Source organism: Methanolapillus millepedarum (assembly GCF_032594115.1).
Lineage (GTDB): Archaea > Halobacteriota > Methanosarcinia > Methanosarcinales > Methanosarcinaceae > Methanolapillus > Methanolapillus millepedarum.
In genome coordinates this window covers 459,130-574,472 of sequence record NZ_CP131060.1, presented here as the reverse complement: position 1 = coordinate 574,472, position 115,343 = coordinate 459,130, and the positions used below count along the sequence as shown (strand labels likewise).

The window sequence follows — 115,343 nt, the reverse complement described above, 5'->3', positions numbered from 1 at the left end:
TGAACCGGTGACATAAAAATCTTCTTGTCCTCTTTTATTATATGAAAAATTTACCTGCGGCAAATCTTTTTGTTATAAAAAAAGTGGTTTTAAAGTCCGTCTCAAATCCGGTCTTAAACAATAGGCAGAGGGCGGATTTATCTCCAAACAGTTATATATTTATGTTATCAAATCCATATGTGAAGTCTATCTGTATCTTTTTTAAATGGTGTCATTCGTTAGACTGAGATGAAAAAATGGTGAATTATAAAAAATTCTTTTTAATCAGCCTGGCAATCAGCCTCATCTCGGCGGTCGCTTTGATTTTTTTTACGACCGACGCCGATACGATTGAGGCGCTTGCTCAAATCCGTCCGGTGTACATTTTGGCGGCTTTGGCGCTTCAAATTTTAACCTATTTGCTCACCGCCCGAAAAACAAAATTTTTGGCGCGTTCTCTCGGTTATGATGTCCATACCCGGCACATGCTTGAAAACGTTTTGGCCGGTATCCTTTTGGCGTCCGTGACGCCGTCGTCCGTCGGCGGAGAACCGATCCGGATTTTGCTTCTGAACAAAAACAGCGGTGTTCCGGTGGGGAAGTCAACCGCCATCATTTTTATGGAACGGCTTTTGGATGTTTTTTTCATCTTCGTTTGCTTGATTCCGTCCATTTTTATTTTGCACACGGCATTGGTTTCGGAAAATGACGGCGCTTTGAACCTTGGTACTTTGCTGCTCATCGCTTTGGTGATTTTATGTCTTGTTGTCGCGGTTTTGCTGTACGGCGTTTTTCGCCCGGAGTCGGCCAAAAGAGGAATTCGGTACTTTTTGGTTCAACTCTCAAAAATCGCGCCGGCGAAATATCATTCCAAAATTGACCGGTGGATCATCACGTCCGGAAATGAAATGGATTTGTTCCATTCCAGCTTCAAACGGTTTGTTTCCGCCGGCAAAGTCAGCCTTTTGATTTCTCTCTTTTACACCTTTGTTTATTGGATGACGCATTTTACGATTCTGCTCTTCATTTTAATGGGACTCAATGTCCGTTTGGATTTGGCCGGGTTTTTGCTTTTGTATGCCACTCAGGTGGTTTTAGCGATCATTATGGTCATTCCGGCAACGCCGGGTGCCAGCGGTATTGCGGAAATCAGCGCTTATTCGCTCTTTTCCCTTTTTGTCCCTGCGCCTCTCGTTGGCGTTGTGGTCATTGCCTGGCGTGCGATTACGTATTATGTGAATATTATTGCCGGAACGCTGGCCGGTTTGCGCGTCATTCGCCGGTATGGAATTAACGCGTTTGCGGATACCGGGGCGGAACCGGCAAATTCAAAGGCGCCGCCGCAATCTTAACCCGGTCGGACCGGTCTTTGGTCCGGATTTGAATTAACTTTATATAACGTCAGGCTGAATTATGCAGCTTAATTATGATTTTTTATTGTTAATATTTACGGACTTCGGGTGTATTCATAAAATGTATGTCAATAGCAATTGTGTCGGTTGCAGCCAATGTATGGCGTTTTGTAAATATGAGGCGATTTCCGTTTTTGGAAAGGCGGTCATTTCCGAAAAGTGTGTCAATTGTCGGTTTTGCGTTTCTTACTGCCCGATGAAAGCGATTGAGGTTGCGTCGAAAGGGGGAATGTCTTAATGGTGGAAAACGCTTCATTGATTCCCAAAAAGCCGACGGCCATCGTGATTGGTGCCGGTCTTGGCGGTCTTTTGGCGGCGGCGCATTTATCCAAAAAAGGATATCAGGTCGATGTTTATGAGCGGTTGGCTCTTATCGGCGGCCGTTTCATGAATATTGAATACCAAGGCTACCAATTATCCACCGGCGCGCTTCACATGCTGCCGCATGGGAATTCCGGTCCGTTGGCCAATATGCTTTTTGCGCTCGGCGCCGATGTGACTGTCATTCCATCAATACCGATGGCAACGGTGCGGATTCCGAAAAATGTCAACGACACGGATTACACGAATGGTTTTATGGATATTCCGCATGTCGAATTTAAGAAACATTTGAAAGCCAAGAATAAGCTGATGATGATTCTCTTGACATTCGGCTACAAGGCCCGTCTCATCCGCCCTAAAAATGAAAAGTTCAAAACCTGGTATTCTCAATACATTCAGGATGACCGGATTGACCGCTGCGCCGACTCTTTTGCCGGCTGGGCGCTCAGCACGACTGCCGATGAAGTGTCAACGGAAGAGATGTTTGCGATTTTTGACAATGTTTACAAGTACGGCGGTCCCGGAATTGTGGTCGGCGGCTGTCAATCCATTATTGATGAACTGGTTCGGATTATTCGTGAAAACGGCGGCAACGTGCACGCCAAAAAGGAAGTTACAAAAATCATCGTCAACGATGGAAAAGCCGCGGGCGTTGCGATTGGAAACGATGAGATTTACGCGGATTTGATTGTCAGCGACATCGGCCACGCGGAGACTTGGGAGATTTGCGATCCGGAAATGGCAACACTTCCGGGTTATGACGTTTACATGGAAAAATTGAAGTCGATTGAGCCGTCGGCCGGCCTTAAAATTTGTTTTGCGATTGACGAGCCGATGATCACGCATGGCGGCGTGCTTCTCACGCCTTACACGCGCCGGATTAACGGGATGAACGAAGTGACAAACGCCGATCCGAATTTAGCGCCGCCGGGCAAGCATTTGGTGATGGCGCATCAAAGAACCGCTCTTGACCGTCTGGACAAAATCGAAGAAGAAATCGATCTCGGTCTTGCTGATTTAAAGGATTTGTTCCCCGGAAAAACGCCGGAAATTCTGATGATTCAAGTTCATCACGGAAAGTGGCCGGTCAATCGTGCTTTTTCCGGACAGGATTTCGGCAACAAAACCCTGATTTCAAACCTTTTCATCGTCGGTGACGGTGCCAAAGGGCAGGGCGGCATCGAAGTGGAAGGAATTGCGCTCGGCGTTGAAAACGCGATGAAAGATATAGCGGACTGGGAGAAGAGCAACAATAAAGAACAGCCGACTCAACAAAAACCCAAATAAAGGCAAACCCCAAATCATCAATTCAAATTACCCGCTCAAAATTTCCAAATATGATGAAATATGGCAACTTCATCCATCATCATATCACGCAAACCGCCCCGAAAATTCGGACGCGTGTCGCGTCCGAATTTCTCGGATACCATACGCTGGAAATGTGTTGGCGAAACAGATTTCCGGAATTTAGAAGTTGGCAGGTGTAATCTGTAAAATAGAAACCGCCGGTGCAAACTGTAAAATGGAAACCGCCGGTGCAATCTGTAAAATGGAAACCGCCGGTGCAAACTGTAAAATGGAAACCGCCGGTGCAAACTGTAAAACAGAAACCGCCGGTGCAAACTGCAACCAATTCATCCGTCTGTGCCATTTGCTTACCGACTGCATCTCCTCAACCGGTGACAATCCGCAAAATACAAACGCTGTCGCGTTTGATTTTACGGGGTGGTTTGCTTGGGATTTTAAATTGAGGGATAAATATTGAGCGACCGAAGCGAAGCGTAGGAATTTTTGCGGTAAAATTTGCGGGGTATTTTGCTTGACTTATTTGTAATACATTGTTTTTGCTTTGTTTTTTGTCTCAAAACCTTTCGGGTTAAATCATGAAACCGATTACGTTTTCCAAAAATGTGTTCATCCCGGTGACAAACGTTTGCCGAAACCGCTGCGCTTACTGCGGATTTCGGCGGGAGGTTGGGGACGCCGAATCTTTTTTGATGACGGAAGACGACGTTGTTTCTATTCTTCGGGCGGGCGTTTTGGCGGGATGTACGGAAGCGCTCTTCACGTTTGGCGAATATCCGGAAGAAGACCCTGTTTTTTTGGAACGGCTGGAAAAAATCGGCTTTTCGTCTCTTTCCGAATATGTCGCCCGTTTATCTGATTTGGCGCTTGAGATTGGAATTCTGCCGCACACAAACGGCGGCGTTCTTTCTTTTGATGATTTGAAGCGGCTTGCGCCCAAAAACGCCAGCATGGGACTTATGCTTGAGACGACGGCCAACATTTCGGCTCACCGGAATTGTCCGGGAAAAGATCCGGCCGTTCGTCTTGAAATGATCAAAAACGCCGGCATTCTTCAAATACCGTTGACGACCGGCCTTTTGATTGGGATCGGCGAAAGCCGCGCCGACCGGGTGGATTCGATTCAAAAAATCGCGGCGCTGCACGAAAGATACGGACATATTCAGGAAGTGATTCTTCAAAATTATTCGCCGAAACCGAATCTGGCCAAGGATGCCGCGCGGAAATTGGGGCTTTGCCCGCCTTCCCGGGAAGAAATGATTGACACCATTCTCATGAGCCGTCAAATTCTTCCCGCCGACGTCGCTGTTCAAGTCGCGCCGAATTTGATTCCGCCTTTGGATTTAATCCGCTACGGCGTTTCCGATTTGGGGGGCATTTCTCCGGTGACGATTGATTACATCAACCCGGAAGCGGCTTGGCCGAAAATCGATGAATTGAGAACAACTTTGAGGAGCGGCGGTTATGAATTTAAAGAACGGCTTCCCATTCATCCCGATTTCGTTTTGAAAGGCCGGTCCGGCAAAGAAACAAAACCGTTGGTTGCGGAATTGGCGGATGAAAACGGTTACCGGAAAACAAAAACCATTTAAGCTTTGAATTATATTCTTTTTTGTTTATTTTCTTGTTTATTTATTGTTTATTTATTGTTTATTTATTGTTTTTTCTTTTTCTATTCTTTATTTATTTTTTATTTCATTTCAGTATCAAAAAGCAAAGGAGATCAAAGATGGACACGATGAAAGCTCTTTACACCCGTCGCAGCGTTCGAAAATATCAAGATAAGCCGGTTCCGATGAATTTAATCGAAGAAGCCGTCAAAGCCGCCATGTTCGCGCCGTCGGCAAGAAATCAGCAGCCGTGGGAATTTATTATTGTTGACAAAAGAGACATTTTGGACAAAATTCCGGCGTTCAGTCCGCACGCATCAATGGTAAAAGGAGCACCTGCCGGCGTTTTGATTTGTTTTAACCGGGATTATGAATCCGCCGAAGGATTTTTCCCGCAAGATCTTGGAGCGGCGACTCAAAACATGCTTCTGGCGCTTCACGCGAACGGTCTTGGAGCGGTTTGGACAGGCGTTTATCCGAGAGAAGACCGTGTAGGCGGCTTTGTTGATTTGTTTAAATTGCCGCCGAACGTTGTTCCGTATGCGTTTGTCGTGATCGGATATCCGGACGGACCCGTTGCGGAAGCAGACCGATTCAAAAAGGAGAGAGTTCACTACAATAAATGGTGATTTAAAAAGCCGGATTTCGGCTTTCCTTTTTTAAATTTGCACCTGCTGTTTCTATTTTCAATTTGTATCTGCTGTTTCTATTTTCAATTTGTATCTGCTGTTTCTATTTTCAGTTTGTATCTGCTGTTTCTATTTTCAGTTTGTATCTGCTGTTTCTATTTTCAGTTTGTATCTGCTGTTTCTATTTTCAGTTTGTATCTGCTGTTTCTATTTTCAGTTTGTATCTGCTGTTTCTACTTTCAGTTTGTATCTGCTGTTCACATTTCCGAGTTGTACCGGCCGGTTTCTAAAATCCGGTAATTTTTCCGCCAACACATTTCCTGCATATGGAATCCGAGAAATTCGGACGCGATACGCGTCCGAATTTTCGGGGTGGTTTGCTTGGGATTTTAAAAGAGGACGTCAACATTGAGCGACCGAAAGGGCCGTTTGATGCGAGGAGGTTTTGCGTCCGAATTTTCGGGGCGGTTTTTATGAAATTTTTAAAAATCGACCGCTGTTTTTTGATATTCGCCAAAATGTGCTGCCATAACGCGCGCGCCGGACCGTCAAAATCCAAAAAAGAAACAGAAAGAAAAAGCAAAAATAAAAAAGAACGAGAGAATTACTCTCCCGCCAACAATTTCAATAAAACCGCTTTTTGCGCATGCAGCCGATTTTCCGCTTGGTCGAAAACAACCGAATGCGGGCCGTCGATGGCGCCGGCGGAAATTTCAAGACCGCGGTGCGCGGGCAGGCAGTGCATCACAATAACGTCCGGCTTTGAAACGGCAATCAGCTCTTCATTGATTTGAAAGCCTGCAAAGTCTTTGAGACGCTTTTCTTCTTCGGCTTCATCGCCCATCGACACCCAAACATCCGTGTATAAAACATCGGCGTTTTTGGCGGCTTCAAGCGGCTTGTCCGTAATTGTTAAAACACCGCCCAACTCCTTTGTTTTGATGACATATTTTTCGTCCGGCTCATATCCTTTCGGACAGACGACGACGATTTCCATACCGACGATCGCGCAGGCGAGCATTATGGAGTTGCACACATTGTTGCCGTCGCCCACCCACACGAATTTCATGTCCGAAATCCGGTTCTTGTATTCCTTAATGGTGAGAAGGTCCGCCAAAATCTGGCACGGGTGCTCTTCGTCCGACAAGGCGTTGATGACCGGAATGGACGCGTTTGCCCCGAGTTTAACCAACGTTTCGTGCGAATAAACGCGCGCGATGATTCCGTGAAGATAGCGGGACAGAACCTTAGCGGTGTCCTCAACCGTTTCACCGCGGCCGATTTGAATGTCGTTGGCGTTCAAATAAATCGCGTGACCGCCGAGGTCGTTCATGCCGACTTCAAAAGAAACACGCGTCCGGGTGGACGATTTTTCAAAAATCATTCCCAAACTTTTGTTTCGGAGATGGTCAATAATCTTTCCCTGACTTCTCTTTTCTTTAATTTCAGCCGCCAGATCCAAAATCTCGCGAATGTCTTCCAAAGACAAATCTGCCATTGAAATCAAATCTTTCATTTAATAAACCTCCTGTAATCGAAATGAGTTGAATTTTATATATTTTTGTTAATCGTTTTTGTTGTCGTTTTTTGTTTTAATTACTTCTGCTGCCGAATCTCATTCATATGATTGATTCTTTTTTGAACCAATTCCGGGGTTCCGATGTCTCTTCTGAAAAGCAGCTTTCCGCGGATTTTTGTGTCGAGAAGGTCTTGGGCGATTTTTTCGGCCTCAAAAATCGTGTTTCCAAAGCCGACAACTCCAATCGACCGGGAACCCGTTGTCAAAATCTTGCCGTCTTTTTCGTAAACGCTGGAATAATAAATAATGTATTCCCCGTTCTTTTCGCGGTCGCCTAAAATTCGAATTTCCATATCAGTCATCGGTTTATCCGGGTAGCCTTCGGGAACCGCGTATTTACAAACCGTCGCTTTCTCCGAGAAACGAACCTGACTCTCGTCTAACGTTCCGGAAACGACCGCCTTCATAATTTCCACCATGTCCGATTCAAGAAGCGACAGCACATTCATCGCTTCCGGGTCGCCGAAACGGGCGTTGTATTCAATGAGCTTCGGACCGTTTTTGGTCAAAATGAATTGTCCGTAAAGGATTCCTTTGTATTCCTCGCCGGTTTCCTTTGAAAAACAGTTGACTGTGTCCTGCATAATCTTTTTGGCGGCGTCGTATTCTTCCGGTTTTAAAAACGGAAGCAGCTTTCCGGCGTTGGTGTACGCGCCCATGCCGCCGGTGTTCGGCCCGATATCGCCTTCATATGCCCGCTTGTGGTCTTGTGCCGTCGGACAATAAGCCAGATGTTTGCCGTCAACAAACGCTTGAAGCGTAAATTCTTCGCCGATAAAACGTTCTTCAATGACGACATTGTCGGATTTGAGAACTTCTCGGGTGTATTCTTTGGCAGAAGCGATGTCGGGAAGCTGATCACCCATGACTTTCACACCTTTTCCGCCCGTCAGACCCGCGGGTTTGACGGCAACGTCACCGAGCTTGTCAATAAAATCAGCGGCCGGCGCATATTCCGAAAAGACGGCATATTTCGGGTTCCCATCGATGCCCCATTTCTCAATGAATTTCCGGGCCCAAGCCTTATCGGTTTCGATTTTGGCGCAATTCTTTTTGGGACCGGCGGTCGGCACGCCGGCATTCCAAAGCGCGTCTGAAACGCCCGCCGAAAGCGGGGCTTCCGGGCCGACGAACGCCATGTCGATTCCTTTGCTTTTCGCAAATTCGGCAATCTTTGCCGCGTCTTTTTCGTCCCAAATCAATGTTTCTTCCGCCAACTCAAAAATGCCGGGATTTTTTTTAGACATCACCGAATACAAAAGCGGCTTTTGCGGGCTTCTTTTAATCGACGCCGCAATGGCGTGTTCACGGCCGCCTCCGCCGATCAATAAAATTTTCATATATTTTCCTCATCATTCCGATTTTTATTTAATAATATTATCTGATTGTGATTTTTGCTGTAATTATTATCTGAATTGTTGCTGCGAATTTTGTGAAATTTACACCGACTTCATAAAATTGTTGTTTTGAAAAATTAAATAATATCATCTCTACATTTTACTTTTAAAAAATGGAAATGATGAAATATTCAGACAGAAATTCAGTTTATCGAATTTGAATAAAATAGATTGGCAGATTGAGAATGAAATAAATCCATTATATCTATTTAAGATTACCGAACTGAAACAAATAAATCAGCTAAATCAGCTAAATCAGCTAAATCAGTTTAATTCAAGATTATTAAAAGAAAATGATAAATAGAAATCCGCGTTTGGTACTCAACAAGAATGAGTCAAATATTTTGGTCAAATATTGGCCAAATAATCATTTAGTCAAAGGAAGGACGAAAAACATGCAAATTGCCAGCCGTTTCAGCATTGCGATTCATACGCTTCTGTGTCTCGCCCTTCTCGGCGGCCGCCAAAAAATGACGTCGGCATTCATTTCTTCTTGCGTCAATGTCAATCCCGCTGTTGTTCGAAAGACGCTCGGACAACTCAAAAAGGCCGGGCTGGTTGATGTGAAAAGCGGCGAAGGTGGCGCGACGCTTGCCAAAAAGCCGGATGAAATTACGCTTTATGACGTTTACCAGGCGGTCGGCGCTGTTGATGAAAGTTCTCTTTTTAATGTTCACCGGCAGCCGGATGAAAACTGTCCGCTGTCCTGTCCCAAATGCCGGCCCGGATGCCAAATGCCGGCGAATTGTGAAAGCGCGGCCGGATGTTGCTATATTCATGCGGTCATTGACGACCGGTTTTTGGCCATTCAAAAAACAATGGAGAATTCGCTCCAATCGTCCACGATTCAATCTTTAATCGACGATTTGAACCAAAAGATTATATAAAATAAATTCATAAGAAGTGTTGTAACAATATCTGTTACAGCCATTTTTGGAAATTTTTTCCATAAACATCATTTTCAATAATATTGATTTGAGGTGGAACCAAATGAAAATTATCGGATTGACAGCCAGCCCGCGCGCGGCCGGCAACACAGTGACGCTTGTCACAAAAATGCTTGAAGATGCGGCTTCAAAAGGCGCGGAAACGAAACAAATGGATCTCGCAAAACTCGACATTAAACCCTGCAAAGGCTGCAACTACTGCAAATCGCACGAGGACTGCGTTCAAAAAGACGATTTTGCAAAAGTTATTTCCGAAATGAAATCGGCGGATGGTATTATTTTGGGAAGTCCGGTTTATTTCTTTGACATCACCGCCCAAGAAAAGACATTCGTCGACCGGCTTTACTCCTGCGTGGACGCTCAATTCAAAAGCAGAATCCCGTCGGGCAAAAAAATCGCCTTCATTTATTCTCAAAACACACCGAACCGCGCCGCTTTTGAGCAGAATTTGGCAAAATATGACCAAGTCGCCGGAATGTTGGGTTTTCAAAATGTCGGCAAATTTGTGTCCGTCGGCGACGTCAAAGCCAATCCGGTTGAAATTGAAGGCGCCGTTGCCCTCGAAAAGAAACTTTTTGACACCTTGTAATTCATAATCTTGCCGGAATAAATTGTTTGAGTCCGGCGAACTCCGATTAAACAGATGCGTTGTGCTTGTTTAATTGGATTTCTCTTTTTAGTTCAAAATAAAAAGGAATCAGACATCGAAAACTATAAAAAACGCAATAAAACGAAAGCCTGATAAAAAGATATTTATAGTAAGTTTTCTATTTTTGACGAGGAAGGGCTCGTGGTCTAGCCGGTCATGACGTTGCCTTTACATGGCGAAGGTCCTGAGTTCGAATCTCAGCGGGCCCATTTATTTAATAATTCATGAAACATCAAAAACGAATCTGTTGCTGATGTTTGCATGCAACACGGTTTTATACAAAAAGGAATTATTACACAAGATACCAATACCAGCATTGTGGGCTCGTGGTCTAGCCGGTTATGACGTCGCTTTCACATGGCGGAGGTCCTGAGTTCGAATCTCAGCGGGCCCACTGATTTCTTTTTATTTTTCGAATCTTGTTTGTTTTATGTAATTTCATTTGTCATTTTTCTTTATTTTTTGCCGTTTTTTTCCACGCCTCTCCCTTTTGTTTTTGCGGCATTCATGTATTTTTCCTTTTGTTCGGGACTCAGTTTTTCAATCGAATAGCGCAGCATGGTTCTCGGCATCACGGACGCGTTATTTTCCAAATAATGAATTAAAACCGATTCGTCCTTTTTTCCGATTTCACGAAGCATCCAACCGGTTGCTTTGTGAATCAAACCTTCCGGACTGTCCAAATACAAATCGCATAATTTCAGCGTCGGCTGAAATATACCGGCCCGAATGTAGGCTTGTGTCGTCATCACCGCAATCCGTTTTTCCCACAAATTATCGGACTTCGACAGTTTGGAAAGCGTCTCCTTTCCCAGATTTTTCGGGTCGGTCGTTAAGAACCAATCGCCTAAAATTTGAGGCGCCGAACCGTCCACCAAATCCCAATTGTTGACAAATTCCAAGTTGTCCAAATAAAGCGAAACAATTTCTTTTTTCTCCCGAGCCGCTTCTTTTTTGGTTTTTTCATCGGACTTCACGTTCGTCTTCTCAAGCCGGCTCGCTTGATCATATTTTTCAACCAGCATGAACAAAGCCGCCTGCCGGATTTCATGAGCCGGGGACGACAACAACTTTTCCAATTCAGATAGGCTGATTTTCTTGTAATTCGACTTGGCCGTCGCCCGGACCTTGGGAACGACAATTCCAAGAAATATGTCCCCTTCGCCGTATTCTCCGGGTCCTGTTTTAAAAAAGCGTTGATGGTGGGCTGCTTTTTTCGGGTCTCCCGCCTTTTCCATTTCCGACCGGATCGCGGCCGCCGTCACAGAATTTTCGGTCATTTGAAATCTCCGTCAAAACTGTTTTTGCTGACCAAATCCGGCATTTTCGCGTTCTAAATCCAGCAGCTTTTGTTTCAAGTCCAAACCGCCGCCAAACCCGACCAGCTTCCCGTTTTTGCCGATGACGCGGTGACAGGGTATGAAAATCGGAATCGGGTTCCGGTTGTTCGCGAGCCCGACCGCGCGAACCGCCTTCGGACTGCCGACAGACACCGCCACTTCTTGATAACAAGCCGTTTTCCCGTAAGGGATTTCTAAAAGCGCCGCCCACACATTTTCCATAAATTCCGTTCCGGACGGCGCGAGCGGTAAATCAAACGCTTTTCGGTTTCCGGCCAAATATTCGTCCAGCTGCGAAAACGCATTTTTGTGAAGCGGCGTTTCCATGGAACTGTCCGCCACTTTTTTTGGATCATAATCATAATTTTCAAAGTAAAGAGACGTTACCTTCCCGTTCTCAACTCCGATTCCGATTCGACCGATTCTTGTATTTCGAAAACAAATCATACCCTTGTCTCCATAGCTATTTTACTTACTTTTCACTGTCAATTCACTTATAATTTCATTTAACCAAGAAGTTTTGGAAGAATATAAAGGTATGATAAGTTCGGTGAAAGTAAAGAAAAAAGAAGAAAAAAGAAAAAATGAAAGAATAATAAGAATGAAGAGAGGGTTTAAGTTCAAAAATGGAATGGGTTGCCGCATTCATGCCGGCGCCGCGCCAAAATCAATTTTCAATTTTTCAATGTTTTTTCGCGCAGCAAACGGTTGTACGTAATCGCAAACCGGTGAGCTTCATCCCGAATCTCTTGAAGATAAAGAGACGCTTTTTCATCCTTTTTAATCGGAAGCGGATCTGACATTCCGGGAACAAAAATTTCTTCTTCGCGTTCCGCCAGCGAAATGACCGGCGTTTTAACGCCTAATTTTTTGAGTTCATCGACCGCGTAAGACAATTGTCCTTTTCCGCCGTCGATAAGAATCAAATCCGGGAGATTTTTTTCTTCTTCCAAAAGACGGGAATAACGCCGGTTGACGACTTCAGCGATGGACGCAAAATCATTGATGCCGTCCACTGTTTTGATTTTAAACCGCCGGTAGTTGGATTTATCAGGGCGCCCGTCCCTGAATTGAACCATAGACGCCACCGTGTTTGTTCCCGACAAATGAGAAATATCGAAACATTCGATGACGCTTGGCGTTTTTGGAAGCATCAGGCGGCGGCCGAGTTCTTCCGCCTTTGAAACGGAACCGAAGAATGCCGATTCAATATTTTTCTCCGCCAAATCCAAAAGATCTTTTTTACTGCCGCGTTTCGGAACTGTGATTTTAACGGTTTTGCCATGGCGCTGGGAGAGGAAATCAATGAGGGACTGGCTGATCCGGCCGGTTTTTTCACCGACTTCAGGTTCGCCATTCCCGTCATCATTCGCCTTTTCATTCGAACCCGGATGATTTTTGATTTTGTCGCCGCTTGTTCCGGAAACGAAATCCGCATTCCAATACCCACCGTCTTCCGTATAAGCTTCCTCTTCCAAAATCTCGGATTCTTCCGGCAAAATAATTTCAGCCGGCGTTTCATGTCCGGAATAGTACTGAACCAAAAATTCTTCGAGGAAATTCCGGCTGTAATCGAACGCAAACTCTTCCCGTCCGACCAATGTTCCTTTAATCACGTTAAAAACAATGATGTAAATTTTATTTTTTCGAATGATGTAATTGATGACATCTTCATCGTGGTTGATTCTGCGTTCCATATGCTGCCGGGTTTTTAAATATTCCATTGAGTAAATTTGATTGCGAAGCTCCATCGCCTGCTCAAATTCCCGGCATTTAGAATATTTGTCCATATCTTCATGAAGCGTTTGTATCAGCGCATCCGTATTGCCGCGTAAAACAAAATCAGCCTTTTCAATATTTTTTTGATAATCCGCTTTGCTGATGTTTCCGATGCAAGGCGCGCTGCAGTGGCCGATGTGGTACCGGAGGCAAGCGCGTTTGGGCAAATTCCGGCAGGACCGCAGTTTAAATGTTTTTTTAACCACATCCAAAACCAGATCCCGGTCCGCGGCGGACACGAACGGGCCGTATAATTTCCCGCGGGTGGTCGCTTTTCGAAGGATGCCGATGCGCGGGAACTCATCGTCGGTCAAATGAATAAAGGCGTAGTTTTTGGCGTCTTTTAAATCAATATTGTATTTCGGCGCATGTTTTTTGATGAGCGTATTTTCCAATATCAGCGCTTCGACTTCGTTTTCCGTTAAAATAAAATCGACCGATTCGATGTTTCGAACCAAAACGCGCGTTTTCGGATCATGATCCCGTTTTTGAAAATAACTGGAAACCCGTTTTTTTAAATTTTTCGCTTTTCCGATGTAAATGATTTCCTGATCTTTGTTGCGATAAATATAACAACCGGGAGACTGTGGAATTGTCGAAAGATCAATCATAAAATCCTCTGAACTATTAACCGGCCTTTGTATTGATGCCTGTACATTGATTTTTGCTGCTTTAAATTATTCTTTTCATCAAACGTCTTCATCCGTCATCTTCACCCATTAAATCTTCATCCAACAGCCCCTCGTCTTGGAATTCATAATCCACAATTTCAATTTGGATTTTATTTCCGCCGCGGTCAAACGCATTCCAAGACTTTCGGGTGTAAGGGCTTCCGACAATGATGTTCACCTCTCCGGTTTGAAAGAAAATTAAATCCTGGCCGGACGGGCGGGCAATGCCGCTCGGATGGCTGTGAACGGTACCGGCATGTCTCATATTCGGGAGCATCCATGTGTTGATGCTGACGCTTTGCGTTGTCGCGTCCGTTCCCGGCAGGTAAATGATATGTGTAATCACATCGCCGTCCGCTTCCAAAAGGGCGCCAAATTCGTGGGGATGGGAAGATCTGCAAGACTCTAATATGAAATCAAGGGTGTCGGACGCTATTTTTTTGACAGCCATTTTATACCTCTGATAAATGGATAAATTGAATTAAAAAACAACAGATGTAGAATATAAAGTAGAAGTATGAAATTTAATATAAATAATTGACTAATAAAAATAACGGACAAATCGATAAAATTGAATCAAATTGAGGAAGCCGGGAGAAAGGAAAAAGAACATAAAGGAAATGAATGAAGTTTGAAAGACTGAAGATATAAAATAATATAAAATAAAATAAAATAAAATAAAATAAAACAAAAAATTTGAAAATTAAAACCAAAAAAATAAGTGAAAAAAGGAAAAGGCTGACCGATCAATATTCAGGTTCGGCGCTGTCCAATCCTTCTTTCTTCTTTTCCTCTTTGTTTTGTTTGCTGTCGTCGACTTTTGAGCCGTATTCTTCTTCAAAATCTCCTTCGAAAGTATACTTATTGACAACGGCTTCATTTTGAAGCCCGTCGTCTTCAAACAAATCCATATCGATGAACTGCGTCTTTTTCGGCGGCTCGTCTTTTTGAACGGGTTCGGAAGATTTCAAAGCGGCGGAACTCACAGACGTTTCCGCACTCGTTGTTGTTTCCGTGTCGTGTATCTCCGTTTCCTTTTCGGTCGCCATCACGGAATCGAAATAAGCGTATTTGTGATTATATTTCTTTTTTTCGTCCGGCGCGGCAGCGTATGTAGCAGCCGGCGACGGCGAAGATGAAGGGACAGATGCCGGTTTTGAAGAAACGGCGGCATTTGAACCGGAAAGCTTTTCCGGCTCCGAATAAGCCGGTTGTTGCGGTTTGCTTTCATTCTTTTTCAACGGGACAACAAATTCGGAATCTTCCGGCGGCATCGTTGTTTTGGACGATCCCACGATTCCGATTTTCGCGTCCGGGTCCATTGTTCTGTTCGGATCTCTCGGGATGTTGGTTGACGGATAAGAAGAAGGAGAGCCCGAAGGCCGGGACGGTTTGTAAGAATACAAGTCCGAAGACGTCGATCCTTCGCTTGATCTTGAAGAAGCTGCCGGAGATGAATGGGAAGTTGAATCAGACGGCGCTGCAACGGTTGTAGCTGCCGTTCCCGTGCCTGCTGATGAAGCGGCCGGCGTATCGGATGCCGGCGGTGCGGATGATATGGAATCGCCGGCTTTCGGCGGTTTCCATTCCAATACTTTTTCTTCTGAAACAGCGTATTCTTCGGATTTTGAACCGGATTTCGGGTCGTTGGCAATCGATGGGATTATGGCCGAAGCGGCCGCATCGTCTGCCTTTTTGACATCTTTTTTAGATTCCTTGCTTTTCTTCTCTTTTTTATTTTTGACGGCCTTCTCTTTTTGAGTTCCGTTCAATTGGTCGAATTTTCTTTTGCCGATGTACCAACCAACAACGGCAACAATCATCATCAGGACGAGAAAGCCGATGATTCCTAAAATAATTGTCGTGAGTTCCATAAACCAAAAAAACACATTGCTTCTATATAAAAATTCGCCAAAGAGCGGGCTTGAATTGGGAACACGGGCGGCAGCCGCCGGAAAAAATGTCGCTTTAATGATTAACTGTCAATGCGAAATAATCAATCCTACGCATCAAGACAATCGTACAATATTTGAGAAACGATTAAATACGAAAGAAAGAGATGAGAATTATAAAATATAAAATGGATAAAGAATCGGAGAATTCAAATGATTGACCTTCACACCCACACTCTTTTCAGCGACGGCGTTTTGATCCCAAGCGAACATGTCCGCCGGGCTGTCGTCCACGGTTATTCCGCAATCGCCATGACGGATCATGCCGATTTTACCAATTTTGAATGGATTATTTCGTCTCTTGAAAAGGCCAAATATTTGGAAAAGGAGTGGGAAATTACCGTATTGTCCGGCATTGAAATCACGCACGTTCCGCCCGCCAAAATTGATGAATTGGCCCGAAAAGCAAAAGAAGCCGGCGCCGACATTGTCGTCGTTCACGGCGAAACCATCGTCGAACCCGTGGCGTCCGGAACAAATCTGGCGTCGGTCCAATCGAAATATGTCGACATTTTGGCGCACCCGGGATTTTTGACGATTGAAGAAGCGGAGCTTGCCCGCGAGAATGACATATGCATTGAAATTACGGCCCGAAGCGGGCACAACCGCACCAACGGCCATGTCGCCAAAGTCGCCACGGAAGCAAAGGCTAAAATTGTCTGCAACACGGATGCCCACAATCCGGGCGATATGATCACAAAAGAAACAGCGCAGCACATTTTAAGAGGGGCGGGACTTTCCGAAAAACAAGCCGAAAATGCCTTTTTGAATTCAGCGGAATTGGTCAAAACGCTTCGAAAATATTAAAAATATTAAAATCAAAAAACACAAAAAACACTCATTTCTATGAAAAGGTTAATAATGTAACCGCCTCATTCAATTTGTGATCATTATGGGTGTTATGGACAAAATTTTTGGCAGAAATAAAAAGAAACCGGTTCAACGGCTTGACTGGTCGCTTGAAGACGAAAGCCGCCGGCAAAAGGATTACATCGCCAGTTCCGAATATGTGATTCCGTCCGACAAAATCATGTCCGGCATGATTCGGGAGATGGAATCCGGTCATATCTTTTTTTCAACGAACATCTTTTTCCGCGTGGATTATATCGGCAAGGAAAATGAGTGGTATAAGAAACGGGACTATACGTTTGAGACACTCACTCTCCGGAAAAAGACGGAAGAGGAGCATCAGAAGAAATCAATTTTTCACCATGCGGACGACGCGGAAAAACCAAATCCGCCAGTTTATATTTTGGAAGGCGACGGCATTTTTATTAAAGAAAACAACTCCGGACTTATTTGCGAGACCGAGGAAACAAATTGCCATGTTTACGCGGAAATCACGTATGAAAACCGTCTGATTCACATCAAAGACTGCAAAGGGTTTGAACAAACGGACGATTGGTATGCTTTTATGTTGCTTTTCAAAATGATTGAATATTATTATAAACCGTCCGGCGACAGCATTACCATCAAAAAAGAAAATGAGAATATAAGTGAAAATAAAACAGGCGAAACGCCGATTCCAAATCAATCATATTTTTAAAATATATTATTTTTTGAATCATCATCATTTCTTATTTTTTACCAATTCACTGCTTCGGACAAGCGGAATCAGTTCGACGCCGATGCCTTTTAAAGACTCGGCAGCGCCTGATTCCCGGTCAACGATGGTAATCACGCGTTTGACGGTTGCGCCGTCTTCTTTAAGCGCTTCAATTGCCTTTTTAACGGAACCGCCGCTGGTCGTCACATCTTCCATCAAAATGATTTCCTTGGTCAAATCCAAATCGCCGACATAGCGGCTTTTTGTACCGTAGCCTTTCACTTCTTTTCGGATAATCAAGAGCGGGTATTCTGTTTCGAGAGAAACGGCCGTTGCGATCGGAACGCCGCCCAGCTCTACGCCGCCGATGATGACTTGATCGTTTTGAGTGGTTACCGTAATCGCTTCCACTATATTTCCAATGCATTTCGCAATGATTTTTAATGTTTTCGGGTCGGTGCTTGCTTTTTTAATGTCAATGTAAAAGTTGCTTTTTTGACCGGAGGCCAGCGTAAAATCGCCGAATTTAACAGCGTCGCATGCAATGAGCGCGTCCACAACAATTTGATTATCCATAATGATCAAAGAAATCGCCTGTTAAATGTTTTAATATTTTCAATAAAATGAGTTAATTTCAAAAAATGTAATTAATAGAGGCGTGCTCTATTAATTGGCAGATTCTAAATACTTATCTGTGATGGTAAGTAAGTTATTCATTTCACTTTCAAAAGACACTTTGTTCGAGCTTTCAACATAAATCTTAAAAACGGAATTGTTGTCGTTCACCTTATACGTTACACCATTTGCCGATCCGTTTAATGCTCTATTGTTCACATCCTGTTTTAAAGAACTGTTGGCATTTAAGAACATAAGTTCCAATTGATAAGTTCCGTTTGAAAAATTGCTCGTTCTTTGGTAAGACTGCTCATAACCGCTTCCTTCCGGGGCCTTTAACGCGGCGGCAAATTCAAAGTCTGTTACATTGTCCGCGTTAGACAAAAGGAAATCATATTCTGTCGATATATTTTTACCATCGACGGCATCCAAAGCGCGTTCGGCTAAATCGACATTATAGGAGGTTAATAAAATTGGGTTTCCCGGAGTCACGATTTGGGGAACTGAATTTGCAATAATCATCGTGTAATTATTGTAAACATCATATTGGTAGCCTGAGGAATTGTTTCCGAGAACAACAATGCTGACATTCTCTTTGCTTTCCATAGAGTAGTAAGAAACGATGCCGAGGGGGTAATAGGCGACCATCATTTTGGTCACGTTCGCACCCGGAAGAGAACTTGAGTTTAAGTTGCCTTCATTGAGAATCGCAACTTGTGACGCGCCGGACGGCAAATGCTTCACGCCGTCTTTTAAATTCGAATAGGTGAAATTGACGTCTTTTCCGGGAATTTCGGACATCGGAACCGTCACCGTTGTATTGCTACTCACGTTGGTCACGTTGGTCGCGTTCGGGTTGTCGGGATTATTATTCACCAAAAGGGCGACGGACGCTACGAAAAGGGAACCGATCATTAAAATAATGAAAAGAACCGCTCCGAACTTCATGATTTTGCTTTTACCTTCATCAGCCATGTATGACACCTGGGTTATTAAAATAACTTCCAATTTATAAAGTGTTGAACCAACACTTTTCTCCTATAAATAAATTCACAAAAAAATAATGACAAAAGGAAAAAAAGAAGAAAATAAAAAAGATTTTTCCATTATTTTCCGTTCAGAATTTTCAACGCTGTGTCAATATCGGCTCCTTCAACGGTCATTGCGTAAATCGCGTTGCACATTCGAATGGCTTCATCCAACGGTTTTTGGTGGATGTTGCGTCCGGTTGCGTTTCCACAGACGCCGCCGACATGGATTTGCTTGTAAAGTTCTTTTAAAAATGCGTCTGATGCCGCACTGGACCCGCCCGCGCAAACCACTTTTGTCCGGCCGGCTGCCGTGACGGCTTCCTGCAGCAAAACCGCCGCGTCCGTTCCGTCTTTGGATTTCGGGGAATTGACTTTGACGAAGTCGGAGTTAAGGCAAGCGCCGACGCCGGTGGCGCCCGCGATGAGATGGCTGTCTTTTTCGTCGGAAACGGCTTTTCCGCGCGGATAAATCCAAAGAACGGTGATGAGTCCGTAACGGTGGGCTTCATAAATAAGCTGCGCCGCTTCGGTGAGCATGTCGGCTTCGTATTCGCTGCCCAAATAAATGGTGTATCCGATTCCGAGAATGTCAAGGCCGCTGTTTTCTTTAAATTCAATGATTTGCTCCATGTCATAGAGCTGCCCGCTGTACGGATCGTCTTGTTCGGTTTTGACCAAGTGCGTTTTTGAATTCATTTTCACCAAGTAGGGCAATTCCGGATAATCCATACCGTAACGGGCGATGAGTCCGAGTTGGGTCGCAAAAACGCCAATCCGTGCGCCGGCCGCGATTTTAAACAGGTGTTCCGGATCGTTGTCGTCAGTCGGAATTCCTTTTCCGTAAAAATCGTCATTTAAGTGTTCGATTTTTTGGTCGCCCGCAAAAAGCATCAGGTTGCCGCTGTTTTGCGTGATTTTCAAATAATTTTGAATATAATCGTCTCGTGCGTCGCGGGGAACGTCTAAAGGAACAAGAACATTTCTTTCCGTAATTTTTGGCATAAAATCAACCTCTCATGAATTAAAAAGAAAATTGAGGAATGGAAATGTAATGGTAATGGTTGTATTAATATTGTCCGCTGATAAAAAGAAACAATGAACAGCAAATGAAAACGAGAGTAAAAATGAGATTGAACGCCGCCTACAGGGCTCGAACCTGTGACATTCTGGTTAACAGCCAGACACTCTACCATCTGAGTTAAGGCGGCCCGGATTATTTAATTTTCAAATCCTTTTTTATTTGACACGAATTTATATGAAAATTACTAACAGTTATAATTTCTACGATTTTAAAAAGGATCACATGGGTTTTGTTTTTTAAAAAATTCGTATTTGACGCCGCCTACAGGGCTCGAACCTGTGACATTCTGGTTAACAGCCAGACACTCTACCATCTGAGTTAAGGCGGCACATATTGAATCTATTCAGCGATTATTTTCCCCGAATTTTGAAAATAATTACTTGTAGTTATATCCAAGGATACAATATTTCCTATATATACTTTTTGAATGGGCCTGACAGGATTTGAACCAGTGACAACTCGGTTATGAGCCGAGCACTCTAACCGCTAAGTTACAGGCCCGAATGAAAGATGATTGAAACGAACTGAAATATGAAAATGGAATTGAAATAAAAATAACTTTTGATGGAACCGTCAAACAACAAACATGAAAAACGAAACAAAAGATCTAAAAAAGAATCAGACGCCGCCTACAGGGCTCGAACCTGTGACATTCTGGTTAACAGCCAGACACTCTACCATCTGAGTTAAGGCGGCATTTGAAATTACCGTGAGAAAGCGAATCTCTCTATATTACAATCATATTTAAACGTTTTGAGAGGGTGGGAAGAAACATAGAAATAACCAAAAGAACAATCCATGCTCACTTAAATAAAAAAATCATTCATCAAAATATCAATTGAGGAGATCAACATGGAAGATATTGCCGGTTTTGTCAACGGAAATAATATGAGAAGAAATGTTCTTGATGTTTTAAACAGCAAAGGCCCGATGGACGCCAAAAGAATCGCGAAAACGCTTCGGTGCATTCCGGTAACGATGGACAAAGTGATTTCGGAAATGGAAGATAACAAACTGATTGCAAACGCGGGCGGCAAATACGATTTGACGTCGGAAGGCAAAGCTGTTATCAATTTCATTCATTCCGTCTGATATTTTTCATTTTTTTTCTTTATTCTCTTTCTTCTTTTTTTCTTTTTTCGGCAGGCGGCGGCGCGCGCGTTACAGCAACACATTTTCATTTTAAGTCGCGGAAAAACCAAGGGCGTTTTTTGAAAAAAAGAAGTGGCAACGAACTTAAAAAAATCAAATGCTTTGCGTTTGATTTTCTCGGATTTCAATGAAATGATGTGGATACAGCAGCGACAGATGCAATCTGAAACTGAAAACCGCCGGTGCAATTTGAAGGTATTTGAAACGGGATTGGCTGCCTGTTTCATCTTATTTCTGCGGCAATCCGCCAAGTTCCGAACTTGCGGACAAATTCGATTAATGCCGGATGCGACGGTTTGTTCCGCACCGCGCCGGCACGCGCGTTACGGCAACAGGTTTTGAATTTTGTCAAAAACCGTTCCCGCATTTTTCAAGAAGCGAAAGAGAAACCATCCATTCGTCTTCGATTTCGCGTTTCGTTCCGATGACCAGCCGTTTTTTGTTCCCGATGACTTCCACCATTCCGCGCGCCCGGATTTTTTCGCCGGCAAGCGCTTGTCCGGCATACGTGTGCGTGTAACTGAAAATTTCCGATATTTCCGGATGATTTATTTCATAAACGGCCGGACTGTCAAACGCAAAATCCGCATTTGTCACAACGGCTTCGATTTCAATTTTTTCGGTATCGGTTCCCCGTTCAGGCGCTTTGCCGATTTGCTCGGGCGAACGGGCGAACAGCAAATCGAAATAAACGTTTTTGTCCGGCATGTGAATCATGCCGCGGTTGCCTTTTCGAATTTCATGAGCAAAGAAATCGTCAAAGGAGAGCGGCGATTTGCGTTTTTCATAAACGGTGCGCCACATGTCGTCGTCAAGCTCCGTTATCGGCGGTTCGCCCGTCTGATTTGTTTTTGATTTTTTCATTTGATTCAGCGCGGTTCTTGCGTTTTCCCAATCCGTCCCGTAAACCAGAAAATCAATGTCGGAATTGTCGTTGTCCAGTCCCGCCAGAATAGATCCGGAAATGCCCATCGACGAGACGGGAATGAATTTTTCCATCCGGCGAATGAGAAAAAGCGCCGCCGGATTTTGGATTTTCCCGGACAAAATGTCGACAACGGCGTCGTTGGGTTTTAAGATTTGTTTGATCTCGTCCCCGGGGACGACAATTACATCAAAAACCCATTCCGGATGCTGTTGTCTCACGATTTCAAACGATTCCTCAAAACCGGCTTTTCGGTAGCGGATATTCGTTTTCCGGAAAATCCGGTCGCCGGACGGGTCCGGAACGTAACGCAAAATTGAACGGATGCCCGCGGCCGGATGAAAATAATCGGGAACGGAAAATATAAAACCGTTTCGGGTGATGAAAAAGTCACGCAAAACCGGGTCAAATTGGACGGATTCGTTTGAAGTCATGACGCCCACTCGGCGTTTAAGTTTTTAAACATATGGGGCTGAAAATGATTGAGCATAATTGAAAATGATTGGGAATGAAAATCATTTCCAAACCGGCTGCCAGGTCACGCCGAATTTGTCGGTAACCCAAGCGACTTTTCGGAGATCCAAAACCGGTTCCGGTCCCATCATGACAGAGCCGCCGTCGGACAGTTTTCCAAAAAGGAAGTCGAATTCATCTTCCGTCGCGCAGTCGATGTAAAAAGACGTTGCCCAAGAAAACGGCACAGCATATTCTTTTTCCATATCCAATGCCATGAATGTCTGTCCCAAAATTTCAAAAACGCCATGCAGAACTTTTCCTTCTTCGCCGGGACCGTCCTTTGGAATGTAGACGATGGAAATGATTTTTCCGGAAAAAACGGAGACGTAAAAGTTCATGGCAACTTCCGCGTTGCCGGCAAAGGTGAGAAAGGGAGTAACTTTTTGATTTTTTGTCATGGTTTGGCCTCTGAATATGTGAATTAAAATATTAATCCTATAATATTTTTAAAGGATATAAACATTTTATGGAACCGTCCATGGATCCAACAAAAACCCGGAAAATACGGTTGCTAAATAAACACTTTTCATTTTTATGAATCAAAATAATAATGATTTATCATTTTGATTCATTTCTATTTTTATCTATTTTATTATCTATCTGTAATCTATTATATATTTTAAAAAATAAAAAATGATCCAAGGGACATTTTTTCGTTTTTTTCTCAAACAATATATTATATATATGTAATCTCTAAATTGTATCATTATTTATTACCAATTATTTGTTTGGCAAACAGAGAAATATAATGTTTTGCCGCGAACAAACGATCGTTTGTTTAACAGAAAGATGATAATATGAAACTAAAAAGCTCAAAACAGTTTATTTTACTCGCTTCTATTTTGGCGATTCTTTTCATTCTCTTGGCAGCGCCGGCAACGGCAGATTCAGCAAACGTTGACAGTGCCGACAACGCAAATTCAAACTTGACAACTTGGAACTTATCCGGAACAGAACCCCACGTCTTGACATTAGACGCCGACAATTGGACCGGCGGAACGATTACAATTCCGTTGAAAATCAACAACTTGACCATCCAAAGCGACAATGCAAATGTCCAATTGGCTGGAACAACAATTGTTGCCGCATCCGGACGCACAACGCCTCTTCAACTGACGATTAAAAACCTGAACCTTTCCGCGCCGACCGATGCACACGGCATCGACATCGACGGCGTCAGCGGCACAATACTTTATTTGGAAGGCAACAACACCATTACCGGAAGTTTGACGGGAATTCACGTTGGTTCCGGTAACTTTTTGACAATCACCGCCGACGGATCCGTTAAAGATTCAAATAATTTAACCGTTTACGGCGGTCCGAGCAGTGCCGGAATCGGTGGAAAATATAATTCTTCCGGCAACGGTGAGTCAAGCGGAAAAATTGTCATTAATGGTTTTGTTGTGATAGATGAAGTAAAGGGCGGCGGCGGCGACGGCGGCGGCGGTGCTGCAATCGGCGGCGGCTATGGCGGCGATGGAACTGTTACGCTATCAGATTCTGTAACAATTACAACGGCAACGGGCGGTATCGGCGGCGGCAATAGTAGCGGCGGTGCGGCAATCGGCGGCGGCGGCGGCGGAGCCGGAACCGTTACGTTATCAGACTCGGTAACAATTACAACGGCAACAGGCGGCGGCGGCGGCGAGTTCGGCGGCGGCGGTGCGGCAATCGGCGGCGGCGGCGGTGGTGACTATGGCGGCGATGGAACTGTTACGCTATCAGATTCTGTAACAATTACAACGGCAACGGGTGGCGGCGGCGGCAGCGGCGGCGGCGGTGCTGCAATCGGCGGCGGCGGCGGCGGCGACGGCTACGGCGGAGCCGGGGATGTTACGGTATCAGAATCGGTAACAATTACAACGGCAACGGGTGGCGGTGCTGTAATCGGCAGCGGCGGCGGCGGTGCTGCAATCGGCGGCGGCGGTGGCGGCTACGGCGGCTACGGCGGAGCCGGGGATGTTACGGTATCAGAATCGGTAACAATTACAACGGCAACGGGTGGCGGTGCTGCAATCGGCGGCGGCGGTGCTGCAATCGGCGGCGGCGGTGGCGGCTACTACGGCGGCGGAGCCGGAGCCGGAACCGTCACAATAAAAGGCGGAACCATTGTTGTAACGCCGGTCAGCGGCCATTACGCGATCGGCGGCGGACAAGGATCTACAAACGGCACTTCAACAATCGTCATTGACGGCGGAAGCATTCGAACAACGACGGGAACTTTGTTTGGTGCAAGCCCAACGAACAGCAATGGAAACACCGTCACCGAAAACATAACGACAATTACCGGTTCTAACGATAAAATGATTTATTTGGTCAATAACCAATTGACAACGCCGATTACTTTCGGTTCCCGAACGGACGCCGACGGAAAATTGTATTTGTACTCAAATTCAAGTTCTCCGGCAAAGATTGAAGTAATCAAACCGAACGATGCGGCTGTTTTTGCAGACAAAGACGCGACGATGTCCGTTCCGCAAAATGCTAAGTGGACGTATCAATGGTACAAATCAACTGACGGGACAAACTTTAGTTCGATTGCCGGCGAAACCGGCAATTCTTTGTCATTGACATCCGTCGGCACAACAGACAACGGTTCCAAATACCGTGTTGTCATCAACGAAGGCAAAACCGCCGGCGAAAAATCTTTGGAATATGCAACCGGAGCGGCGACATTAACGGTTTATCAACAGCCGGCTAACACAGCCGCTTTTGTCGGAAACGATGCTTCGTTTACCGTTGTTGCAACCGGAGAGACCGGCTTAACTTATCAATGGCAAAAAAATATCTCGGGAACTTGGACAGATGTGAGCGGAGCAAATTCAGCAACATACACCATTAATTCTGTTTCGGTTGCAAACGCCGGAAATTATCGGGTTGTTGTAACCGGTCCGGGAACGGACAATACGGCAACATCCGATGAAGTCACGTTGGTGGTTTTGTCAACACACCCGGCAAATACGACGGTTTTTGAAGGAAAAACGGCTTCCTTTTCCGTGACGACAACGCATGAAACCCTTCCGGTCGGACTTTCTTACCAATGGTATCACGAATCATCATCAATTTCCGGCGCAAATTCGTCAACATATTCCATCGATTCCATGAAAAGCACAGATTACGGAAATTATACGCTGATCGTGAAAAGAGGCGGAAGTAATGTTTCCACGTCATCTACGGCGCGTGTCTATGTTATGGAAAATCCGAAAAGCACGGTAGCATTTGAAGGAACAAACGCTTCGTTTTCAGTCCCCGGAATACTTCCGACCAATTTTTCATATCAATGGCAGAAAAACGATTCCGGATTTGCCGACATAACCAACGAAACTTCGGCAACATATGAAATAACCGGTGTGGCCCAAACAGATGCCGGCGAATACCGGGTGTTGATTATGAACGGTTCGACTGTTGTTTCAACATCGGATACGGTCACTTTGACAACGATTACAAACCCGGTCGATATGGCGGTTTTTGAAGGAAACCAGGTTTCATTTTCAGTCACCGGAATACTTCCGACCGGATTTTCATATCAGTGGCAGAAAACGGGACTTGGCGCTTTCAGGAATATCCCCGACAAAGACGGAGCCGAACTGATCATCTCCGCCGCCGACAAAACAAATGACACCGTACGACATCGATTGTTGATCAGAAAAGGCTACGATACGGTTTCAACATCCGACGCCGTTTGGCTGACAGTCGTCACCCATCCGTCCGACATCACAGAATTTGAAAACCGCGACATCACGTTTGCCGTTGCTCAAAATCCGGGGACAGGCGTTTCCGCAATCACTTTGGCTTACAAATGGTACAAATCTCCGAACACCAATCCGATTGCCGGCGCGACAACTCGTGAACTTGCGTTAACAAATATTACTCTTGCCGACAACGGTTCATATTACGCGAAAATCGACGGAATGACGGATTCGTCAGATTCGGCGGACTTGGTTGTTCTCGCACAGCCCGTCAACCAAACCGTTCAGGAACACCATCCGGCAACGTTTGCGGTGACGGATCGTTCGGGTCTGTCTTATCAATGGCTTGTTGACAAAAACGACACGAACGGATTTGTCGAGTTGACCGGCGAAACAAACGCGTCTCTGGACATTGACGCGCTTTTGAACATGAACGACTGGAAATACAAAGTCCAAGTTTCCGGAAACGGAATCGATGGGATGATTGAGTCCGACGAAGTTGTCCTGACGGTGACAAAAACACCGGCAAGCGGCGGTTACGGCGGGGACAACGTCAGAGTTGTGGATGGAAATCAAACCGGACAACAACAGCAACAGCCGCAAAACAGCACGAACGGAACCGAAAACAACGGAACGCAAACAAACGCAAACGGTGCCAACCAACCCGGAAACGGTTCTCAAAACGGCTCGGTTCAAAACGGATCCGGACAAACGTCCGGAGAAGGATTTGACAACGGAAACGAAACGCCGACGTGGATTTGGATTGTCGCGGGAATCATCGGCATTGCGATTGTCGGCGGAGCCGCGTATTGGTATTTCGTGATGAGGAAGAAATAATTTTGTTGAAAAGCACGTAAACGGTTTTGCCGGCGAGGTTTGAAAAAGCCTTTGCCGGCTTTTTTTATTGAAAACGACAAAATGTCCATCTTTTAACGTTTCTCAAAACGCCGCCTTTAAAATGGAGCGGATTTTTTATATCTTTCTTATACTTTCATCAGTCCATTATCAAAATCATTGAAATAAATGATATTAAAATTGGTAACCAATCAAATGTTACAGGATAATTTGGATGACAAAATTCAGTTCAATGAAAACATTATCATTTCTACTTTTATTTGCGATGGCAATCCAAATCTTTTTCATTCCGTTGACAGCAGCTGTTCCAAGTCCCATAACCGGTCAGCCGCAGAACCAAGCCGTCTTTGAAACAGAAAATGCTTCATTTACAGTGACCTTTTCCGGTATCGTTTCACTGTATCAGTGGCAAGTGCGTCATAATGGCGGAGATTTTGTCAGTGTATCCGACGGCTGCGGCGGAAACACGGGAATGTATGAAATTAAAACGACGGCCGATATGAATGGATGGGAATACAAAGTCGCCATCGATGATGATAACGGACGTACCCATCACTCCTCTTCAGCGGCTTTAATCGTTTTTTCAAATCCTTCCGACAAAAATATTTCGGAACATGAAAGCGCAACCTTCGAAGTCACGGAAAACAGCAGCTATGACTATGCGTGGCTTGAGGACCGTGGAGATGGCTCCGGATTTCTCCCCCTCTTAGGCAGCAGCGGCTATCAATTTTCTATTCCCGACGCGACATCAGATATGAACGGTTACAAATATAAAGTTCAAATATCCGGTCCGGGAATCAACGACTATATCGAGTCTGGCGCGGCAACGTTGACTGTTAACAACGGTCCTGTCAACAAAATCAGTTCAAGCGGCGGGTACGGAACTGAAAATGTAAAAATAATTGACAAACGCGTAACATCGGCCCCATTGACTCAAAATACAAACCCGGCTCCTTCGAATAATAAATCCGAAGAAATGAATCCAAACCAAAATGAACAACCCGTTGTTTCAAATGAACCGGTTGAAAAAGAATCTCAAAGCGCACTCCGAACGATTGTTGCCGTCATTTTTTTCGTATTGATTGCGGGCGTTTTGATTGTCATTGCGATGAACATGTTCAAGAAAAAGTAATCTGGAATCTAGAACAAGTATCAAGTTGGATTCAAAAAATTGAATCCGATTTTCTTTTTTCCTTTTTTGTTTGACATTCGGTGGGCTTTTTTTAAACCATCGCACAGGTATACAAATTTGTCCGTCTGCTTTTTTGAAACAACAAATTATTCTTAAAATCGGAATCGTCCGTGATGTAATTAAAGCAACATCCCGGCCGACATCTTGAATGGACGGCAAAAAAATCCATTGGGTCATACAGATGTGTTTCAAAGCCGGAAACAAACGCTTCGATATCTTCTTTGGTGACAGAATCATCTTCGATGGAATAGGATTGAGTGATTTGGCGGAGGATCAAATCAAGTTTTTGTTTTAATTTATGCCGCTCATATCTATTTTTACGATAATTTTTCAAGCTGACCTTCGAATTTTGTGTTTGACAATAACCCTTAAATTCCTTTTTTTCAACAACATGCAGCACTTCCTGCAAGTTTAAAGTCGAAATCCGTAAAACATTCCCATTTTTTTGAAGATATTTGATAAAATCCATGTATATCTTTCGTTTTTCTGTGTCTTGATTATATTCCTTGTCCAAATAAATAAACAAGATAACATTGGCATCAACAAAATAGACATCTTTCGGGTCGATATCCGATAAATCAGAAATAGAAATGATCATTAAATCCACCCCATTTCTTCATTAACCTTCCGACAAGCTTTATTCCATGCTTTTCGCTTTTTCAGCGACAAACTAAAATATTCGACGGAATTTTCATAAGCCAGCCGGTAAGCGCCCATTCCAACTTCCGGTAAATTCTCAACAAAAATCCGCGCGTCAAATTCCGCAACCGGCATTTGATCCAAGCGGTCCATAAACACCCGGTTAAAGAAATACGTCGTAAAAGAACCAAGCCCGGAAAAATCAACGGTTACTCTGTCGTATTCGTCCAATGCGCGGTCAATTTCCGCTTTTAAAATGTCGACGTCGCATCCGCCAAAACACATCTAAATGAAGTCTTTCGCTTTGATTGTAACGGCTTGCTGACGGTTTTTAATTTTTAACGGTTTCTTCTTTTTTGCAGCCGCTTCTCTTTCTTTTTTTACAGGATTTACAGATTTCATTTTCGCCATTTTCATATCTCACTTTCTGATTAAACCGGAAAATACGCAGCTGTATATAACCTTTATGAAATTTTCAAAAAGAGAATATATAAATAGAAATTCAATGAAAATCAACAATTCAAAATCAATCGACGCTTATATTTTGTTCAATATAATTCAATTTTATTCAATCTCATTCTATTGTTTTCCGAAGTTTCTAATTATCTTTTTAAATCAGAAACACATTTCAGGAAAACAAATTGAAATTAAGATTTACATTAAATTTTCAAAAATGGATCAAAAATGTCGGAAATATATCAGCAATTAGAGGCGCGTGCCAAGCTTTGCGCCGCCGAAATCCAAAAGCGCGGACAAGTGCACTTGGTCTCTCACATCGACGCGGACGGCATCACATCCGCCGGAATCATGGGAAAATGTTTCGAGCGCGCTAAAATTCCGTATACTCACGAATTTGTCAAAAAATTGGATGAGCGCGTCATGACCCGGCTGCTGTCGGAAAATCATCCGCTATTGGTTTTTACCGACCTTGGCAGCTCCCTGATTGATTTTATGGTAGACAACAACATGAACGCGGTTATTGCCGACCACCACCATCCGAACGGCCGGGAGGAAAACATTTCCAAGGATTCCGCCGCGTTTCCGTACCACATCAACCCGCACCTCTTTGGCGCAAACGGCGGTTTTGAAATCAGCGGTTCCGGCGTTTCTTATATTTTGGCGTGCGCTCTCGGCGACAACGCCGACTTAGCGGACCTCGCGATTGTCGGCGCCATCGGCGACATGCAAAACCGAAAATACGGGAAATTGGTCGGGCTTAATAAAGAAATTCTGGAACGCGGCGTTTCAGCCGGCGTATTAAGTTACGGTCCTGATTTGGCGCTTTTTGGAAAGCAAACGCGTCCCATTTACCGGATTTTACAATATTCGTCGGAACCGTATTTGCCGGGACTCACCGGTGACGAAGAGGCCTGCATCCGTTTTCTTCAAAACACCGGAATCGGGTACAGCCAATTAGACGGCGCCAAATTTTGGATCGAACTTGATTTTGAAGAACGCAAAAAAATCATCACCGCTCTCATCAAATATTGCAGCGACCGGGGACTTTCTTCTTCCCGCGCGGGGGAAATCGTCCGGGAATGTTACATCCTTCTGTCTGAAAAAGAAGGAACGGAGATGCGGGACGCTTCCGAATTCTCGACGCTTCTGAACGCCACCGGCCGGTATGACCGGGCGGAAACCGGCGTTGCGGTTTGTATGGGCGACCGAGACGTTGCGCTTTCCGAAGCCGGAAACCTGTTGATCGAACACCGGAAAAATCTCGTGAACGGGCTGAACTATGTCCGGGAAAATGGGATTTGTCAACTTGAAAATATCCAATATTTCTATTCCGGATCCGAAATCAAAGAAACCATCGTCGGGATCATTGCCGGCATGTCGTCGTCGATTGAAGGCGTGGATCGGGGTAAACCCATCATCGGGCTTGCCGATTCCGAAGACGGGATTAAAATATCCTCCCGGGGAACACAGGACTTGATCCGTCGGGGAATGAACTTATCAAAAGCGATGTCGGACGTGACGGAAATGGTCGGCGGAACCGGCGGCGGTCACGATATTGCAGCCGGCGGAACCATTCCACCCGAAAAAGTGGATGAATTTATCGCGCGGTTGGATATTTACATCGGAAACCAGTTGAGCGGGAAAAATAAGTGTTAAAAAACAAAAAAAGGAATTTATTTTGCCAATTGGTAGGCATCATAAATATTCCAGGCCCAAATCAAAAAGATGAAGAGACTTAATAACGCTCCCAGAATTAATGTCACCCAAAGCACTGCTGCAGCGGCGCCAAGAATTAACAATCCGACAAAGATAATTGCGCCGCGAAGGAAATGACCGTCATAGAATTGCCCGAGACCGGGGATGAAAAATGAAAAAATTGCTGCTAACAGAGGGCTTGCCATAAAAGCCACTACTCGTTTGAACTATAATAGGTTTTGCAGAATATTGTTTTTATTAAATTTTTATTATATTAGAATTTTATGAACTTATTTCTATCAGAATAGATATTATCGGATAGATATTATGAGAATATATTTATCTATCCTATCACAACGGATTACCATTTTATGATTTCATTTATTCCCGGAGGTGTCAACATCGGCTCTTTTATTCCGACCGGCTGTCCGCCGATTGATAATTTGTTGGGTGGCGGCATTGAATGCGGCATTGTCACGCAAGTGTACGGGGAGCCCGGCTCCGGAAAAACCAATTTATGCCTCCAGGCGGCGGTCGAATGTTCCAAATCCGGAAAAAAAGTCATTTACATTGATACGGAAGGACTGTCTCTGGACCGTTTCTCTCAAATCGCCGGCAGCCGCTCTAAAGAAATCGCGCAAAACATTTTGATTTACGAGCCGATGAGTTTTGATGAACAGTATACGGCGATTTATGAAATTGAAAAGATTCTCGGGGAAAATGTCGGGCTGATTGTTGTCGATTCGGCAACGTCGTTTTACCGGTATGAACTGGATGATGACAGTTCAAGCATCCAAAGCCGGCGCGAGCTGTCCAATCAAATCGGATTTTTACAAGGAATGGCTCGAAAATCAGGGGTGTCCGTGCTGATTACAAACCAGGTTTTCAGCGATGTGGGCGCTCATCCCGAATTCAGCCGCAATTCCGGCCGGAACGGATATGCCGGTAACGCCGTCCGTCCGCTCGGCGGAAAAGCTATCGAACATATTTCCAAAACCATCATTCAGCTGGAGCGGACCGGCGCCGGAACCCGGGCCGCCAAAATCGTCAAGCACCGGTGCCGGCCGGAAGGCGAAAAATGTGAATTTAAGATCACATCCGACGGTTTAAGATAAGATCAAAAAAATCAATTTATTCATCATTTTTATTTGTATATTTATTTTTTAATTCATTCGACAGGTGATTTTTTGAAACAAGATAAAAATATGCCGGCCGGTGCCAAAATGAGCCGGACAATTGACTGGGATGATTCCGATTCGTCCATCTTAATGGTCGATCAAACGCTCCTTCCGGGAGAATACAAAATCATTAAATGCAAAACGATTGCCGATGTTTGCGAAGCCATTTTAAACTTAAGAATCCGGGGCGCGCCGGCGCTTGGTGTTTGCGGGGCGTTTGCGGTCGCGCTTTCGGCAACGCTCAGCAGCGCAAAGACGGTTGAAGGCCTTCTCAAAGACATGACCGTCGCCGGAGAAACGATTAAAAAAACACGGCCGACGGCGATTAATTTATCGTGGGGCGTCGATCGCGTTCTTTCGATTGCGGAAGAAGAAGGCTATGATCCGAAATTGGTGCGTGACATCGCGCTGCACGAAGCCAAAAAGATGGCGGACGAAGATGTTGAGCTGAACAAAAAGATCGGAAAACATGGCGCGAAGCTGCTCAAAGACGGCGATGTTGTTCTCACCCATTGCAACGCCGGAAAAATGGCTTGCGTCGATTGGGGAACAGCGCTTGGTGTCATCCGCTCAGCCGTTTCCGACGGCAAAAAAATCACCGTTGTCGCCTGCGAAACCCGCCCGCTCAATCAGGGAAGCCGCATCACCTGCTGGGAACTTCTGGAAGATAAAATTCCGGTCCATCTGATCACCGATTCCGCCGCCGGTTTTTTCATGGCCAACGGGTCCGTTACAAAAGTGATTGTCGGCGCCGACCGGATTACTCAAGGGGCGGTCTTTAACAAAATCGGAACCTATTCGCTTTCCGTCCTCGCCAAAGAACACGATATTCCGTTTTATGTCGCGGCGCCCGTTTCGACATTTGACCCGGCCGGTTTTGATGAAGCCGTTCCGATTGAAATGCGGCCGGAAGATGAAATCCGCTACATCGGGAAAGCCAAAGAATTAAATGCACCTGTCGGTGTTTCCATCAAAAATCCGGCGTTTGACATGACGCCGATGGAAAACGTATCGGCGTTGATTACCGAAAAAGGCGTTTTCTGCCCGCCGATTTTAATCGACGAAATCATCATTGATTAACCGGTTTACGGTTCCAATTAAATCTTTAAGAAATGGTTGAGCGGGTACTTATGACAGAAAAAGATGAACGGCCCCAAAAAATCCTCTACATTGACATGGACAATGTTCTTGTCGATCTCGAATCCGCGATAGAGCAATTGGATGAAGAAACGCGCCGGCAAAGAAAAGGCGATAAAAAAGCCGGAATCCCGTCCACTTATGACGAAATTCCGGGCATATTCTTATTGCCAAAGCCAATGCCCGGCGCCGTTGAAAGTTTTGGCGAGCTGTGCCGTCATTTTGATGTTTACATCTTATCAACCGCTCCGTGGGAAAACGAAACCGCCTGGTCGGACAAACTTCTTTGGGTTAAAAAATGGCTGAATGAGGGCGCTTACAAGCGGTTGATTTTGACGCATCACAAAAACTTAAACAAAGGCGATTTTTTGGTGGACGACCGAAGCAAAAACGGCGCGTCCGAGTTTGAAGGCGAATGGATCCAGTTCGGGTCGGAAAAGTTTCCGGATTGGGCAATTATTCGAGAATATTTGCTGGAACGGAAATAACACAAAACAAATCAAAATCAATCATAAAGCAACTTCCTCAACTCCAACCGGCAAAATGATAAATTTCACAAAGTTTATATTGAATCCGCGGAATATTTTGTCTAAATGTTTATATAAGAACAGACTGTATGAAGTAACTCTATTCCAATTTTATTGACTTTAAATTTATGATTCAGGAACGGTAATTATGGCAAAAAATAAAGGAAACGGTCTTCAGTCCTCCGCCGGACTCATGAGATACTACGACGCGGACAAAAAATCAATTACAATCAAGCCGCAATATGTCTTAATCGCGGGTATTGTCATTGCGCTCATTGTTTTAGCGATTTCTTATTTCTACGGCACCTGGCCGCTTAAATAAACGGATAAAGTTTATCCGTTTTTCTTTTTGTTTTGTTTTTTACTTCTTTTTCTTTTGTCTCTTATTTTTTAAATTTTTATTCTTTCGTCTTGTATTGCTGTGGCCGCATATTTATTTTAAGCAATTCATGAACTTATTATTTAAATATAATTAAATCACTTAGCATAATGGAGTTGATTTCATGGACGAAATCAAAATGAATCAAATTTTATCTAATTCAAGAAAAATCATGGAAATTGAAGGATTTGCTATTTCCAAAGAACAAGAAATGCAAGGCCGAAAAATATTGACCGGAGAATTAAACATCAACGATTACATTAAATTATGTAAGAAAAAGGCCGAAGGATATGCATCTGAATGAAATATTGTGCCTTTCAAGATGATCCATATTGTTATCATATAAACATAAAGTAGCAAAAATGGATCGGAAAATCTCTTTTTCATGTTATGACTCAAAACTCCAAAAAAAATCAATAAAAAAAGCCGCCGGTTTTTCAACCGGCGGCGATTCAATTATTTTATTCGAATCATGTCCGAATTATTTTCAAATTCATTTATTCATTTTAAAGATTAAGCGCCTTCAATGACGGTTGTCTTTTTGATGAATTTCTTTGCCTTATAGAGTTTGTAAGACACGAACGCGTCCGTAATTCCGGCAAAGAGGAAGGAGAATCCGACCCAGTAGACGAAGGTCAAGACAGCCAACTGGAAGTTGAAGATGATGATGATGCCAAGCAGGATGACCAAGATACCGCCGAGGCAAACCCAAATCCAGCCGCCTTGTTTGGTGTCTTTCATGTCAATGGCTGTTCCGATCATGCTGATACCTTCAATCAAAATCCAAATCGCCAGAATGTACGGCAAAATGATTTCGGTGATGTGGGGGTTAAAGATTAAAATCAAACCGATGAGGAGCGTCAAAAGACCGAGGACACAGCCCCAAACCCAGCTTCCGAAAATGTTTCGGGTGGTGAACGCAAATGCGATTTCAAGAACACCGATAACAACCAAAAGAACGCTGATCACAATATCAATGGTTAAGAATGAAATTGTGTAGGATTCAAACGGGTAAAATAAGAAGATAAAACCCGCGACAATAAAGAGTAAAGCTTCCAAAAGCACAATCCACCAGTGTCTGACGGTGGTTGTAACTTCCTCAACAAGTGTTTCCATGTATTCACCTTTTTGGATAAGTATAACAATTTTATTTTTTACGAAAACGAACGAAACAGAAACAAAGGAATTCGCTTCTGTTTTTAAGATAATTTTAATCTCTTTGCAATTATAAATTGCAGAATATATTATGAGAAGCTTCTATATATATATTTTTATTAAAATCGAATCTGATTTTTAAAAGTCGGAAGAATAGAAAATGAAAATGGAAAGAGAATGAAAATAAAAAAAGGAAAAACAACGATAAACCAAATAAAATAATGAAAATAAAAAAAGGAAAAAACGAGAAACCAAATAAAATAATGAAAATAAAAAAAGGAAAAAACGAGAAACCAAATAAAATAGTAAAAATAAAAAAAGAACTTCAATGAAATCAAGAATTTGCGTTTCCGTTTTCGTCCGGATTCATCGCGCAAGTCTTTGACAAAGACCGAATGTTGGCGCGTTCGCCGACCACCCAAACGACGTCGCCTTCATGGAACTCAAAAGACGCTTTCGGGTGCATAATCGATTCGTCGTCGCGGTCAACGCCGACCACCAAACAGCTGGAAACATCTCGAATAACACACTGGCTGATCGTTTTTCCGACGAGGTAAGAATTTTCGTCAACGACAAATTGTTCCAGCACCACTTCATCTTCTTTTTTGGCGGGCGTTTCGGCATGTCCTTCAATATCTTTTTTAAAGAGTTCCATCTGCTCGTCCGTTCCGAGAACCACAATCTGGTCCGCCGGATATAACCGGTCGGTTCCCCGGGGGATGTTATGGCGTTCGCCGGCGCGGATAATAGATACGATACTGACGCCGTATTTTTCCCGGAAATTGAGTTCGGAAAGCGTTTTTCCGGCAACGACAGAGTCGGCGATGATGTCAAATGTCCCCAGGTGAACGTTTTGCGCCATCAGGCTTTGAGCAACGTTTTTATCCTCTTTTTTGAGTTTGCTGAAACTTTTGGCGTTCAAATTTGTCATGAACTGCTTTTCAAGATGCGCGTATTGAGTACGGAGCGTTTTTGAAAAAAGTGCAACGATGATGACAAAAATCGTCAAAATGATGACAATGCCGATTTGCGTTGTAAATTCGCTGAAAACCACATAAGCGACGAAAAACGCGGCGAGCGTAATCCGGACAAGAACAATGAAAAACAACGGTCCGCGATTGAACTTTCTGTCGTTCCAAAGCGTCAAAAAAGCCGGCGTTTTGAGTTTGCTCACCAAAAGCGCGCTTAAAAAGGGCGCCATCAAAAGAAGCGTGGCGGCGACGGCAATCACGGAACTCCATGAACCCGGAATTTCCGATTTTAAGAACGGCAAAATATAACGAACGGACGCCACGGAAATGAATACCAGCATAACGGAGTAAATCAAAATGACCATCACGTTGGATTTGAGAACTTTACGCCAATCGCTTTGCCGGTTGACGGTTTGGCTTCCGGCGCCGAAATTGTCCAAAAAGACCATGACTCTTTCCGGCAGCAGTTTCTTCAGCAAATTGTAAGACGGTTCGGACACTTTAATCGTGTACGGCGTCGTAAAAGTCGTGATGACCGACACGGCGACGACGACCGGATACAAAAAGTCGCTCGTCACGCCCAAACTCAGACCAAGAGCCGCAATAATGAACGCGAATTCGCCGATTTGCGCGAGCGAAAATCCGGATTGCATGGACACTTTCAAATTTTGCCCGGAAATGAGAACGCCCAAGCTGGAAAAAATCATTTTTCCGAAATAGGTCGCCAACGTCACAATAATAATCGGGCCCGCATACGTAACCAGCATCGCCGGGTCGACCATCATGCCGACCGAGACGAAGAAAATCGCGCCGAAGAGATCTTTGACCGGTTTTGTCAAATGCTCAATCTTTTCGCCGTCGATGGTTTCCGCCAGAATCGATCCCATGATGAAAGCGCCAAGCGCGGATGAAAACCCGGTTTTGTTGGCGAGAACGACCATGCCGAGACACAAGCCGATTGAAACAATCAAAAGGGTTTCGTCATTCATGAATTTGCGCATGTATTTAAAGAATATCGGGAGCAGGAAAATGCCGAAAACAAACCACAGCGCGAGGAAGAAAACAAGGCTTCCGAAGCTTTCGATCATTTCGATGCCGACTGATGTTTGACTGATGGCGAGTGTCGGCAGCAAAACCAACATGAGAATCGCGACCAAGTCTTCAACGACAAGAACGCCGAAAACGATGTTGGTAAACTTCTGCGCCCGCAAGTTCAAGTCGTCAAACGCTTTGATAATGATCGTCGTTGACGACATGGCCAGCATTCCGCCCAAGAAAATGCTGTCAATGTGCGACCAGCCCAAAAAGTAGCCGACGACATAACCGATGACCAGCATGGAAATGACTTCCGTAATGGCCGTAATCGAGGCCGAGCCGCCCACTTTCATGAGCTTTTTAAAACTGAATTCAAGACCGAGTCCGAACAATAAGAAAATGACACCGATGTCTGCCCACAGCGTCACGTTTTCCATGTCGGAAACGGACGGGAAGAAACCGAAATGTTGGCTGATGAGCAGTCCGGCGACGACGTAACCGAGAACAAGGGGTTGCTTCAACCATTTGAAAATCAAGGTGATCGCACCGGCCGCAATCAAAATCAAGGCCAAATCAGCAATAAGTGGGGCGAGTCCGGACATTTTATCTAAGTTTTTTACAGATTTATGATTTAAATAATTGTTGATTTGAAGCGGATTTCTATTTTGTTGACAGAAATAATTATTTGAATAATTTTGACATTAGGACAGTATTAAATAGTAAATTGTTTAATATTAAATAAATAAAAATACACAGTTAAATTCGCATTTGATGGAGGAAAAATGAAAGCCATAAAAATATTATTGGTAACAATATGTTTACTATTCATATTGACGGCATTTTCCGCTGCGAACTCAGATGAACAAAATTTTAAAGATCCGATCCTCCTTCGTGAATCCGGAAAACCACCGACTGCCGAAGAAGCAAAAATTTACTGGCCTCTCCTTGTGAACGTAACAGATGAAATCTCAGAAAAGCATTTACTGGACCCATATCTGCATTATTTATCAAACGGATACGGACCCAGTACCAACGGATATTTTCTCATTGGCGCTTGCATGGACTGTGAAATTCCGGAAGAAGACTTGGATGAAATGGTCAATATCGTCACGGAAGTCGGCCAAAGAAACGGGCTGGAAGATATCCCGATCCGAATAATAAGAGAACCGCGGGCACAAAATGCTTCCATGCCCGCTCCTGAAAAAAATGAAATGCCCGGATTTGTTGCGCCAACTGCAATCCTTTCATTAGCAGCGATTGGAATTATTTGTAATAAATCAAAAAAGAAATGAATAAAAATCAAAAAAATGAATATCAGGATTTCGTTGTCGAAATTCCGATATTCATCAAAACGCCTTCAACATCCCAATCTTTGACGAGTTCTCCAAATGCGGATTTATCGCCGAGCGTTAAGTTTTTGGCGCGGACTTCCGACGCGATTTCGCCCGACATTTTTTTGACAAGCGACAAAACCCTTCCGTCTTTGATTTGGATGTCAGCGTCAATCAGTTCGTCAACGGCCAAATCCAACTCTTTTCTCATATCCTGAATGCGGCGAATGACTTCGCGTCCGTAGCCTTCAGCTTCAAGTTCGGGTGTGAGCCGGGCGTCCACATACACCATGCCGGCATTGGATTCTGCGCCGGCGATTCCTTTCGGAACGAGCTCTTCAAAGACGCACATGTCTTTTGTGACAACGACCACGGTTCCGTTTTCAAGCGTGAGCTCCATTTCCTCAACACAAGCGAAAGCATCCTTCAGGGATTTGGCACCGGCTTCATTCAAGGCGTCGGCCACCTTTTTGGCGTCCTGCTTGAATTTCGGCCCGAGAACGCTTTGGTTCGGCGTCATTTGAACGTCAAGTTCTTTCCACTCTTCGCCGATGCCGATCACAACGACGTCTTTGGAATTGGTTTGCTCCAAAAAGACATCCCGAAGACGGCTGAGCGCGGTTTTGATATCGTCATTTTTGGGCGCGACCACAATCTTTGAAATCGGCCAGCGGAGCTTTCGTCCGGCCTTTTGGCGGGCGTTGGACGACGCTTCGACAACGGTTCGAACGATGTCCATGTGCTTTTCCAACACAGGGTCCTCAAATTCCGTTTTAACTTTCGGCCAATCGGTCATGTGAACCGAAAGAGGAGCCGCCGGATTTGTATTTCGCACCAAATTTTGGTAAATCGCTTCGGCCAAATACGGCATAAACGGCGCGACCGCTTTGGCTAACGTCACATACGTTTCGTAAAGAACGCTGTAGACCGCCAATTTGTCCATGTTCTTTTCATGGCTGCCTTCCTCTGTCCACGTGCGCGGGCGGATGAGCTGAATATACCAGCGGGACAGGTCTTCCAAAATGAAATCCAGCGCGCTCCGGACGGCCTTGTGAAGCATTTTTTCATCCATCGCTTTCGTCATTTCCGAAACAGTGGTTTGAAGGCGCGATAAAATCCATTTGTCTTCTTCGCGCATGTGTTCTTTCATTTTTTCAACCGGATAGTCTGCCGGGTTGAAGTTGTCCAAAATCATATAGGGAAGTGGGAATTTATACACGTTCCACAGAATGTTGAGCGTCCGGCTGACCGTCGCCACTTCTTCCCAGTTGAATTTCAAATCGTCCCAGGGAGCGCTTGATGACAAAACATAAGCGCGCAAGGTATCGGCGCCGAATTTTTCAATGACTTCATCGGGCGTCACCACATTTCCGAGGCTCTTGGACATCTTTTTGCTGTTGCTGTCCAGGGTAAATCCGTGCATGAGAACGCTTTTGTACGGCGTTTTTCCAAAAGCCACCATCGACGCGCCCAACTGCGAGTAGAACCACCCGCGGGTTTGGTCGTGTCCTTCGGCAATGAAGTCCGCCGGCCACAGTTGGTCAAATTTGTCGGTTTTCGCCGGGAAACCCAGCGTCGCAAAGGATGCCATTGCCGAATCAAACCAAACGTCAAAGACGTCTTTTGTGCGGACCATTGGGCTGCCGCACGAACACGGAATTTTCACATCGTCCACATACGGGCGGTGAAGTTCGATGTCGCCGGAAAGACCGGCTTTTTCAATCAATTCTTTTTTGGTTCCGATAACGGTCCGCTTTTTACAGTCCGGACAAGTCCAAATCGGAATCGGAATGCCCCAGTAACGCTGGCGGGAAACGCACCAGTCGCGGGCGCCTTCGATCCAGTCTTTAAAACGAGCGGAGCCGGCCCAATCCGGATACCAATCCACGTCGTTCGCGACGGCGTCCAGCATTTGCTGTTTAATTTTAACGATATCAATGAACCACTGTTCGGTTGCCAAAAAGATAATCGGCGTTTTACAGCGCCAGCAGTGGCCGTACCGGTGGTTGATTTTGCCGGCGGACAGAAGCAAATTTTTGGATTTCAAATCGTCAATCACAACGTCGTTCGCCGCCCGGATGTTCATGCCGGCATACTTTCCGGCCTCTTTGGTGTAGGCACCGCTCGGTCCGACCGGACAGAAAATCGGAAGACCGTATTTGGCACCGACGTTAAAGTCGTCAAGACCATGCCCGGGCGCGATGTGAACGCAGCCGGTGTTGTCGGCAGTGACGTAATCCGCCAAATAAACGGCGTGATCCATGCCTTTTTGAATCGGAATTTCGCCGGCCAGCGGGCTTTCATATTCGAGTCCCGCAACTTGTGTTCCCGATTTTTTCTCAAGAATCTCAAAGGATTTGTATTTGCCTTTCTTCAAAACGGCGGGAACGGTGTCGGCCGCAAAGATTAAGGTTTCTTTTTCATCGTTTTGATTGACCGCTGACACGACGGCGTATTCAAAATCCGGATGAACAGCGACGGCAACGTTGGACGGAATGGTCCATGGCGTTGTTGTCCAAATGACCAAATACGTTTTTTCCTGTCCTTTGATCGGGAATTTCACGAAAATGGACGGGTCGTCGCGGTCGGCGTATTCGACTTCGGAATCGGCAATCGCGGTTTCGCAGCGCGGACACCAGTTGACGACGCGTTTTCCGACTTCAAGAAGGTCTTTCTCATGCGCTTTTTGCGTGACCCACCACGCCGATTCGATATATTCGTCTTTGAGCGTCATGTACGGGTCGTCCCAGTCCATCCACACGCCGAGGCGTTTGAATTGTTCTGTCATCGATCCTTTCTTTTCGATGGCAAACGCTTTACATTCCTGAATAAAGTTACCGACGCCGAATTCTTCGATGTCTTTTTTCGATTGGAATCCTAATTTTTCTTCCACTTTGACTTCAATCGGAAGGCCGTGCATGTCCCAGCCCGGCCGGTCGGTGACATTGTCGCCGTTCATGGACCGGTAACGCAGAACGGAATCTTTGATGACTTTGTTCCAGGCTGTTCCCAAATGAATGTGTCCGGTTGTGTACGGCGGCCCGTCTACGAAAAAGAACTTTTTACCGAGGCGGCGGCTTTCACGCGTTTTTAAATAAGCGTCGTTTTCCCGCCAGAATTGATGAACCTCTTGCTCAATCTTTTCCGTATCGTATTTATCCGAAATTTCTTGCAACATCCGAAAAATCTCCCCTAAATGAATAATGAATCAATGAATGAAATGAATGGTAAACAAACTGATTTTACTAATAACCTGTGGTTTTTAAAACATTTCCATCCTATAAAAATAGATTTCTCAACGGTTTAATTTCGATTTTTGCGGCGGGCGGTTGCGTGCGCATTGCGGACACATTTTTGATTCGATTCAAGAAATATCAGCGGATAATTTTTTGTTTTTGAATCAAAAACGGGGGGATTTTGCCGGCGGCAGCAGACAGCAGCAAAGACAGAACGGGTTCATACAGCAGCCACATTCCGGAGGAAATACGCAGGCGGATATTTTCGGAAGCGAAGCGGACGAAAATATCAGACTGCGGATTGTCACAAAATGCAATCGGAAAATAGAAACCGCCGGTGCAAACTGTAAAATAGAAACCGCCGGTGCAATCGGAAACCAAATTACAGAGCATCCGACGTCCGTTTTATTTTTGTGACAATCCGCCAAGTTCAGCCCTCTTCACGCCTTCGGCGTTCAGAGGTCCGAACTTGCGGGGCAATTTCGGAATGCTGTGCTGCTGTACTGTTCATAATGTGCGCTGCGCCGGCGCGCGCGTTATGGCGTCAGCTTTTCATAAAATCGTCAAAACCGAACCCCGGTTTTTAAAACAGAAAAATAAAAAAATTGAACTTTTTTAATAAATCAAAGTCCAGTCGAGCTTGTTGTCGTTCTCGTCGTAAAGGTAAACTTCCATGCTGCCTTTATCTTTTTCTTCACCCAGCGGCTTTGCGCCGATGTAAAGAACGTCGTCGATTTCCACATCAAAATCCGCCGGCACTTTTCCGAAATAGACGCGGCCTCTTGAGAACGGTTCTTCGATCGTGACGCCTTTGTAAGCCATGGTTTTAATCACGTTGACCACGACGCAGTCGAAACGGTCGTTTTCTGTTATTTCAACAACTTGATCCATAAAAATCCTCTGAAATATTTTAAGTGCTTACAGCCTCATTACGCATAAAGGTTTTGACAATCCGACGTCGTATCGGACTTTTTGAGTTCGGAAAGCGCGTCTTCAAAAAACGAAGCGGCCACCATTTTTTCATCATCGATAATCGCGCGGTGGAGCGCCGTCTTTAAGATTTTGTCCGTCAAATCCCGGCCGGAAAGGCCACCGGCAGATTTTGCAAACCGATTGACATTGAAATTCGGGTCAACCGGAAGCGGAAACGTCGCCAGGTTGGAGAGCAAAATCTGCTCGATTTCATCGGCGTTTGGCAAAACGAAACCGATTTCTTCTTCAAAACGGCTTCTGACAGCGGAATCTAACGTATGGACGCGGTTCGTGGATCCGATGGTACAAACGCCTTTTCTTTCGGAAAGGCCGTCCATTTCCGCAATGAGCGCGTTCACAATTTCAACAACGTCGCCGCGAAGCTCTTGGTATTTGCGGTCCAGCGCAATCGCGTCGATTTCATCGATGAAAATAATGCAGGGCGCCATTTCTTCGGCGCGGTCGTATAAGTCATGAATCTGGCGGGCGCCTTCGCCGACGAATTCGCCGATGAGTTGCGTTGCTTTAATTGGAATAATCGGCACATCAGCTTTGGAAGCCAAAGCTTTGGCCAGCATGGTTTTTCCGGTTCCGGACGGTCCGTAAAATAAAACGTTTCGGGGCGCCCATTTGCCAAACGCTTCCGGGTCTTCCAAATAACGCTCAATGAGACGGCATTTCTTTTTAGCGGCGGATTGGCCGATGATGTCATCAAACAACACCAACGTTTTCGGGCGCTCTTCGGGTTCGGCCGCGTTTTTGGACGGCGCGATGAAAACGCGCGTATCCGGACCGATGGCCAAACCATCCGGGTCGGCCGAAACCACACGGTAAGCAAACCCTTTGAATAAATCGCGGTCAAAAAGAAACATGCCCTCTCGGACTTCAAAACCTTCCCATTGCTCGCGAACGTAAGCTTCGAAAAGATCCAAATCCTCAATAAACGGGTCATCATCAATGAGACCGATGAGCGGGTATCCGGCCGGTTTTAACACGACCTCGCGTGTAAATTCAGTTCCCGAACCTTCACATCCGGAACCCTCATCAATATTCTTTTTTGAATTTGATTTTTGAACAGAACGCATATTCATCGCCCTCCTTCATTTTGAATTTTAATAACATGAATTAATTTTATAAGATTTTTATTTTTTATTTTAGATTTTAAATGATAGTCAATCATAGCCTTTATCATAGATTTAAATCCTTCTGAATAAAATTTTGACCCAAAACCAAAATGGTTGTAAGAATAACGGGTTGTAAAGGAAGCCGCTTTTGTAAAAGAAGCCGCTTTTCAGATTTAAATCTCACTGTTTTGAACGGACTTTCGACAAAAACAGTCGTGTTCGGAGTTAACTTTCAGACTTTTTGCCAAACTTAAAAGGATGTCAAAGATTTCACTTTGACGTTCCTCCACCGCTTTTTGAACGTCGTCAATCGTCAGAACATCCGCACACAGTCCGGCGGCCGGATTTGTAATTAAACAGAGAGACGCGTAACACAACCCCGCCTCTTTCGCCAAAACAACTTCCGGAACACCGGTCATTCCGACAACATCCGAAAACTGTGCATACATCCGAATTTCCGCTTTTGTTTCAAACCGGGGACCTTCCGTACAAACATAAACGCCTTCCGAAAACGGGATTTTTTTCCCCGACAAAAGAGTTGTCAGTACCTTTCGAATGTGTCGGCAATAAGGGTCGGACATATCGACATGCACTGTTTTTTTGTCAAAAAATGTTTCCTCTCTTGTTTTTGTCATATCGATAAAATCGTTCGGAACAAAAAAATGGCCGGCTGAAAGTTCAGGCTTCATCGACCCGACGGAATTAAGAGCCAAAACCGGCGCTTTGATTTTTTGAGCGGCGGCAATGAGCGCTTTATAATTTACTTTGTGCGGCGGAACATGCCGTTTTCCCTGATGCCTTGAAATCAAAGCAACGTCCATCGACTCAAAATTTAAAACATGGACTTCGACCGAGCCGTGTTTTGTCTGAATTGTTTGGGCATCGGAAAGCGACATATTGTCATAACCGACACCGCCAATGACTGTTAAAGCAACTCTTTTAAAACTCATAATAACACCGAAAATATGAAAGAATACAGGCGTAAACCCATAAAAAAGTATCTGAATTATGAAATTGATGAAAAAATAAAGAGAAAATGAATACAGAATGAATAAAAAATAAAGGGAAAAAATAAAAAATAAAGGGAAAATGAAAATCAAATTGATTTTCTTAAGTAATTCCACATCGCCATTCCGGAAATCAAGACAACCAAAACAGAGAACGTGGAGAAATATCCTTTGATTTTGTGAACAATGGTATTCATCGGATTCGGCTTTGGATCCGGCTGCTGTACTTGGGACGGTGTGCTGTTGTTATCCTGTGAATTATTCAAGGCTCTGTCTCCAAGATCAGCGTTGGAAGACGAACTTGAACCGGAATTACTTGCCTGAGGAACCAAGATGGCAGCAAACGGGGAAAAACCGCATGTTTCGGCGGTTACAAGGAAGTAATCCGGGTCAGAAACATCATCGATTTGAATCGGCAATTTTTCAAACAAAATATCGCCGCCGGATTGAACTTTGTGGTAAATAACGATCTCATTTTTATTAATGTGTTCGCCGTCGATTTTCTTCGGAATCTTGAAAGTCAAGCCAACGGTGAGATTGTTCTCCTTTAAAGCGGAATTAATCTCTTTCTTAAAATTGATGTCGAAAAATGAAACAGCAACAGATTCAGTGTTTCCGGTAACAACTTGAATCCCGGACCCTGAAAAAACATCCTGTCCTGCATTGAAGTCAATGGTCATCCGGTTGTCTTTTAAGGCATCTCCCAATTCTTTCGGAAAAGATAGGGCGGAAAGGGTTTGCCGATTTCCGGCCGGCACGTCAAGTGACGGAACATTGACGACATACGTTCCGTTTGTTAACTCCGAAGGAATCGGAATATTGATGACACCGGGCTCAATAAATTTGAAAATAAACGGAACGGTATAAGATTCAAAATCGTTTCCCGGGTTAAATTTTAAAAAGTATTCCTGTTCATTCAAAGCCGGATTCAAATAAGGCTCGGCGAACTTCAAATCCACATGAACGGTGAGCATGCGCTTATGTTCGCTAAGGGAACATTTTAAAGCACCGAATTCATCAACGTGAGTGTTATTGATAATGGTTCCGCTGCCATCCGTACTGCTGATGGTAAAGGTTGCGTTGTTCGCGGTTATATTGATGATACTAAATATACCGCATCCGTCAACGACAAATCCCGGTAACGTTCCGTTCACTTCACGATCATGGTTGGAACATAAAAAGACAGTGTGAATATCGAAAGAGTTTAAGTTTTCCAATTGGTTAACGTTCACTTCAAATGCCGGATGGTATGTGCTCAATGATTCGTCTTTTGGGATCGGGTCGGCAGAAAATGATTCCGGCAACCGGTACCAGTAATATGATTGAAGTTGGTGATGTCCGGTGCTGTCCGCCCCGTACAAATAAACAGCATTAATCGGACCGTCTTCTGCCAACATGGAAGAGTAATTGGAATCGAAGTAACCGATATCATGATGTACATACGATTCGCCGGAAGATTGGGTCTCGTACGGAACAAAGGTCAGATTATTGCCGTCCGACGTCATAACAGCCTTAAACCGGAACGTTTTGAACTTTTCAGTTGAATCATTGTAATAAATGGTTATGCCGACGATGCTGTTTGGGTTATAATTAAATTGGCCGGCATAAAATGTAATCGTGTTATTCGCCAGGGAAATGATCTCCCCGGTCGTAAACTCTTTGTAAGAGATGTCGTTTGACATAAAATAATAAACGCTATTAATCGGATAATTTGTTAAAATAGAAATTTGGTTCAAATCCGATGTATAAATGGTTTCCGAAAAACTCAGAGGGGGAACGTAAGCTGCATTCGGAACAGATCCGCCGGAAAGGGTTCCTTCTAAAAAATAAGGTTCAAGATCGACAGAAACATCTGCCTGAGCCGTTCCCATAATAGAGAACAAACTGCTTAAAAGAACGAAAACGAAAAACAATTGAATCATTTTCGGAAAATGTTCTCGGACAGGTATTTCGGACATGATATTTCTCTGGTTTGAAAAACACATTATGAGACGTCTTTTGAAAATGATTTAAATCTTCGTTAGACTGATTAAAAAATATTTTTATTTAAGACGAATAATAGATAATTTACTATTTTATGACGAATAAATTTATTCATGAAAATATAGAATTATATAATTCGTATAATTTGTTTATTGTATATAACCCTTGTTATAGAAAGACGATCAAAACAGTGTAAGGGAATAATCCGAATGCCAAAATGGCCGGTTAATATAAAATGATTTAAAAAGAATGATGGGTTCAAAAACAATTTTAACGGATTCGCCACGTAAGTCCTCTCCTCGCAAAAGATCTGAAATTACGACCCGTTATCGTTTTTAATTTACAACCATGCTTTGTCGTTTTCGTTTTTAATTATTATTTTTGTCTCGATTACAGATCATCGTTTTTATTGCTACATCGTTTTTATTGCCATATTGCTATATACATCGCAAAAGTATTGCATTCGTATTGTATTATTGCATAGGCTGTTTATATTATTACCGTTCGTTGCTTTTAATTTTTATTATTTAAATCTTTCTATTGAATTATCTTCGAAAAATGTTAAATAAAAATTAAATTAAGTAAATATTAAATAAAAATTAAGACCGCCAGAACGATCAAATGAATAACCATGAACAGCGGAACCATCCATGTGAACGGTTTTTTCTGTGTTTTGTGACGGAAAATCTGCATGCCGGCATAAGCACCAAACGGTCCGAGAAAAGCCAAAAATAAAAGAGTGGCTTCGGGCGTACGCCATTTGGCTGTTTGAGCTTTTCTTTTATCGAATCCATATGCGGCAAACGCAATAACATTTAAAAGAACATAAATAATCAGAAGAATGTATAAGTTGTCCATGAATAGAAAAATCAACGATTATATATATAGGTTGTGACAAAAACAAGAGGCGTCAACATCATTATAAATAATAAAATATATAAAAAAGAATGAACTGATCTATTTTTTAGTTTTTTTAAAAATAATAAGAAAGATGTATTTAAAGAAATATTTTATTTCATCCTGTCTCTTTTTGTTTAATAATAGAATTTTAGTTCACATGGCGGTTCATGTTTTAATCAATAGAGTCAAATGCTTTAATAACATGGATGTTATTTTAACAGAACTCATTTCAAAATTAATTTCAAGAATAAAACTCAGGTGAATTTATGAAAGTTTTAGGCGACAATCATTCCGACCGTTTTGCGATTCGAAAAATTAACGCGCGCGAAATCTTGGATTCCCGCGGCAACCCGACCGTCGAAGTTGATGTGTATACCGACCGCGGATTTGGACGGGCCGGCGTCCCGTCCGGCGCGTCAACCGGATCTCATGAAGCGTTGGAACTTCGGGATGGCGATTCGACTCGTTTTAATGGAAAAGGTGTTTTAAAGGCGGTTGAAAACGTTGGAAAAATTTCACAAGCAGTTCTCGGGATGGACGTTCGAAAACAGCGTGAAATTGATATGTTGATGTTGGACATGGACGGGACCGAAAACAAAGCAAGCCTTGGCGCCAATGCCATTTTAGGCGTTTCGATGGCTGTTGCAAGAGCTGCGGCCGACAGTTTAAACGTCCCGCTTTACCGATACTTGGGTGGCTCAAACGCATTCAGTCTTCCGGTTCCGACAATGAATGTGCTCAACGGCGGCAAACACGCCGGAAACGATTTGGCGATTCAGGAATTTATGATTCAGCCGGTCGGCGCTGAAACATTTAAGGAAGCCATTCAAATGGGCGCGGAAACGTATCACGCTCTCGGCAAATATCTCAAAGAATCATATGGCGAATCTTCTACGAATGTCGGTTACGAAGGCGGCTACGCGCCGAAAATGGATAAAACCATCGAAGCTTTGGACGCGCTGATGATTGCGATTGAGCGGGCCGGCTACACCGATGATGAAATCAAAATCGGATTGGATGCCGCCGCCTCCGAATTCTTTGATGGTGAAAATTACAAAATCGACGGCGAAGTCATGACGCCGGAAGAGTTGACGACTTATTATGTTGAACTTGTGAACAGCTATCCGATTTTATCGATTGAGGACCCGTTCCATGAAGAATCCTTTGAGGATTTTGAAAACTTAACGGGCGAGCTTTGGGAAACCATTATTGTCGGCGACGACTTGTTTGTCACAAATCCCGACAGAATCGCCAAAGGAATCGCCTGCGGCGCCGCAAACGGTCTTTTGCTCAAGGTCAACCAAATCGGAACGCTTTCGGAAGCGATCGACGCGGCAACATTGGCCACAAGAAATGGATTTTCCTTATTCGTCAGCCACCGGTCCGCGGAAACCGAAGATACAACCATTGCCGATTTATCCGTGGCGCTTGGTGCCGACATGATTAAGACCGGCGCTCCGGCCCGGGGAGAACGGACGGCCAAATACAACCAGCTCCTTCGGATTGAGGAAGAATTGGGCAGCGCCGCCGAATACATCCGGCTTTAATTTGAGAGATTGAATTCTCTCAAACTCTTTTTTTGAATTATTGTAAAGTTGAGCCCGATTTTTGAACAAAAAGGAAAATGTGTCGCCGTAACGCGCGCGCACGCCGCCGGCAACACACAAAAACAATTTAAATGGCATTGACGATAACAGACCCGAACTTTTTCTCAACTTCCGCAAACGTCTCATCAAAAATTCCTCCGCTTCGCTCCGGAATTTTTCAACGTTCCGGTTGAAAAATTCGCTTTGCGATGCGGCTGCACCTATCAGACAGCATTGACAACAACAGACCCGAACTTTTTCTCAACTTCCGCAAACGTTTCATCAAAAATTCCTCCGCTTCGCTCCGGAATTTTTCAACGGTTGGGTTGAAAAATTCGCTTCGCGATGCGGCTGCGCCAATCAAACAGCATTGACAACAACAGACCCGAACTTTTTCTCAACTTCCGCAAACGTTTCGTCCAAATTTGTATTGGAGAATTGACTGTTGTAAAGCTCGGCATAGAATCCTTTGGCGTCCATCAACTCTTTGTGCGTTCCTTTTTCAATGATTCTGCCTTTGTTCATGACCAAAATCAAATCCGCATTCCGGATTGTGGAGAGGCGGTGCGCGATCACGAAACTTGTCCGGTCGCTCATGAGCGTTTGCATCGCGTCCCGAATCAAACTTTCTGTTCTTGTGTCCACGTTGCTGGTCGCTTCGTCTAAGAGGAGAATTTCAGGATCGGATAAGAACGCGCGCGCAATTGTCAGAAGCTGTTTCTGGCCTTCCGAAATGTTGGACGCTTCCTCATTGATGATTGTGTTGTAGCCTTCCGGAAGCAAACGAATGAAACCGTCGGCATGCGCCATTTCAGCGGCACGGATGATTTCCTCTTCGGTGGCATTCTCTCGGCCGTAAGCGATATTGTCGCGTATGGTCCCGTTGAAAAGCCAAGCGTTTTGAAGAACCATCCCAAACAAACCGCGAAGGTCGCTTCGCCGCATCTTGGAAATGTCATGGTTGTCAATCAAAATCTGCCCGTCTCCGACCTCATAAAACCGCATGAGGAGGTTGAGAAGCGTCGTTTTGCCGGCGCCGGTCGGACCCACAATCGCAATCATGTCACCGCTTTTTGCAAAAAGCGACAAATCCGAAATGACCGGAATATTTTTGTCGTAGCCGAAATTCACGTGTTCAAACGACACATTTCCTTCCGGTTTTTCCAAGGAATCAAAGTTGACCGGATCCGGGATTTCTTCTTCCTCGTCAAGCAGCCGGAAAATATGTTCGGCCGCCGCGGTTGTGGATTGAATGCTGTTGACGACGGCGGACAATTGAATAATCGGCTGCGTAAATTGCTTCGAATAAAGCATAAACGACTGGACGCCTCCGATTGACATCGTTCCCTGAAGAACGAAAATACAACCGAAAATACAAATGATCACATAGCCGACGTTTTGAACGAAATAAAGCACCGGCATCACAATTCCCGAGATGAACTGGGATTTTTGGCTGGCGGCGGTCAACTCGTCATTGATCTTATCAAATGCTTCGGCAGACCTCTTTTCCTGTCCGAACGCCTTGATAATTTTATGGCCCGTATACATTTCTTCCACATGCCCATTCATACGCGCCGTCTGCTCCTGTTGCTTGCGGAAATGTACTTGAGATTTGGACGCAATCATTTTGGTCAAAACCGCTGACAACGGAATCGTTATCAAACAGACCAGCGTCAAAAGCGGACTGATGTAAAGCATGATCAAAAAAATACCCGCAATCGTAATGGCCGACGTAATCATCTGAATCAGGCTTTGCTGAAGTGTATTGCTGATTGTGTCCACATCGTTGATAATCCGGCTCATCGTTTCGCCGTGCGGATGCGTGTCATAATATTTAAGCGGCAGCCTGGACAGTTTATCCCCGATATCATTTCTCAAATCGGAAACCGTTTTTTGAGAAACGATCGCCATCAAATATTGCTGAACATAACCGAACAACGCCGACGCGACATAAAGCGCAAGCAGCCCCCAAATAATCCGAAGCAGTGCCCCTTCATCAATGCCTCCCGTTCCGCTGTAAGACGCCGAGACGCCGTCGTACAAAACATTCACGGCATCGCCGATTAAAAGCGGCGCAAGGATTGTAAAAACAGTGCTGAGAATCGTCGCCAATATGACAAACGCAATGCTTGTGCGGTAAGGTTTCAAATATTTCATTAAACGCCGGAACGTTCTCTTGAAATTTTTCGGCTTTTCCGCCGGCATACTCAACGCGCCCGGTCCGCCTTTGTAAAATCCGCCGTCCTTTGATTGGTCCGGCCTGCGGTCATTGCTCATGCTTTCGCCTCCTCGCTCAGTTGCTGGGATGCGACAATTTCCTGATACACCCGGCAATTTTTCATCAATTCCCCATCCGTTCCGATCCCGACAACAGCGCCGTTATCCAAAACAATAATCTTGTCGGCATCTTTAATCGTACTGACCCGCTGGGCGATAATTAAAACGGCGGCATCTTTTATTTCTTTTTTCAGCGCACGCCTCAGATTCGCGTCCGTCTTGTAGTCAAGCGCCGAGAAATTGTCGTCAAAAATGTAAATGTCCGGATGCCGGATGATGGCCCGCGCAATCGTCAGCCGCTGCTTTTGACCGCCCGACACGTTGGTTCCGCCCTGCGAAATAAAAGAATTCAATCCGTCGTTCATCTTTTGAACAAAATCATCTGCCTGAGCAATTCGAAGCGCGTCCCAAACTTCCTCATCCGTTGCGTCATTTTTACCGTAACGCACATTTTCGGCCACGGTTCCTGAAAACAAAACAGCGGTCTGCGGAACAAACCCGATCTTTTGCCGGAGATCCGGCTGCCGGAACGAGCGGACATCTTGACCTTCGACCATAACGGCGCCGTCGGTTACATCATAAAAACGCGGCACTAAGTTGATGAGCGAAGATTTTCCGGCGCCGGTACCGCCAATGACTGCTGCCGTTTCGCCGGGATAAACGGCAAAAGAAACATTGTCGAGAATATTTTTGTCGGAATCTTCAAAATGAAACGACACGTTTTTGAATTCAATTCTCGGAACCGGCTCTTTGGGTTCGGAACGTTGGTTTTTCGCTTCGTGTCCGCCTTCTTCACGGTCTTTAATTTTCGGGTCAACATCCAAAATCTCAATAATTCGTTCAGACGATACTTTGGCACGCGGCAGGAACACGAAAATCATCGCCGTCATCGCCACTGAGAACAGAATCAATGTGACGTATTGAATAAAAGCCATAATGTCGCCGACGCTTAAATCTCCGCTTTGGACTCTGAAACTGCCGAACCACAAGACGCCGATGATGGTCACGTTCATGATGATGGTCATGGCCGGCATGATAAACGATAAAATTTTGTTTACCCGGAGGGAAACATCCGTTAAATCCGCATTGGCATCCCTGTATGTGTTATTGGCCGACTCTTCTTTGTTAAATGCCCGGATGACGCGGACGCCGGTCAGCCGTTCCCGAAGTGTTAAACTAAGGTGGTCCAATTTCTTTTGCGTTTGTTGAAACAGCGGCATACACTTGCGGATAATGATGTAAATGAACCCGAACAAAACCGGAATGGCAAAAACGATCAGGAGTGAAAGGATTGGGTCAACCAAAACGGTCATGACGACGCCGCCCAAAAACATCAGCGGCGAGATCATGAAAATCCGAAGCAGCATAATTAAAACATTTTGAATTTGATTGACATCGTTGGTGGTCCGGGTGACCAAAGTCGATGTTCCGAATTTTTCAAATTCTTCCAACGATAAATGATCCACTTTCGTAAAAATATCGCGCCGGAGATTTTTTGAAAAACCGGCGGAGGCTTTGGACGCGTAGTAGCCGGCTGCTACTGAGCAGACCATGCCGACGGCGGATAATAAGAGCATCAAAAGACCGATATTAATAATATATTCCATATCTTTTCCGACAATTCCGACATCCACCATATCCGCCATTAACGTCGGCAAATAAAGCTGCGTCAAACACTGAATAAATGTCAGAAATATGGATAAGGCGACAATCCAACGAAATGGCTTTAAATAGCGGCTGAGTTCAATCATCAAAAATCTCCATTCGTTTTGTTTTTATATCTCTATATTGTAAACTAAAACAATCGTTTGACTTTAACGTATATGAATATGTTCTGAAACTTCGAAAAAGAAGGATGAGCTTAAACAAAACAATCCAAAGAATAAACAAGGTATATAATCGTGCTGTTACTTTCAGAGTAACATATTTCTAAAACTCAACGATTTCAAATAGAATATATCATTTTCACATTCAAAGAAATTGACCGTTATGAATTTTAAAGATTGGGAACCCCGGTACGATAACATTTTGAACGCGTTTGGTTTTTCAAAGGCCGCCGATGAAAAATCAACCGACTATCTGTCCGATTGTGTTCGAAAGCATTTTCCGCCGGTGGATTTGACCGCTCTTTCCGAAATTCAAGGGCAAGATGTCATTATTTGCGGAAATGCGCCTTCTCTGGAAGAAGAAGCCCGGATTTTATTCGAAACAAAAAAGGATTTGCATCCGATTGTCATTGCCGCCGACGGCGCCGCATCCGTCTTGCTTCGGCTAAACCGGCGGCCGGATTTTATTGTTACGGATTTGGATGGAAAATACGAAAGTGACGCGGACCGGGAAATTGAATGTTATTCGAAAGGCACGGTTTTGCTGGTTCACGCGCACGGAGACAACTTGGATAAACTATGCCGTTACCTCCTGAAATTAAAAAAAACCGCTTCGGAAAAATCCGTTTTAATCCCGACCTGCCAGTGCCGGCCGCATGATAATGTTTTTAATTTCGGCGGATTTACGGACGGGGACCGGTGCGTTTTTTTAGCGGATGAATTGGGGGCTCAAACCATGACGTTAATCGGGTTTGATTTTGAAGACCCGGATGTTTCGGAAAGGAAAAAGAAAAAGCTGAGTCAAGCCAAGAAATTGATTCAAATGGTGAACGAAAAAAGAATCGAAAAAGGCCTTTCGGAAATCCAATATTTTTCAAAAACAAAATCGTAAGACGAATTGCATGAACTTTTAAGTTTTCGTTCCACGTCATATCAAACTATAAATATATTAGGAATAAATCAGATTTACATTGACATTCAATATTTTACGTTCATTATTTTTTCCAGATTAATTTTCCATATTAATAATTCATACATATTTCAACCGGATTTGAAAAAATGGATACGCTTGTCATTTGCATTGACCGGGACAACGACCTTGGGGAAAAAGCCAAAGTGATTACGCCCGTGGTTGGGCGCGGCGCAAATATTACGGCCGCCGTCAGTTTGGCGACAGCCGATCCGGAAGATTCGGACACGAACACGATTTTTGGCGGCATTCATATTTTAGATGAATTGCGCAGCCTCGGTGTTGACGCTGAAATTGTTTCTTTTGCCGGCGACAAAAATGTCGGAACCATTTCCGATAAAAAAATCGCCGACCAGCTCGACGAATTTTTAAAACGCCAGGAAGTCAAAAGCGCTATTTTCGTCTCGGACGGCGCTGAAGACGAGTCGCTCCTGCCGATTGTTCAATCCCGCATCAAAGTGGACTCCGTCCGCCGGATTATTGTGATGCAGAGTGAAAATCTGGAAAGCACGTACTACATGATTAAAAACTTCCTGCGCGACCCGAAGTTTCTTCAAACATTCTTTGTGCCGCTCGGTCTCGCGTTGATTATTTACGCGTTGGCGATGGCCGCCGGTTATCCGAGTTTGGCCATCATCGGAACACTTTTTATCGTCGGTCTGTACATGATTTTGCGCGCGTACGGCATGGACGATCACGTTTCCGTTTTTTTCAACGATTTGAAAGAAGCGTTTCATGAACGGCATTTATCTTTCATTACAATGATTGCCGCCATTTTGACGTTCGTGGTCGGAACGGTCATCGGAAGCCTCAGCGTTTGGGACGCCGGTAATTTGGAAAGCATTAACTATTACGGTTTTATCCCGATGCTTTCTTTGTTCATCAAAAGAGCTGTTCTTTGGTATGCGGCATCCGTTTTCCTCTGGATCCTTGGAAAGATCTTTGACAGAATCGGCGCCAAGAAAGATTATTCGGATTTGGTGACGGAAATGTTGTTTACGCTTTCGGGAACGCTCCTCTTTTGGAGCGCGAGCAGCTATGTGCTGTCCGTTTCAATTCCGGAACTGAACTATAATTTCCCCATTGAATATTTCGTCTACAGCGTCGTGCTTGCGATCATTATCGCGATGGCCGGCATTTACTTCTCATTTGATTCCAAGATCAGCAAAGGCAAAAAGGAAAAGGAAGACGAAGCGGCTCAAAAACCGGCGACTTTCAAACAAAAAACGGAAGAAAAAGTTGTGAAAATTCAAATGGATTCAAGCGAAAGCGACGATGCCGATGAAAAAGAGGACGAAGATGAAACCGGACCGGTGCCGATTAACGTTGGTTTGAGGGGATGATTTCGTCCGGAATTCATTTCTTTATTTTATTCGCTTTTTATCTTCTGTTTTTTATTTTTCTTTTCATTTTTACTTTTTCATTTTTACTTTTTCATTTTTACTTTTTGTTTCATTTATTATTTTTCTTTTTTATTTTTTGTTTCATTTATTATTTTTCTTTTTAAATTTGTCTTCATTTTTATAATACTTTTTTGAATTTAAATCCATATTTATACTTGTTATTTGTTATTGTTTTTACAAAATTGTTTTTAGATGGTCGCTCATATTATTAATTGCGTCATATTCCGGGGTATTTTTATGAATTTAAACAAAAACACACGCTTGATCCTCACTCTTATTTTAACGTTAATCGCAGCCCTTGTCTTATTTTATTTCATTTTGCCGGCGATTAATCTTCGGTCCACCGGCTTTTACATGTACTTGATCATGGTCGTCGCGGCTTATCTGGTCATCAGTTTGATTTTATCCGGCGCCGGCCAAAGTGTTAAATTTAGGAAAATGCCGATGGATGACGGGTCTTACAAACTTGTTTTGGATTTGGACGCCAAATCCAAAAAAGAACGGGAAAATTTCTCAAAAAACCCGTATGAGACCTACGACTCCAAAAAACAAAAAGCAGACGCCTATGAATTTGAGGACGCAATTTACAAAACGCCTCAAAAATTAAACTGGAAAAAAAGCGGACCGGTTATGGTCATCATTCTTTTGTTTGCGATTGTGGTTGCCGGAAGCATTTTTTCAGGACCGTTTTTCTTTGCAAACGACTATACAAAACTGATTCATATTGAAAACGGCAACTTCAGCGAAGAAGTGGCGGAAATTTCTTACGACCAAATTCCGTGGCTGGACAAAGTGTCGGCGCAACGCCTGGGCGACCGAAAGCTTGGGGAACTGGCGGATATGGTGTCTCAATTTGTGGTGGCGGACGACTATACGCAAATCAATTACAAAAACCGGCCGGTTCGGGTCACACCGCTTCTTTACGGCGATGTTTTCAAATGGCTCAACAACCGGGAAAACGGAATTCCGGGATATATTCAAATTGATATGGTAACGCAGGAAGGCGAAGTTGTCCGGATCAAAGACGGCATCAAATATTCCCGGTCAGAGTATTTCGGGCGCAACATCGACCGCTACCTCCGCTTTAATTATCCGACGCTTATGTTTGGAACACCGGTTTTTGAGGTGGACGACGACGGAAATCCGTATTGGGTTTGCCCGAAAGTGGTCAAAAAAATCGGACTTTTCGGCGGAACAGATATTGACGGGATCGTTTTGATCAATGCCGTGACGGGAGAACACGTCTATTACGCGGCAAAAGATGTTCCGCAATGGATTGACCACGTCTATACGGCCGATTTAATTATCGAACAGTATGACTATTACGGCCGTTACCAAAGCGGCTACATAAATTCCATTTTCGGCCAGCGTGGCGTGACAATGACAACCGACGGCTACAACTACATGGCGCTCAACGATGATGTTTATATGTACACCGGCATTACGTCGGTCAGCAATGACGAGTCCAACATCGGTTTTATTTTGGTGAACCAAAGAACGAAAGACGCCCGATATTATTCGATTCCGGGCGCGCATGAGTATTCCGCAATGGCTTCGGCTGAAGGCGCTCTTCAGCATTTGAATTACGAAGCAACTTTCCCGCTCTTGTTAAATATTGCGGGTGAGCCGACCTATTTCATGGCCATGAAAGACTATTCAAACCTCGTCAAACAATACGCGATGGTCAACGTGAAAAGTTACAATATCGTCGCCACCGGAAACACAGTGGCGGAATGTGAAGAGAATTATGTTCAAAAGTTATCTAAAAATTCGGGATCTGCTTCCGTTTCAACCCGGGGAACGAACGTGAGCGGAATCATCTCCGACATTCGTGTTTCCGTCATCGAAGGCAATTCCCACTACTACATTAAACTGGACAGTTCTCCGAAATATTATGTCATTTCATCATCCGTTGACGACCGCGCCGTTCTTCTCAACGTCGGCGACCGGGTGATTCTCATCTCCGCCGAAACCGACAAGATGATTGAGCCGATTCGGTCTTTTGAATGGGTAACGGAAGGTTAAAAAAACTCCGAAAAATTAAAAAAAGCAAACGCCGGTTTTTGGATCGGCATTTTTAACCGCCCGTTTTAGTTGAAAAAACGGGCGGTGCCGGCAAGAACAAAAGGCAGTTTTGATTTTGATTGAAAGCCGTCCTTTGTTTTTTCCCTTTCTTTCCATCATTTTTTTCATCATTTTTTCATCATTTTTTCTCATTTTAATTCATTTATTAGTTTCACCCCGCATGGATGAGGACTTTATAACTTCTTTTCATCAATGGATTGAGGTTTATCTGATGGAGACGGAAGTTTTAATTTTAACGGTTCTGGGATTGATTGCTGTTTTGATGTTTGTCAACCTTCTTCTGACGCTCTTCAAACGAAAAAGCCGCGTCGATTTGAGCGATTTTGAAAACAGCCGGATATTTGACGATTTGAAAAACGCGCTGGCAGTTTCGTTATCATCAGACCTTAAAGAACAGTCTGTTTTTGTCCGGGACGAAATCGGGCGGGAAATTTTCGGAATGGACCGGCGAATGCGCGATGATTTGGCCGCCAATCGGGAAGAACTTGGAACGGCTCTGAAACAAAACCGTGCCGAACTGACTGATTTATTTATCGCGTTTGGAGAGTCTCAAGACCGTCAATTTTTAAGTTTTGAGTTGAGACAAAGCGAACTCAACAAAAACGTTGAGGAACGCCTTGACAAAATCCGGGATGTGACGGAACAAAAAATCGGACAGCTTCAAGAATCCAACATCAAGAAACTGGATGAAATGAAAAATGTGGTGGACGAAAAGCTTCAGGAAAGCGTGGAGAAACGGTTTAATGAATCTTTTAAGGGCATCAGCGACCGTCTGGACGATGTTTTCAAGGGCCTTGGGGAAATGCAAAACTTAGCTGCCGGCGTCGGTGATTTGAAACGCGTGCTGACCAACGTTAAAACCCGGGGAACGTTTGGGGAAATTCAACTCGGAACACTTTTGGACCAGTTTTTGTCGCCGGAACAATATGAGAAAAACGCGGCGACAAAACCCAAGACAACCGAACGTGTCGAATATGCCGTCCGGCTTCCCGGAAAAGACAAATCCAATGTCGGGGCGGATGAATGTGTCGGAAACGGATCCGTCCTTCTGGCGATTGATTCCAAATTTCCGGTTGAAGACTACCAACGCTTGCTTGACGCTTATGATAATTGTCCGGAAGAAATCGAATTTTATGCGAAACAAGTGGAAAACGCCGTCCGGAAAAATGCGAAAGACATTCGCGACAAATACATCAACCCGCCGTATACGACGGATTTTGCGATTATGTTCATCCCGACCGAGGGGCTTTACGCCGAAATCCTGAGACGGCCGGGTCTTTTTGAATCGATCCAGCGTGATTATCAGGTGGCTGTTGCCGGACCGACGACTTTGGTCGCGTTTTTAAACAGCCTTCAAATGGGATTTAAAACGCTGGCCGTTGAAAAAAGAACCGGAGAAGTTTGGAAGCTTTTAGGCGCCGTCAAGACCGAATTTACGAAATTCGGCGTCTTGCTTGAAAAAACAAGAACAAAATTGGATGAGGCGGCGCGTGTTTTGGACGACGCGGATTCCAAAACGCGAAACATCACTCGAAAGCTTCAAAAAATACAGGAATTGCCGCCGGAAGAAACACGGATACTCTTGAAAGAACCGGCAGACTTTGAAGAGATTGACCTTTGAGTCATAAAATCACACGCGGTGAAACTCGTAAAAATAAAAAATGAAATCGGGAAATAAAGAATAAAGCATCAAAATAAAGGGAGAAAGGAGATGAAACAACGTTATTTCAAATCCTGCGCCGGGATGAAATCGTCCATACGGCATTGTTTCCGGCAACATTTTTCACCCGGAATATCTACCGGATACTGCTCGGTCACGCAACCCAGGCAAAGCCGGCTTTTGTCGATTCCGATGGCTTTAACAAGCCCGTCAATGCTGAGGTAGCCGATCGAATCCGCATTAACCGCCGCACAAACGCCTTCAATGGTTTTGTGAACGGCAATCAATTCATCGCGTGTTGGCATATCAATTCCGAGATAGCACGGGCCGATAATCGGAGGGCTTGCGACTCTTAAATGAACTTCTTTGGCGCCGGCGCGTTTGATCATATCAATAATCCGGCGGGAAGTCGTTCCGCGGACAACGCTGTCGTCCACCAAAACAACGCTGTTGCCTCTCAAATTGTCATTAATGGTGTTCATTTTCAAACGAACCGCCATCTCACGCGCTTCCTGAGACGGCAGAATGAAAGTACGCCCAATGTACCGGTTTTTCATCAAGCCTTCCAAATACTTGATTTTGGATTCGCGGGCATATCCGATAGCTGCGGCGATGCCGGAGTCCGGGACCGGTGAAATAATATCAGCGTCGGCCGGGTACTCAATTGCCAGCTGCTTTCCGATGCGTTCCCGGGCGGCGTACACCAACTGTCCGTCAATGATAGAATCGGGGCGCGCCAAATAGATAAATTCAAAAATACAGTGAGCTGCCACATCTTCTTTGTTGGTCTGGTAGCTTTCCACTTTGCCTTCTTTGGTAAACGCCAAAATTTCGCCGGATTTAAGATCCCGGACAAATTTCCCGTTAATGGTATCTAAGGCGACGGTTTCGGAAACCACGGCATAACCGCCATCGATTTCACCGTAACAAAGCGGTTTGATGCCAAACGGGTCGCGGACCGCGTAAAGGTCGCCGTTAATCATAATCACCAAAGAATAAGAACCATTGATTCGGCGCATTACGTTTTTAATCGCGCCGACGGCGTCGTGTTTTAAAAGTTCTTTCACCAAAAGAAGAGCAATTACTTCAACATCCAAATCGGTTGTAAAAATACGGCCTTCCGATTCGAGTTCATCTTTCAAAAGAGCGGCGTTGACCAAACTGCCGTTGTGGGCCAAAGCGATTGTGCCGCCTTTAAAATTTAAAACGAAAGGCTGGCAATTTTCAAGGTTGTGCGTTCCTTTGGTCGCGTTTCGAACATGCCCGACACCGACATATCCGATTAAGTCTTGAATTTTTGGTTTGGAATAAGCTTCGGACACGAGTCCCATGCTTTTAATAGATTTAGATTTGGAACCGTCAAAGACAACAATTCCCGTTGAATCTTGACCACGGTGCTGAAGCGCGTAAAGCGCGTAATAAAGTTTAAAAGCGACAATATTGGTCGGCGGCGCCGGATCATGTAAAATAGCGCCCGCGACACCACATTCTTCTTTCAAGGAGTACCACCCGGAAATAACTTTTTATCAAGGATATTTATCTTCAGAAAGAAACACAAACTTTTCTTCAGTTCAGATGACGATTCCGATAGTCTTTCGTTTTTCAAGATAATGCAATCAATAGACTGATTCCGAACAAAAATGTTACGGATACAAAGGAATAATATTTGGTCCTATTTTAATTTAATTTTCACTAATGTTCATCAAGCATCCTCTCGAAAAAGAGCGAACAATTAGAATCAAAGCGGTGGAAATGACATGATAAATGATGACATAAATTTGACAGTAGATCCGGAGCCATTAACTCAAAATCAAACTAAAATCCTATTTCATAAGGAAATATTATTAAATTTACAGTAATCCATGCATTGCTGTTCTAATACTATAAAATCACAACATCGAATTTTTAAATTGTGATGTGGTTTTCCTTTTGTAATTCTATGATATAAAAGAGTGGCATTTTTAAGAATAGCAGATTTATTTTTTATGGAATTACACCACGAAAGTTGGTTTTGTAAAAGATTTTTATAATTCAGTTCTTCTTTTGTATTTGTCGGCAATGATGAAATATCAATCTTTGTCAACAAACCTTCCGGAACAGGAATCATGTTGTTAAAATTGATGGCACCCCAAGTTCCATCATTTATTTTTAGAAAATCAATGGCATTCACCATATTTTTATGTTTATCTTTTGGAGACGTTAAGGAAGCATAATAGTGATAGTCATTGATTTTAAAAACAATACCAACGAAAGGACGTCCTGTTTTTGAAAAACCATTATCCGGTACTCGCAGATCAAATTGGCGTAAATAATGACAATAAGATGAATCAATTGTAAAAAAAGATAGCCTATCGGTTGCCATATAAATCTCCTTCTGAAAAATGAGGGCAGGCATTTTGCCTGCCGCTGTTTTGTTTCTCACTTAAGGGTAGAGTACACCCGCTTTTTTAATTCTCACTTAAAGGTAGAGTACACCTGCTTTTTTAATTCTCACTTAAAGGTAGAGTACACCTGCTTTTTTAATTCTCACTTAAAGGTAGAGTACACCTGCTTTTTTAATTCTCACTTAAAGGTAGAGTACACCCGCTTTTTTAATTCTCACTTAAGGGTAGAGTACACCCGCTTTTTTTGAAATAAGAATAGGCAACCACAATTAAATTGCAATGAATAACTACATCATAAGATTATATAACATTTTCGTATCTGGTAAAAAACTAAAAAATATAAAAAGATACATGTTCAAAAAAAAAGGCACATGAAATATCATGTGCCTTTTTCAATTATTTTATGATTGAGCAAACCAATTACCAGTCGCCGTTTAATCCGGATTTTCGGACCCATTTGTAGTTTCTGAGTTTTGCGGATCTTCCAAAACCACATGCAACACACTGTTTTGTGCTGATGTTAAATGATGTGCTGCCGCATCTTCTGCATTTCATATGTGTCCGTTTTTGTCTCTGGCCCATTGAGGGCGTTCCTTTAACCATTTTATTTCACCTGAATTGAATTTTAAAAATTAAATTGGAAACTGTCATTGAATTGACGTAAAATTGAATCATTGTTCATAAAATTTGCGGCAATATTTACGGGGATACGTAAACAATATTGTCCCCCCGGACAATCAAACTTGAATATTTTTTGACGCAGACGCCTTCTTTTAATTCTTCCGCATTGTCAAGGACGAGATTCATATGGATGTCATAGCCTTTTAATTCTCCTCGAAACTCGCGGCCGCCTTTTAAGCGTGCGATTACCGGCTTGTTCAAAGCATCGTTCAAAACATCAAGAGGTCGGTTTGTCATATATTTTGCCTCGTTTAAACATTGATCATGAAATTAATGAAAGATTACGAAGTGAAAACAACAGGATAATGACATTAATCCTATATAATCTTCTTCCAAATCTGCCAAATAGAATCTGTGTAACAAATAAATGAAGATATTTAAACGTATCTCTAAAAAGCAGATTCAATACACTTTTAAACGCCTTTTGCCGTTGATTCACAACTGTTACTTATAAAACAATTCTTTGAGTTTTTCACAAATCCGGATGACTTTTAAAGCCGCATCAACTGCGTCGGTTCCGAAAATCCGGATTATCGCTTCTTTGCCGACTCCGCCCGTATCATAAATAATGTCCGGGACAACGCCGCCGTTTTTAGAAATGACACTCACCGAACCCCATTCTTCCTTTCGCACATAATTTTTCGGCTCATCTTCTCTTTTGAAAAAAAGATCTTTGTAGCCGATTTTTTGAGCCGCTTCCAAAATAAGCGGCGAATATTTTAAATTAATACAAGCGCGAATGGTCGGGTCAAACTTTTGAGCGGCATCCACCGCTCTCATCAGATGGACGCCGGATCCGAAAACCGGAAAACCGACAGAAGTAACCGTCCAAGACGTTCCCTTTTTGTCATGAACTTTATGGATTCGGCCCGGAAAAGCCGCGCCCGTTGACAAAAACGTCCCAAAAGCGTCCGAATCTTTCAAAACAAACGGATGCGTCGGCGACGGGTAAGAATCGGCGGCATAATAATTTTCATCATTTGTGTTTCTGTAAATGTCCGGAACAGTCATCGCAATGTTGGTTCCAACCTCCGGAATGAGCAGAGGAAACATCCGGCTGTCTTTGAGCAAATCGTAAGCAAAAAGAATATTTTCAATGACTTGCGCCCGTTCCCGCCTTAAATTGGAATATCCGGCCGGACTGACCGGGGGCACGCCGGCTCCGACTTTTTCGGAGTAAGAAATCGCGTCGGTCACAAATTTCTTGGTCATTTTGCAGGCTTCCACAAATGAATATCCGCGCGCTAAATAAGAAACCAAAGCCGCTGAAAAAGTACAGCCGGTTCCGTGTGTCCCGCCGCTGACAAATTCACCCGGAAGAATGGTAAACCGGCCGGATTCCGATTCATAAATAATATCGGACGCGTCCAAATGGCCGCCGGTCACCACCACATATTTGACGCCCGTTTTGGAAATTTCGACAGCGGCATTTTTCGCGTCTTCCGTTGTTTGAATTTGAATTCCCGAAAGCACTTCGGCTTCCGAAACGTTCGGCGTGACGGCAAAAGAAATCGGAAGCAGGGATTTTTTCATCCATGACACGGCGCTGCTCTGCAATAGGTTTCCGCCGGCTTCGGCCGCCATGACCGGGTCAACCACGAGCATGATTTTGTTTTCCGCGACTTTTTTAGCGACGGCTTTGACAATATCAGCGGACGACAACATGCCGGTTTTGGCAAAAGAAACCGTCATATCCGAACATACTGCATCCATTTGAGATTCGATCGCCGGAACAGGAAGATCAAAAACAGCTTTAACGCCGGTCGTATTTTGAGAGGTTACCGACACAATGACGCATGTCCCGTGAACGCCAAGCGTCGAAAATGTTTTGATGTCCGCTTGAATGCCCGCACCACCACCGGAATCGCTTCCGGCAATTGTCATAACTACCTTTTTTTTCACAAAAACACCCCGCAGAAACAACTCCGAACATAAAATGACAAAAATGGAATCGTATGCCGACAACGTCAATAACGTCTTAAAAGTAAGAATAAAATCAAGAACTATAAGAACTCTTCCGACCGAAGTCATATTTCTTGAAAAATATAAAATTAAAATGAACCGGATAAATCTTTGGTCATGTAAACGCCGTCGAATTCGTATCCGTATTTCCGATAGTATTCCCGAACACCAATGCCGCTGATGACGGATATTTTAGACCAGCCGCCATCTGCTGCAATTTCTTCCGCTTTTTGAAGCAATTCTTTTCCGTACCCGCGATGCTGCCAGTTTCTCTCTTTTTCGGATTGATGCGACCTGTTTTCCCCGATCGGCGTCAGCGTACCGTACACATGCAATTCCCGGATGAGCGCCGCATTTTTAAGTTCCGGGCGGTGGGGTTTGTTTGGAAAACGCAACCGAATGAATCCGATTAAAACGTCGGCTACCGGATCTTCAAATGAAATGAAATGCTCCGTTCCGCCGCAGCACTCATACTTCTCAACCATCAGCTCAATGTTTTCGGAATGCGGCGGATTTTTTTTCAAAATGTTATGTCCGACTTCCCGGCAGCGGATGCATTGACATTTTTTGCCGCGCGCGTGCAGTTTTTCTTCCGCCAGTTGGCGAACGTTGCTTTTTTTGATGCCGGCCAATATTTGCTGAGCCGGAATGTCGCGCTGAATCCGCTGAAGGCGCGTCCATTTCGGAAGCAGCTCTTTAATTCGGGAGACCAGCTCCGGACCATTTTCGTCATCCAGCGGGTTGTATTCGCCGGACTTCCACATCTCGCATAACTTTGTGCCTTGTGTCACCAGCGTCGGATAAATTTTGATGTAATCCGGTTTGAAATCCGGGTCGGAAAACAGATTTGAAAAACCTTCCACATCCCGATCCGTATCGGTATCAAAAAGACCGGGCATCATGTGAAATCCGACTTTAAAGGCACTGTCCCGAAGGCGCCGGTTGGCATCTTTTGTTTCCGAAACAGTATGCCCGCGATTCATTTTTAAAAGAACGTCTTCAAAAACACTTTGAACGCCGAGTTCCACTTTGGTTCCGCCGATCTTTAAAAATTCGTCGATATGCTCTCTTTTGGCCCAATCGGGGCGGGTTTCAAGCGTCATTCCAACATTTCGGACATAAGCGGTTTCGTTGGCTTTTTGTACGTCTTCCAAGGTGATGTACGGCTCATCCGTAATTCCGGAACCGATTTGAGATACGTTTTTGCGCCAGAGCGGTATTTTTTCGGACGGATGGTTTGCGTCGCCGCCGGACAAATCCGTTCCTTCCTCAAAATCATTCATCGCTTCCAGGCATCTTTTGACGAACCACTCTTGGTAATCTAAGGTTCTCGCGGAAAAGGTTCCGCCCATAATGATCAGTTCGGCTTTGGTGACATCGTGCCCGATGGTCGCCAGCTGACGGAGTCGGGAACTGACTTGAGAATACGGGTCAAAATGAAAATCAAAGGCACGCATGGCCGCCGGCTCTTTGCCCATGTAACTTTGCGGAGAATGAAAGTCAGAGTCGGGACCGCCGGGACAAGGGATACACTTTCCGTGCGGGCAGGGGGCCGGCGACGTCATTGCCGCCAAAACGGCAACGCCGGATATGGTTCGGACCGGCTTTCGTTGAAGAATGTCCCGGACGGCTTTTTGTTCTTTCGGGCTTCCGCGCAAAATAATATCGCCATTGCTCGGAAGCGTTTTGAGATGATAAGCCTTGCAGACATTTTTCTTGACGCGCATCAGGTCATTTTCTGTTTCGATTTCCCCCAAAAGCACTTTTTGAAGGACCTCACGGCACGCTTTGTTGAACAGATCGTCCGATTCGTCGTATTCTTGATAACTCATTTTTTAAATTCTGATCCTTTTTGTTTGAAAATATCAACTCATAAATAAATATATAAGTTCTCTTGCGTTAGAGAAGGTAAGAAAAATAAATAACTAAAAAATATTTCAGGACGCATAAAAATGAAGTTTGGAATTGAATTTGTCCCGAATGAGCCGGTTTTAAACCTGGCGTCTTATGCCAAAACGGCCGAGGATGAGGGATTTGAATTTGTGTGGGTGACGGACCATTACAACAACCGGGACGTTTTTTCCACGCTTTCCGTTTTGTCGATGGCGACAAATCGGATCAAAATCGGCGCGGGCGTCACCAACCCGTACACGAGAAATCCGGCGGTTACGGCGTCGGCGATTGCGACTGTGAATGATATTTCCGGCGGTCGCGCGGTTCTCGGAATCGGTCCGGGCGATAAATCCACTTTTGAGACGCTCGGCCTTTCCGGCGACAAGCCGCTTTCCACGATTCGGGAGTGCGTCGGCGTTTACCGAGATTTGTTTGCCGGAAAAAATGTCTTCTTTGACGGAGAAAATATCAAATTGAAAGGTGCCCATTTGGATTTCGTCAAAAAGAGCGCCGACGGCGATAAAGGTGCCATTCCTGTTTATGTGGGCGCTCAAGGTCCGAAAATGCTGGAGATGGCCGGCGCTGTCTCAGACGGCGTCTTAATCAACGCGTCGCATCCGGATGATTTCCGGTTTGCGGTCCCGCAGATTCGCGCCGGGGCGGACGTTGCCCGTCGGAATTTCAATGAGATTGATGTGGCGGCCTATACGTGTTTTTCAATTGACGCGGACGCGGATGCCGCCAAAAAGAAAGCGGCGCCTGTCGTCGCGTTTATTGCGGCCGGTGCGCCGGATACGATTTTGAGCCGGCACGGCATCAACCCTGAAATTAAAAAAGAATTGGGCGCTGAAATTTCAAAAGGAAACTTTAAAGCCTTAAACAGCCTTGTTTCCGACCAAATGATTGACAAATTTTCAATTTCCGGCGACTCGGAATTTTGTGAAAAGCGGATGAGAGAACTTGAAAAAACCGGCGTGACGCAGCTTGTCGCCGGGTCACCGCTTGGCGTTTCCAAAGAAAAAGCCATCAAAAATATCGGAAAAATCATAAGGATTTTTAAACATTCCGGCGATGACATGTGATTATCTATGAATTCATCAACTCTAATATAAGTCCTATCTTTATGAATCTTAAAATAATTTAAAATAATTTAAAATTTTCAGGGAAAAACATGAAGCGTGCCTTTTATGTCGGTCGTTTTCAGCCGTATCACTACGGTCATGACAAGATTATTAAAATGATTGCGGAAGAAGTCGATGAAATTGTCATCGGAATCGGAAGCGCCCAGCGGAGTCATTCGGTGACGGATCCGTTTACGGCCGGCGAGCGGGTGGAGATGGTTCGAAAAGCCTTGGAAGACTTTCCGGTTCGGACGTACATTATTCCGCTTCAGGACGTTGAATTCAATTCGCTTTGGGTGTCGCACGTCAAATCCATGTCGCCGAAATTTGATGTCGCTTATTCCAACAATCCGCTGGTTATTCAATTGTTCACGGAAGCCGGAATTGAGGTTCGCCGCCCGCCGATGCACGAGCGTGCCAAGTATTCGGGAACCGTCATCCGAAAATTGATGATTCACGGCGAGCGAAAGGATTGGGAGCAATTGCTTCCGAAAACCGTGGTTGAGGTCATCGACGAAGTCAACGGGATTTGCCGCATTAAACGGGTTGCGGGAAATGACCATTAATTTTTTTTATTTTTTGTTTTTTCTCTTTTGTTTTCTTTTTTTGCCGGCGGCGTCCGCGCGCTATGGCGACACATTTTCTTTATAAGCCGCGAAAGGAAAAGGGACGTTTTTGAAAAATCAGGCGAACATCAGGGCGGTTTTTGAAAAATCAAGCAAACCACCCCGAAAAATCAAACGCTTTGCGTTTGATTTTCTCGGAATACGATAAAATGGATTGGGTACAGTAGTGGCGGATGCAATCAGCGCTGTAAACAGTAGGTGCAAACTGAAACTGAAAACAGTAGGTGCAACTGGAACTGAAAACAGTAGGTGCAAACTGAAACTGAAAACAGTATGTGCAAACTGAAACTGAAAACAGTTCCATTTTACCGCACAGATTTGCATCCGGCGTTAATGATATCCGCTTAAACAGACGCGAAACGCGTCTGTTTAATCGTGGTGGTTTACTTGGACTCGGAAATAAATTCCTCACGTTTTTGTTTTTTGGCGTTAAATTTGATTATTTTTTTTGTATGGGGTTGACATCCGATTTTGTTTTTTCAATTCTTTTCGTCTTGCCATTTAAAAATCGGATACGTGTTCATTTTCCAAATGTTTTCAAAATCCCAATTCTTGTAAGCTTCTTTTGTCTTCAGGAAAGCTGACGTTTCGCCTTTGCCGTTTGCTTTATCCTGTCCGATAAAACCGATGGCATATTCCGGATTTTCCTCGGTTCCGATCAACATGTTATTGTAAGCTGAATTGCTTGCCAAAGTCATATTGTCCGCTGCTTTTGAATTGGATTTGGCGGTTCTCGTCCCGTCCGATTTCCAGGTATATTTGTCGCCAAGATCTAATATGGAAGGGAAGCCGATGTCAAAACCGCCGGCTGTTCCAACGATTCTCGCCGAACCGGCCGAGCCGATAACTTCCGGATTAGCCGCCACGCATTCTCGAATGGCGGACGTTTCATTGGACATTCCGGCAATGCCGCCCGCAAAACCGCCGTAAACAAAACCTTCCGGAATTGTCACACGGCCGGTTTGGTTTTCAGGGTCGCTCACGATTTGTTTTCCGGTGTTTCCCAAAACATCGGAAACATCCAATTCGTCGTAAAGAAGGATTTCTTCACCGCCTTCCGGAACAAGACCAAAGCCGCCAAGGGCTTTGACGCTTCCGGCGGAATAACTGTTTTGAACCGACGCGTTTGAAATAATTCCGGCAACGCCGCCGGCGTAAATCCGGTAATCGGCAACAAAACCGTTGCCGTCGTTCAATCTAACGGATTGAAGAGTAACGTTTCCGATTGAATAGGAATCGGTGATTTTGCCGCCGGAAACAAAACCGGCAATACCGCCGGCGGAAGACCCGTGTTTTTTGTTAAACGACAAATCATCCGTACCGCCGACCATCTCAATATTTCCAAAAGAGGAACTGTTGGAAATGCTTCCGTAACTCTTTCCGGCAATACCGCCACCGATTATATTATATTTTCCGGCGGCCAAAATTTGAACATCGGACAAGCTGTCAGAAATGCGCCCGTTTTGAAGACCGACAAGGCCTCCGACAACAACTTCGGGAGATGTCTGAACGAATGCGCCGGATGCGGACTTGACGGTGACGTTTTGAGAAGAATTGGAAACAATAAGGATGGTTCCGTTTGCGGAACAGTTGTCAATCACCGTATTTTTGCCGTTCGCCACACCGGCCAATTGTCCGGCGTAAACGCTCGTTCCTTTAAAACCGTTCGGCGCCGCAAAATTGTCGGAAACGGCAATGTTCATGATACCGTTTTCCAGGCTGAAATTGGAAATGGACGCATTGTTCACAGACGCAAAAAATCCATTAATGCCGCGGTACTGCTCGCCCGACGCCGCATTGGCGGTGATGGTATAATTTGAAAATGTATATCCGCCTCCGTCAAATGTGCCGCTGAAAGATTCAACAACGATGCCGTTTGAAAAATCTTCAAAGGAAGTCCCGGCAAGCTTTCCGCCGGCGCCGGGTATTCCGATCGGCGTCCATTCGCCTTCTTCAAAATCAATATCGTTGACCATGACATAGTGAGTGCCGGCAGTTTGATTGTTCGGGATTTTTTGCCGGATCTTTTCAAAATCGTTCGCATCGGAAATTAAATAAGGAAACGTTTCGCCGTTTGCGGCGCCGACAACAACATTGAACGTTTTTTCTTCAATAAAGTCTCCGTCTTCGGCGGTCACTTTAATGGTTGCCGTTCCGGTCTCGAAGCCGGGCGTATTTTTCGGCTGAATGGTTATGCCGTTTTCCACCAAAATTTCATTGCCGGTGACAAGATCTGATTCGTTGACAAAGACAAGATATTCGGAGCCGGACACGATTTTTGCCTTCACAAGAGATGCAGAGGAATCATTTGCCGGAACGGAAATATGGGCTGTTTGAACCCGTGTAAACGGCGGCTGAATCACTTCTGAATTTGGCAAGCTGTCCGTAAAATAACCGTCCCGATACGAAACGTCAACAGACAATGCGACATCGACCAAGTCATTTAAAAGAGGGGCATGAGCTTCTGAAATTTCATCATTCGTGTTCGAACCGGAGGCGGCCGGTTCGGATAATTTCAACATTTCTTTGGACTCAAAGCCGATGGAATCGGATAGTTTTCCACCGGATGCGGCAGCGTAAACGAATAAAACCGAAGCCAACAAAACGATAACCAAGAGGACAATACCGTATTTGACGAACTTGTTATTTAATTTTTGAGTTTGCATATTATCGTGGAATTGTTTTATAAAGATAGAGTTTAGCTTTTATATTCTGAAATATATATTATTTTGGTAATTATTTGTAAAATTGATTTTTATATAATTAATATAAAAACATATTTTGTATATAAACTTTTACAATACGATGCAGCAACTCATTTAAAAAAAAAATAGACACAATTATATAAAAATAAATTTAAATTGGATTATATGATTTATCCAAAACTAAAGAATTTAACTGTGTTGTTCATCAAAAATTGATTCAAAAACAACAAAATGAAAAATGATAAAGAACAAAAAACACAACAGAACAAAAACAACAACAAAAATACAACAGAATAAAAACAACAACAAAAAACAAAAACAAAAAAACAACAAAAAACAAAAACAAAAAAACAACAAAAAACAAAAACAAAAAAACAACAAAAAACAAAAACAAAAAAAATAAAGAACAAAAAAAACATAACAGAAACAAAAAAGAAACAAGATTAATAAAAGATATAGATTGGTTCATTAATATTAATTAATCAATCAAGTTGCTCCAATCATTTTTTCCGGGAACGTATTTCATCAAAATAGGGTTTGTTTCATCAACGGAATCATCATATTCGCTTTCATAGATCACGACGCCTTCTTCTTCAACAATGGTCAAGCCGGACGCCGGTTCCAAAATCAGATTAATTTGTTTTTCATGAGAATTGATTGAATTGTCTTCGCCGGTTTTAGAAATGTAGGATTTAAACTTCAAAAACTCGTCTTCATAAAGAGCATGAATTATCTCTTTTACACAAGAGGCTGTTTCGCTTAACTTCAGGAACGAATTATCAATTTCATAAACGCGGCGGCAGTAATCATAACAATCGCATAAGATAACATCAATGGATTCCGACAAAACATTTTCATGAACTTTCTTTTCGGAATAGCCGCGGGCATCTAATCTTTCTTTCAAAACGGCCGGATGCGAACGAAGAACAATCGCCAAATCGCAAAGACAGTGCGCCATGTGGCTTTCAACGACCAGAACCGGTAAATTTTTCGGGTCTTTGGTATACCGGAGAAAATCTTCATCGGAAAAATTCATCTCCTTGATCTTTTTTTCAAAACCGGCACGAATTTTGTCTTGGAATTTGGAAACGGCTTTTTCAAGACCATCCATATCCACCACATTACAATCCCGCTCCTGATCTCTTTCAACCGAAATGTTGTGTTCCGAAATGAACTCCGTTAAGTGAAGGACAGAATAACCATCCTTTTCAAGAAGTCTGGACACTTGCGTTTTTCCCGTGCCGGGCGTTCCGGTCAGCGCAATTGTCAGAAACGGCGGAAAAGAATAAATGCACATTTTGAAAAACCTCTATGAAATCAATGATTCGCATGAAATGAATATGAATTGACAGATACAAACGTCCGTCATCACAGCATCAACCAGCGCAAACAAACTCGATAATGAATCACCAACGATGAACAACTTTAATTTGAAAGTTTTACGTGTTACACAAAAATATTATATGTAGTTTTTCATCAGATTTATAAAATTATGAACAAATATTATCAAGACAATAATTTATGATCATCTCTTTAATAATTGTTCTTTTCGGATTATTTTATTCTCCGCTTAGTTAAAAGACCGCGACTTATTGGTGTGGACTTCGTAAGCTCGAACAGCATTCGGGGCGCCAACCAACAATTTTTTAATCCGGTTAAAAACGCTCGGCGCTTTTTCGGGGTCAATAGATTCGGCAATTTCATCCAAGGCCGCAACCAACGGAATGTGGTATTTGGGTTCCATCTTATCAATCGTCGAAAACGCATTCAATAGACCGACTGTACTGTATTCGTTGATGGCGGCCAACCGAATGATTGTGTTTTTGAGGAACTGGAGTCCCTCTTCCGTTTGCAGCGAATATTTCCGGTTGCGCGCAAATGTTCCGTAAAGCGCGCGTTGGTCGTTTGCTTGCTCAATCCGAAAAGTCGGATCTTTTTCGATCAAACGAACCAGGTCAAGACAATCTTCGGAGTCGGTTCCGGCCACCGTTGCCAAAAACGTTTCCCAGGCGACCAAATCCTTTTTGCACTCTTCCATATAAATTAAAGTCAGATCTTTCTTTTCCGGCGCCGAACTGTTCAGCCAAGCTGAAAACGCTGCCAGTCGGTCGGTCGCATTGGTGGCGGTCAAAAATTGCCGTTTGATATGGCCGTGAATTTCGGGCGTATCAAGCGTCGCAAGCAAACGAAGCGCATTGTTTTTCACTTGGCGGCGTTTGATTTGGGTGCTTTTGAAGCTCAAAGATCCGCGGACGGAGTAGAGTTTTTCATCTTCGGGATCCGGCTGATCGAAATATTCCTCATAAATGATTTTGAGAGAAATTTCATGCCGTTTTGCGATTTCCTTTTGAATTTTGCGGCGGACGGCAAAGAGTTTGTCATATTGGTGCGCCAGTTCTTCATGATCGGTGGACTCAAAAATCGTGAGGAACAAGCTTCCGGTTTTCTCCAAAAGAGCGTGGTCGCACAAGAGTTCGTGATAGAGATCCGCATATTCGGAAGAGGGCATTACCTCCGGATTTTTGAGAAGGCGCTCTTTTTCCCGGTCAGTGAGCGTGTAAAAAGCCAAAAAGCGGCTCACAATATCCTTATCTTTTCGGACCTGAGTCATCAATTCTTTGACGTCGGCTTGCGTGACAATTTTTCCATAGAAAGAACCGCCGCGGTTTAAAGAAACGAACGCGGGTTCATCCACTTGAAGAACAATTTCTTCCTCTTCGTTTTGAACAAAAAAGGTGTCCTCATGAATGATTTTTCCTTTCCGGTCCAAAAGCGCGTAGGAAAACGGAAAAATCCACGGGCGTTTTGAAAACGGCAGCGCTTGCTTAAGTGTCATTTTAAACGTTTTATTCTTCGCGTCGTATATTTTTGTCACAAATAATGTCGGATAGCCGGTCTGGTGGAGCCAAACATTCGCCATTTTAGACAAGTCGATGCCGGACACAAACTCCATTTCGTGAATCCAATCAAATGTGCGCGCGTTTTTGTGGCTGAATTTTTTATGGTAAGAATCAAGCCCGTGCGCAAATGTGTTTTTTCCAATGAGGGTTTCGACCATCCGGACAAATTCGGGAGCTTTGACGTAAGTGACGGAGGTGATTAAATCATTGGGATCGTTAAACCCGTCCGGCAAAATCGGCATGGAGGCGGCACCTGAGTCCAGCGCAAATGTTCCGGAAACGGGCGCATAAAGGTCAAGAATCGTTTGAAGGCGGGTGTAATCGTCGCCGAAGAAATAAGCGTGGAAAGCATTTTCAATATGAACCGTGACCGCTTCGTTCAGCCAAATTTCAAACGGACTGTTGCCGGTGACTTCCGAACCGTTGATATTGTGATAATATTCATGCGCTTTGACGTCGGCCATATATTCATAAGCGCCATCCGCCATGTTTTTGGATGGCATAATGCGGTTGGTGGTAATTGTTGTGTTTCCGACATTTTCCATGCCGCCAAAGTCCGAATTTTGCATACCGATCTCACGGTAAACGGTTCCCGTATACTTATAGCCGAAAGTAAGTCCCTCGGACAATTCGGCAATTTTGTCGCGGACGGCGTTTAAGTTGTTCATGGTTTTGTTGACATTTTCCGGCAAAACGTTGGCGGAATTGAGATTGTGTTTGAGTTGGTCGCGCAATTTGGTCAGTTCGAAGATTTGACTTTTTTGTTCGACATCTTTGTGGCTTTCCGGGCCGGTAAACAAATAAATCCACATGACAGCGTCGTGCAAGATGTCCAGGGATTGAGCGGCATAATTTTTGTCGGAACCGGGCGGCACCAGCAATTCCAAGTCGATGCAGGATTCATCCGAGTATTCAAATTCTCGGCGGTGGGTGTCATAGGTGCCGACGCCCAGGAAAAAGAGATACGGTGCCATCGGCGTCTTCATATTTTCATAAACGATTTCATCGCGGGATCCGTCCTTTGTTTGGATTGTTTTTCGGGGAACGGCAATGTCTCCGTTTGTGATCATGTTGGTGTATCTTGAATCCGCGCGAATTGTTGTCCGGTAGGTGCATTTGGCGGTCATGTCGTCAAAACAGGGAACGAGCCGTTGGAATCCCCATTGCTGGCACTGGGTAATTTGCTGCGGCGGCGCGCCGGCGGGCGTTTCGTCGTAATAAAGTCCTTCCAAAATGTTTTTGGTCGGCCGGCAAATGGTTTGGGTTTCAATCGCAAATTCGGTATGCCGGGGAATCGGAGAATCGAATGAAATGTCAAGCATCGCGTCTTTTTGCCGGTAATTATATTTCATGGGATTTTCGGGACATGAAACGGATAAAATTTCAAGGTCCCGGCAGTTGAGCGAGAGTTTAAAGACCGGATCGATTGTTTTTAAAAACATTTTTGAGGAAACGATGGTATGGTCGTCAAACACGTCAAAGTCAAGGTCCATGTGAAGGACGCGAACCTCTAATTTTCCAAAATCATCGGGATAATAACGGTAAAGTCTTTCTTTCATAGCTTATGAAAAAGAATTCAAGGTAATTAACGTTTTTTAGGAAAAAAATTCCTCGCTACGCTCGGAATTTTTCAAAGGGTGGGAAGAGTCTGTTTCCAAAATGTTCGCTTAAAAATTCCTCACTTCGTTCGGAATTTTTCAAAGGGCGGGGGGAGTCTGTTTCCAAAATGTTCGCTTAAAAATTCCTCACTTCGTTCGGAATTTTTCAAAGGGCGGGGGGAGTCTGTTTCCAAAAAGTTCGCTTCGCGAACGGCTCCCTTCGGTCGCTGTGAATTTGTTTCGATTTTTGCGGCGAGCGGCAGCGTACGCGCTATGGCGGCACATTTTCCTTTGGATACAAGAAAACAGGGGCGGTTTCTTAAAAGAATCGCTAAATATTTTTAGTCGCTTATTGTTCAATTCAAGAAAGCCCTCCCGATTTAATCAGACGCGTTTCGCGTCTGATTAATCGGATTTCATGAAATGGATTGGATATAGCGGTGGCAGATGCAATTGGAACTGTAAACAGCAGATGCAATCGGAAACTGGAAACAGAAGATGCAATCGGAAACTGGAAACAGCCGGTACAGACCAAAACTATAAATCGCAGGTGCAATCCGTACCATAAAACCGGATTTCGCCAGCGGTCAATTGGAATGCATCTGCTTATGGAAATCCGCAAAATACAGACGCAAAGCGTCTGATTTTGCGGGGCGGTTTGCTTGATTCATAAATAAAGAGCCGCCTAATTTTTCCGCGACCGAAGGGAGCCGTTCGCGCAGCGAACTTTTTGGAAACAGCCTCCCCCCGCCCCTTGAAAAATTCCGAAGAGAAGCGAAGGAATTTTTGCGTCGGACTTTGCGGGGCGGTTTGCTTGGTTCGTAATAATTTGAATTAAAAACAGTTCGTCACTGTTTTTGCCCGACATAAATCCATTGGTCGTATCCGGTTTCATCGTCGCGGTTATCGATTATTTTTCCGTCAATTCCAATGCTTTTCAGATAATCAAAAACCATACCCGCTTCCGGTTCTGTTCGAAGAGTCAAAAACAAAAACCCGTTTTGTTTGAGAACGGCTGCCGCCTCTCCGGCCATTGAAAACCACATTTGTTTATTAAATTCATAAATCGTCCCAATCATAAACCCGATCACCAAATCCAACGAATCCTGTTCAAACGCCTCGGAAAGCCTTGTTGCGTCCATAATCATGGTTTTTGAGGGAACTAAGACGCCATGCGCCAAACCGGTACAAATGTCTTCCGTGTTGATGTCCAGACAGAATGGGGAAATATTTTCAGCATGAAGCGCGAGGGTTGACATGCCGTTTCCGCAACAAATTTCCAAAACGGCGGCGTTACAATCGAGTTTGACATTTGCTTCTTCTTTCATCCTCAAAAACGCTTTCCGAGCCTTTTCAACGCGCCGGCCGGAATAAACAGAATCATACGCCAGAATTTTGGAGTTTTCCCCAAATAAAGCCAGAGCGTTTTTGGAATAATATTCCAGAATGTCGTCCTTCATTTCTTTTTGAGAAACGGAAATGACCGTCATCGGCTGTTTATTGGAAAATAACTCATTAAATAAATCCAAAAACTCTCTTTTTCTTTCGGAAACGCAAACAGCCGGAGAAAATATCAAACAATCGCCGCCATCGGAAACACCGGGTCCGGCATCTGTTGTTCGTTCGATCATAACAAAACCAAGAATCTCGTCGGAATTTGAATCTTTCAAGAGAGCGGTTTCAAAATCAAACCGACCGGCCTTTTCCATTTCGCAAAGTTCCGCCATCTGAGAAAGTCCGAGAGGCAAACGGCACTGTTCCGAAAAAGAAGTTTCCGTGAAAAAAAAATCGGGGGAAAGATGGAGTTCCTTTGAAAAAAGAGGAGAAAGGTGCGTCAAATCCATTTTTTCACCGTTTTAATTAGCTCGTCATTCATTATTTTTAATTCATTCTTCTTAAGATTGATCAAACCGCACTTGTGAATAAGTCCCAAACATGAACACCGGTCATTGTCAATACAGTCACGATAATTCCCGCGATAATCACACCCAAAAGAATGGAGATGAACGCGTTTTTGAACGGATACCCGAAAACAAGTGCAATCACCGTTCCGGTCCAAGCACCGGTGAGCGGCAGCGGAATCGCGACAAAAACCATGAGCGCCAAATCTTTATAACGTTCAATGTTTTGTTTCCCTTTTTTTTCGGCGCGGGAAAAGAGCCAATCGAAAAATTTGGCAAACAGTTTGCTGTGTTTGGATAAAAACTTGGACACCGGATCCAAAAAATAAAAAATAATAGCGACCGGGAGCATATTGCCGACAACGGACAGCACAAGAACGGTCAGCGGATTCATACCGAATAAACCGATTCCCACCGGAATCGCGCCCCGAAGTTCAACAACCGGCACCATCGCCAAAAACGTCACAATAATCCAATGAGGCACACCGGCCAGCAATTCAATAATCGGAGTCGCAAAATCCATTTCTTTCTATCCTTTTCAATGACATCATAAAAATATATAAAATATATAACATAACGTTAAAATATACCGTTTTGTGTTTTCGTTCTCGGACAGCTTATTTTCGAAGCAGCGCAAAGTGAGCGATTAAGGCTTCCAATTGTATTTTTTCGTTTGCGCCTTCCGCGATTCTGAAATCAATTTCGCCGACAGCGTCCACCATTTGAATCATTTCAGCGTCCGACAAATTTAAGTTAAAAAGCGCCCGGTATATTTGTCCGATAACGTCGTCGGCCGAAAGTCCCTGCTCAAAAACGAGTTTTGACAGCTTCTCTCGGGCCTCTTTGAATTTTCCGGAAATGGCCGTGTTGACCAAATCTTGAATTTCTTCGGGATGAGCGGTTGCCGTGATTTTGTAAATTGTTTCTTTATCAATGTCTTTTTGAATAAACGCGGCAGCCTGAAGCGAATTGACCGCTTTTCTCATGTCGCCCCGCGCCACATAAACAAGCGCGTTTAAACCATCGTCGGTGACGTTTAAGCCTTCGGAATCGGCGATGAATTTCAAGCGTTTAAAAACCGCGTCGTCCGACAAACTCTTAAACCGATAAACGGCGCAGCGGGACTGGATCGGCTCGATTATTTTAGAAGAATAATTGCAGGAGAGAATGAAACGACAATTTCCGCTGTAACGTTCCATGGTGCGGCGAAGGGCTGATTGAGCGTCGGATGTCAAAGCGTCGGCTTCGTCCAAAAAAATGATTTTAAAGGCGGCGCTTCCGATCGGTGCTGTTTTCGCAAATGTTTTGATTTTATTCCGGACAACATCAATTCCGCGCTCGTCGGACGCATTGAGTTCCGTAAAATTTTCATTCCAATATTCGCCGAACATTTCCCGGGCAATGGAAACGGCGGAGGCTGTTTTTCCGACGCCGGGCGGACCCGTAAATAATAAGTGCGGCAAGTTGCCGGATTTAACGTAAGATTTTAAGCGTTCTACCGTCTCTTCTTGGCCAAAAACATCCTCCAACTTCATCGGCCGGTATTTTTCGATCCAAATTTCCTCTCTCATAATGCCTCAGCTCAAATAATTTTCAAAAAGATGTGTATCTTGAATTTTAAACACAATACTCTGAAATCTTATTAATCCTTTTCTTTTAAGTTCATTGTCGAAAAACATCCCGATTTTGTCGATAATTCGGGCGGGACAGATGCCGAAAAAACGAAAAAGTTACTAAAAAGTATTTATAAAATAAAAATCTTCTCATAATAACTGCCGACAAGAATATGAAACTTTATGTTTCAAGAGATTTTTTCTAAAAAGCAGAGTCGAAAAAGCTGTCTAAGTTCGGCAAATCATGAGCCTGTGTTATAAAATCAATAATTTAAAAGTCAATAACCTATAAAAATCAATAACGGATCAATATGGAAATTTCAACCGAATCGGGATCTTGTACGCCCAAAAACCCCGTCAACGCCTCCAAATCATGCCGGAGCATGATTGAAGAGTCCGCCGCGTCTCTCGCGCAATCTCTCGGAGCGGTCGCTGTTTTTGTATTCGGGGACCTCAGCCTTGAAGACTTTGGTCAAATTCCGGTCATTAATATTTCTCTTCACCTAAAAACCGTGATTGAAAAGCTTTCGTTTATCAAACAGGACAATCAGCCCCACATCAAAGAAGTGGCCGGCGCCATTAAAAAGGAAGCCGAAAGCAACGCGTCCATGCTTCAAACCGCCGCCGCCATTGAATACGCGCTCGGCAACATCGATATGGGCATCGTGGTCGGGATTGTTCATTTCCATGAATCATATTCCATCGTTGTTCACAACATGGCGGAAAGCAACACCATCCGGCTGCTTCGCGAATGTGAAAAGCGAATTTCCCCGGAGACGCTGCGCAGTGTTCTTCATTTGTCGCTCAGCATCGCGACCAAAGGACGGGAAGGAAAAAAAGTCGGAACCGCATTCATCATCGGGGACGAAGAAGAAGTGATGTCGCGTTCTCATCAAATGATTTTAAACCCGTACAAATCCCAGGAAGCTGTTGAAATCAATATCAACCGGAAGGAAAACTGGGAATCCGTCATGGGATTTTCACAATTGGACGGCGTGTTTATTGTATCCGCCGCCGGCGAAATTTTGGCGGCCGGCCGTTACTTGGATGTCGATACCCGGGACTTGAATCTTGAAAAAGGACTCGGAACCCGGCATTTGTCGTCAGCGTCCATTACGCGCGATACGATCGCCTTAGCTGTTATTGTTTCAGAATCCGGCGGAACGGTCCGGATGTACATGGACGGCAAAGAAGTGATCTTTATCGACCCGTTCCAATCCGTGATGGAAATCGACGGGGAAACGGTCTCCTAAAAAATCCGCTACGCGAATTTTTTAAAGGGCGGGGGGAGTTCTGAATCCATAAGTTCGCTGCGCGAATGCTCCCTTCGGTCGCTTAATGCAGGTTTTTCTTTTTCCGATTTGTCCCTTCTGTTTCTGACAATACAGTTGCTTCTTGGTACCGTTTGCATCTTCTGTTTCTGACAATACAGTTGCTTCCTGTTCCGATTCGCATCTTCTGTTTTCAGTCCGATTGCACCTGCTGTCAACTGTTCCAATTTGCACCGGCCGTTAGCTGTTCCAACTCCAATTGTTCACGGTATCCGCTTAAACAGACGCGATGCGCGTCTGTTTAAACGGGACTGTTCGATTGGTTAAAAGAAGCCGGACATAAATCGGACGAAACGATTCAAAAAGAAAAAGAGTCGCCTCAACACATACGCTTGCCGCTCTTTTCAAAAAAGAAAATAAAAAATTATTTAAAATTCATCATCAAATTTTCCATCATGACGCTTTCGCAGTAAGCACATCTCAAAAGAAGAGCGCCGGTGTGGCATTCTTTGACGATAAAACGGCTATCGATCGGCTCGTTGCTGTTGGAAATACAATTCGGGTTGACGCATTTGACAATGCCGTTGACGCATTCGGGCGTTTTCACTTGCTTCTTTTCGATCACTTCAAAATGACGAATAATGTTGACGGTGGCTTTCGGCGACAAAAGCGAAATCGCCGCAACCTCTTTTTCGGTCAATTCTTTCCCTTCGATTTTGACGACATCTTTATCGCCGCGCGCGCCGCCCGCGTTCATCACGACACTGACCGTGTTTTTGAAATTTTCGCCGACACTGATGATCTTTAAAACATTGAGCGCTTGCCCGGGCGTGATATGATCGATCACGGTTCCGTTTTCAATCGCTTTAATCCGGAGGTCGTTTTTGTCTCCAAGTTTCTTGGAGCGGGTGACTGTTTTTTCGATTTTGTTCTCCATTTTTTCAATAAAACTTTCTTTGTCGGCGCGGCCGGCTCTTTCATCGCTCATAAGTCCACCCCCAAAACTTTACACAAAATCGCCATTCGAACCGGAACGCCGTAAAACGCCTGTTTGAAGTAAGCGGCATGCTCTGTTTTATCGACCGCCGGGGATATTTCGTTCACACGCGGAAGCGGATGCATGATTTTCAAATTCGGTTTACACCCTTCAATCAATTCTTCCGTGATACGCATGCTGTTTGAGACGCGGTTAAATTCCGCCGGGTCGGGAAAACGCTCTTTTTGAATGCGCGTCATGTAAAGAACATCGACCTCTTCAATGACGTCTTCCATGGAATGGGCAATATGAACTTTGATGTCGCGCGCTTTTAAATCGTCAACGATGCGCTTGGGAAGCTCGAGTTCCCGAGGAGAAACAAGGTTGATCTGCGCACCGTAGCGGGAAAGCGCGTAGCAAAGAGAATGAACCGTCCGGCCGTATTTTAAATCACCGGCAAGCGCAATGTTGAGATGATCAAGACGACTTTCACGCCGGATCGTATAAAGGTCAAGAAGAGTTTGAGTCGGATGGTGGCCGGCACCGTCGCCGCCGTTAATGATTGGAGAAGAAGAAAATTCGGAAGCCATCAGAGCGGCCCCTTCGCGCGGATGGCGCAGAACAACGGCGTCGGCATATCGGGAAACCACCCGGATGGTGTCGGCAAGCGATTCTCCTTTGGCAATCGAACTGGCTTCCACCGACCCCATATTGATGATTTGGCCGCCGAGACGAAGCATCGCGGTTTCAAAAGACATGCGGGTCCGGGTACTGGGTTCAAAAAAGAGAAGGGCCAGCAATTTCCCGTCCATGATTTTGGTTGTTTTTTCACCCCGCGCGATCGGTTCTAATTTTTCCGCCATGTCCAATATTTCGTCAAGCATTTCCCGAGAATATTCACGGGTCGATATAATATGATGTAGCGGCTGCATAGTTGTTCCTTTTTCATTTGATTTTTCTAAATGGAGAAGATAATGAAAGAATTGAATATAAATGTAGTGGAAACTTCTTTAAAGAAAAATCAAAGAGCAACATAATCCGCAGTTTGCAACGGGGAAGGAAATGGAAAAGCAGGAGGGGAGAAATGAAAACAAGAAAAACAAAAAACAGATAAAGAAAACCAGAAAAAGAAACAAAAAAAAGGAAAACAAAAAAAACAATTACAGGAAAATGGTAAAAATAAGTACACTGGCCGGGATTCGAACCCGAGTTCAAGCGTTGGCAACGCCTGGTGATAACCACTACACTACCAGTGTACGCTGAAAATAAAGCGTCAACAAATTAAATTAAAATTCAATTTTGAGTATAAATTGATTTTGATACCAAATGCCCAAAGCCGGACTTGAACCAGCGACAACTGCCTCTTCAGGGCAGCGCTCTCCCAACTGAGCTATTTGGGCGCTTGTTGGTTTTAAATTAATTTATAATTTGTTTGATTCGTTTTTAAGTGGGCCCGCTGAGATTCGAACTCAGGACCTCCGCCATGTCAAGGCGACGTCATAACCATCTAGACCACGAGCCCACGACTATATTTAGTCAAAACACTTTCAAATAAATCATTCAAACCGAATGATTTTTGAATTGATTTTGATTTCATTTTTGACAACAATCCGCTTTCCTCGGGCTTATTACCGCCCCGATTCTGACCGGCTGTGCAACTCTGATAAATAGTATAATCGTATATAAAGGTTTTGCGAAAAGGGGTTTGGGGAATTAAAATGAACGGGAAAGAGTGGGAACGTGTGAAAATGACTTAAGGGCACTGCAATGGTTTTACATATTTTCGCTCAACTTTCGATTTAAAAAGGAAAGAGCTAAGACCGCATCTTCCGCTTTGACATCAACGGAGTTGCCATTCGCAATCCATTTTTCTAATTTATCCAGCGTATCCGGCTCGGCAAGATTTGTTTCCCGGGCGGTTTGAATCAAATAATCATACGTCCGGTCCGGGTAATAAACCGATGACGCCAGGTTGAAAAGCGTTTCTTGTTCAAAGTCCGATAAAACCGATTCGGAAACGGCTTTTTGAAATGTCGCCCGAATATTGACCAACGCTTCCGACAGCGGCGCGTTTGAAAACGGGTCGCAAATAACCGCAACTTCGTCATCGGATTCGATGATTTTGTTTTTGTACAGAGAAAAGATCGTTCCGATTCCGGTCATTCCGAACGCGTCCATTTCAGACGCCCGAAGCGCCCCCATGCTGGAGGATCCCATAACGAAAATACCATCGGAAAGCGCGTGAAGAATTTCACGGTGACCGACGGAACAGTTTTCAAAAAAAACGCCGTCAATCAGACAAATAAAACGGGCGCCGTCTTTTTCCGCTTTTTCAATATCCCCGCGCGACGCCGGCGGCCGAAAATCCAAGACCGGCAAAACGTCGCCGGAGAACAAAGATCTCGCGGACTCCAAATCTAATGTCGGGCCTAGGAATATAACGGCTTTTTGTGTCATAGGATTCACGACAATGGTCCCTTTTCAGTATTATAATCACATTAAAATTAATACAATATTGCTGTCCTCGGTTACGTTTCCGGAACATAGCGCCGTCTTCTTTCGCCGGTCCGCCCGACTTTGGCGCGCGCTTCTTTAAAACGAAGGCCGGCGCGCGTCGAATCCATCGCAAATATTTCAAGACCGGGAACAATCACCCGGACAACCGGAATGCCGAGTTCCGGACGTGTCAGATCTTTGACAATGACGGAAGACAAACCGGCTTCATTAAGCCGTAAAACTGTTTCTTTAATCTCATCCAAAAAATCACGGTGAGAAAGACACGGAATCTCGGAAAAAGAAATTTTTTCAGATTCGAGAAACCACTTGGCATTTAACCGTTTTGTCCGTTCGTATCCCATCTGTTTTCGAAAATCCGCAACCGTCGTATCCTCGCGGGCGCCGTGAATTTGCGTGGCCCGGCTTTGAGCGACTTCCGTAAGCGCTCGAAACACCGCGATTTTCGGCGACGAATGCGTTCCCATGCCGAGGCACAGAAGAGACGGATCCTTAAGCGTCACATCGTCGGCAATCGCCGCGATTGTCGGAATACCGATGTCGCTTGTAATGTCGCGCAAAACAACATGGACGCCTGCGTTTTCAAAAAGAGAAAGGAGGCGGCAGATGTCTTCGTCATCTATGTCAATAATTGCCCGGCCGCCGGTTTTGTTCGCTTCGCATAAAGACCAGGCGTCACGTTCGATGACTTCGCACAAAGCATGATAAACGGCCTCTTCAAGTGTATTTCCGGAAGCGATCCCGTTTGTGTTTGTCCGAAATAAGGAATAATAGGGAGACGGCATCGGATGGTAAACCGCGTTGGCCGGAACCAAAACGGGAGATAATTTAAGAGAATATGAATTCATATTTCCGGGGCAAGAGCCGGTATTTTTCGAATTGTCGGAATCTGATTCCGCCGAATTCTTTAAAAGTTCCAAGATCAATTCTTCCCCGCAAACCCACGGAATTTCAGCGTCCGGATCGGTTTCATCCGGCAAAATCAATTCAACGGGGTCCGGACATTTTTCCTTTTCTTTCAAATCAGGATATTTCATCATAAAAAGTTCTTTCACGTCGTCTTTGGTCAACTCCGCCGAATACCGCTCAAGCCCCTCCATAATCGCCGAAACACGGGCGGCAACAGGCGTCACGCCTTTTCCGTTGTAGACCGAAATGGCGCCGTAAGCCGCTCCCGGGCGGATGCAGGAGAAAACCGGAATATTCAGGCGGTCCAGTTTTGTAATGTCGGCAACACGTGTAATTCCGGCGGTTTCAATAAGCCCTTCGACGAAACCGAAAGTTTCATCCGGCGACCTTGATCGGTGCGTCTCCTTTTGATAAACCTTCGGACAAGATTTGAGTTCCATGATATCACATTTTCAAAAAACAATAAAACATTTTCGCAATAAAAGAACCGAAATGATTTAAATCTTCGGAAAAATGATTTTGAAATGTGAAATAAAATGAAAAATAAAAATGAGAAAATAGGAAGAAATAAAAATCGTTTGCCGCTTTTATAAGAAATCCGATTTTCCAATCGACAACGTTGTCTTTCTCCCTGTCGGCAAAACCTGAACAACCAGCGTTCCGCATTTCATCCGCTGAAGCGCTTTTTTAAATTCAAGCGGATGCCGGACTTCGGCAACCGGCCCGAATATGCTGACCGGAAAGCCGGAACCGGAACTTAAACCTTCATACTTAAAGGAAGGTGTCCACAATTCGGTATCGGCACATTCATCCAAAACCACCAAAAGACAATTGGACGGATTTTTAATCCCGAGAGACGCCATTGTTGCGGTTTCAAGCATCTCAAAAGAGGAGATGACGCAGACTTCTTTCGCATCCAACCCGCCTCCTTCAAAAGAAGAAAGGCGGGGACCGAAATCTGAAAAAACTCCCAAGTAAGCGTTGAGCGGCAAAGAGGAAGAAGATAAACCGGAAGACTCAAACGTACCGTTTCCGGCTAAAACAGAGTCGGGATAAAGAGCCGACACCATTTCAAAAATATCTTCCCGTTTCATTTCCGCGTTATTGTTCGCCGGGCGGTTTGGCGTTTGGTTCTGAAGAAAATAATCCTGTGCCATGTTTTCTCTCAATCCTTTTTCAAATATTTGAATCCTTTCCTTTTAGTTTCCGGTGATGCTCATCTCGGAAATCCGGACCTAAGGCGTGACAATATTTCCGACTTTGCGCGCATAAAGCCCCGCGCCATCAATTTTGGACAGCATATCGTAAATATTTCCGGAAATCATAACGGATTTGACCGGCATTGTAATCTCTCCGTTTTCAATAATGAACGCGTTTCGTCCCTCGACGGAAAAGTCGCCCGAAATCTCATTGGCGGTGTGCGCGCCGATAACTGTATGAACATAAAGGGCGTGCTTTGTTTCGTTGACAATATCGCTTTGCGGAAACTGAACAATTAAATTGCTGATGTCAACGGCCGGAACGGATGAATAAGAATTCCGGTAACCGTTTCCGGTGCTTTTGACGTTGTCTTTTCCGGCGGTATAACTGTCATAGAGATAGGATTTTAAGTACCCGTTTTGAATCACGTCGGTTCTCTGCGTCGGCGTTCCTTCATCGTCAAACGGTCCGCTGCCGATTCCTCCCGGAAGGGTGCCGTCATCAATGATTGACAAATCCTCCGACCCGATTTTTTGGTTGAGTTTTCCAACCAAACCGGACCGCTCTTTTTGAACATTGTCGGCATCAATCGATAATGTGAACGTATTTTCCAAAATATCCGAAAACGCAAACGAATGGAATATGACCGGCAACTTTGACGTCGGGATATGCGCGCCTTTCACAGACTTTTTGGCCAGTGTGCCGGCATTTTGACCGATTTTCGCAAAATCAATGTCTTTTGATCTCGATACTTCGTAATCATAGGCCGTGGCTAAGCTTTCGGAACCCAAATTGCTTTCGGCCACCACATCAATGTACCCGGATATTCCCGTGCCCTTCTTTTTGGCAAAAACACCGTTGGTGTTCATGACAAGAAGGTGGGAAATCGACCGCGAGAAACTGCCGGAAGTCGGCTCGACTCCGGCGACTTCCTTAGCGCTCGAAATCATGTCCATTGTCTTGTCAATACATTCTTCAAGCGTCATCCGAATAATCTTTTCGTCAAAAAGACCATCTATCGGTTTGTAATCCGCTTTTTCGGGCAAACTTTTGAAATACGGGTCGGGATCCATGACCTTGGCGGATTCAACGGCATTTTTCACACTATCCAAGAGACTGGATTTCACATTCGTCCCGGAAAAACCCACAGCGCCGTTGATAATGGCACGAACGCCGTAACCGGTGTTTGTGCTGCATCGGGCGGTTTCGATGATGTCGGTTTTAAAATTGATAATTGTCGCGCGTTTCATCGAATAAATGATTTCGGCATCCGTCGCCCCAAGACTTTGAGCGTACTGAAGCGCCTTTTCAATATCGTCTGTTACGCTTTCAAAAACCTGCTTCTCATCTTTTTCGGCGTCTAAAATACAATCCATTTAGGCGCCTCCGACCGTTGCTTTGGAAATAGAAATATGCGGCGCGCCATCCGACACCGGAACGGTTTGCCCGGCTTTTCCGCAGTGTCCGGGCGCCAGCTTGAGATCGTTGCCGACATGTGTGATATGGTTGAGGATTTCAAGAACTTGGCCCGAAAGAGACACGTCACGAACCAATTCCGCGATTTCGCCGTTTCGAATCATGTATCCTTTCTCGGCGTTAAACTGGAAAATGCCTTCCCCGGTGTTGACCTGACCGCCTCGGGATCCGATAAGATATATGCCGTCTCTCACGTCTTCTAACATTTCTTCAAATTTCGTCTCTCCGTTTTCAATGTAAGTGTTGCTCATCCGGACAACCGGAATGGAATATCCTTGGGACCGGGCGTTTCCGGAACGGCAACTGAAGATACCGGACGTTTCCCGGGAATGCAGGTAGGAATTCATCGTCCCGTTTTGAATCAATACTGTTCTTTTTGGCTCGACACCTTCCGCGTCAAACGGATAATAACCGTATTCATGAAGCGTAGGGTCGTCAACCACCGTAATAAGCGGAGATCCGACTTGAGTTCCCATCCGGTCTTTTAAAACCGAATCGTTTTGAAGGACCAGGTCTGCTTCGGAAGCGTGCCCGACGGCTTCGTGCGTAAAAACGCCCGCCAGCTCCTGGTCCAAAATGACCGGCATTTGTCCGCCTTTCGGCGTTTTGGCGCTTAACATCTCTTTAGCCGTTTGCGCCGCATTTTTCGCCAGTTCGTACGGATCGAATTTCTGAAATATTTCATACCCGGAAATGTTAAACTTGCTTTCCCGGCCCACTTGGTAAACACCGTTTTCGGAAGCAACTGCCGCCACGGTAAATCCGGTCCGCACCAATTGATATTCCGCTTCGATTCCTTCCGAATTTTCGTAACGTGTCTTTAAAATGCTTTCCGAATAGGAAACGCGCGTATTTTTAATGCCTTCTTCCTTGGCGAATTTTTCGACTTCACGCAGCATCTCTACTTTTTCTTCAACACTAATGTCTTCCGGATTGATTTTGGCAACCGGAATATCTCGAATAGTCGGTTTTGAAATCGGTTCAAACTTAATTTTTTCTTTCGGTGTCTTTTGATTCATGACGATGGCAAGATCGGCCGCGTTCTGAATGCCGCTCTTGATGTCGGCATCGCCCTCAACCGATGTATAGCCCCACGAACCGTCCGCAAGCGCCCGGATTCCGGCGCCCTTGGTGTAGTTTTTGGAAATATTTTCGATTTTTCCATTGTCCAGGACAATGACCATTGATCGTCCTTCAATATGGTTCGAATCGAAAAATTGAATATTTTTCATCTTTTTTTGACCCCATGTTTTATTTTTAATGCCTTCTTCTGTTTTTGCTTTCGTTTTCAACCCGATAATCCGTTTTTCATTTTTCGTTGGTGTTTTTCGTTTATCTGCTTCTGATTTTATGCCACGTTTTTTGCTTCAATGCCTTCAATTGATTTTTGTTAATTTTATTTTATTATTTTATTTTATCCATTATTATTTTATTCAATTCAAATTCGTTTATGATTCAAATACGATTCATTCATTCGAATGACTTATGGTTTATTTTATTAATTTTTATAGGTTTCTGTATATTTATTCAAAATATTTATATAAAAATTAACAGATATATATCTCTTCAGGGCAACTTATATAAATTTAAACCGATATTTTGCTTTAGTGATTTAAATGATCGGACTTAAAGAAATGGCATTTGCTTTTGTTGGAACAGCGATTTTATCCGCAGTCATTTTTGCTTGGTATGCGTTTGGTACTGACTTTTTCAACTTTGATTACACCAGCAACACGCAGCAATTTATTGCCACATTCGTGGGCGTTGCCATTTGTTTGGTGACATATGTGATTGCCAAGCCGCAATCTTAAGCGTTCAACCGTTAACAATTAATAAGACATTCATCAAACCGGCCGGTTTTGATGAATATTTTTTTACGGCCTTTAAACCGTATTCCTATTTTTTAAATATGGTAAAAATTGCTGCCAATCTTTTTTGTTTCCAAGTTTCGGGATTTCAATCAGCCATTCCCGCCCGTTTTATGATTTTCATCCATTAAATTTGAGAGGATGTTGTTGTTTTTAAAAAAAGTAAAGCAATGAAGCCAATTTGTCTTCATTGCTTATACAATTGCTGTTTTGTTTATTCGGAACGTTCCGGTTTTAAGGCTTCCGTCAACTTTTTGAGGAAAGCCTCTTTTTTGGGTCCGTCTACCAAAGCGTATTCCAAAACTTCGGTGATGGTTGAAACTGTCACAATTTCAATAACGTCTTTGTAAGCGTCTTCGATCATCACATCAAGTTCATTCGACTTCGGAATAATGACTTTTTTGATACCGGCTTGAGCGGCCGCCTCAATTTTATAAGTGACGCCGCCAACCGGGAGCACATCGCCGCGGACGGAAAGAGATCCGGTCATGGCAACGGATTGGTTCACCGGGATGTTTTCATAAGCGGATAAAACGGCGGTCGCAATTGAAATGGACGCGCTGTCCCCTTCCACCCCTTCATAGGTTCCGACGAACTGAATGTGAATATCAATGGCCTCAATATTCCTTCCGGTCACCTTTTTAATCACAGCCGACACGTTTTTCACAGCTTCGCGAGCAATGGTTTTAAGTTGTCCCGTCGCAATGATGTTTCCTTCCGAACCGGAAAGAGACGGCGTGACTTCCGAAAGAATCGGGAGAACGATTCCCGAATCGCCGCCGATCACGGCAAGACCGTTCACACGGCCGATTTCGCCGCCGCCCCGAAGGAAGGATTCATAATCCTTTTTGTTTTCCAGATAGCGGTCCGCCAGCTGCTGCTCAATGGACCTTGAAATCTTCTTGGCACGCAGAACATGGCTTGCGGTTGTGTATGGCGCGCCGTCGGCGCCGGCCAAATCGCCGGCCACCCGGACAAGTCCGCCCAAATCTCTCAGGCGGAGCGTCAAATGTCCTTTCTTCCCGGAACGGCGCTTGGCCTCCCGGATGATTTCTTTGACAGCGTCTTCGTCAAACTGCGGAATCCGGCCGTCGCGCATGACTTCTTGGGCCACGAACCGAATATACTTATCACGGTTTTCGGGCGTGTCCGGCATGGAGTCGCGCATATAAACTTCGTAACCGTATCCTTTGATTCTTGAGCGAAGCGCCGGATGCATTTTTTCAAGCGCGTCAACGTTTCCGGCGGCCACCATGATAAAGTCGCAAGGAACCGGTTCTGTTTTGACAAGGGCGCCCGAACTTCTTTCGGACTGCCCGGTAATCGCGTACTCTTTTTCCTGAAGCGCGGTGAGCAAACTTTGCTGAGATTCAATGCCCAATATGTTGATTTCATCTAAAAACAAAACGCCCTTGTGGGATTTGTGAATGTCCCCGGCTTCCACACGGTCGTGCGCCGGCGTTTCAAGGCCGCCGGACTGGAACGGGTCGTGACGGACATCGCCGAGAAGAGCGCCCGCGTGAGCGGCTGTCGCATCCACATACGGCGCATGCTGCTTATTGTAATTGGACACCAACAACTTCGGAATGAGCGCGTCGTCCCGTCCGATAAATTGACGGGCCAGCGTCATGAATAAAATACAAACGAAAAGCCCGATCAGAATTTGGTTGGTGATGACGGCGTAAATCATAATGCCGACCATCAACACCAACATAATCATGGTTTTGGATTGCGATTTTTTTTGCGCTTCGGCGCGGTGGGCCGCAACGATTTCCCGTCCCTTTCCGGCCGGCACCCGGCGGATACGCGGATTGTTGTTGTCTTCGGCGTTCGGGTAGACCAAAATGTCTTCCAATTCTTCTTTGGGTAAAAGTTCCGCCATCGCTTTCGCCAGAAGAGATTTTCCGGTTCCCGGCGTTCCGATCATCATCACGTGACGCCGTTGGCTGGCGGCTTTTTTCACGATTTCGACAGCATCCTCCTGCCCCAAAATCTGATCAATCAAAAGTGGCGGAACATTGATTTCTCCCGTGTTTTTAAATTGAATTCCAAGCTCAATATTTTCATTGTCGTTTGGAATATCCTTAATTTTCACATTTTGAGATTTCAAATCCGACGATTCCGGATTCGATTGGTCAGAGAACTCTTCATTTTCCACAGCGTATTCCGTGAGTCCTTTGAAAGTATCCATTGTTATCACATATTATTTTTAAAAAAAAGATGTAATTGTTGAATCTATTTTAATTTATGGATTTTGTTGACGATAAATAAGATTGTTACTTATAACAAACAGTTATATAAGAATTTAACTTTTAGCCCACGTCATCTGATATTCGTTCTGAGGATGTTCTTTTTAATATCTAAAATGTCATCCGAATGACAACAAATGAATCAAGCGGATAAAAACCAAACTTAAAATAGAATTGGCACTTTCATCTGTTAAAAAACCCCGGCGATTCTATGAAACCGATTCATGTCCTCATTTTGATGCTTGCGTTATCCGCTCTTCTTATTTTTTTGGCGACGTTTCACGTTTCCACCGGAATTCAAACGGATATTGACGTTCAGGAAATGACCATGACTTTTCACGGGATGGACGCAACCGCTGAAATCCGGTACCAAATCGGTCTTCTAACGCATATTTACGCGTTCTTTTTTGGCGGCCGGAATTTGGATCCATACATCAGCGACTTTCTGGTCGGCTTTCCGGATTATAAAATTGTATCTGTCGGCAGCGAATCCGCAACTGTTGAACTGTACAACGTCACCCGTGTCAGCAACAACTATTATCTGCACGATTCCCACCAACTGGGCAGTTCAGCCGACTCGTTGGTTTTAGTCTACCCGAACGGGCAAACAAAAACATACGAAAACGTTTCGGAAACGCCAAACACGTTCTATGAAAGATAAATAACAAATGATTCAAAAACCGGATTAGATGAACTAAAAAATAAAATTAAAATATAATAAAATAAAATAAAATTAAAAAATAAAAAAACAATTGCAATACCTGTATGTCACTGGCATTCGCAATCGGTTTTATAAATCTTAATGTCCAGCTCTTCCGCAAACAATGGGCCGCCGGCGATGCCGAAAGATTTGAAGTGGTCGGAAGCAACATGTTTATCGAAAATTTCTTCTGATCTCCACTGTTCCACCATCATGTAAGCGTTTTCTTTTTCAGTGCTTTCGTAAAGCGAATAGCTGATGCAACCCGGCTCAGCACGGCTTTTTGCAATCAGCGGTTTTGTGATTTTTAAAAATTCCTCTTTTGTCTCGGGTTTGATTTTGATTTGAGCTAAAACGATCAACATAATAAAAACCTCCGCCAATGTGTTAAATTGCATTCGTTATATAATTTGGCATTCTGTTTAAAAATTATTAAAGATGTCAAATTCGTTGTTTTCCTCAAACCGGACGCCTTTGGCTAACAACTTCAGAGGTTTTGAATCCACATTATATCCGTCAACCGTTACCAAAAAGTTGTCCACGGTCCAAATATAACCGGCTGCTGTTACCGCCTCATTTCCAAGTCCGTCGCTTTCGTCAGGCACATATGAATAAGAATAACGGTAACCCGGCATGGAATTAACGGCGGCTTTTATGATGGAACGGTCTTGTTCGCCCGACCGGTTAAAATGAAACGCAGCAAGACCGGCGGCCATTGCCGTCGCGTTTTCCTTGGAATCCGCAGCGACGACGTTCACATAAGCAAAACCGGTCGGCGTTTTGTTCGGGTTTTCCCCGGGACCTTTCATCCAATTGTTCGTTTTGGAGAAATATGAAATGATTTCAAAGCGCGGCATTTCCCAAAACTCAAGCGTAAATGGAGAGATTTGTTCTTGGTAAGTCACATACACATAAAACCCGGAATATCCGGGATAAGCCTCGGAAATGGAAGAGGCAGTACTGACCGATATCTTTGAATCCGGTGTTTTGTTGTTGTCCCCTTTCAAAAACGGCAAAACTTTTTGGAGCTCAGTCACCATATTTTGGAAAAAATAGAGTGTTGGAGTTGAATAGATTTGGGTGCCGTCAGAGCTTTCATAACCATAAAAGTAGATGGAATCCGTTTTTATGTAATGAAATCCGGCCGGACCTTCGACTTCAACCATTTCGGGAGAAAGCGTCCAATCAGGGTCAATAGCACCGCTCTCTGTGACAGCCGCAAATACCACGGCTGTCAGAATGAGTAACAAAGAGACAAAGCCAATAATTTTCTCTTCCGTGTTGAGCATTGTTTTCCTACACTTTTGATTTTGTATGGGTTTCTATGTTATTATTCCTATATAATTTCCATATAATTTCTATATAATTTTCCTGTATCGTTTTGTTCAATCAAAAACAAACGGCAAAGTATTAATATTATCTATATTGTATTATATTAAATTGCATATATTTATGCAAAATCTCACCGCTTATTAATAGAAATAATTATTAATAAGAATGTTTTATTATGACTGTTTATCTTTCATCAAAAAGGAGGAAATGATATGGATTTTACAACACTTTTTAAAGCGCCCGAATCCGAGGGAAAAGAAAAACACGTTCCGATTATTGAAATCTTAAAAAACCACGGTGGAAAAAATGAAACTCTTGTGCTTGTGACCGTCGGAAAAGAAGTTCCGCACCCAAACACCATTGAACACCACATCGTCTGGATTGAACTCTTCGGAATCAAAAAAGACACCAACCAAGTGATTTGCCTCGGACATCAAAACTTTGCGCCGACTTTTACGGAACCGACTTCCAAATTCAAAGTCAAGATTGATGATTTTAAAGCCCTCGGCGCCTTAGCTTACTGTAACATTCATGGCGTTTGGAAAAACACCCTTGATCTTTAAATAAAATCTCGAAAGAAATGATTTCCCCCAATCATTTCTTTCCCTTATTCTCTTTTTGAATTCATCCCGACGAAATGATTCCGGATAAGATGGTTATTTTCGGTTTTTTAAAGCCGGCCCTTCATTTTTCATAACTAAAAGAAAAGACAACGCTGTAACGCGCGCGTATGCTGCCGGCAAAGGAAAAACAAAAAAAGAACGGAAAAGCGTTATTGGAAAACTTTTTCCATTCGAATCAACGCTTCTTTAATTCTGTCAACCGACGTCGCATAAGATATACGGATATTGTTTTTACCGGATTCGCCAAAGGCAATTCCGGGAGATACAGCCACTTGCGCTTCGTCGAGCAAACGGTCGGTAATACGGGCGCCCGGTCCGAATTCGCCGACATCGGGATACGCGTAAAACGCGCCGTCCGGCATCGCGCATTTGAGACCGAGTTTTAAGAGGCCGTTGACAAGAACACTCCGCCGCTCTTTGAATTCCTTTTGCATATTCAAAACGGTATCTTGAGGACCTGTTAAAGCTTCAATGCCGCCGTACTGAACAAAAGTGGTTACGTTGCTGATGGAATGGCTTTGAATTTTTTCAAGGCTTGGGAACACGGATGCCGGCGCGTTGAGGTAGCCGAGGCGCCAACCGGTCATCGCATAAGCTTTTGAAAAACCGTTAATCGTAATCGTCCGGTCGGCCATGCCGTCCATGGACGCGATACTGATATGCTTTTTGTCGTAAATGATTTTTTCATAAATTTCATCCGACAACACAAAAAGATTGTGATCATTCGCCAAATCAGCGATTTCCTGAAGATGCGATTTGTCAAAAACAGATCCTGTCGGGTTACAGGGCGTGTTTACGACAATCATTTTCGTTTTAGACGTCACGTATTTGGATAAATCATGAAGCGGCTGATATTTATTTTCGGGATCTGTCGGGACCCAAACAGTTTTTCCGCCCGCCATTTGAATGCAAGCGTCATAAGAAACCCAAGACGGGTCCATCAAAAGAACTTCATCGCCTTCATCAATCAAAGTCATCATGACTTCAAAAATGCCTTGCTTTGCGCCGGGCGTCACCATGACGTTGGACGCTTTCGTATCAATCTTATTTTCCGTCCGAAGCTTCTCTGCAATCGCTTCCCGAAGCGCGGGAAGCCCGACCGCCGGGGAATAATGCGTTTCTCCGGCCTTCATCGCTTCAATTGTTTTGTCCATGATGTTTTTGGGCGTGTCAAAATCAGGTTCCCCCAACGTAAAATTGATGACATCGACACCTCGGCTCATCAAATCCTTTGCCCTTTTTGAAGATTTCATCGTTGCCGATTCTTCCACCCGCGCCAGTCGCGAAGAGATCATAATATTCATTCCCGTCCGTCAATCGTTATTTTTCAAAAAATGAATAAAAGCAAAATAAATTTTAAACCATTATATTGAACAATCTGTGAAATTGTCTTTCTTTTTTACTTTATTGGTCGTTCCAAATAAGAATAAGAAATTGTTTTTTATTCTTATTTAATTCTCTGGCACAATTTAACGGCGGCTTCCACAGCTCTTTTGGCGTAATCCATCCGCTCCATCGCCTGCATGCGCGTCATGCCCGGGCCGGAAATGCCAAGCGTCACCGGTTTTCCATACTCAAGTGACAGGTCCGTCATTTTCCGGGTCACCTGCGCCACAACGACTTCATCGTGTTTTGTGTCGCCTTCAATCACGCAACCGATCGTCACGACCGCATCGATGTTTTTATCTTCACACATCTTTTTAATCGCAAGCGGCATATCGTACGCGCCGGGAACGTAAATTTTTTGAGTCACTTTCGCGCCCAAGAATTTTGCGTGTTCTTCACCCAAGATTTCCATTTGATACGTGATATCGCGGTTAAATTCCGCAACAACAAAACCGATATTGATTGCCATTTTAGAACTCCTTTGAATAGAATTGAATCTGTTGAAAAATTTAAATTTATAAATGATATAATCAATAAAATCTGTTTGTACTTACTATTGAACATTTATATATGTTGTCAACCCGCCGGTTATTTCAGAAATTATAATACTGAAAAAATAAAAATTCAAAAAAAGAAAGATAAAATAAATTTACGAAAGCGGTTTTGCGTCTTTGAATCCTTCCCGCTGTCCGGTTCCGGCTTCTTTAATCATTTTTTCCGGGTTGGTGAGCATTTTGACAACATTTTGGGCATGTTCGCGCGACCGCTGCTCCATGAGAAAAGCCAATTCCTTGTCGTCTTTTCCCTCATCTTCATGAACAAAAACCTCGATGATGTGTTTGTTGGTCATGAGTTGCGCCAGAATAATTCCTTGAGACGCCTCATGCGCGCAAATTTTGTCCTGAGGCTGGCGCCCCGGCATCCCAAGCGCTATCACAATATCGCAGTGCTGCTCTTCCAGCAGTTTTTTGGCCGCGACCGGCAAATCTTTAATTCCCGGAACAGTGACGCGAATAATTTTGGCGGAAATCGAATTTTTAAGCTCGTCAATGGCGGCGGCGCCCATGTTGTAACGCGCAAAAGTCGTATCTGCAATTCCAATTGTCGGCATGTCTGAAAAAAAGAATGAAAAATAGATAAATGTATTCATAAGAAAATTAACACAGAATAATGAAAACATAAAATGAAAACATAAGAAAACATAAAATGAAAATAAAAAATGAAAAAGATGAAAAACATTAATTAAACTGAAAATACTTTTTTATTCGTTTTCTATGAACGTGATCATTTTAGACGGCTATGTGGACGAACCGGCCTGTTTCGGCGTCCCGCCTTATCTTTCCCCTTATCCGCGCTATGTCGCGGGCGCGCTTGTTGAGTGCGGCTTTTCCGAAGAAGACATTCTTTATTTGACAATTGACCGGGTCCGAAAAGCCGGAAAAGAATTGGCAAAAACATTCAAAGACGCCGGATGCCTGATCATCATTTCCGGAATGACGGTTCCCGGCAAATATTTGACCGGCGTTCCGATTACGGATGAAGAAATCCGAACTCTTTTCCGCCTGGCCGGCGGCATTAAAATTTTGGGCGGGCCGATTCGCCTCGGATATTCCCAAGAAGGCGGAAAAACCGCGACAGCGACGGAACTGTTCTTGCAAAAAGAGGTTTTGGTCTCCAAAAAGGATATTGAAAGTTTTGTTTTTGACAGATTCAATCCGGCCGAAAGTAAAACCGCCGTCCAAAACGAAATCGGTGCCGATTTGCCGCACCGTTACCGGACCACCAACGAAATCGCGCGTTGGTCCGAAAAAGGCGCGTTTATCGCGGGGAAGCATCCGAATTTTCCGAACATCATTTGTGAAATCGAAACGTATCGCGGTTGCGGACGAAAGAAACATTGTTCTTTTTGTACGGAATCTTTTTACGGCCGCCCGGACTTTCGGGAAGAAGAAGACATTATTGCGGAAGTGAAAAAGCTTTACGACGTCGGCGTCCGGCATTTCCGCCTCGGCCGCCAACCCGACCTGTTCGCCTATAAAGGAATTGACACCGGCGGTCTGATTTTAAAACCGAACCCGTCCGCTATTGAAAAATTGTATTCCGGAATCCGCCGCGTCGCGCCGGATCTCCTGACGCTGCATATGGACAACGGAAACCCGATCACGCTCGCCGAATTTCCGAATGAGTCCGCTGAAATTTTAAAAACAATTGTCAAATATCACACGCCGGGGGACGTCATCGCGATGGGACTTGAAAGCGCCGACCCGGCCGTCGTTGCCGCCAACAATTTAAAAGCGTCGGCCGAACAAGTGATGGAAGCTGTCCGCTTGGTCAACAAAATCGGCGCCGTCCGCGGGAAAAACGGAATGCCGGAAATTTTGCCGGGAATCAATTTCGTTCACGGGCTCTCCGGCGAGACGAAAAAAACATTTCAACTGAATGCCGAATTTTTAAAGCAAGTTTACGACGAAGGACTCATGTTGCGCCGCATCAACATTCGCCAAGTGATGGCTTTTCCGAAAACACCGATTTACGAATCATTGGAAAACAATTTTGAAAAAAGCGACCAAAATCGGTCTCATTCGAACATACGCTCTCATTCGAAACAAAACGATTATTTCAAAGATTACAAAGAAAAAATCCGAAAGGAAATCGATTTGCCGATGCTTCGGCGCGTCGCCCCCGTCGGAACGGTTCTGAGAGACGTGTTCATGGAAATTTATGATACAGAAGCAAAATCCGACCTCACGTTCGGACGCCAATTCGGAACGTATCCGCTTCTCGTCGGCGTTCCCGATAAGTTGGACTTGAACCGGTTTTACGATATTGTGATCACCGGTCACGGTTACCGTTCCGTTTCCGGAATTCCGTATCCGGTAAACGTCAACACCGTGCCGTCCGGGATTCTCAAAGAGCTGCCCGGACTGAATCCATCCATGGCGGAAGAAATTATCCGAATGCGCCCGTATTCCGGAAAAGAAGATCTGATTTTAAGAAGTCCGCACGGAAAATTGATTGAAAAATATGTGTGCTTTGAAGATGAAAAAGAGTAATGATCTTCAAAAATCAATCATTTTAATAATTTATTTATATTTGAAAATCATATGATTACCTATATTTTGAACAATTACCTTTAAAGGTAATTATAGAAAAAATAAGGTAATTATGAACGAATTACAAGATCTGAAAACGCAAAATATTCTGAAATATTTGACAGAACATTTTGGTTTAAACGTTAAAATGACCGATATTTCGGAATCTCAACTGAAGAAACTGCCGCTTTACCTTAGACATCGATATCGGTATAGTTTATTAGAGGTGGAGAATCGTTCGTTGATTTTGGCAGATTGCGAAAACAAAAAAAATGAGCCGGACAGCAAACAGCTCATTCAAGATTCCAAGTCTGTTTCCGAAGCATTCGGACTTAGCTGCCCGGTGATTTTGGCAGTTTCATCTCTAAGCGCGGAGACGAGAAGAAAACTCATTCAAAATAAAATCAACTTCATGATTCCCCAAAATCAACTATATTTGCCGGACCTGCTCATGGATTTGAAAGATCCGGTCCGGCAAAAAAGAAAAACGGAATTCATATCGCCCGCCGCTCAACTTTTGATTTTATATCATCTTCAAATCGAATCTTTGGAAATTTTTTCGCTGAAAGAAATCGCGAAAAAAATAGGATATACACCAAAAACAATTACAGTTGTCGCAAATGAATTGAAATCGAAAGGATTTTGTGAAATTGCCGGCTCCAAAGAAAAAAAACTGATTTTTCCGGAGAGGGAAAAACTGTGGAGTCAAACGGAAAAACAAATGCGTTCTCCGGTTGACCGAATAGTTTATGTCCGGCAAAATGAGAGTCCGCCGCTTTCTGAAATTGAGCTTCCTGAAATTGAATTTTATAAATCCGGCGACCCGGCTTTATCTCATTACACATTCATCGCCGGAGATGAAAAACCGGTTTATGCCGTCTCCCTTTCGGAATTTGAAACCCTTCAAAAATCCGGGTTTTGGAAAAATACAGATGATGTGGAAGGCGATATTTGTATTGAGATTTGGAAATATAATCCAAAAATATTCAATCAAAAAAAATATAAAAACGAATATATAGACCCCTTGTCCCTGTATTTATGTTTCCGGGAAGATGAGAACGAACGCGTTCGGGCGGAATTAAACGAATTGGCACAAAGGGTTTTGACAGAAAATGATTCGGGGACTTGAAATTTTCAGTTCGTCATTCCCAAAGTTTTAAAATCAAGTTATGGCTTCGGTGTCTGTTTTTTCACGCACAACCCCCAACAATAAAAGTATATGTAAAATACGGTCTGCTGTCTGGGCGTTAAATATTTTTACATTTGCAATACCGTGACATACATCATTACGAATATTCCACCCACGTTGTTCTGTAAGAACGATTCTTAAATAATTGGCAACATCTTCCCCAAATGACTCCTCAATTAAAGGATCCCTTAAAAGATCATCTAAAGTTCTTAACTGGTTATATCCATTTCTTGATATTTTATAAACCGTTCCTCCACCATATTCAACGAGTGTTCTCAATGATGCTTCAATTTGCGGGATTAATAGATGAATAGATACAATAAAGTCATTTTTAAAATAGGCATCTAATCCAATTTCAATTATTGTTAATTGCTCCTCAGAAATAATAGGGCTGTTAGAAATAAATTTAATAATATGGTCTTTGTTTAAGCCAAATTTTTCAATTGCAGCATCAATGCCTATCCTTAAAAAATAGGATGAAAACGACAATCTCTGTGATATATGCAAAACAGCGTGTCCTTCTATATCATCTTCCAGTGAACCAACTTTCGCAATAATTTGTCCATTCTCACCCAATAACATTTGAGACATTAAATAATAAAACGGAGTTTCTTCTTTTTGGCTTAATACATAGTCCTTCGCTTCTTTTTTTGAGGGGCCTTTCCCCGTTTTTATAAACTTCTGAATAAAATCATCAATATCATTCGAAGTCATATATTCTATGTGTTTTTTAATTTTTTCAGGAGGAAATTTATATAAGAAATCATGAGTTCTCAACTCAGATTCAATATCCTGTCCATATTCTCTAATATCGGATAGTACCAATTTCATTTCTTCATTTAAACCAAATTCTGAATATAATGTACATATGTGTTGTAGATCTGAAATAATCTGGATTGCCGAAATTTCAGGATTATTTTCAATAATTTTGTAATAAGATTTTCCAACCCTTACTATAACTCTCTTGACGTCTTCATTTTTCTGTTTTTTTTGATAATATTTTGCCAGCCGTATCGCTGATGATTCTGCTGCCTGTGGAAATATTTCATTGATGTCGGATGAAATTGTTAATCTTTCTAATTTGTCCTCTAACTCTTTAATTATTTCAGATTCTTTACCATCCGTGAGGGCAATTTTTTTACTTACAGATTTATCTTTAACAAGCAAATCATAAGAATGCCCCCAAGTTCCAGGTTTTTTATCCACTGAATTCTTTTTTTCAAAATTTATGATTGAGTCTCTGCATCGGTACATGAAATTATAATTATTTAATTTAATTGAAAGCTCCAATGCTCTTTTTAATTTGCAATAAACATTGTGTGTGTGTTTATGAAAATTACCATCAGCTATATCAATTAATGCGGCTATGTGAGTTTTGTACATTTCAATGGACGGTTCTGCACCTGAAATTTTTTGTTTAAAATCAATGACAAGTCCACTATATCTTGCAATGAGAACGGGGTTTTGACTTTCATTTGCTCGTGTTTCCCAATAATCAATCATTGATGGAGTGATACAATTTATTGAAGGTATGGTTGCACCGTTATCAAAAACAACCATTGGACCAAAGTAATTACCGATTCCGCTTTCACCGTCACATCCAAATCCTTCTCCAAATGAAAAAGCATTTAGTTCTGAAAACCATTCTTCACTATTATCTTTATCCGAGATTAAAGATTCGAAAATATCCCTTTCGTCATAATTTTTGAAAACCATGTCATCATAACTTTTTAATGCCTCAGGAATCTCAACTGGAGTCATTTTTCCCCTCTCTGATTATTTATTGACAAGTTATGAACAGGCCAAAGTTTTTCAATTGATTCGTAGATATCCATCACTAGAAATTTCTCAATACCTATTTCTTTTTTAAGTTCAGAGTCTATTTTTTCAATGCAATCGTAATTCTCTACAACTACAAATTCAATATCTTGATATTCAAATGTCAAATTACCAGGAACTCTCCATTCCCTCTCATGAGTATAATCAACATGCTTTAATTTTTTTACCTGTTTTGTATAATTTGGCCAAAATGGTGTAATAAAATTAAACACCCCGGGAGGCCAGCGATCTTTATCTTTCTCAGTCAAATTTTCAAAATCTGACCTAATATAAAGTGCAGGACCACCTCCAGAATCAAATATAAACTTTTTGTTAAATCCAATTCCAAACGGCGAATATTCTTCCGCATGATGTATGAGACTTGTCCATGGGCATTCTGTGAAGCATACGCAACTTGCTTTAGTCCATGGCATCATGGAAGCGAAAATAGTTTTACTCTTTAGTATGGATTCAAGCCTGTTAAATGCAGATTTAAAATTTTTTTGATCAATTTTTACGCTTGAACGAATTGGATTTTCTTTTTCTTTACAGAAAGGCGCCTTACTTTTTGTGAAATGGACAATATAAAATGAACTGTCAGGTTTATTATATGATTCGTATCCAGTCTTTATTTTCTTGTGTTTCTCCATTGGCACTTGACTTTTCACACTTTCCATTGGCTTAGAAGATTTCGTTGATGTTTTTGAGCTTGCTGTTGGTTTAGGTCTTTTTGGCGGATTTGTCTCATTCACAGAATCTTCCAATTCAGAAGTATCTGGAAGTAATGCCATATCCTCAACACATACTTTTTTAACCATTTTTCCACCTTTACTTTATTATAAAATAAGGAGATTATAATATTTAAAAAGTATATATGTTTTTTTAAAAATTTGATACACCCAAAGTTAAATTAAATCTTAATAACTCCACCTGTAACAAGAAAATGTTAGTAAAGATTTAATCAATACAAAAACGATATATCCGGCTGACAATAATGTTTGATGACGCCGATAAATATGAACTCGCCAATTCTTTAAAAGAAGATTTAAGATTATTTTTGGAATCAGTTTGTGTGGAAGGAATCGGAATAGCAGGATTATTCAAAGAAATGGGACTTCAAAGTGGAATCACACTCGAAATTTTTGAAGAACATTTTCAAAAGACATTCGGGTTGTGATTCTAATGAATTTTTAGAAATATTTCTGACTTTGTATTTCGAGTAATTTTCCTAAATTACTTCTCTCCTTTCCCATTTTCTTCTTCCAACCGGTTCATAAATTTCAAATATCCGCAAGCTGCTGCCCCGACCGGAATAACGCGGATGTCGCCGACAATACCCGGTTTCTGTTCATCCAGTTCAATTTCAACAACGGACGGTTCGGACATGCGCGCTTTAATCGGCGATCCCGGGCAAATCAAATATTTGCCGTGGTATTCGTCAATCATGGGCGTGTGAATATGCCCGAAAATGAGGACATCGACGCCCATTTCCCGCGCTAAATACCAGCGGGATGTATTTTCGTTGAGGGAAACGCCGGCCTGATGAATAACACCGAACTTGACGCCGTTTTCTTCAAACACCCGTTTTTCCGGGATTTTGGCTTGAATTTCTTTTCCGTCGTTATTTCCGTGAACAGCTTTGAGTTTTCCCGTTTTTTCAAACAAATCAAAAATTTCCTTGGATTCAAAATCGCCGGCATGGACGATGACGTCCGCTTCTTTCATTTTTTCCCGCATGATCTCCGGAAAGGTGGGGAAATCGGAAGCGTCGGCAACGGCTTGAATTTCGGACGGCTCAAGTTTTGGGATGTGGGTGTCGGACATGACCAGTATTTTCAAAATATCTCCTCAATTTTTTTTATTTGTATTATTGTCATTTTAAATGGAAAATTTCCACAAAACCATTTTAATTTCTAATTATATATAAAATTGTAGTGCTATAATAAAGATTTAAATCAATGAATCCGTTAATTCTCATAAATTCTAATATTTTAAATTTTAATTATTCCAATACTAATCGTTCCAATCATTTCAATCATTTCATCATTCTCATATCCGAGGGATCAATATGGATTGTTTATTTTGTAAAATCGCAAGCGGTGAAATTCCGAGTTTGAAAATCGAAGAGGACGGCAAACATTTGGCGTTTTTGGACATTCATCCGTGTTCCAAAGGCCACACGGTTGTGATTCCAAAAAAACATTCGGCCGCCTTTGCGGAAATGTCCGAAAGGGAGTCGGCAGAGTTATTCGCTTTTGTGAACGGCGTTTCCAAACAAATATACAAGAATTTAAACGCGGACGGGCTTTCCATCGGCACAAATGTTTATGAAGCGGCCGGACAAACCGTCATGCACACGCACATTCATATTATTCCGCGTTACAACGGCGACGGCGGCGGTTCCATGCATTCGATTGTCAGCTCCTGTTCCGCCGAAGAGAAAGACATGAAATATTTGGCTCAAATTCAAAACCAAATCCGGAAATGATGGTATGCAAGAATCCGAAATCCGGACGGAAACGAACGCCACCGAAATTCAATCTGAAATTCAACCCGAAAAGTTCGGACGGTATTTCGGCGTTTGCGCGTCGTTTCACCACTCTAAAGTCTGCCTTTGTCCGGTGTGTTCACTCCGCCCGCCGATTGGGATTATTATGTATTGCGCCAAAGGAAAATGTCCGACGTACGGTTCCGGCGAGGAAAACAATAAAACGATCGGCATAGACAACAACGAAACCAATGATTCCTGTTTATGTCCCGGCTGCGCCGTTTACAAACAGTTTGCGATGGAAGGTGCCGATTTTTGCAGAACGGACGGATGAATAAACTTGGGATGAGAAAAATATCCGAAAATAAAAACTAAAAATAAAAACCGGAAACAAAATCCGAAACAAAAATGATGACTCAAAGATATTCCCGTCAACTCCCGCTTTTTGGAGAAAGCGGCCAAAAAGCACTATCAAAAGCGACGGTCTTCGTCGCCGGAGCCGGCGGCCTCGGCTCGCCCGTCGCGACGTACTTGGCGGCGGCCGGCGTCGGAAAAATCATTCTTTTGGATTTTGACGCCGTGGATGAAACAAATTTGAACCGCCAGTTTTTGCATCATGAAAAAGACATCGGCCGGCAAAAGGCGATTTCCGGGTCGGAAAAATTGTCGTCTCAAAATCCGTATGTTACGACATTGCCGGTTTGCGAAAAATTAACGCCGGAAAATGTCGCGGAACTGGCAGAAGGCGCCGGAATAATTGTCGACGCGCTTGACAACGATGAAACGCGCCGTATTTTAGCTGAATTTGCTTATCGAAACGAATTACCTTATTTCCATGCGGGCGTTTACGGATTTTCCGGACAAGTCGCTGTATTTTTGCCGGGCGGACCGTGCTTTTTCTGCGCGTTTCCGGCGCCGGAAAATAAAGATTTGAGCTGCAAAATTTCAAAAACGGAGAAGTTTCCGATTTCAGGATCGGTTTGCGGCGTGATCGGGTCCCTTGAAGCCAACGAAGTCATCAAATACATCACCAAAAAAGGCGAATTGCTTTCCGAAAAGTTGTTGATTTGGGACGGACTTTCCAATTCATTTGACGTCATTGAACTCGAAAAAGACGAAAACTGTCCGGTCTGCGGTAAATGTAAAAACGGGGAAAAAATATGAAAATAACAATTTTAGCATACGGGCGCCTACGGGAATATTTCCCGGAAAAAACGGAAACGGCGTTTTCGGAAAACACGGATTTAAAAGAGATATTGAGACAGTTTTCCCTGGAAAACGACGATGGCGGATCTCTTCTTTTCGATTGTTCCGGTCATCTCCGCCGAAATATCATCGTCCAAGTGAACAAAAAAAGAATTGTTTGCGATTCGGCCGCGTCTTTTTTTCCAAAAGACGGCGATGAAATCATTCTTTATCCGCCTGTTTCCGGCGGCTGATCTTTTAAACTTGAGATTCACTTGTGTTTTTGGCTTGTGCTTTTAACTTGTGCTTTTAACTTGATTGATAAAAACAAATTTCTCAAAAATCAGCCGATTTTAGGCGTTTTTTTCAAAAATCTATATAAACCTTTATATAGAATCGGTCATCTATTTCTTTATTCTTAAAGTATACTTTTATTGAACAAAAATTTAGAATATTTTTGAATTGTTTGGAAAATAATATTCAAAATATTCAGGAACCGCCACAGAGAGTTTTATTTTAAAGGTTAGTTTATTTTTATTCGGAAGGATATAAATGGTTGATGTCAAACAAGAACTTGAACTCCTGAGACAAAAGCTGCTCGACTTGTCTCTCAATAACAATCTTTTAAATTACACACCGTCCAAAAAAAGAACGATTGAAATTAAAAACGACAATATTTCCGAAATTTACGATATTTTGGTTGTCCAGGAAAAATCCATGAAATTCCGGGCCAACGGCACGGAAACAAAAACAAAAAAAGCCGGGGCGGCATCCTCTGAAGCGGATGTGGAAACCGAGGAGGAAGGCGGTCTTTTAAGAAATATTTTAAAGAAGAAAGAAAACGAGACCAAAGAAAGTTCGGGCGTCATGCTGGAAACGCCGTTTACGCCGGACGACTTGGAAAACCGCCTGTTTTACGCGAACAACCAGGCGATTGCCATCTTTGAAGAGCAAGGCTATCCGATTTTATATTTGGCGACCGGATTTTTAGAATGGACCGACGGCTCGAAAAAAAGCTTTAAAGCGCCGCTCATTCTCATTCCGATTCAATTCAAACGCGTCGGACTCAAACGAAAATTCACAATTCAATGGACCGGCGACGATATTTTTGCGTCCATCACTCTCAAAGCCAAACTTCTGGAATTCGGACTTGAGCTCCCCGAATTTACCGGCGCCGAAGACAAACACGCCGTAGACTTTTATCTCAAGGCGGTTGACGATTTAATTTCCGAAAAAGACGGCTGGAAAGTCACAACCGAAGCTTATCTCGACTTTTATAACTTCAAAAAATTCGTGATGTATAAAGACTTAGACCCGTCCGTCTGGCCCAAAGGCCAGGGTCCCGAAACGCATCCGCTCATCAACCAGGTTTTTAACCCGTCTCTTCCCGAATATGACGGCGGCTTTTTGGAAAACGACGTCGATATCAAACTGAAAGCCGAAGACATTTACCATATCGTTAACGCCGATTCGTCTCAAATTGCCGTCATCGAAGACGTGAAAGCCGGCCGGAATTTGGTCGTTGAAGGGCCGCCCGGAACCGGAAAATCCCAAACGATCACGAATTTAATCGCGGAACTGCTCATTATGGGCAAAAGCGTTCTTTTCGTCAGTGAAAAAATGGCGGCGCTTCAAGTCGTTAAAAAGCGTCTCGACACCATCGGTCTTGGCGATATGTGTCTTGAAATTCACAGCCACAAAGCCCAGAAAAAAGCGGTTTTGGATGAGCTGGAACGAACATTAAAACGTCAGCCGCCGATGGAAAAAAACATTTCTCAAGATTTGGTCGAACTTGAAAATCTCAAGTATGAACTCAACGAATACGCAAAAGCGCTCAGTCTCAAAGTCGGTCCGATCGGAAACACCGTTTACGATATTTACGGCATTCGCGAAGACGTCAATCATTATTTTGCCATGCAAAAGCGGAAAATGAAGACCATCGAATTTTCCCACCCGGAGAGATGGGACAAAAATCAGTGGATGCAAGCCGTTTCCATTTTGGAAAAAATGACAGATACGCTCCCCAGTATCGGAAGCATCAAAAACAGCCCTTGGAACGGCTGCGCCCCCGGAATTATTCTTCCGCCCGACGCGCAAAAAATAGAATCCGATATTGAAGAAGCCGTCTTACGCGCTCAAAAAACAGACAACGCTGTTGATACAATCATCGGAAAAACAGGGCTGATCGCCCCGTCGTCTATGAGCGGCGTCGACGACGTCCTTGAAACGGCGGAAATCATTCTCGCGTCTCCGAAAGTGGACCGAACGGTTTTGAAAAATATCATCCAACCCGAAAACCAAAAGGTTGGTGCCGGGTTGATTCAAAAAGCCAAACGGTTTAACGACTTGGACAAACAAATTGAAGACATTTTCACATCTCAGATCTTTGAAATCGATATCGAATCTTATTTGCAGAAATCCGGAAAGCTGCTCAAATTCATGGACAAAGACCTGAAAAACCAAAAAGCGGCCGTGTTGAATTGTTACATTAAACGCGTTGATAAAAGCGATTCTGAAATGAAATCCGACCTTCAGAAAGTGCAGGAAGTCCAAGATCTGAACCGTGAACTCGGCAACTTAAAACAAAAAGCAACAACTCTGTTCGGACCGTTTTGGGAAATCGGACAAAAAGACCCGACTGTTCTCGATGTCTTTTTGGAGTGGTCGGAACACTTCGCCCGGCTTGTCAAAAGCGATTTGGTGACGAGTGATGTTTATCTGAAAATTGAAAAAGGAATCGAAAAAGACGACGTTTTAAAATCCATCGGCGACATCAAGGAAGCTTATGTCGGTCTTCCGGCCGCCGTTCTCAGAATCGTCAACGGAATCGGCGGCGACCCGTCCGTTTTCTTTAAGCCCGGCGCGGTCACCGAAACCGTCATTGACACATTCAAAACGCAATCCGCCGCACCGGAATTCGGGTCGGCCGAATACAATGCGGGGGACTTCAGATCCAATACCGGCGCAGCGACGACCGAAACGGACTTGTCCGAAGCGGCGTTTGGCCCCGGTTCCGATCCGGCATTCCGCTCAACAGCGGCGGTCGTTGCTTGCGACGATTCGGACATGGATTTGCCGGAAATGCCGCCCAAAAAACAGTATGCTTTTGCCGCGGACAATCCATCCTTTTCAGAATCCGTATCCGCAAAATCGCTTCGGTCCCGTCTTGAAAAATGGCATGAAGAACTTCCGTCTCTGGTTCTTTGGAGCCAATTTCTCATTTACCGTGATCAATGTCATCACACGGTCGCCGCGCCGATGATGGATATGATTGACAACGACGCCGTTTTGCCCGAAGACATCCTCCCGACTTTTAAAGGAAACTATGCCGACGGCGTTTTGCGCGCGGAATTTATGAAAAAGCGTGTGTTGTCCACCTTTATTAAAGAGGTGCATGAAAGCAAATTGCACAAATTCTCTGATTTGGACGAAAAAGTGATTTTGAAAAATCGCGACCGGATCAACGTTGAAATTTACAGCCAAATGCCGCAGATTTATGTCGGCGCGTCGCGCGAGTCCGAAGCCGGCATATTGCTCAATGAATTCAACAAAAAGAAAGCGCATATGCCGATCCGCCGCCTGATGTCAAGCGCCGGCGGCTTAATTCAAAAAATCAAGCCCTGTTTCATGATGAGCCCGCTTTCGATTGCGCAGTATTTGGACCCGCTGACCACCTCCTTTGACGTTGTTATTTTTGACGAAGCCAGTCAGGTTCGACCGGAAGACGCGCTTGGCGCGCTTCTCCGCGGCCGGCAAGTGGTGGTGATGGGAGATTCCAAACAGTTGCCGCCGACAACGTTCTTCGAAAATCTTTTGGAAGGCGACGATGAATACAATGAAGATGTCGTCTATTCCGATGTCGAAAGCGTTTTAAATATTTGCAAACGCAGTTTCCCGTATAAGACGCTTCGCTGGCACTACAGAAGCCGCCACGAATCGTTGATTGAAGTTTCCAACAATGAATTTTACGGAAATCACTTGTATGTTTACCCGTCCCCGCTTCATGAAGACAAAAACATGGGACTTCAATTGCGCTACCAGAAAGATACCATTTACGAACGCGGAAAAACCGGCGTCAACAAAGAAGAAGCCCGGATTGTCGCGCAGGAAGTAATCCGCCACTTCATCCATTTCCCGGATAAAACACTCATGGTCGGAACTTTTAACGTGAAGCAACAGGAAGCGATTCAAAAAGAAGTGGAAATTTTAGTCAAGAACACGCCCGGCTTTGAAAAGGTTTTTAACAACGAAAAAGGTGAAAATTTCACGGTCAAAAACATCGAAACCATTCAGGGAGACGAGCGTGATGTGATTTTCGTCAGCGTCGGATTTGGTTTTGACCAAAATGGCAAATTGTCCAAAAATTTCGGTCCGCTCAACCGCGACGGCGGAGAACGGCGTTTGAATGTTCTTTTCACCCGCGCCCGCGAAAAATGCGTAATTTTCTCAAACTTTACCGCCATTGATTTGGATGTCGGCGACGAAGACCCGGCCGGCCTGCGCATCTTAAAAGCGTTTTTGGCGTACGCTGAAACAAAGACGCTTCTGTCAAAGATGCCGGAATACCAAAGCGATGAAGCCGCCTTTGACGATTCCGTGCACACGTTCCTTAAAGAAAACGGATACAAACTTCACCAGAAAGTCGGCTGCGCCGGTTATAAGATTGATATGGCAGTCGTTAATGAAAACGTCCCGGGACACTACCTCATCGGGATTGAGTGCGATGGCCCGCAGTATTTTAATTCCCATGTTGCCCGTGACCGCGACCGCCTCCGGCGCGAGGTTTTGACAGGACTCGGCTGGACGCTTTACCGAGTTTGGTCAACCGATTGGTACATGAATCCGCAAAAGAGCCGAAAGAGCCTTCTGGACGCCATTGAAAAAGCCAAAGAAAACGCGAAAAATATCAAGCCGGCCGCAGAAACCGCGCCGGAATCGGATGAATCCGCAATGCCGGACACAAAAGACGTGACCGCCATTTTAAAATTCATCAATGACCGGGAATCTGAAATTCAAAAACAAAAGAAGAGCGCTCCGAAAGAAAATATAAAAACCGAAAAAGGCTCGGAAGATATGAAGACATCGGAGAATGATGAAATTTTATTGTTTGAAGAAAAAGAAGAAATTATCATTGAATTTGAAGAAGAGCCGGCTGAAAAAACAAATCCGAAAACAAAGTCAAAGCCGGAACCAAAATCCAAAAAATCTCCATCGGTATCCTCGGAAGAATCCGAATTCAATCCCGAAGAAGAAAAAGAAATCGGAAAAGAATTGAAATCTGAAGAAGAGGCCGGCAGACCGGAGAAACCAAAGAAGCCGGAAACCGAAACTGTTGCTATGTTAGTTGGTACACTTGTACATGGATTGGAGAAATCAAAGAAGCCGGAAACCGTCATCTCCGCAACAGATTCGGACACGGTGAAAAAGAAAACGTATGTTGACGCCGATGATTGCGTGATTGTGGAAAAAGTGAGCAAAACAAAATCCGATACAAAATCCAAAACCAAATCCGCGGAAATACCGTCTTTTGTACCGGAACCGGACGATAATCTTGACATCGACTTTTTCGGCGACGATGATTTTACGGAACTGTCGGAAGAGGACGACCCGTTCTCAGACAGCCGTATTTTGGCAGACGCGACGGAAGAAATCTTTGACGTCGCTTATTTGATTCAAAACGGCATTCCCAAATACGAAAGCTGCACAGGGGTTGATTTGCCGTCCACCGACAATCTGCTTGAAATTCCGCGCCACAAACTGGAGCATGAAATTGTGGAAATTGTCACTTTCGAAGGCCCGATTCATAAAGAACAACTCATTGCCATGATTAAGAAGCAATGCGATGTCAAACGGATGACAAAACCCATGCGGGATATGATTATTCGGGAAATTTCATCGGCCGAAAAGTCCAACTATATTCGCGTCCGCGGCAGCTACTTATGGTCCGCCAAACCGCGCAAATGCCTGGTCCGGCGTCGGGAAGGCGATTTCCTCGACATCGAATGGATTTGCGACGAAGAAATCCTTCAAGCGGCCGTTTATGTTTTAAAGACGCAGTATTCTATCCCGAAAGACCAGTTGGTAAAACAAGTATCGCTTGCGCTCGGATTTAAGACGCTGCGTCCTGCCGCCAAAGAAAAAATCGAAGGCATTGTGACGGAAGCGATTGAAGACAACAAATTGGTGACGCTTCCAAACGGAAAGATTTACCTGGATGAGTAAAGCGTAAGGTCATAAAGCGTGTAAGGTAGCAAAACGCGTCAAGTAGCAAACCATAAAGTTTGAATGATTATGTTCACCGACCTGTCTGCCCCTGAAGATTATGATATTATCGTCGCGGGAGCCGGTCCGGCCGGGTCAATGGCCGCCAAATACGCAGCACTTGAAGGTGCCCGCGTTCTTCTGATCGACAAAAAAGACGTCATCGGAAAACCGTTTCAATGTGCCGGATTTATTCCGGAAGCGTTTGAAATTGAGAATCTGATTCCGGGGCTGATCTTGCCGGATGAAATGAAAAAGATTCCGCCGGATTGCATTCTGACCAAAACGAAAACACAAAAATTAATCAGTCCGGACCTTCATTCCAAAGAGTTTCCGGTTTCCGGTTTTGTTCTTGACCGCGAACGTTTTGATTTTCAACTGGCGGAACAAGCAAAACGCGCCGGCGCCGATGTTTTACCGGGAGCGCTCCTTCGAAAGATTGAAAAAGATGAGCGGGGTGAATTTCAATCCGTTCAAGTCAAACACAAATCCGGTGAAATCAAAACAATTTCCGGAAGAATTATTATCGGAGCGGACGGCCCGGTGTCTCTTGTCGGAAAAACATTCGGCCTGGTTCATTCCCCGTCGGAAAAAACAAAAACAGGCGCTCCGTATGAACGCGGCCTCGGTTTTGAATATAAGATGGAAAACGTTGACACCAACATGGAAACGCTGGAAATGTATTTCGGAAACCGTTATGTTCCGGGCGGCTACGTTTGGATTTTTCCGGAAGGAAACGGACGCGCCAACGTCGGTCTCGGGCTTCGCCGCTCCCTTTGCTCCGAACAAATGTCGGCAAAAGCTTTTTTGGATCGATTCATTCGGGAACATCCCTTAGCGTCTCAAAAACTGAAATGTGCGACCATTACGGACAGCACTGCCGGAATTATTCCGGTGGCGGGCGCCCCGGGGCGGACCGCAACTCAAACGGTAATGGTTGCCGGCGATTCGGCGGGACACGTCATGGCCACAAACGGCGGCGGAATTCCGTTTGCGATGGCGGCCGGAAAAATCGCAGGACAGATGGCGGCGGAACAAATAAAATGTGCTGCAAATCCGAATGACATTTCCGTTCTGAATTATGAGGCTGTTTGGCGGAATGCTTTTGGAGACGCTCTTTCGGCAACCGTTGACGCCCGGAAATTGATGGATAAATTTATTGTGTCGGACAAGCGCATGAACGCGGCGTTTAAACTGCTGCCGGCGGACCAACTCAAAGCCATGCAGTGCGGCGATTTGCCGAAATCAGTGAGAATAGGATTGAATTTATTGTTGAGATAAGCGGACTTATTTTCAAAATTTTGAGCATCACGCATTTGGTTTTTTGATTTTTATTTTTATTTTTAGATTCTGATTGCATCTGCTGTTTTCTATTTTCAGTTTGCATCTGCTGTTCTCATTTTCAGTTTGCATCTGCCACCACTGTACCCCATCCATTCCTCGGAATCCGATTAAATCAAACGCCAAGCGTTTGATTTAATCGGGGGGTTTGCTTAACTCAAAAACAAAAACGGCCAATGGGCCTTCTAAGCTTGAAAACAAAATGTGTCGCCATAACGCGCGCGCCAGCCCCGTCAATTCCAAAATAAACAAAATTTAATTGAAAATGCCAAGAATAATTTTAAAAAAACGGAAAAAGCAATAACTGCATAATAAAGTCCTCAAATTTTCGAATTTTTCTCTTGCAACGCAAAAAACCAACCTGAAAATCCGGAAATTATCCAAACTTCTGAAATATAGAGAATTGAGAAGATGATCAAGAGAATGATATTTTGAATTATTTTTGATTTTTCATTTAGAATCACTTGAAATAAATCAATGGAAGAAACATCAACACACCCATTAAAAAGACAAGAATCAAGTAGTAAAATCCCTTCATGTCAAAATCGGATTCATCTTTGGCTGAGAAATAACCGATGCTTCCCTGAATAATCGGAATCAAAAAGGCAACAAACCAAATATTGGATTCACGAAAAACATACAAATATGGTATTGAGTAAATGACCCCAAAAAAAACCGCTTTCTTTTTGTCCTTGGAAAGAAATCCAAAAATTAAACTGCCGAAAATATAAAGAATTGCCGCAGGAATTGCCGGGAGAATGCTTCCGGAAAGCAGGCCTGCATAACAAAAGAAAATACAGATGGAACTGGTCACGAATAGAAACAGAAATAAGAAACTGTTGTTTTGATTTGTAGGATTGTACTTCATGTAAATCGTTCTTTGTGAAGGTTAGAGTTTGATTGTATCAAACTCCCTTCATTTCATTATTTGCTGATCATTTTTGTTGCTTTGCCATTATTATAAACACTCGGATATCCGTGTTCTTGTGCATAATAACCGGCATTTGCTAAAGATGTGTCGTTTTTATAGACGTACCATGCTGAAGTGACGAAGTAATTTGCAATCATATCTTCGACTGATTCAAAATTTGTTATTTGGTGACCTGTATGATCAAAGGGATAAATTGACCTTACAATAGGACTATCCGGATAAATAGTCGGGTCTTTTAAAACCTGTTCGTCCATATTTGATTCCTCCGCCATTTTTCAATCGAAGTTACCTGCGTTCATTCCTGATCAAACGGACTCAAAATGATGTCCACCGTTTCAAAATTGCTCCCGTAAACCGTTCCCCGAAATTCCGCAAATTGCCCGCGCGGGAACGTAAATGTTGACGTAACGGTTTTGACCTGATCGACGCCGACGGATCCGATTTTCTGCGTATCGTTCATCGAACTTGATTTTGAAAAAATGCCGTTCATTTCCACGGTCACATTTTCAGCCGTGTTCGGGCCTCGGTTTCTCATGACCACCGTAATTTCGTGAATCGCCTCCGTTTCGCCTTTGGCAACCAACTTCCGGCTCACGGAAACTTCAAGAGCGGCCGTAATATTCATTTTGTAAATGTGAATGGTTGATTTGTCAATGCTTGCGGGAACTTGCCCGATTTCATAATCGTTTGACGTCGTTTCCACGTAATAATATTGACCGTTTCTCTCAAAATATGTTCCGGTGGCATTGTCAATTCCGGCAACGCCCAACGCCATGTGATTGTCAAATCCCAATAAAGCGGCGTCATATCCCATTTCGTTCAAAAGCGCGGCCGCCAAAATCGAACTGTCCTCACAGTCGCCGCCGCCGTCTACCAACGTTTCAATCGGATAGCGCGGATACTCGTCAAAACCGGTGGTGACACTGTCGGAACTGTACGGCATCGCTTGAATGAACGCAATCATATTTTCAACCACTTGATCGTCGGTATAGTTGTAAAGCGCACCCTGCTGCTTAAAAGAATTCACCATTTGTTCCAAAACGGCGCGGTCGTCGGGCGACACGGCGTATTGAGAATAATCGCCGCGCGTGTGGGATTTGTTTCGGAAGTCGTTATACATTTCAATCGGAACGGAAATCGTATACGACCAACTTTGATTGTCATATTTCCACGTGTATGTGCGCGTATAATACCCGGGTTCATTCACCTGATTGTTGAAATAGTTGACACGTTCGGGGTCGTTGATGTCGTTTTCAGAGACCTTGCCGGACAGATTTCCGGACGGGGGTTTGGAAGCATCGGATTGATTTTGAGAAGAGTTTGGCAGGAAGCCGGACAGACCGGTATCGGAAACAAGCGGCAAAACATAAAAAACCAATGCCGCTAAAACGACGACGAAAAGAATCAGAAAGATAATTTTTGAAAGTTTTCCCGTCAATATTC

98 protein-coding genes and 9 tRNA genes are annotated in these 115,343 nt (G+C 43.8%); 42 read left to right on the top strand and 65 right to left on the bottom strand.

The annotated features are described in order from the left end of the window. The first annotated feature begins 236 nt into the window (after positions 1 to 236). The 6 genes from MsAc7_RS02825 (at position 237) to MsAc7_RS02800 (ending at position 5,256) form a co-directional block, all read left to right on the top strand. On the top strand, positions 237 to 1,331 hold the full coding sequence (locus MsAc7_RS02825; RefSeq protein ID WP_338103082.1) for a lysylphosphatidylglycerol synthase transmembrane domain-containing protein: 1,095 nt from the start codon (positions 237 to 239) through the stop codon (positions 1,329 to 1,331). Positions 1,332 to 1,452: 121 nt separating this feature from the next. After that, positions 1,453 to 1,629: a 4Fe-4S binding protein gene (locus MsAc7_RS02820; protein WP_338103081.1), complete on the top strand. Its 177-nt coding sequence runs from the start codon at positions 1,453 to 1,455 to the stop codon at positions 1,627 to 1,629. Next, positions 1,629 to 2,999 (top strand): phytoene desaturase family protein, encoded by a 1,371-nt coding sequence (locus tag MsAc7_RS02815; RefSeq protein WP_338103080.1) that lies wholly within the window; start codon positions 1,629 to 1,631, stop codon positions 2,997 to 2,999. Before MsAc7_RS02820 ends, MsAc7_RS02815 begins: the two co-directional genes overlap by 1 nt. 187 nt (positions 3,000 to 3,186) lie before the next feature. Continuing rightward, entirely contained in the window at positions 3,187 to 3,477 is a 291-nt protein-coding gene (locus tag MsAc7_RS02810) for a hypothetical protein (RefSeq protein WP_338103079.1), read from the top strand. 118 nt (positions 3,478 to 3,595) lie between these two features. Further along, positions 3,596 to 4,609, top strand: a complete 1,014-nt coding sequence (cofG, locus tag MsAc7_RS02805; RefSeq protein ID WP_338103078.1) for a 7,8-didemethyl-8-hydroxy-5-deazariboflavin synthase subunit CofG — start codon at positions 3,596 to 3,598, stop codon at positions 4,607 to 4,609. 137 nt (positions 4,610 to 4,746) lie between these two features. Continuing rightward, a complete protein-coding gene (locus tag MsAc7_RS02800; RefSeq protein WP_338103077.1) occupies positions 4,747 to 5,256 on the top strand; it encodes a nitroreductase family protein in 510 nt (169 codons plus the stop codon). A 604-nt stretch (positions 5,257 to 5,860) separates the two neighbouring features. On the opposite strand, the gene argF is transcribed toward MsAc7_RS02800, so the two are convergent. Then, positions 5,861 to 6,772 (bottom strand): ornithine carbamoyltransferase, encoded by a 912-nt coding sequence (gene argF, locus MsAc7_RS02795; protein WP_338103076.1) that lies wholly within the window; start codon positions 6,770 to 6,772, stop codon positions 5,861 to 5,863. Positions 6,773 to 6,852: 80 nt separating this feature from the next. Continuing rightward, entirely contained in the window at positions 6,853 to 8,175 is a 1,323-nt protein-coding gene (gene purD, locus MsAc7_RS02790) for a phosphoribosylamine--glycine ligase (protein ID WP_338103075.1), read from the bottom strand. A 452-nt stretch (positions 8,176 to 8,627) separates the two neighbouring features. On the opposite strand from purD, the gene MsAc7_RS02785 reads away from it, so the two are divergent. The 4 genes from MsAc7_RS02785 (at position 8,628) to MsAc7_RS02770 (ending at position 10,222) form a co-directional block, all read left to right on the top strand. Then, on the top strand, positions 8,628 to 9,119 hold the full coding sequence (locus tag MsAc7_RS02785) for an Rrf2 family transcriptional regulator (RefSeq protein ID WP_338103074.1): 492 nt from the start codon (positions 8,628 to 8,630) through the stop codon (positions 9,117 to 9,119). A 103-nt stretch (positions 9,120 to 9,222) separates the two neighbouring features. Continuing rightward, positions 9,223 to 9,768, top strand: a complete 546-nt coding sequence (locus tag MsAc7_RS02780; protein ID WP_338103073.1) for a flavodoxin family protein — start codon at positions 9,223 to 9,225, stop codon at positions 9,766 to 9,768. Between the two features lie 195 nt (positions 9,769 to 9,963). Further along, a tRNA-Val gene (locus MsAc7_RS02775) sits at positions 9,964 to 10,037 on the top strand. 111 nt (positions 10,038 to 10,148) lie between these two features. Further along, positions 10,149 to 10,222 (top strand) — tRNA-Val (locus tag MsAc7_RS02770). A gap of 61 nt (positions 10,223 to 10,283) precedes the next feature. On the opposite strand, the gene MsAc7_RS02765 is transcribed toward MsAc7_RS02770, so the two are convergent. The 5 genes from MsAc7_RS02765 to MsAc7_RS02745 all read right to left on the bottom strand — a co-directional run bounded on the left by MsAc7_RS02765 (position 10,284) and on the right by MsAc7_RS02745 (position 15,492). After that, complete coding sequence (locus tag MsAc7_RS02765) at positions 10,284 to 11,108, bottom strand: DNA alkylation repair protein (RefSeq protein WP_338103072.1); 825 nt, start codon at positions 11,106 to 11,108, stop codon at positions 10,284 to 10,286. Between the two features lie 12 nt (positions 11,109 to 11,120). Continuing rightward, positions 11,121 to 11,615 carry a methylated-DNA--[protein]-cysteine S-methyltransferase gene (locus tag MsAc7_RS02760; protein WP_338103071.1) on the bottom strand — a complete coding sequence of 165 codons (495 nt, stop codon included), beginning with the start codon at positions 11,613 to 11,615 and terminating at the stop codon, positions 11,121 to 11,123. A 227-nt stretch (positions 11,616 to 11,842) separates the two neighbouring features. After that, positions 11,843 to 13,558 (bottom strand): excinuclease ABC subunit UvrC, encoded by a 1,716-nt coding sequence (gene uvrC / locus MsAc7_RS02755; protein ID WP_338103070.1) that lies wholly within the window; start codon positions 13,556 to 13,558, stop codon positions 11,843 to 11,845. An 88-nt stretch (positions 13,559 to 13,646) separates the two neighbouring features. Beyond that, complete coding sequence (locus MsAc7_RS02750) at positions 13,647 to 14,069, bottom strand: Mov34/MPN/PAD-1 family protein (RefSeq protein ID WP_338103069.1); 423 nt, start codon at positions 14,067 to 14,069, stop codon at positions 13,647 to 13,649. A 295-nt stretch (positions 14,070 to 14,364) separates the two neighbouring features. Then, positions 14,365 to 15,492, bottom strand: coding sequence for a hypothetical protein (locus MsAc7_RS02745; protein ID WP_338103068.1), 1,128 nt, complete (start codon positions 15,490 to 15,492; stop codon positions 14,365 to 14,367). 231 nt (positions 15,493 to 15,723) lie between these two features. Between MsAc7_RS02745 and MsAc7_RS02740 the strand changes: the two genes are divergently transcribed. Further along, the gene (locus MsAc7_RS02740) at positions 15,724 to 16,377 is read left to right on the top strand and encodes a histidinol phosphate phosphatase domain-containing protein (protein WP_338103067.1); all 654 of its coding nucleotides are present in this window, start codon (positions 15,724 to 15,726) and stop codon (positions 16,375 to 16,377) included. 94 nt (positions 16,378 to 16,471) lie between these two features. Further along, a complete protein-coding gene (locus MsAc7_RS02735; RefSeq protein WP_338103066.1) occupies positions 16,472 to 17,116 on the top strand; it encodes a hypothetical protein in 645 nt (214 codons plus the stop codon). A 24-nt stretch (positions 17,117 to 17,140) separates the two neighbouring features. On the opposite strand, the gene pyrE is transcribed toward MsAc7_RS02735, so the two are convergent. The 7 genes from pyrE to MsAc7_RS02700 form a co-directional block, all read right to left on the bottom strand. Further along, complete coding sequence (pyrE, locus tag MsAc7_RS02730) at positions 17,141 to 17,692, bottom strand: orotate phosphoribosyltransferase (protein WP_338103454.1); 552 nt, start codon at positions 17,690 to 17,692, stop codon at positions 17,141 to 17,143. Positions 17,693 to 17,782: 90 nt separating this feature from the next. Continuing rightward, the gene (locus MsAc7_RS02725) at positions 17,783 to 18,706 is read right to left on the bottom strand and encodes a hypothetical protein (RefSeq protein ID WP_338103065.1); all 924 of its coding nucleotides are present in this window, start codon (positions 18,704 to 18,706) and stop codon (positions 17,783 to 17,785) included. Positions 18,707 to 18,837: 131 nt separating this feature from the next. Beyond that, complete coding sequence (locus tag MsAc7_RS02720; RefSeq protein ID WP_338103064.1) at positions 18,838 to 19,764, bottom strand: beta/alpha barrel domain-containing protein; 927 nt, start codon at positions 19,762 to 19,764, stop codon at positions 18,838 to 18,840. A 133-nt stretch (positions 19,765 to 19,897) separates the two neighbouring features. Further along, a tRNA-Asn gene (locus MsAc7_RS02715) sits at positions 19,898 to 19,970 on the bottom strand. Positions 19,971 to 20,098: 128 nt separating this feature from the next. Continuing rightward, positions 20,099 to 20,171, bottom strand: a tRNA-Asn gene (locus tag MsAc7_RS02710). Positions 20,172 to 20,271: 100 nt separating this feature from the next. After that, positions 20,272 to 20,344: transfer RNA gene (locus MsAc7_RS02705), tRNA-Ile, on the bottom strand. 122 nt (positions 20,345 to 20,466) lie between these two features. After that, positions 20,467 to 20,539: transfer RNA gene (locus tag MsAc7_RS02700), tRNA-Asn, on the bottom strand. Between the two features lie 156 nt (positions 20,540 to 20,695). Between MsAc7_RS02700 and MsAc7_RS02695 the strand changes: the two genes are divergently transcribed. Continuing rightward, a complete protein-coding gene (locus MsAc7_RS02695; RefSeq protein WP_338103063.1) occupies positions 20,696 to 20,935 on the top strand; it encodes a transcriptional regulator in 240 nt (79 codons plus the stop codon). A gap of 408 nt (positions 20,936 to 21,343) precedes the next feature. Here MsAc7_RS02695 and MsAc7_RS02690 read toward each other — a convergent pair whose 3' ends face one another. Further along, the gene (locus tag MsAc7_RS02690; protein ID WP_338103062.1) at positions 21,344 to 22,354 is read right to left on the bottom strand and encodes a DNA polymerase subunit beta; all 1,011 of its coding nucleotides are present in this window, start codon (positions 22,352 to 22,354) and stop codon (positions 21,344 to 21,346) included. Positions 22,355 to 22,435: 81 nt separating this feature from the next. Then, the gene (locus MsAc7_RS02685) at positions 22,436 to 22,834 is read right to left on the bottom strand and encodes a VOC family protein (protein WP_338103061.1); all 399 of its coding nucleotides are present in this window, start codon (positions 22,832 to 22,834) and stop codon (positions 22,436 to 22,438) included. A 399-nt stretch (positions 22,835 to 23,233) separates the two neighbouring features. On the opposite strand from MsAc7_RS02685, the gene MsAc7_RS02680 reads away from it, so the two are divergent. Together MsAc7_RS02680 and MsAc7_RS02675 are read left to right on the top strand one after the other, a co-directional pair. Next, entirely contained in the window at positions 23,234 to 26,962 is a 3,729-nt protein-coding gene (locus MsAc7_RS02680; protein ID WP_338103060.1) for a beta strand repeat-containing protein, read from the top strand. A gap of 283 nt (positions 26,963 to 27,245) precedes the next feature. Continuing rightward, positions 27,246 to 28,112, top strand: coding sequence for a hypothetical protein (locus MsAc7_RS02675; protein WP_338103059.1), 867 nt, complete (start codon positions 27,246 to 27,248; stop codon positions 28,110 to 28,112). 91 nt (positions 28,113 to 28,203) lie between these two features. On the opposite strand, the gene MsAc7_RS02670 is transcribed toward MsAc7_RS02675, so the two are convergent. The 3 genes from MsAc7_RS02670 to MsAc7_RS02660 are packed head-to-tail and all read right to left on the bottom strand — an operon-like array spanning position 28,204 to position 29,222. Next, positions 28,204 to 28,770, bottom strand: a complete 567-nt coding sequence (locus MsAc7_RS02670; RefSeq protein ID WP_338103058.1) for a hypothetical protein — start codon at positions 28,768 to 28,770, stop codon at positions 28,204 to 28,206. Further along, entirely contained in the window at positions 28,770 to 29,096 is a 327-nt protein-coding gene (locus tag MsAc7_RS02665) for an STAS-like domain-containing protein (RefSeq protein ID WP_338103057.1), read from the bottom strand. Before MsAc7_RS02665 ends, MsAc7_RS02670 begins: the two co-directional genes overlap by 1 nt. Next, positions 29,097 to 29,222, bottom strand: coding sequence for a hypothetical protein (locus MsAc7_RS02660; protein WP_338103056.1), 126 nt, complete (start codon positions 29,220 to 29,222; stop codon positions 29,097 to 29,099). 273 nt (positions 29,223 to 29,495) lie between these two features. On the opposite strand from MsAc7_RS02660, the gene MsAc7_RS02655 reads away from it, so the two are divergent. Beyond that, on the top strand, positions 29,496 to 30,926 hold the full coding sequence (locus MsAc7_RS02655; protein ID WP_338103055.1) for a RecJ family nuclease: 1,431 nt from the start codon (positions 29,496 to 29,498) through the stop codon (positions 30,924 to 30,926). Positions 30,927 to 30,943: 17 nt separating this feature from the next. Here the strand turns inward: MsAc7_RS02655 and MsAc7_RS02650 are convergent, their stop codons facing one another. Then, a complete protein-coding gene (locus MsAc7_RS02650) occupies positions 30,944 to 31,171 on the bottom strand; it encodes a hypothetical protein (RefSeq protein ID WP_338103054.1) in 228 nt (75 codons plus the stop codon). A 165-nt stretch (positions 31,172 to 31,336) separates the two neighbouring features. Here MsAc7_RS02650 and radB point away from each other — a divergent pair, with 165 nt between their 5' ends. The 5 genes from radB (at position 31,337) to MsAc7_RS02625 (ending at position 34,490) form a co-directional block, all read left to right on the top strand. Further along, the gene (gene radB, locus MsAc7_RS02645) at positions 31,337 to 32,080 is read left to right on the top strand and encodes a DNA repair and recombination protein RadB (RefSeq protein WP_338103053.1); all 744 of its coding nucleotides are present in this window, start codon (positions 31,337 to 31,339) and stop codon (positions 32,078 to 32,080) included. Between the two features lie 90 nt (positions 32,081 to 32,170). Continuing rightward, a complete protein-coding gene (locus tag MsAc7_RS02640; RefSeq protein ID WP_338103453.1) occupies positions 32,171 to 33,223 on the top strand; it encodes an S-methyl-5-thioribose-1-phosphate isomerase in 1,053 nt (350 codons plus the stop codon). Positions 33,224 to 33,273: 50 nt separating this feature from the next. Further along, positions 33,274 to 33,768 (top strand): 5' nucleotidase, NT5C type, encoded by a 495-nt coding sequence (locus MsAc7_RS02635; protein WP_338103052.1) that lies wholly within the window; start codon positions 33,274 to 33,276, stop codon positions 33,766 to 33,768. A gap of 187 nt (positions 33,769 to 33,955) precedes the next feature. Then, entirely contained in the window at positions 33,956 to 34,129 is a 174-nt protein-coding gene (locus tag MsAc7_RS02630) for a preprotein translocase subunit Sec61beta (protein ID WP_338103051.1), read from the top strand. 181 nt (positions 34,130 to 34,310) lie between these two features. Further along, positions 34,311 to 34,490, top strand: coding sequence for a hypothetical protein (locus MsAc7_RS02625; protein ID WP_338103050.1), 180 nt, complete (start codon positions 34,311 to 34,313; stop codon positions 34,488 to 34,490). 209 nt (positions 34,491 to 34,699) lie between these two features. Here the strand turns inward: MsAc7_RS02625 and MsAc7_RS02620 are convergent, their stop codons facing one another. Beyond that, positions 34,700 to 35,302, bottom strand: a complete 603-nt coding sequence (locus tag MsAc7_RS02620) for an HdeD family acid-resistance protein (protein WP_338103049.1) — start codon at positions 35,300 to 35,302, stop codon at positions 34,700 to 34,702. Between the two features lie 373 nt (positions 35,303 to 35,675). After that, a complete protein-coding gene (locus MsAc7_RS02615; RefSeq protein ID WP_338103048.1) occupies positions 35,676 to 37,949 on the bottom strand; it encodes a monovalent cation:proton antiporter family protein in 2,274 nt (757 codons plus the stop codon). A gap of 180 nt (positions 37,950 to 38,129) precedes the next feature. Between MsAc7_RS02615 and MsAc7_RS02610 the strand changes: the two genes are divergently transcribed. Beyond that, positions 38,130 to 38,639 (top strand): hypothetical protein, encoded by a 510-nt coding sequence (locus MsAc7_RS02610; RefSeq protein ID WP_338103047.1) that lies wholly within the window; start codon positions 38,130 to 38,132, stop codon positions 38,637 to 38,639. A 22-nt stretch (positions 38,640 to 38,661) separates the two neighbouring features. Here MsAc7_RS02610 and ileS read toward each other — a convergent pair whose 3' ends face one another. The 7 genes from ileS to MsAc7_RS02575 all read right to left on the bottom strand — a co-directional run bounded on the left by ileS (position 38,662) and on the right by MsAc7_RS02575 (position 47,858). Then, positions 38,662 to 41,856 carry an isoleucine--tRNA ligase gene (gene ileS / locus MsAc7_RS02605; RefSeq protein WP_338103046.1) on the bottom strand — a complete coding sequence of 1,065 codons (3,195 nt, stop codon included), beginning with the start codon at positions 41,854 to 41,856 and terminating at the stop codon, positions 38,662 to 38,664. 196 nt (positions 41,857 to 42,052) lie between these two features. Next, a complete protein-coding gene (locus MsAc7_RS02600) occupies positions 42,053 to 42,307 on the bottom strand; it encodes a hypothetical protein (protein WP_338103045.1) in 255 nt (84 codons plus the stop codon). Between the two features lie 222 nt (positions 42,308 to 42,529). After that, complete coding sequence (locus MsAc7_RS02595; protein ID WP_338103044.1) at positions 42,530 to 42,805, bottom strand: hypothetical protein; 276 nt, start codon at positions 42,803 to 42,805, stop codon at positions 42,530 to 42,532. A gap of 38 nt (positions 42,806 to 42,843) precedes the next feature. Next, on the bottom strand, positions 42,844 to 43,971 hold the full coding sequence (locus MsAc7_RS02590) for an AAA family ATPase (RefSeq protein ID WP_338103043.1): 1,128 nt from the start codon (positions 43,969 to 43,971) through the stop codon (positions 42,844 to 42,846). A gap of 212 nt (positions 43,972 to 44,183) precedes the next feature. Then, positions 44,184 to 44,960, bottom strand: coding sequence for an MTAP family purine nucleoside phosphorylase (locus MsAc7_RS02585; protein WP_338103042.1), 777 nt, complete (start codon positions 44,958 to 44,960; stop codon positions 44,184 to 44,186). 146 nt (positions 44,961 to 45,106) lie between these two features. Continuing rightward, positions 45,107 to 46,975 (bottom strand): hypothetical protein, encoded by a 1,869-nt coding sequence (locus tag MsAc7_RS02580; protein ID WP_338103041.1) that lies wholly within the window; start codon positions 46,973 to 46,975, stop codon positions 45,107 to 45,109. A 613-nt stretch (positions 46,976 to 47,588) separates the two neighbouring features. Beyond that, positions 47,589 to 47,858 (bottom strand): DUF1294 domain-containing protein, encoded by a 270-nt coding sequence (locus MsAc7_RS02575; RefSeq protein WP_338103040.1) that lies wholly within the window; start codon positions 47,856 to 47,858, stop codon positions 47,589 to 47,591. Between the two features lie 308 nt (positions 47,859 to 48,166). On the opposite strand from MsAc7_RS02575, the gene eno reads away from it, so the two are divergent. Beyond that, entirely contained in the window at positions 48,167 to 49,447 is a 1,281-nt protein-coding gene (eno, locus tag MsAc7_RS02570; protein ID WP_338103039.1) for a phosphopyruvate hydratase, read from the top strand. A 399-nt stretch (positions 49,448 to 49,846) separates the two neighbouring features. Here the strand turns inward: eno and MsAc7_RS02565 are convergent, their stop codons facing one another. Next, complete coding sequence (locus MsAc7_RS02565; protein ID WP_338103038.1) at positions 49,847 to 51,763, bottom strand: ABC transporter ATP-binding protein; 1,917 nt, start codon at positions 51,761 to 51,763, stop codon at positions 49,847 to 49,849. Further along, the gene (locus MsAc7_RS02560) at positions 51,760 to 53,514 is read right to left on the bottom strand and encodes an ABC transporter ATP-binding protein (protein ID WP_338103037.1); all 1,755 of its coding nucleotides are present in this window, start codon (positions 53,512 to 53,514) and stop codon (positions 51,760 to 51,762) included. The genes MsAc7_RS02565 and MsAc7_RS02560 overlap by 4 nt, the downstream gene beginning before the upstream one ends. Positions 53,515 to 53,752: 238 nt before the next feature. Between MsAc7_RS02560 and MsAc7_RS02555 the strand changes: the two genes are divergently transcribed. The 4 genes from MsAc7_RS02555 to MsAc7_RS02540 all read left to right on the top strand — a co-directional run bounded on the left by MsAc7_RS02555 (position 53,753) and on the right by MsAc7_RS02540 (position 59,668). Continuing rightward, on the top strand, positions 53,753 to 54,481 hold the full coding sequence (locus MsAc7_RS02555) for a 6-hydroxymethylpterin diphosphokinase MptE-like protein (protein WP_338103036.1): 729 nt from the start codon (positions 53,753 to 53,755) through the stop codon (positions 54,479 to 54,481). Between the two features lie 167 nt (positions 54,482 to 54,648). Beyond that, positions 54,649 to 55,902: a DUF373 family protein gene (locus MsAc7_RS02550; protein ID WP_338103035.1), complete on the top strand. Its 1,254-nt coding sequence runs from the start codon at positions 54,649 to 54,651 to the stop codon at positions 55,900 to 55,902. Between the two features lie 297 nt (positions 55,903 to 56,199). After that, positions 56,200 to 57,987: a hypothetical protein gene (locus MsAc7_RS02545; protein WP_338103034.1), complete on the top strand. Its 1,788-nt coding sequence runs from the start codon at positions 56,200 to 56,202 to the stop codon at positions 57,985 to 57,987. A gap of 271 nt (positions 57,988 to 58,258) precedes the next feature. After that, a complete protein-coding gene (locus MsAc7_RS02540; RefSeq protein WP_338103033.1) occupies positions 58,259 to 59,668 on the top strand; it encodes a DNA recombination protein RmuC in 1,410 nt (469 codons plus the stop codon). A gap of 101 nt (positions 59,669 to 59,769) precedes the next feature. Here the strand turns inward: MsAc7_RS02540 and purF are convergent, their stop codons facing one another. The 6 genes from purF to MsAc7_RS02510 form a co-directional block, all read right to left on the bottom strand. Further along, complete coding sequence (purF, locus tag MsAc7_RS02535) at positions 59,770 to 61,206, bottom strand: amidophosphoribosyltransferase (RefSeq protein WP_338103032.1); 1,437 nt, start codon at positions 61,204 to 61,206, stop codon at positions 59,770 to 59,772. Between the two features lie 329 nt (positions 61,207 to 61,535). Next, positions 61,536 to 62,129 carry a type III toxin-antitoxin system ToxN/AbiQ family toxin gene (locus tag MsAc7_RS02530; protein WP_338103031.1) on the bottom strand — a complete coding sequence of 198 codons (594 nt, stop codon included), beginning with the start codon at positions 62,127 to 62,129 and terminating at the stop codon, positions 61,536 to 61,538. Between the two features lie 382 nt (positions 62,130 to 62,511). Continuing rightward, complete coding sequence (locus MsAc7_RS02525) at positions 62,512 to 62,694, bottom strand: 50S ribosomal protein L37e (protein ID WP_338103030.1); 183 nt, start codon at positions 62,692 to 62,694, stop codon at positions 62,512 to 62,514. A 96-nt stretch (positions 62,695 to 62,790) separates the two neighbouring features. Then, positions 62,791 to 63,009 carry an LSm family protein gene (locus MsAc7_RS02520; RefSeq protein WP_338103029.1) on the bottom strand — a complete coding sequence of 73 codons (219 nt, stop codon included), beginning with the start codon at positions 63,007 to 63,009 and terminating at the stop codon, positions 62,791 to 62,793. Positions 63,010 to 63,216: 207 nt separating this feature from the next. Next, positions 63,217 to 64,674: a bifunctional hydroxymethylpyrimidine kinase/phosphomethylpyrimidine kinase gene (gene thiD / locus MsAc7_RS02515; protein ID WP_338103028.1), complete on the bottom strand. Its 1,458-nt coding sequence runs from the start codon at positions 64,672 to 64,674 to the stop codon at positions 63,217 to 63,219. A 149-nt stretch (positions 64,675 to 64,823) separates the two neighbouring features. Further along, positions 64,824 to 66,566: a tRNA uridine(34) 5-carboxymethylaminomethyl modification radical SAM/GNAT enzyme Elp3 gene (locus MsAc7_RS02510; RefSeq protein ID WP_338103027.1), complete on the bottom strand. Its 1,743-nt coding sequence runs from the start codon at positions 66,564 to 66,566 to the stop codon at positions 64,824 to 64,826. Between the two features lie 120 nt (positions 66,567 to 66,686). Here MsAc7_RS02510 and MsAc7_RS02505 point away from each other — a divergent pair, with 120 nt between their 5' ends. Next, the gene (locus tag MsAc7_RS02505; RefSeq protein WP_338103026.1) at positions 66,687 to 67,709 is read left to right on the top strand and encodes a 5,10-methylenetetrahydromethanopterin reductase; all 1,023 of its coding nucleotides are present in this window, start codon (positions 66,687 to 66,689) and stop codon (positions 67,707 to 67,709) included. A gap of 89 nt (positions 67,710 to 67,798) precedes the next feature. After that, positions 67,799 to 68,314 carry a nicotinamide-nucleotide adenylyltransferase gene (locus MsAc7_RS02500; RefSeq protein WP_338103025.1) on the top strand — a complete coding sequence of 172 codons (516 nt, stop codon included), beginning with the start codon at positions 67,799 to 67,801 and terminating at the stop codon, positions 68,312 to 68,314. Between the two features lie 539 nt (positions 68,315 to 68,853). Here the strand turns inward: MsAc7_RS02500 and MsAc7_RS02495 are convergent. The 6 genes from MsAc7_RS02495 to MsAc7_RS02470 all read right to left on the bottom strand — a co-directional run bounded on the left by MsAc7_RS02495 (position 68,854) and on the right by MsAc7_RS02470 (position 79,049). Further along, complete coding sequence (locus MsAc7_RS02495) at positions 68,854 to 71,040, bottom strand: hypothetical protein (protein ID WP_338103024.1); 2,187 nt, start codon at positions 71,038 to 71,040, stop codon at positions 68,854 to 68,856. A 517-nt stretch (positions 71,041 to 71,557) separates the two neighbouring features. Next, positions 71,558 to 72,376 (bottom strand): adenylate kinase family protein, encoded by an 819-nt coding sequence (locus MsAc7_RS02490; protein WP_338103023.1) that lies wholly within the window; start codon positions 72,374 to 72,376, stop codon positions 71,558 to 71,560. A gap of 273 nt (positions 72,377 to 72,649) precedes the next feature. Beyond that, positions 72,650 to 75,538, bottom strand: coding sequence for a DUF3458 domain-containing protein (locus MsAc7_RS02485; protein WP_338103022.1), 2,889 nt, complete (start codon positions 75,536 to 75,538; stop codon positions 72,650 to 72,652). 887 nt (positions 75,539 to 76,425) lie between these two features. Next, positions 76,426 to 77,421 (bottom strand): class I SAM-dependent methyltransferase, encoded by a 996-nt coding sequence (locus MsAc7_RS02480; RefSeq protein ID WP_338103021.1) that lies wholly within the window; start codon positions 77,419 to 77,421, stop codon positions 76,426 to 76,428. A gap of 61 nt (positions 77,422 to 77,482) precedes the next feature. Next, positions 77,483 to 78,001 carry a COG2426 family protein gene (locus MsAc7_RS02475; RefSeq protein ID WP_338103020.1) on the bottom strand — a complete coding sequence of 173 codons (519 nt, stop codon included), beginning with the start codon at positions 77,999 to 78,001 and terminating at the stop codon, positions 77,483 to 77,485. A gap of 94 nt (positions 78,002 to 78,095) precedes the next feature. Beyond that, positions 78,096 to 79,049, bottom strand: a complete 954-nt coding sequence (locus tag MsAc7_RS02470; RefSeq protein ID WP_338103019.1) for a replication factor C small subunit — start codon at positions 79,047 to 79,049, stop codon at positions 78,096 to 78,098. 353 nt (positions 79,050 to 79,402) lie between these two features. Between MsAc7_RS02470 and MsAc7_RS02465 the strand changes: the two genes are divergently transcribed. Next, positions 79,403 to 80,344 (top strand): DNA integrity scanning protein DisA nucleotide-binding domain protein, encoded by a 942-nt coding sequence (locus tag MsAc7_RS02465; RefSeq protein WP_338103018.1) that lies wholly within the window; start codon positions 79,403 to 79,405, stop codon positions 80,342 to 80,344. A 442-nt stretch (positions 80,345 to 80,786) separates the two neighbouring features. Here the strand turns inward: MsAc7_RS02465 and pyrI are convergent, their stop codons facing one another. The 10 genes from pyrI to MsAc7_RS02415 form a co-directional block, all read right to left on the bottom strand. Next, positions 80,787 to 81,299, bottom strand: a complete 513-nt coding sequence (gene pyrI / locus MsAc7_RS02460; protein ID WP_338103452.1) for an aspartate carbamoyltransferase regulatory subunit — start codon at positions 81,297 to 81,299, stop codon at positions 80,787 to 80,789. Between the two features lie 47 nt (positions 81,300 to 81,346). Beyond that, positions 81,347 to 82,270, bottom strand: a complete 924-nt coding sequence (pyrB, locus tag MsAc7_RS02455) for an aspartate carbamoyltransferase (RefSeq protein ID WP_338103017.1) — start codon at positions 82,268 to 82,270, stop codon at positions 81,347 to 81,349. 252 nt (positions 82,271 to 82,522) lie between these two features. After that, positions 82,523 to 82,594: transfer RNA gene (locus tag MsAc7_RS02450), tRNA-Gly, on the bottom strand. A gap of 71 nt (positions 82,595 to 82,665) precedes the next feature. After that, positions 82,666 to 82,738: transfer RNA gene (locus MsAc7_RS02445), tRNA-Phe, on the bottom strand. A 48-nt stretch (positions 82,739 to 82,786) separates the two neighbouring features. Beyond that, a tRNA-Val gene (locus tag MsAc7_RS02440) sits at positions 82,787 to 82,860 on the bottom strand. Between the two features lie 251 nt (positions 82,861 to 83,111). Continuing rightward, positions 83,112 to 83,795, bottom strand: coding sequence for a TfuA-related McrA-glycine thioamidation protein (locus MsAc7_RS02435; protein WP_338103016.1), 684 nt, complete (start codon positions 83,793 to 83,795; stop codon positions 83,112 to 83,114). 71 nt (positions 83,796 to 83,866) lie between these two features. Beyond that, positions 83,867 to 85,201, bottom strand: coding sequence for a YcaO-like family protein (locus MsAc7_RS02430; protein ID WP_338103015.1), 1,335 nt, complete (start codon positions 85,199 to 85,201; stop codon positions 83,867 to 83,869). A gap of 147 nt (positions 85,202 to 85,348) precedes the next feature. Continuing rightward, complete coding sequence (locus MsAc7_RS02425) at positions 85,349 to 85,918, bottom strand: hypothetical protein (RefSeq protein ID WP_338103014.1); 570 nt, start codon at positions 85,916 to 85,918, stop codon at positions 85,349 to 85,351. A gap of 78 nt (positions 85,919 to 85,996) precedes the next feature. Next, complete coding sequence (locus MsAc7_RS02420; protein WP_338103013.1) at positions 85,997 to 87,337, bottom strand: TldD/PmbA family protein; 1,341 nt, start codon at positions 87,335 to 87,337, stop codon at positions 85,997 to 85,999. Then, on the bottom strand, positions 87,338 to 88,669 hold the full coding sequence (locus tag MsAc7_RS02415) for a TldD/PmbA family protein (protein WP_338103451.1): 1,332 nt from the start codon (positions 88,667 to 88,669) through the stop codon (positions 87,338 to 87,340). A 384-nt stretch (positions 88,670 to 89,053) separates the two neighbouring features. Here MsAc7_RS02415 and MsAc7_RS02410 point away from each other — a divergent pair, with 384 nt between their 5' ends. Then, positions 89,054 to 89,248, top strand: a complete 195-nt coding sequence (locus tag MsAc7_RS02410) for a hypothetical protein (RefSeq protein ID WP_338103012.1) — start codon at positions 89,054 to 89,056, stop codon at positions 89,246 to 89,248. Positions 89,249 to 89,519: 271 nt separating this feature from the next. Here the strand turns inward: MsAc7_RS02410 and lonB are convergent, their stop codons facing one another. Continuing rightward, the gene (lonB, locus tag MsAc7_RS02405; protein ID WP_338103011.1) at positions 89,520 to 91,496 is read right to left on the bottom strand and encodes an ATP-dependent protease LonB; all 1,977 of its coding nucleotides are present in this window, start codon (positions 91,494 to 91,496) and stop codon (positions 89,520 to 89,522) included. A gap of 269 nt (positions 91,497 to 91,765) precedes the next feature. On the opposite strand from lonB, the gene MsAc7_RS02400 reads away from it, so the two are divergent. Continuing rightward, positions 91,766 to 92,215 carry a hypothetical protein gene (locus MsAc7_RS02400; protein WP_338103010.1) on the top strand — a complete coding sequence of 150 codons (450 nt, stop codon included), beginning with the start codon at positions 91,766 to 91,768 and terminating at the stop codon, positions 92,213 to 92,215. A gap of 107 nt (positions 92,216 to 92,322) precedes the next feature. On the opposite strand, the gene MsAc7_RS02395 is transcribed toward MsAc7_RS02400, so the two are convergent. Together MsAc7_RS02395 and MsAc7_RS02390 are read right to left on the bottom strand one after the other, a co-directional pair. Then, positions 92,323 to 92,619, bottom strand: a complete 297-nt coding sequence (locus MsAc7_RS02395; RefSeq protein ID WP_338103009.1) for a putative quinol monooxygenase — start codon at positions 92,617 to 92,619, stop codon at positions 92,323 to 92,325. Positions 92,620 to 92,676: 57 nt separating this feature from the next. Continuing rightward, positions 92,677 to 93,543, bottom strand: a complete 867-nt coding sequence (locus MsAc7_RS02390) for a hypothetical protein (protein ID WP_338103008.1) — start codon at positions 93,541 to 93,543, stop codon at positions 92,677 to 92,679. Positions 93,544 to 93,798: 255 nt separating this feature from the next. Between MsAc7_RS02390 and MsAc7_RS02385 the strand changes: the two genes are divergently transcribed. Next, positions 93,799 to 94,149, top strand: a complete 351-nt coding sequence (locus MsAc7_RS02385) for a class II SORL domain-containing protein (RefSeq protein WP_338103007.1) — start codon at positions 93,799 to 93,801, stop codon at positions 94,147 to 94,149. Between the two features lie 209 nt (positions 94,150 to 94,358). On the opposite strand, the gene MsAc7_RS02380 is transcribed toward MsAc7_RS02385, so the two are convergent. The 3 genes from MsAc7_RS02380 to ribC form a co-directional block, all read right to left on the bottom strand. Continuing rightward, entirely contained in the window at positions 94,359 to 95,504 is a 1,146-nt protein-coding gene (locus MsAc7_RS02380; RefSeq protein ID WP_338103006.1) for a pyridoxal phosphate-dependent aminotransferase, read from the bottom strand. Between the two features lie 152 nt (positions 95,505 to 95,656). Further along, positions 95,657 to 96,064, bottom strand: coding sequence for a 6,7-dimethyl-8-ribityllumazine synthase (gene ribH / locus MsAc7_RS02375; RefSeq protein ID WP_338103005.1), 408 nt, complete (start codon positions 96,062 to 96,064; stop codon positions 95,657 to 95,659). A 180-nt stretch (positions 96,065 to 96,244) separates the two neighbouring features. Continuing rightward, positions 96,245 to 96,706, bottom strand: coding sequence for a riboflavin synthase (gene ribC / locus MsAc7_RS02370; protein WP_338103450.1), 462 nt, complete (start codon positions 96,704 to 96,706; stop codon positions 96,245 to 96,247). Between the two features lie 163 nt (positions 96,707 to 96,869). Here ribC and MsAc7_RS02365 point away from each other — a divergent pair, with 163 nt between their 5' ends. Both MsAc7_RS02365 and MsAc7_RS02360 read left to right on the top strand, forming a co-directional pair. Continuing rightward, complete coding sequence (locus MsAc7_RS02365) at positions 96,870 to 98,648, top strand: radical SAM protein (protein ID WP_338103004.1); 1,779 nt, start codon at positions 96,870 to 96,872, stop codon at positions 98,646 to 98,648. A 286-nt stretch (positions 98,649 to 98,934) separates the two neighbouring features. Then, a complete protein-coding gene (locus tag MsAc7_RS02360) occupies positions 98,935 to 99,816 on the top strand; it encodes a hypothetical protein (protein ID WP_338103003.1) in 882 nt (293 codons plus the stop codon). A 33-nt stretch (positions 99,817 to 99,849) separates the two neighbouring features. Here the strand turns inward: MsAc7_RS02360 and MsAc7_RS02355 are convergent, their stop codons facing one another. Together MsAc7_RS02355 and MsAc7_RS02350 are read right to left on the bottom strand one after the other, a co-directional pair. Next, entirely contained in the window at positions 99,850 to 101,637 is a 1,788-nt protein-coding gene (locus MsAc7_RS02355) for a DUF4209 domain-containing protein (RefSeq protein WP_338103002.1), read from the bottom strand. Continuing rightward, positions 101,634 to 102,512, bottom strand: a complete 879-nt coding sequence (locus MsAc7_RS02350; protein WP_338103001.1) for a hypothetical protein — start codon at positions 102,510 to 102,512, stop codon at positions 101,634 to 101,636. Before MsAc7_RS02350 ends, MsAc7_RS02355 begins: the two co-directional genes overlap by 4 nt. A gap of 176 nt (positions 102,513 to 102,688) precedes the next feature. Between MsAc7_RS02350 and MsAc7_RS02345 the strand changes: the two genes are divergently transcribed. Continuing rightward, entirely contained in the window at positions 102,689 to 102,871 is a 183-nt protein-coding gene (locus MsAc7_RS02345) for a hypothetical protein (protein ID WP_338103000.1), read from the top strand. 56 nt (positions 102,872 to 102,927) lie between these two features. Here the strand turns inward: MsAc7_RS02345 and MsAc7_RS02340 are convergent, their stop codons facing one another. Next, a complete protein-coding gene (locus MsAc7_RS02340) occupies positions 102,928 to 103,533 on the bottom strand; it encodes a metallophosphoesterase (protein WP_338102999.1) in 606 nt (201 codons plus the stop codon). 229 nt (positions 103,534 to 103,762) lie between these two features. Between MsAc7_RS02340 and MsAc7_RS02335 the strand changes: the two genes are divergently transcribed. From MsAc7_RS02335 to MsAc7_RS02310, 6 genes are all read left to right on the top strand, one after another. Then, positions 103,763 to 104,182, top strand: a complete 420-nt coding sequence (locus MsAc7_RS02335; protein WP_338102998.1) for an HIT family protein — start codon at positions 103,763 to 103,765, stop codon at positions 104,180 to 104,182. Positions 104,183 to 104,186: 4 nt separating this feature from the next. Next, a complete protein-coding gene (locus tag MsAc7_RS02330; RefSeq protein WP_338102997.1) occupies positions 104,187 to 104,516 on the top strand; it encodes a DUF2769 domain-containing protein in 330 nt (109 codons plus the stop codon). Positions 104,517 to 104,590: 74 nt separating this feature from the next. After that, on the top strand, positions 104,591 to 105,346 hold the full coding sequence (locus MsAc7_RS02325) for a HesA/MoeB/ThiF family protein (RefSeq protein ID WP_338102996.1): 756 nt from the start codon (positions 104,591 to 104,593) through the stop codon (positions 105,344 to 105,346). Continuing rightward, on the top strand, positions 105,343 to 105,621 hold the full coding sequence (locus MsAc7_RS02320) for a MoaD/ThiS family protein (protein WP_338102995.1): 279 nt from the start codon (positions 105,343 to 105,345) through the stop codon (positions 105,619 to 105,621). Before MsAc7_RS02325 ends, MsAc7_RS02320 begins: the two co-directional genes overlap by 4 nt. Before the next feature lie 298 nt (positions 105,622 to 105,919). Then, complete coding sequence (locus MsAc7_RS02315; RefSeq protein WP_338102994.1) at positions 105,920 to 111,589, top strand: DUF3320 domain-containing protein; 5,670 nt, start codon at positions 105,920 to 105,922, stop codon at positions 111,587 to 111,589. A 63-nt stretch (positions 111,590 to 111,652) separates the two neighbouring features. Continuing rightward, positions 111,653 to 112,909, top strand: a complete 1,257-nt coding sequence (locus MsAc7_RS02310) for a geranylgeranyl reductase family protein (protein WP_338102993.1) — start codon at positions 111,653 to 111,655, stop codon at positions 112,907 to 112,909. 520 nt (positions 112,910 to 113,429) lie between these two features. Here the strand turns inward: MsAc7_RS02310 and MsAc7_RS02305 are convergent. From MsAc7_RS02305 to MsAc7_RS02295, 3 genes are read right to left on the bottom strand one after another with little or no spacing between them, the layout of a single operon-like run. Then, entirely contained in the window at positions 113,430 to 113,837 is a 408-nt protein-coding gene (locus tag MsAc7_RS02305) for a hypothetical protein (RefSeq protein ID WP_338102992.1), read from the bottom strand. Between the two features lie 56 nt (positions 113,838 to 113,893). Next, complete coding sequence (locus MsAc7_RS02300) at positions 113,894 to 114,154, bottom strand: hypothetical protein (protein ID WP_338102991.1); 261 nt, start codon at positions 114,152 to 114,154, stop codon at positions 113,894 to 113,896. Positions 114,155 to 114,195: 41 nt separating this feature from the next. After that, positions 114,196 to 115,338 carry a transglutaminase-like domain-containing protein gene (locus MsAc7_RS02295; RefSeq protein ID WP_338102990.1) on the bottom strand — a complete coding sequence of 381 codons (1,143 nt, stop codon included), beginning with the start codon at positions 115,336 to 115,338 and terminating at the stop codon, positions 114,196 to 114,198. Between the last annotated feature and the right edge of the window lie 5 nt (positions 115,339 to 115,343).

What these genes read in the sequence shown, in the direction of transcription:
- MsAc7_RS02825 (WP_338103082.1), top strand. Translation starts at nt 237, where the DNA reads ATGGTGAATTATAAAAAATTCTTTTTAATCAGCCTGGCAATCAGCCTC.
- MsAc7_RS02820 (WP_338103081.1), top strand. Translation starts at nt 1,453, where the DNA reads ATGTATGTCAATAGCAATTGTGTCGGTTGCAGCCAATGTATGGCGTTT.
- MsAc7_RS02815 (WP_338103080.1), top strand. Translation starts at nt 1,629, where the DNA reads ATGGTGGAAAACGCTTCATTGATTCCCAAAAAGCCGACGGCCATCGTG.
- cofG (WP_338103078.1), top strand. Translation starts at nt 3,596, where the DNA reads ATGAAACCGATTACGTTTTCCAAAAATGTGTTCATCCCGGTGACAAAC.
- MsAc7_RS02800 (WP_338103077.1), top strand. Translation starts at nt 4,747, where the DNA reads ATGGACACGATGAAAGCTCTTTACACCCGTCGCAGCGTTCGAAAATAT.
- argF (WP_338103076.1), bottom strand. Translation starts at nt 6,772, where the DNA reads ATGAAAGATTTGATTTCAATGGCAGATTTGTCTTTGGAAGACATTCGC.
- purD (WP_338103075.1), bottom strand. Translation starts at nt 8,175, where the DNA reads ATGAAAATTTTATTGATCGGCGGAGGCGGCCGTGAACACGCCATTGCG.
- MsAc7_RS02785 (WP_338103074.1), top strand. Translation starts at nt 8,628, where the DNA reads ATGCAAATTGCCAGCCGTTTCAGCATTGCGATTCATACGCTTCTGTGT.
- MsAc7_RS02780 (WP_338103073.1), top strand. Translation starts at nt 9,223, where the DNA reads ATGAAAATTATCGGATTGACAGCCAGCCCGCGCGCGGCCGGCAACACA.
- MsAc7_RS02765 (WP_338103072.1), bottom strand. Translation starts at nt 11,108, where the DNA reads ATGACCGAAAATTCTGTGACGGCGGCCGCGATCCGGTCGGAAATGGAA.
- MsAc7_RS02760 (WP_338103071.1), bottom strand. Translation starts at nt 11,615, where the DNA reads ATGATTTGTTTTCGAAATACAAGAATCGGTCGAATCGGAATCGGAGTT.
- uvrC (WP_338103070.1), bottom strand. Translation starts at nt 13,558, where the DNA reads ATGATTGATCTTTCGACAATTCCACAGTCTCCCGGTTGTTATATTTAT.
- MsAc7_RS02750 (WP_338103069.1), bottom strand. Translation starts at nt 14,069, where the DNA reads ATGGCTGTCAAAAAAATAGCGTCCGACACCCTTGATTTCATATTAGAG.
- MsAc7_RS02745 (WP_338103068.1), bottom strand. Translation starts at nt 15,492, where the DNA reads ATGGAACTCACGACAATTATTTTAGGAATCATCGGCTTTCTCGTCCTG.
- MsAc7_RS02740 (WP_338103067.1), top strand. Translation starts at nt 15,724, where the DNA reads ATGATTGACCTTCACACCCACACTCTTTTCAGCGACGGCGTTTTGATC.
- MsAc7_RS02735 (WP_338103066.1), top strand. Translation starts at nt 16,472, where the DNA reads ATGGACAAAATTTTTGGCAGAAATAAAAAGAAACCGGTTCAACGGCTT.
- pyrE (WP_338103454.1), bottom strand. Translation starts at nt 17,692, where the DNA reads ATGGATAATCAAATTGTTGTGGACGCGCTCATTGCATGCGACGCTGTT.
- MsAc7_RS02725 (WP_338103065.1), bottom strand. Translation starts at nt 18,706, where the DNA reads ATGGCTGATGAAGGTAAAAGCAAAATCATGAAGTTCGGAGCGGTTCTT.
- MsAc7_RS02720 (WP_338103064.1), bottom strand. Translation starts at nt 19,764, where the DNA reads ATGCCAAAAATTACGGAAAGAAATGTTCTTGTTCCTTTAGACGTTCCC.
- MsAc7_RS02695 (WP_338103063.1), top strand. Translation starts at nt 20,696, where the DNA reads ATGGAAGATATTGCCGGTTTTGTCAACGGAAATAATATGAGAAGAAAT.
- MsAc7_RS02690 (WP_338103062.1), bottom strand. Translation starts at nt 22,354, where the DNA reads ATGACTTCAAACGAATCCGTCCAATTTGACCCGGTTTTGCGTGACTTT.
- MsAc7_RS02685 (WP_338103061.1), bottom strand. Translation starts at nt 22,834, where the DNA reads ATGACAAAAAATCAAAAAGTTACTCCCTTTCTCACCTTTGCCGGCAAC.
- MsAc7_RS02680 (WP_338103060.1), top strand. Translation starts at nt 23,234, where the DNA reads ATGAAACTAAAAAGCTCAAAACAGTTTATTTTACTCGCTTCTATTTTG.
- MsAc7_RS02675 (WP_338103059.1), top strand. Translation starts at nt 27,246, where the DNA reads ATGGCAATCCAAATCTTTTTCATTCCGTTGACAGCAGCTGTTCCAAGT.
- MsAc7_RS02670 (WP_338103058.1), bottom strand. Translation starts at nt 28,770, where the DNA reads ATGATCATTTCTATTTCTGATTTATCGGATATCGACCCGAAAGATGTC.
- MsAc7_RS02665 (WP_338103057.1), bottom strand. Translation starts at nt 29,096, where the DNA reads ATGTGTTTTGGCGGATGCGACGTCGACATTTTAAAAGCGGAAATTGAC.
- MsAc7_RS02660 (WP_338103056.1), bottom strand. Translation starts at nt 29,222, where the DNA reads ATGGCGAAAATGAAATCTGTAAATCCTGTAAAAAAAGAAAGAGAAGCG.
- MsAc7_RS02655 (WP_338103055.1), top strand. Translation starts at nt 29,496, where the DNA reads ATGTCGGAAATATATCAGCAATTAGAGGCGCGTGCCAAGCTTTGCGCC.
- MsAc7_RS02650 (WP_338103054.1), bottom strand. Translation starts at nt 31,171, where the DNA reads ATGGCAAGCCCTCTGTTAGCAGCAATTTTTTCATTTTTCATCCCCGGT.
- radB (WP_338103053.1), top strand. Translation starts at nt 31,337, where the DNA reads ATGATTTCATTTATTCCCGGAGGTGTCAACATCGGCTCTTTTATTCCG.
- MsAc7_RS02640 (WP_338103453.1), top strand. Translation starts at nt 32,171, where the DNA reads ATGCCGGCCGGTGCCAAAATGAGCCGGACAATTGACTGGGATGATTCC.
- MsAc7_RS02635 (WP_338103052.1), top strand. Translation starts at nt 33,274, where the DNA reads ATGACAGAAAAAGATGAACGGCCCCAAAAAATCCTCTACATTGACATG.
- MsAc7_RS02630 (WP_338103051.1), top strand. Translation starts at nt 33,956, where the DNA reads ATGGCAAAAAATAAAGGAAACGGTCTTCAGTCCTCCGCCGGACTCATG.
- MsAc7_RS02625 (WP_338103050.1), top strand. Translation starts at nt 34,311, where the DNA reads ATGGACGAAATCAAAATGAATCAAATTTTATCTAATTCAAGAAAAATC.
- MsAc7_RS02620 (WP_338103049.1), bottom strand. Translation starts at nt 35,302, where the DNA reads ATGGAAACACTTGTTGAGGAAGTTACAACCACCGTCAGACACTGGTGG.
- MsAc7_RS02615 (WP_338103048.1), bottom strand. Translation starts at nt 37,949, where the DNA reads ATGTCCGGACTCGCCCCACTTATTGCTGATTTGGCCTTGATTTTGATT.
- MsAc7_RS02610 (WP_338103047.1), top strand. Translation starts at nt 38,130, where the DNA reads ATGAAAGCCATAAAAATATTATTGGTAACAATATGTTTACTATTCATA.
- ileS (WP_338103046.1), bottom strand. Translation starts at nt 41,856, where the DNA reads ATGTTGCAAGAAATTTCGGATAAATACGATACGGAAAAGATTGAGCAA.
- MsAc7_RS02600 (WP_338103045.1), bottom strand. Translation starts at nt 42,307, where the DNA reads ATGCTCTGTAATTTGGTTTCCGATTGCACCGGCGGTTTCTATTTTACA.
- MsAc7_RS02595 (WP_338103044.1), bottom strand. Translation starts at nt 42,805, where the DNA reads ATGGATCAAGTTGTTGAAATAACAGAAAACGACCGTTTCGACTGCGTC.
- MsAc7_RS02590 (WP_338103043.1), bottom strand. Translation starts at nt 43,971, where the DNA reads ATGCGTTCTGTTCAAAAATCAAATTCAAAAAAGAATATTGATGAGGGT.
- MsAc7_RS02585 (WP_338103042.1), bottom strand. Translation starts at nt 44,960, where the DNA reads ATGAGTTTTAAAAGAGTTGCTTTAACAGTCATTGGCGGTGTCGGTTAT.
- MsAc7_RS02580 (WP_338103041.1), bottom strand. Translation starts at nt 46,975, where the DNA reads ATGTCCGAAATACCTGTCCGAGAACATTTTCCGAAAATGATTCAATTG.
- MsAc7_RS02575 (WP_338103040.1), bottom strand. Translation starts at nt 47,858, where the DNA reads ATGGACAACTTATACATTCTTCTGATTATTTATGTTCTTTTAAATGTT.
- eno (WP_338103039.1), top strand. Translation starts at nt 48,167, where the DNA reads ATGAAAGTTTTAGGCGACAATCATTCCGACCGTTTTGCGATTCGAAAA.
- MsAc7_RS02565 (WP_338103038.1), bottom strand. Translation starts at nt 51,763, where the DNA reads ATGAGCAATGACCGCAGGCCGGACCAATCAAAGGACGGCGGATTTTAC.
- MsAc7_RS02560 (WP_338103037.1), bottom strand. Translation starts at nt 53,514, where the DNA reads ATGATTGAACTCAGCCGCTATTTAAAGCCATTTCGTTGGATTGTCGCC.
- MsAc7_RS02555 (WP_338103036.1), top strand. Translation starts at nt 53,753, where the DNA reads ATGAATTTTAAAGATTGGGAACCCCGGTACGATAACATTTTGAACGCG.
- MsAc7_RS02550 (WP_338103035.1), top strand. Translation starts at nt 54,649, where the DNA reads ATGGATACGCTTGTCATTTGCATTGACCGGGACAACGACCTTGGGGAA.
- MsAc7_RS02545 (WP_338103034.1), top strand. Translation starts at nt 56,200, where the DNA reads ATGAATTTAAACAAAAACACACGCTTGATCCTCACTCTTATTTTAACG.
- MsAc7_RS02540 (WP_338103033.1), top strand. Translation starts at nt 58,259, where the DNA reads ATGGAGACGGAAGTTTTAATTTTAACGGTTCTGGGATTGATTGCTGTT.
- MsAc7_RS02525 (WP_338103030.1), bottom strand. Translation starts at nt 62,694, where the DNA reads ATGGTTAAAGGAACGCCCTCAATGGGCCAGAGACAAAAACGGACACAT.
- MsAc7_RS02520 (WP_338103029.1), bottom strand. Translation starts at nt 63,009, where the DNA reads ATGACAAACCGACCTCTTGATGTTTTGAACGATGCTTTGAACAAGCCG.
- MsAc7_RS02510 (WP_338103027.1), bottom strand. Translation starts at nt 66,566, where the DNA reads ATGAGTTATCAAGAATACGACGAATCGGACGATCTGTTCAACAAAGCG.
- MsAc7_RS02505 (WP_338103026.1), top strand. Translation starts at nt 66,687, where the DNA reads ATGAAGTTTGGAATTGAATTTGTCCCGAATGAGCCGGTTTTAAACCTG.
- MsAc7_RS02500 (WP_338103025.1), top strand. Translation starts at nt 67,799, where the DNA reads ATGAAGCGTGCCTTTTATGTCGGTCGTTTTCAGCCGTATCACTACGGT.
- MsAc7_RS02495 (WP_338103024.1), bottom strand. Translation starts at nt 71,040, where the DNA reads ATGCAAACTCAAAAATTAAATAACAAGTTCGTCAAATACGGTATTGTC.
- MsAc7_RS02490 (WP_338103023.1), bottom strand. Translation starts at nt 72,376, where the DNA reads ATGTGCATTTATTCTTTTCCGCCGTTTCTGACAATTGCGCTGACCGGA.
- MsAc7_RS02485 (WP_338103022.1), bottom strand. Translation starts at nt 75,538, where the DNA reads ATGAAAGAAAGACTTTACCGTTATTATCCCGATGATTTTGGAAAATTA.
- MsAc7_RS02480 (WP_338103021.1), bottom strand. Translation starts at nt 77,421, where the DNA reads ATGGATTTGACGCACCTTTCTCCTCTTTTTTCAAAGGAACTCCATCTT.
- MsAc7_RS02475 (WP_338103020.1), bottom strand. Translation starts at nt 78,001, where the DNA reads ATGGATTTTGCGACTCCGATTATTGAATTGCTGGCCGGTGTGCCTCAT.
- MsAc7_RS02470 (WP_338103019.1), bottom strand. Translation starts at nt 79,049, where the DNA reads ATGAGAGAGGAAATTTGGATCGAAAAATACCGGCCGATGAAGTTGGAG.
- MsAc7_RS02465 (WP_338103018.1), top strand. Translation starts at nt 79,403, where the DNA reads ATGGAAATTTCAACCGAATCGGGATCTTGTACGCCCAAAAACCCCGTC.
- pyrI (WP_338103452.1), bottom strand. Translation starts at nt 81,299, where the DNA reads ATGGAGAACAAAATCGAAAAAACAGTCACCCGCTCCAAGAAACTTGGA.
- pyrB (WP_338103017.1), bottom strand. Translation starts at nt 82,270, where the DNA reads ATGCAGCCGCTACATCATATTATATCGACCCGTGAATATTCTCGGGAA.
- MsAc7_RS02435 (WP_338103016.1), bottom strand. Translation starts at nt 83,795, where the DNA reads ATGACACAAAAAGCCGTTATATTCCTAGGCCCGACATTAGATTTGGAG.
- MsAc7_RS02430 (WP_338103015.1), bottom strand. Translation starts at nt 85,201, where the DNA reads ATGGAACTCAAATCTTGTCCGAAGGTTTATCAAAAGGAGACGCACCGA.
- MsAc7_RS02425 (WP_338103014.1), bottom strand. Translation starts at nt 85,918, where the DNA reads ATGGCACAGGATTATTTTCTTCAGAACCAAACGCCAAACCGCCCGGCG.
- MsAc7_RS02420 (WP_338103013.1), bottom strand. Translation starts at nt 87,337, where the DNA reads ATGGATTGTATTTTAGACGCCGAAAAAGATGAGAAGCAGGTTTTTGAA.
- MsAc7_RS02415 (WP_338103451.1), bottom strand. Translation starts at nt 88,669, where the DNA reads ATGAAAAATATTCAATTTTTCGATTCGAACCATATTGAAGGACGATCA.
- MsAc7_RS02410 (WP_338103012.1), top strand. Translation starts at nt 89,054, where the DNA reads ATGATCGGACTTAAAGAAATGGCATTTGCTTTTGTTGGAACAGCGATT.
- lonB (WP_338103011.1), bottom strand. Translation starts at nt 91,496, where the DNA reads ATGGATACTTTCAAAGGACTCACGGAATACGCTGTGGAAAATGAAGAG.
- MsAc7_RS02400 (WP_338103010.1), top strand. Translation starts at nt 91,766, where the DNA reads ATGAAACCGATTCATGTCCTCATTTTGATGCTTGCGTTATCCGCTCTT.
- MsAc7_RS02395 (WP_338103009.1), bottom strand. Translation starts at nt 92,619, where the DNA reads ATGTTGATCGTTTTAGCTCAAATCAAAATCAAACCCGAGACAAAAGAG.
- MsAc7_RS02390 (WP_338103008.1), bottom strand. Translation starts at nt 93,543, where the DNA reads ATGCTCAACACGGAAGAGAAAATTATTGGCTTTGTCTCTTTGTTACTC.
- MsAc7_RS02385 (WP_338103007.1), top strand. Translation starts at nt 93,799, where the DNA reads ATGGATTTTACAACACTTTTTAAAGCGCCCGAATCCGAGGGAAAAGAA.
- MsAc7_RS02380 (WP_338103006.1), bottom strand. Translation starts at nt 95,504, where the DNA reads ATGATCTCTTCGCGACTGGCGCGGGTGGAAGAATCGGCAACGATGAAA.
- ribH (WP_338103005.1), bottom strand. Translation starts at nt 96,064, where the DNA reads ATGGCAATCAATATCGGTTTTGTTGTTGCGGAATTTAACCGCGATATC.
- ribC (WP_338103450.1), bottom strand. Translation starts at nt 96,706, where the DNA reads ATGCCGACAATTGGAATTGCAGATACGACTTTTGCGCGTTACAACATG.
- MsAc7_RS02365 (WP_338103004.1), top strand. Translation starts at nt 96,870, where the DNA reads ATGAACGTGATCATTTTAGACGGCTATGTGGACGAACCGGCCTGTTTC.
- MsAc7_RS02355 (WP_338103002.1), bottom strand. Translation starts at nt 101,637, where the DNA reads ATGACTCCAGTTGAGATTCCTGAGGCATTAAAAAGTTATGATGACATG.
- MsAc7_RS02350 (WP_338103001.1), bottom strand. Translation starts at nt 102,512, where the DNA reads ATGGTTAAAAAAGTATGTGTTGAGGATATGGCATTACTTCCAGATACT.
- MsAc7_RS02345 (WP_338103000.1), top strand. Translation starts at nt 102,689, where the DNA reads ATGTTTGATGACGCCGATAAATATGAACTCGCCAATTCTTTAAAAGAA.
- MsAc7_RS02335 (WP_338102998.1), top strand. Translation starts at nt 103,763, where the DNA reads ATGGATTGTTTATTTTGTAAAATCGCAAGCGGTGAAATTCCGAGTTTG.
- MsAc7_RS02330 (WP_338102997.1), top strand. Translation starts at nt 104,187, where the DNA reads ATGCAAGAATCCGAAATCCGGACGGAAACGAACGCCACCGAAATTCAA.
- MsAc7_RS02325 (WP_338102996.1), top strand. Translation starts at nt 104,591, where the DNA reads ATGATGACTCAAAGATATTCCCGTCAACTCCCGCTTTTTGGAGAAAGC.
- MsAc7_RS02320 (WP_338102995.1), top strand. Translation starts at nt 105,343, where the DNA reads ATGAAAATAACAATTTTAGCATACGGGCGCCTACGGGAATATTTCCCG.
- MsAc7_RS02315 (WP_338102994.1), top strand. Translation starts at nt 105,920, where the DNA reads ATGGTTGATGTCAAACAAGAACTTGAACTCCTGAGACAAAAGCTGCTC.
- MsAc7_RS02310 (WP_338102993.1), top strand. Translation starts at nt 111,653, where the DNA reads ATGATTATGTTCACCGACCTGTCTGCCCCTGAAGATTATGATATTATC.
- MsAc7_RS02305 (WP_338102992.1), bottom strand. Translation starts at nt 113,837, where the DNA reads ATGAAGTACAATCCTACAAATCAAAACAACAGTTTCTTATTTCTGTTT.
- MsAc7_RS02300 (WP_338102991.1), bottom strand. Translation starts at nt 114,154, where the DNA reads ATGGACGAACAGGTTTTAAAAGACCCGACTATTTATCCGGATAGTCCT.